Source organism: Marinobacter changyiensis, assembly GCF_009193265.1.
GTDB lineage: Bacteria > Pseudomonadota > Gammaproteobacteria > Pseudomonadales > Oleiphilaceae > Marinobacter > Marinobacter changyiensis.
Map to the genome: position 1 here is coordinate 1,086,928 of NZ_VZZZ01000001.1, position 115,343 is coordinate 1,202,270.

A 115,343-nucleotide genomic window follows, 5' to 3' on the forward strand; every position below is an offset into this window, starting at 1 on the left:
GAAAAATAGGTTTTAAACCTTCCACAGGTTGTTTATTGTTTTCGTTTGGGGCTTTTACTTGAGGGTGCTGAGGCGTAGAATTCCGTGTCATCTTGAAGACCAAGACTCCGGGTAAACCGGGTCAGAGGAATTCCTACAGCATCGGAGGCAGGCTGTCGTGCCGCAAAGAGTTTGGCATCAATGTCTAGAAATACTCCGGGATGAGTTTCCCGCTCAACAGTTTAATACCTGGTTAAGGCCTTTGCAGTCAGATCATCGGGAAGGCCAGCTGATGCTGTTCGCCCCGAATCGCTTTGTTTTGGATTGGGTGAATGAAAAGTACCTGAGGCGGATCGAAGAAGTGCTCAAGGATCTGGAAGGTGGCCAGGCCCCCCGGATTAACATGAGTGTTGGGTCAGCCCCAAAAGCCGGCGCGCTGGTTGAAGCCTCCGCGCACCAGAAGAAATCCGGATTTCGGGACGATCCGGGCATCGCCAATGAAGAAGAGCGAGGTGTTGCCGCGAGTGTTGCTGAGCGCCCGGTCCGGAGTCATATTAATAACATCAACAGTGATCGCCGGTCGGTTCAGGTTGAAGGCGACATAAAGCACCGGAGTTTTCTCAATGAAGGGTTTACGTTTGACACCTTTATTGAGGGTAAATCAAACCAGCTTGCCCGTGCAGCGTCCATGCAGGTTGCCGAAAATCCGGGCGGTGCCTATAACCCACTGTTTCTTTATGGCGGCGTGGGTTTGGGTAAGACCCACCTGATGCACGCCATTGGCAACGATATTGTCCGTCGCAATCCCAGGGCCAAAGTCGCGTATCTGCGGTCAGAGCGTTTTGTAGCGGATATGGTAAAGGCGCTTCAACTGAATGCGATCAGCGAGTTCAAACGCTACTATCGTTCGGTGGATGCGCTACTGATTGACGATATCCAGTTTTTCGCCCGCAAGGAGCGTTCCCAAGAAGAGTTTTTCCATACCTTTAATGCCCTGCTGGAAGGCGGCCAACAGGTGATTGTGACCTGTGACCGTTTTCCGAAAGAAATTGTGGATATGGAAGAGCGGCTCAAATCCCGTTTCGGCTGGGGTTTGACGGTGATGGTTGAACCCCCGGAACTCGAAACCCGGGTAGCGATATTGATGAAGAAAGCTGAGCAGGTGAATGTTAATTTGAGCAGTGAGGCGGCGTTTTTTATTGCCCAGAAGATTCGATCAAACGTCAGAGAGCTCGAAGGGGCGCTCCGTTTGGTGATAGCGAATGCTCACTTTACGGGCTCGGAAATTACCCCGCCTTTTATTCGGGAAAGTCTCAAAGACCTGTTGGCACTGCATGAAAAACAGGTCAGTATCGATAACATTCAGCGCACGGTGGCTGAGTATTACAAAATCAAAGTGGCGGACCTGTTGTCCAAGCGCAGAACCCGGGTTATTACCCGACCAAGACAGGTTGCCATGTCTCTTGCCAAAGAGCTTACCAATCACAGCTTGCCTGAGATTGGCGACGCCTTTGGCGGACGAGACCACACGACAGTTCTGCATGCGTGCAAAAAAATCATCGAACTGCAGGGAACAGACCCGAACATCCGGGAAGACTACCAGAATTTTATGCGTCTACTGACTACCTGAAAATTACAACCTCCATCCAACCAAAAGAATGCTGAGTGCCATGAAACTGACGATCAGCCGAGAAGCCCTGTTAACTCCGTTACAGTCCATTGCTGGCGTAGTTGAACGCAAACAAACCATGCCGGTGTTATCCAATGTCCTGATGGAAGCTGAGGGCAATACCCTTACTCTGACAGGCACCAATATGGAAGTTGAGCTGGTGGGCCGGGTTACACCTGTCCATATCGATCAGCCGGGCCGGATTACGGTCCCTGCTCGTAAGCTGTCGGACATTTGTCGGGCACTTGGCGAAGAGTCGCCCATTGAGCTGGCGCTGGAAGGTGACCGTTTACACCTCCGTTGCGGTGCCAGTCACTTCACGTTATCGACCCTGCCGGCAGAGCATTTTCCCAACGTGGAAGACGAGCCTGAAAGTTTCCGGCTGGAAATTCCCCAGGGCGAACTGGGTAGAATGCTGGACGCGACCGCTTTCGCCATGGCGCAGCAGGATGTTCGTTACTATCTGAATGGATTGTTGCTGGAAGTGGACAAGGATCATGTCCGTACGGTTGCCACCGACGGCCACCGGCTGGCAATGGCTCATTTTGATGTAGCTACCGGCTGTCCGGACCCACGCCAGGTTATTGTGCCGCGCAAGGGCGTGTTGGAACTGGCCCGGTTACTGGATGACGTGCAGACGTCAGTCACCCTGGTGATTGGTGATAATCATCTGCGGGCGACGGTGGGCGCGTATACGTTTACTTCGAAACTTATCGAAGGCAAGTTTCCGGACTACAACCGGGTAATCCCCCGCGGTGGCGACAAGATTGTTATGGCGGATCGTGCAACTCTTAAAAACATGTTACAGCGTGCCGGAATCCTCTCTCATGAGAACATCCGTGGTGTGCGTCTGAACCTCGCATCCGGTGAACTGCAGGTGTTTGCGAATAATCCCGATCAGGAGCAGGCTGAGGATGCGCTTGCAGTGGACTATCAGGGCGAATCCCTGCAAATCGGGTTCAATGTAGGCTATCTGGTGGACGTATTGAATGCACTGGATGAGGAGCAAGTGAAGATTACCCTTGCCAATCCAAATTCGAGTGCACTGATCGAAGGTCAGAATGACACCGGTTGTCTCTATGTCGTGATGCCAATGCGGCTATAGGGGCCCGGTTCGCAAGCTTTTTTATTGGCTTCGCTCCCATCAGGCAACAGTCGAGTTAAGGTGAGATAACCTATGAGTGTAATGAGCAATGGTATAAAGGGCGTGTTCAGGATCGGCCAGACAGCGTCGGTTCTGGGCCGTACCGGTGTAAACTGGTTAAGGGGTGATCGTCCCGAGACCCCGCGGCTGTTGCGTCAGACTTTTGAATCCCTCGGTGCTACCTATATCAAGTTGGGCCAGTTTATCGCCAGCTCGCCAACGTTCTTTCCCAAGGAGTACGTTGAGGAATTCCAGAACTGTCTGGATAAAACCCCCAGCCTCCCCTTTGGCGTAATCAAGAAGATCATTCAGCAGGAACTGGGCTGCCCGCTCGGTGACGTGTACGAATCGGTGGACCCGGTTCCGCTTGCATCGGCATCTATTGCACAGGTGCACGCGGCTCGACTGAAAACCGGTGAAGATGTGGTCATCAAGGTTCAGAAGCCGGGCGTTGAAAATATTCTGCTGACGGATCTCAACTTTCTCTATCTGTCCGCCAGAATCCTCGAAACGATCGCGCCGAAACTGTCCTGGACCTCACTGTCCGGAATTGTCGAAGAAATCCAGCGTACCATGATGGAAGAGTGTGACTTCATCAAGGAAGCCAATAATCTGAAGGTGTTTCGTGAGTTTTTGCAGAGCACCCATAATGAAGACGCAACGGCCCCCCGGGTTTATGAGCACTGCAGTACTCGCCGGATTCTGACCATGGAGCGTTTCCATGGCGTACCGTTAACCGACATGGAAAGCATCAAGGGCTATGCCCGGGACCCGGAGCGCACACTGATCACGGCGATGAATACCTGGTTTGCCAGCCTGACCCAATGTGAGTTTTTCCACGCGGATGTTCATGCGGGTAACCTGATGGTGCTAACCGATGGCCGGGTCGGGTTCATAGATTTTGGTATCGTTGGCCGGATCAGGCCGGATACCTGGCAGGCGGTGTCGGACTTCATTTCGTCGGTGATGGTGGGTCATTTTGAGGGCATGGCGGATGCCATGATACGCATCGGTATCACCCGGGAGGCGGTGAGTGTTGAGGCGCTTGCTGGCGATCTCAGGCGGCTTTACCAGCAGATGGATCGCATGGTGCCTGATGCGACCCCTTACGAGCCTGATCAAACGGAAGACGAGGTTAATAATATCCTGATGGATATGGTGAAGATTGGCGAGAGTCATGGTCTTCATTTTCCGAGAGAATTCGCGTTGTTGCTCAAGCAGTTTTTGTATTTCGATCGCTACGTCCATATCCTGGCACCGGAAATGGATATGTTTATGGACGAACGACTGACAATGCTTCACTGATACCTATCTTGATGGTGGTTTGAACCGGGCCTGCTGATACAGGCCCGGTTTGGCGGACACAAATCACCTCCCCTGTCTTGGACGTTTACCCTTTATGGCGCTTGTTAAGTTGCAGACGGAATATTTTCGCAATCTCGACGGTGTGCCAGTCTCATTCTCCCCTTCAATGAATCTGCTGTTTGGCGAAAACGGCAGTGGCAAGTCCAGTTTTCTTGAAGCCATTGGCTATCTCGGCCTGGGGCGCTCTTTCAGGGTCAGTCGCCATCAGGCGGTCTGTGCGCACAACCAGAATCGGTTGACGGTTTTCGGTGGTTTGAACCACGGATTGACTGACCAGGAAGAGCGCCCATCTGAAAGATCCAATAACATTATTCATCGGCTAGGCATATCACGGGATATAGCAGCGAAGGAAACGCGATTAAAGGTGGATGGAGAGGTAGTGCGAAGCTTGTCATTGTTGGCTCGCCACTTTCCGGTTTCAGTGATTGATCCAGGTGTTTTCGATATCGTTGCGGGTGGCCCGGGAAAACGCCGACAGTTTTTGGACTGGTCAGTGTTCCACGTGGAACCTTCTTTCTCGTCGGCATGGCAGCAGTGCCAAAGAGTGACATCGCAGCGGAATCAAATGCTCAGAAATGGTAGACTAGACGACGCCCTGATTCGCGTCTGGGATAACCAGTACGTCGCCTTGGCTAATCAGGTGACGGAGGCTCGTCGCGAAGCCTTCACCCAGTTCAAAAACGCGTTTGATGCGCTTCTTGTAGAAGTTGAAACGCCCTGGACTGATGGGTTGAAACTTGATTTTTTCCCCGGCTGGGATATCAGTCAATCGTTGGCAGAGGTGTTGATACAGCACCGAGAGCAAGAGCAGCGAATGGGCCACACGCTTTATGGCCCCAACCGTGCCGATGTCCGCATGCGGTTCCAGGGGCGGCCGGTTTCAGAAACGTTTTCACGCGGTCAGCAGAAAACACTCGTGATCCTGATGAAGATTGCGCAAGGGATGGTTCTGAACGCCTTGGGCAAGCAGGTTACCTTTTTGTTGGACGATATTAATGCGGAGTTGGATGGTGAGCATCGAGCCATGCTTGCCGAGAAACTCCGGGAGCTCAGGTGTCAGGTTTTTCTGACTTCTATTGAGCAGCCGCAGCCACAGGCATTGTGGCGACATACCATGCCCGATTTCAAAATGTTCCACGTGGAACATGGCGGATTAACGGAAGTATAAAAGATCAGCGCTTTAGGAGCGTCCGAATGACAACGTCGACCTACAACTCCTCCAATATCAAAGTCCTTAAAGGCCTCGATGCGGTTCGCAAGCGACCCGGCATGTATATCGGTGACACAGACGACGGCACCGGTCTTCACCACATGGTCTTCGAGTTGGTGGATAACTCCATTGACGAATCCCTTGCTGGGCACTGCACCGAAATTGGCGTGGTTATCCATCCGGATGAATCCGTAACCGTCAGAGACAACGGCCGTGGCATCCCCGTAGATCTTCACGAAGAGGAAGGGGTTTCAGCTGCAGAAGTCATTATGACCGTCCTGCACGCGGGCGGTAAGTTCGACGATAACAGCTACAAAGTATCGGGTGGCTTGCACGGAGTGGGTGTTTCCGTCGTAAACGCGTTGTCTGAGAAACTGAAGCTTACCATTCGTCGTGAGAACAAAGTCTACGAACAAACGTATACTCACGGCGTCCCGGACAGCCCATTGCACACGGTCGGTGAAACCGATCGAAGCGGCACCGACGTGCATTTCATCCCATCGCCCGAAACCTTTACCCACATTGAGTTTCACTACGACATTCTTGCCAAGCGTCTGAGGGAGCTAGCGTTTCTCAATAGCGGTGTGCGTATTCGCCTACAGGACGAACGTTCAGGTAAAGAAGAAATATTCCAGTATGAAGGTGGGTTGAGGGCGTTTGTTGAGCATCTCAACACCAACAAGACACCGATCAACCGGGTGTTTCACTTTGTGAAAGAGCGTGAAGACGGCATTACCGTCGAGATCGCGATGCAGTGGAATGATGCCTTCCAGGAAAACCTGTACTGCTTCACCAACAACATTCCCCAGCGCGATGGCGGTACTCACCTCGCCGGTTTCCGGGCCGCCTTGACGCGCTCCCTTAACAATTACATTGAGAGCGAGGGTATTGGCAAGAAAGCCAAGGTCAATACCTCCGGTGATGACGCCCGTGAAGGCCTCACCGCGATTGTCAGTGTGAAAGTCCCGGATCCGAAGTTTTCATCGCAAACCAAAGACAAGTTGGTGTCCTCGGAGGTGAAAACTGCGGTTGAGCAGGAGCTGTATCAGTCCTTCGCCAATTTTCTCCAGGAGCAACCCGGGGAAGCCAAGCTGATCGTCAACAAGATGATCGACGCAGCCCGTGCCCGCGAAGCCGCTCGTAAGGCGCGGGACATGACCCGTCGCAAAGGCGCTCTGGACATCGCCGGCTTACCGGGCAAGCTGGCGGACTGCCAGGAAAAAGATCCGGCGCTCTCAGAGCTGTTCATTGTGGAGGGTGACTCTGCGGGTGGTAGCGCCAAGCAGGGTCGGGACCGCAAGACTCAGGCCATTCTGCCCCTGAAGGGCAAGATCCTGAACGTCGAGAAAGCCCGCTTTGACAAAATGCTGTCCTCGGTGGAAGTAGGCACCCTGATTACTGCACTTGGTTGTGGTATCGGCCGGGAAGAATTCAATCCGGAAAAACTGCGTTACCATTCCATTATCATCATGACGGATGCGGATGTTGACGGATCCCACATCCGCACCTTGTTACTGACCTTCCTGTTCCGCCAGATGCGGGAGATTATTGACCGGGGTCACGTGTTCATTGCGATGCCGCCGTTGTACAAGGTCAAGCGTGGTAAGCAGGAGGAGTATCTTAAGGACGAGAAAGCCAAAGAAGCGTATCTGACACAGACCGCATTGGAAGGTGCCCAGTTGTTTGTGAACCCGGAAGCGCCTGCCATCAAAGACTCGGCACTTGAGACCATGGTGAAGGATTATCAGGCGGTGATGGCCATGATCGATCGCCTGTCCCGCGCTTATCCGGCAAAGGTGTTGGTCCAGATGCTGGACAATGTGACCCTGAAACGGGAAGATCTGGTGAGCGAAGAAGCGGTCACCCGTTGGGTTGCTCGCCTGGGCGACGGCCTGGAGCTGGACACCCGCACGGGTACCAAATATACCTTCTCGGTTGCCAAGGACACGGAACGTAACCTTTATTTACCGAAGGTGGTTATCTACGTCCACGGCATTCCCCATACACACATTTTCAGCCATGACTTTTTCGAGTCCTCCTCTTATGGTGTTATTGCACGGATGGGTGAGACGCTCGATGGGTTGATTGAAGACGGGGCCTTTATCCAGCGTGGTGAGCGTAAGCAGGCTGTGTTGTCCTTTGAGGGTGCGCTGTCCTGGTTGATGAAAGAGGCTCAGCGCGGTTTGAACATCCAGCGCTATAAAGGGCTGGGTGAAATGAACCCGGATCAGCTCTGGGAAACCACCATGGATCCGGAAACCCGGCGGATGATGAAGGTGACCATTGAGGATGCATTCGCAGCCGATCAGATCTTCACCACACTGATGGGTGACGATGTTGAACCGCGGCGGAAATTCATCCAGACCAACGCGCTTCAGGTGACCAACCTGGATATCTAGCGGGTTCAACAGTTTTGACAGGGCATGAAAAAGGCGACCAATTGGTCGCCTTTTTCATAATATTCAATAAGTTATAATTGATAGCCTGGTTGAATACGCCGACAGGTTACTTTGACGGTTCGTCAGAGCTGTGAGCAGGCTGGGGAGATACCTGCTCGGACAGCACCTCTTCCAGGGTATACCCGGTGAGGCGGCGGATCGAACGCCAGAGATAGTAGAAAATGGCGATCATCATGATCATCGATGGAATGGCGATCATGGGGTAACTGACCAGGGTCATGCGCCCCAGCTCCTCGTTAAAGGCGGTGGTTCCGGCCGGGCTGATGACAATCCACTTAGCAAGAACGTAGTTCATAAAGGCTGAGAAGAAGAAGGTACCGCTGAAAAAATAGCTGGCTTTCAACAATCTCGCTTCAAAGACGTCTTCGGTTCCCTTCTCTGCCAGTGTGTGATGTATTTTGTCCACGTTGAGAATGGCCGGGTTGTAGAGCAAGGTTCTCACCAGGGGATATTTGGTTCGGGTGGACACCAGCACCGCAATACCGATCAGCGCCGGGATAGCCGCTTCTTTTATAGCGAGCCACTTGGGATCCAGCGCCAGCAAACCGATACCACCGGTCATCCCCACGCTAACCACGCCCAGTACTGCAATAAAGTTGTATTTACGATACCGGATGAGTTCGAACAGACCCCAGGTCAAAGGAAACGCAAGACCGATAATCAGGGCCATGGCGGAACCCAGGTAGTCATCGCCACTGAGCTTCATCAGAATGACTGAGGGAATAACAATGCTGATCAGCAAATCAACCCAGGGACGTGGCTTGTGGGTTGGTTTGTCCGTAGTCGGGGAACTCATAAGGCAGCCTGCGATGGGTCCGTTAAAATCGAATAGGCACGGACTGTGGTCTGGAAAACCCAGTATACGATGAATGGCCGGGTTATCGAAGGGATCCCGGCTCTCAAATCAGTAAGGTGGCCGTTTGAGGACAGCACAGAAAATGACCAAGACGGGTTAATAACCGGATAGACAGAACCGCGGAGAGGAAATCTGGTCGGCGTGGCAGGATTCGAACCTGCGACCCCTTCGTCCCGAACGAAGTGCGCTACCAAGCTGCGCCACACGCCGATAAGGCGGCTATTATACTGATAACAGGACTGAATGCCAGCCGTTCGAAGGGTCTAATCCGGGCGACCCGAGAGCAAATTATCCACCAGATCAGACAGGTCTTCAAACACCGAGATGTTCTCCAGTGGCCGTTTGATCAGATGATGCTCCGTATCCTTGCCATTACCGGTTCGCACCAGACTTGCCTGGCATCCGGCGGCAAGGCCGGCTTCCAGATCTTTACGGCTGTCACCAACCATCAGACTGCCTGCCAGAGAGCTCAGACCGAGGGCGTTCTGGATCGTATGCAGCAAACCCGGTTTCGGCTTTCGGCAATCGCAGTCGTCGTCCGGGTGGTGGGGACAAAAGGCAATAAACTCAATACAGCCACCCTCGGCCTCAACCAGCTGCTTCAGTTTCAGATGCATGGCGTCCAGAATGCCAAGATCATAGTACCTGCGGGCAATGCCGGACTGGTTAGTGGCAATGGCGACCTTGTAGCCGGCTTTACAGAGACGACCAATCGCTTCAATACTGCCAGGCAACGGCTGCCACTCATCCACCGAGCAGATGTAATGGCCGTCATAAGCATTGATGACCCCGTCCCGGTCCAGAATAATCAGCATATTCCTGTTCAGCTTGCTGCCGGTAACAAGGAAATGTCCGCCACCTGCAAGAACAGGTTGCGGAGCTGGTTTAACAGCGCCAGCCGGTTGTTGCGTACGGCGTCATCATCGGCCATCACCATGACATCCTCAAAGAAGTAGTCAACCGGTTGCCGCAGCGTCGCCAAAGAAGCGAGCGCAGAACCGTAATCACCCTGCTCGAACAACGGCAACACCTTGCTGGCCTGCTGCTCGACTTTGTCCGCCAAGGCTCGCTCAGCGTCTTCCTGAAGCAGGTTATGATCAACCGTGTCACGGATCTGGCCACCGCCCTGTTTATTCAGGATGTTGGACACCCGCTTGTTTGCTGCAGCCAGGGCCTGAGCCTCCGGCATCTGGCGGAAAGCTTCGACGGCTTTTATGCGCTGATCGAAGTCCAGTGGTCGGGTCGGTCGACGGGCATGCACAGCAAGGTAGACCTCTGCGCCAATGCCCTGCTCATCGTAGTGAGCCCGGAACCGCTCAAGCATATAGTCAACGACTGTCGTTGCAGGAGCCTCGGTCGTCAGCTGCTGGAAGTTAGCAGTGGCCCACTCGCAGCAGGTCTGCAGATCGAGAGGCAGGCTGCGCTCTATGATAATCCGTAGCACGCCCAGAGAAGCTCTGCGCAAGGCAAACGGATCACGGGTACCGGACGGTGGCTGGTTGATTCCGAACAGGCCTACCAGTGAGTCCAGGCGGTCTGCGATGGCAACCGCACACCCGGTCAGGGTGGCTGGCAGTTGGTCACCGGCAAACCGGGGCATGTATTGCTCGTTCAGGGCCTGAGCAACATCGTCATGCTCATTATCGTGCCGGGCATAGTATTGCCCCATGATGCCCTGGAGGTCGGTGAACTCCAGCACCATCTCGGTGACCAGGTCAGTCTTGGCCAGCATGGCTGCACGTTCTGCCAGGGCCGGGTCACTGCCAATCGCACTGGCAATCTTGCCTGCCAGAACCGCAACCCGCCGGGATTTGTCGTAAAGACTGCCCAGCTGTTCCTGGAACACAATGGGTTTGAGTTGCTCAATCCGTGCTTCCAGCCGGGTCTTGCGGTCGGTCTGGTAGAAAAACGCCGCGTCGGAAAGCCGCGGGCGGATGACTTTCTCGTTTCCGGCGATGACCTGGGCCGGGTCCTTGCTCTCCAGGTTCGCGACCGTAATAAACAACGGCAGCATGCGGTCCTGATGGTCCACTACGTGAAAGTACTTCTGATGTTCTTTCATCGAAGAGATCAGGGCTTCCGGGGGGACGTCGAGGAAACGTTCCTCAAAATGACCGAGTAGCGGCACCGGCCACTCATTCAGGGCCGTTACTTCATCCAGCAGGTCCTCATCAATGACCGCTTTGCCCTGACCTTGTTGTTCCGCTATCGCTTTGATACCTTTACGAATTTTCTCTCGGCGCTCGGCAAAGTCGGCGATCACCCAACCTTCTTTCTTGAGCACGACCTCATAGTCATTCGGGGTCGGGATAATCAGCGACTTCGGGCAATGAAACCGGTGGCCCCGGGATTTATTGCCTGGCGCCAGACCCATGATCGGACTATCCACCACGGTGTTGCCAAACAACAGAACGACCCAGTGCACCGGCCGCACGAATTCGATCTTGTGGGCTCCCCAGCGCATGCGCTTAGGGATAGGCAAGCCTGCCAGGGATTGCTCGATCAGGTCTGCCAGCAGCGCTACCGTTGGTTTGCCCTGCTCCACGGTACGGTAAATCACCCACGCGCCCTTGTCCGTTTCCAGGGTATCGAGTTGATCCGGCGTGACCCCCAGTGACGTTGCAAAACCTGTCAGGGCCCGGGTCGGGTTGCCGGCGTCATCAAAAGCCGCCTTAACCGCCGGGCCGCGACGTTCAATAGCCTTGTCTGGCTGGGCACTGGCAAGATCACGAATACGGACCGCAAGCCGGCGCGGAGCACCGAAGGATTCGACTGCACCGTACGAGATACCCGCCGTGTCCAGACCTTTCACGATGCCTTGGGTAAACGCCTCCGAGAGGGTTTTCAGCGCCTTCGGGGGCAACTCCTCAGTGCCCAGCTCGACCAGAAAATCCTGTGTTGCCATGATTAAGAGTGTCCTTTTACGACTTCGGGTTCAGCGCTGGCCAGCAGCTCCGTGCGCAGGGTCTCCGGTGCCATCGGAAAGCCCAGCGCTTTGCGGCTGTCAAAATACGCCTGGGCAACAGCACGGGCCAGGGTCCGGACCCGGAGGATAAAACGCTGGCGCTCGGTGACCGAGATAGCGTGACGGGCATCCAGCATATTGAACGTGTGGGAGGCCTTCAGTACCTGTTCGTAGGCCGGCAGTGCCAGCCCTACTTCGATCAGGCGTTTGCTTTCACGCTCGTGGACGTCAAAGCTGTGGAACAGGAAGGCGGTATCGGCCTGCTCAAAATTGTAGGTCGACATTTCCACTTCCTGCTGATGGAACACATCGCCATACGTGACCACGCCATCCGGGCCTTCCGTCCAGACCAGATCGTACACGCTGTCGACGCCTTGCAGGTACATGGCAATCCGCTCCAGACCGTAGGTGAGCTCGCCGGTCACCGGATAGCATTCCAGGCCTCCTACCTGCTGAAAGTAGGTGAACTGGGTCACTTCCATCCCGTTCAGCCAGATTTCCCAACCCAGGCCCCAGGCACCGAGGGTCGGCGATTCCCAGTTGTCTTCGACAAACCGGATATCGTGAACCAGCGGGTCAAGCCCCAATGCCTTCAGGGAATCCAGGTAGAGTTCCTGGATATTATCCGGCGAAGGCTTTAACACGACCTGAAACTGGTAATAATGCTGCAGCCGATTGGGGTTTTCCCCATAACGGCCATCGGTCGGGCGACGGCTGGGCTGAACGTAGGCGGCATTCCAGGTTTCCGGGCCGATGGCACGGAGGAAGGTCGCGGGATGAAAGGTGCCGGCGCCGACTTCCATATCCAGCGGCTGGAGCACCACGCAGCCCTGCCGGGCCCAGAATTGTTGCAGAGCGAGGATCAGGCCCTGAAAAGTCTTGAAGTCCGGGTCTGTATTGAACGTTGCCTTGTCTGTCACGACGATTGCCTGCTGAGCTGTCTGTATGTCGCGTGGCATAAACCAGCGGCCACGCATCGAAAGGCCGGTATTATACGCTGCTGAATGGTCTAATTCTAAGGAACCGCTGAAAAACTGCCCAGTGGAACCCAAACCGGTAAGGCCGGGCCAGGTTCAGGGCGTTTAGCGGCGCCAGAACGCGGGTGTCAACAGGACCAGTAAGGTGAAGACCTCAAGCCGGCCAAGCAACATGGCGAAACACAGTACCCATTTGGCAACGTCGTTGATGTCGCCATAATGATAGGTAACATCCCCCAGCCCGGGGCCCAGGTTGTTGATGGCCGAGCCCACGGCTGTCCAGGCGGTGACCTGATCCAGTCCGGTCGCCAGTAGAATCAGCAACATCAGTAAAAACATGCCCATATAGACCGAGAAGAACCCCCAGACCGCCTGCAATACCCGATCGGACACCGGCCGATTCCCCAGTTTGACCAAGATGACGGCGTTCGGGTGCAACAGACGTTTGATCTCCCGTGAGCCCTGCCGAAAGATGAGCAGTATCCGCACCACCTTCATACCGCCACCCGTGGAGGCGGCGCAACCACCCATGAAGGCCATGACAAACAGCAAAAACGGCAACATATGAGGCCATTGCGAGAAATCAGCAGTGGCAAATCCGGTCGTTGTCGCGATGGAAACGACCTGGAACATACCCTTGGTCAAAGCGGTGAACGGGTCCAGCGTCGAGGTCACAATCAGAACCCCAACGGTAATCACCACCACCAGTGCCAGCGCCCCGACGTAAAACCGGAACTCCGGATCTTGCCAGTACAGCAGCGGGTTACGTTGCCGGAAGGCCATAAAATGCAGCGCGAAGTTGGCGCCACTGAGGAACATGAAGACGACAGCAATCATCTCGATGACGGCGCTGTCGAAATAGCCGATGCTGGCGTCATGGGTAGAAAAGCCGCCGATGGCAACGGTGGAAAAACTGTGACAGATGGCATCAAACCAGGTCATCCCGGCGGCCCAATAGGCGAACGCACAGACCATGGTCAGCGATACATAGATGTACCAGAGCGCCTTGGCGGTTTCGGCGATGCGAGGGGTCAGTTTGTTGTCTTTAACCGGACCAGGGACCTCTGCCCGGTAGAGCTGCATACCCCCGATGCCCAGCATCGGCAGGATAGCAACCGCCAGTACGATGATACCCATGCCTCCCAGCCACTGCAGTTGCTGGCGATACCAGAGAATGGATTCCGGCAGCGAATCGATGCCCGTAATAACCGTTGCACCGGTGGTGGTGAGACCGGAGATTGCTTCAAAGAAGGAATCAACGTAAGTGTAAGGTGCGTTACTGCTGAGGTAAAAAGGTAGCGACCCGGCGATACTCAGGACTACCCAGAACAGTGTGGTGATCAGGAATCCGTCCCGAACCCGCAGGTCCCCCGAGGTAGCGCGAAACGGAAACCACACAACGAGTCCACTGAGGGCGACCAAGCCCATGGCATCGAGAAAACGGCTCCACTGGCCATCGTCGTAGAGTAATGAAATGCCCAACGGTGGCAACAGGGTGAGGCTGAAGAGCATCATCAAGATGCCGAGCACTTTTGCAATCACGGGTAAACGCATGAATCAGGCAAATCCTGGTTAGAAGAAGGTAAGCCCTACCTGGAATAGCCGTTCCACGTCACGTATCCGGGATTTATCCACCAGAAACAGAATTACGTGATCATCGGGCTGTACACGCAGATGGTCGTGGGCAATCAGGACTTCGTTATGCCTTACAATGGCGCCGATCGTGGTGCCCTCCGGAAGCTGAATCTCATCAAGCCGCTTGCCAACCACCTTGGAGGACCGGTGGTCACCGTGAGCGATCGCTTCGATTGCTTCTGCCGCGCCCCTGCGCAGTGAGTGAACGTTTACTACGTCCCCCTTGCGAACGTGGGTGAGCAGGCTGCCAATAGTCGTTTGCTGGGGCGAAATGGCGACATCGATTTCACCGCCTTGAATGAGGTCGACGTAATCCGGGTTGTTGATCAGGGTCAGTACTTTGCGGGCGCCGAGACGTTTGGCCAGCAATGAAGCCATGATATTGGCCTCGTCGTCGTTGGTGACCGCGCAGAATACGTCGGTATTCTCGATGTTCTCTTCCAGCAGGATGTCTTTGTTGGCGGCGTTGCCTTCCAGCACAATGGTCTTGCGCAAGCTTTCCGACAGCATCACGCAGCGGTCGCGGTTACGCTCGATCAGTTTGACCTGAAACCGGCCCTCAAGGCTGTGCGCCAGGCGTTGGCCGATATTGCCGCCGCCACAAATGAAAATGCGCTTGTAGGGTTTTTCCGACGGTTGCAACTCACTCATAACGGAGCGGATGTGGTCAGTGCCGGCAATGAAGAACACTTCGTCGCCGTCTTCGATAACCGTATCGCCCTGGGGAATGATCGGCCGGTCCTTGCGGAAAATAGCAGCCACCCGGGTGTCGGTCTTGGGCATGTGGGTGCGCAGGAACGATAACTCGTGCCCTACCAGCGGCCCGCCTTTGGTCGCCCGGATCGCCACCAGACGCACCAGCCCTTTGGAGAACTCCAGCACCTGCAAGGCACCAGGGTATTCAATCAACCGGGTAATGTGCTGTGTAACAACCTTCTCGGGGCTGATCAGCACATCAATCGGGAAGCCGGTTTTACCAAACAGTTCTTTCCGTGACAGGTAGGCGTTTGCCCGCACCCTGCTGATTTTGGTCGGGGTCTTGAACAGGGAGTTGGCCACCTGACAGGCGACCATGTTGACTTCATCACTGCTGGTCACCGCAATCAGCATGTCGGCATCTTCGGCGCCGGCCTGGCGGAGCACGGATGGATAGGAGCCGCTGCCTTGAACGGTCCGTATATCCAGCCGGTCCTGAAGTTCTCGCAACCGCAGCCCGTCACTGTCGATGACGGTGATGTCATTGGCTTCGTTAGCGAGGTTTTCCGCCAGCGTGCCACCCACCTGGCCGGCACCGAGAATGATGATTTTCATGTCGTGATTACCTGACCGGGTCGGAACATTGGGCTTACCTTCACTCGTCGATGCGTTCCAGGCAAGCGTAGAAAAAACCGTCGTGAGACCGGGAGTCCGGCAACAGCTGGCGCCCGGCAGTGGTATCGATGCCCCAGGACACGTCAGGTTCCAGCAGGCGGGCGGTTCTCTCCTGCTTGAGGAACCGCTGGATTATACGGTGATTTTCCTGTGGGAATACAGAGCAGGTCGCGTAAACCATGCGCCCTCCGGGTTTCAGGGTTTTCCACAGCGCTGCCAGCAAACCGGTCTGGATAGTGGCCAGCGGTGTTATATCGGCTTCCCGGCGCAGCAGTTTGATGTCCGGATGTCGTCTGATCACGCCACTGGCGCTGCAGGGCACATCCAGCAGGATGCGATCAAACGGTAACTGGTCCCACCACTGCTCCAGGTTCGCGGCATCGGCTTCCATCAGTGTGGCTGAAAGCCCCAGGCGATCAAGATTTTCCTGAACCCGGGGTAAACGCTCGGCGGACTGATCCAGGGCGATGACTTCTGCCAGTTCCGGGCATTGTTCGAGCATAGCGCAGGTTTTACCACCGGGTGCAGCGCAGGCATCAAGAACCCGTTGGCCCGGGGCAAGGTCCAGTAAAGTGGTGCAGAGCTGGGCGGCTTCGTCCTGGACGCTGACGGCACCGTCGGCAAAGCCGGGCAACTTGTCGACCCCACAGGGCGATGCCAGCTGAATGCCATAGGGGGCGTACAGGGTCGGTTCTGCCCCAATGCCGGCGTCAGTCAGCCACTGCAGGTAATCGGCCCGGGAAATCTGGCTGGCGTTCACCCTGAGTGTCATCGGGGCCTGGGCATTGTTTGCCTCGAGAATAGCAGCCCAGGCTTCCGGCCAGTTGTGGCGCAGCTTCTCGACCATCCACTCCGGATGGCTGTACTGGATTGTTGCGGTTGCGGGCTGGGGTTCGCCTTCTCTTTGGGCGGCCCGGAGTACCCCGTTAACCAGGCCGGTCAAATGGGGTTTGTCCAGTGCCCGGCAGGCTTCGACGGTTTCGTTCAGGATGGCATAGGTCGCTTGTTGGCTATGGCGAAGCTGAAACAGCGCTACCAGCATCAGGTGATGAACCACCCGGTCGGGTTTGCGAAGGGGCTTTTTCAGACGTTGGTTCAGCTCGCCATCCAGGCGGTGAAACCAGCGACAGGTGCCATAACACAGTGCCTGTAACTCGGGACGTTCCGTTGCTGGCAGGCTGGCCAGTGCAGACGGCAAACACTGTGATAGCGATTGGCCATACTCGACCGCGGCCAGTACGTTGGCTGCCACAGCCCTCAGGGGAAGCGCGTCAAATGCCATGGTCAGTGAAGCTCCTGGCCGGGGAGCAACAAGGCTTTGCCACCGTTGATCAGATCACTGACGGACTGAGGCCGGCTGCCGGAGAGCTGAAGGCGCTCTACCCGAAGCGCGCCCTCACCGCAGGCGATATTGATGCCGGTACGGGCACGTGCGAGCACCGTTCCGGGCTTCTGGCCGCTGTTGATGGGCAACACAGTGCCCTGCTGAATCCTGATGCGCTCCTGGTCCAGATCGGTAAAACTGCCGGGATACGGATTAAAGGCCCGGATCTGGCGGTCAATCTCACGCGCGGGCCTGGACCAGTCAATGTGCCCGTCGTGTTTGGTCAGCTTATGGGCGTAACAGGCCTGCCTGTCATCCTGGGGCTCGGGTGTCAGTGTGCCTGCTTCGAGGCCTTTTATGGCCGCCACAATAGCGTCGCCACCCATCTCGGCCAGACGATCATGAAGACTCCCGCCGGTATCCGTTGGTGCAATGGTGGTGGTGGATTTGTACAGCATATCGCCAGTGTCCAGCCCTTCCGCCATCTGCATGATGGTGATGCCACTTTCGGTGTCACCCGCTGCTATGGCCCGCTGGATGGGGGCAGCGCCTCGCCACCGGGGCAACAGCGACGCGTGGATGTTCAGGCAGCCGTAGCGTGGCGTATCCAATACCGAGCGGGGCAATACCAGGCCATAGGCGGCGACCACCATCAGATCCGGTGCCAGAGCCTTGAGTTCGGCCTGGGCGTCCGTCGATCTAAGGCTCTCGGGCTGATACACCGGCAGCTTCTGCTCGAGCGCTAGCTGCTTGACCGGGCTTGGAATAAGTTTGCGACCACGGCCTGAAGGCCGGTCAGGCTGGGAATACACCCCGACAATCTGATGGCCGTACGCTAGCAACGCCCTGAGGGCTGTCGCGGCAAAGTCCGGTGTTCCGGCAAAAACTAGTCGCACAGGTTGAGTATCTCATTGGAAATGCAAAGACCGGGCAGCTGCCCGGTCCGGATGTCCGCTTGTACCGGAGACGCCAACAGGGAATCAGGCACGAATCTTGTGCTGCTTCTCCAGTTTTTTGCGAATGCGGGTCCGTTTCAGGGGGCTGAGATAATCCACAAAAAGCTTGCCCTTAAGATGATCCATCTCATGCTGGATACAAACGGCCAGCAGCCCGGTAACCTCCCGCTCAAAAGGTTCGCCGTCGCGGCCCAGGGCTTTTACCCTGACATGATCAATGCGGGTGACATCTTCATAGAAGCCAGGCACGGAAAGACATCCTTCCTGCATGTCCTGGTAGTCACCGGCAAGCACTTCGACTTGCGGATTAATCAGCACCAGGCGTTCGCTGCGATCGTCCGACAGGTCAATCACGACAATCTGTTGGTGCACATTGACCTGAGTCGCCGCCAGTCCTATGCCTGGGGCGTCGTACATGGTTTCAAACATGTCGTCGATGAGCTTCCGGGTCTCATCGGTTACCTGTTCTACGGGCTTGGCAACAGTGCGCAGCCTGGGGTCCGGGAATTCAAGAATATCGAGTATCATGACGCATCAGCTCTTTTGCTGGTTCCTCTGTGATCACTGAAATGCGACGGTGTACCGCGCATTTTTCTGCCCTGTCTCTATTATGGTCGGGACAACAGGGCGAGATTCAAGTGGGTGACGCTGTGTATACAATCATTATCTCTTATCTTCGCCATTGAGTACAAACTGAGCAGTCATAGGTAGAATTTACTGGAAGAACAAAAGATAACATCACAATTCACCAGACTTCTTCTATAGTAGGGTAATAATCGGGATTTGACGGCCCGGGTAAACTCGCCGGGTCGTCCGATACAGGCACGCGATCAAGGACTTAGACAATGAGGAAATTGCTGTACGCTCTGGCAGCCACCATGCTGCTGTCAACCTCTTGGGCCGCTTGGGCACAGGATGCGGGCCCTGAACTCCGGTCTGACCATCCCGAGCGTTACACCGTCGTAAAGGGTGACACCCTGTGGGATATTTCGTCCCGCTTCCTGAATAACCCCTGGTACTGGCCGGAAATCTGGCACGTCAACCCGCAGGTCAGCAACCCCCACCTTATTTATCCCGGTGACAGGCTGGCGCTGGTGTATATCGAGGGCAAGCCACGGGTTACCAAGGTCGGTGCTTCCAACGGTGTGATAAAACTGTCGCCCCAGGTACGTTCTGAAATGATCGATACGCCGATTCCCGCCATTCCGCTGGATGCCATCAGCAGTTTCCTGACCGATACCCGCATCATCAGCCCGGATGAGCTCGAGGGCGCGCCCTATGTGCTGGAAGGTGAGGACGGTCGGATTGTTACCGGCGCCGGGGACAAGGTATACGCACGGGGCGAAATGCCGGCCAACAAGGTCGGGGTCTTCCGTCGCAGCAACCGCTATGTTGACCCGGTTACCAATGAGTTTCTGGGGCTTGAGGCACGCTCGATCGCCAATGGCGATATCACCGCCAGAGACGGCGACGTGCTGACTATGCAGCTCAAGCGCTCAAACGAAGAAGTAAGGATTGCTGACCGTCTGCTGGTGAGCGAAGACCGGGCCATCAACACTACGTTTAACCCGAGTGCGCCGGACGAAGACATTGACGGCCTGATGATTTCAGTGGACGGTGGCGTCACTCAGATTGGCCAGTATGATGTGGTGGTGGTCAACAAAGGTTCCCGTGAGGGTCTGGAAGTGGGCAACGTTCTGGCGGTGTTCAAGAGCGGTAACCTGGTTCGAGATCCGGTGACCGATGAAACCATTGAGCTGCCCTCCGAACGGGCGGGTCTGCTGATGGTTTTCCAGACTTATGAGAAACTCAGCTATGGGCTGGTGCTCAAAGCCACGCGACCGCTGTCCGTCGGCGACCGGGTAAAAAACCCCTGAGTCTTAAAGGCTTGTAGCTGGATCACCAGCGGGAGTCGGGTCACCGGCTCCCGTTTTTTATACTTGCACTAACCCGCCAGGATGGCGATCACGATCAAGGAACAGATCATGCCTTCACCCCGGACTTCCGCACCCTGCGTGGCCACACCGTTCGATGCCACGAAGGGCCATTGGCTTGCGCTGTCATTGCTACCCGGCCTGGGTGTCAAACGATGGCATGTAATCTGCGAGCATCTTGATAATCCCGTTGAGTTACTGACCATGGGCCCCGCTACCCTCAAAGCACTCGGGTTGCCCCCGACCACCTGCGAGGCAGTTTTGGCCTGGCAGCGCCAAGACCTTCGGCACGAGCGAATCCTCCGTGCTTCGGATATCTGGCGGCGATGTCAGGACGAAGGCATAGAGCTGCTCACCCAGGGCTGTCAGGACTATCCTGTAGCCCTCCGGACCATTCACGATGCCCCTTTTGTGTTGTACCTGAAAGGTGAGCGCAGCCTGCTGAACCGTCACCAGATTGGCATCGTGGGCAGTCGCAATGCGACCCGGGGCGGACTGGATCATGCCCGTCAGTTTGCCGCGGCTCTCAGCCATCGGGGCTACCTGGTGACCAGCGGCATGGCACTGGGCGTTGATGGAGAGGCCCACGCTGGCGCACTCGATGCCGGTTTTCCCACCATTGCGGTGATCGGTACCGGGGTGGATGTGATCTATCCGCGGCAGCATCGGGGCCTGGCGGCGCGGATTGTAGAAAACGGGGCGATCGTTTCGGACTTCCCGCCGGGTACGGCGCCCAAGGCCGCACATTTCCCACAGCGTAACCGTCTGATCAGCGGCTTGAGCCAGGGCATTCTGGTCGTTGAGGCCAGCCCCAGAAGCGGTTCGCTTATTACTGCGCGGCTGGCGCTCGAGCAAGGCCGGGAGGTTTTCGCCATTCCCGGTTCGATACACAACCCCCTCGCCCGTGGCTGTCATCATCTTATCCGACAGGGGGCAAAACTGGTGGAGTCGGTTGCCGATATCGAGGAAGAATTGACGGCATGGTGGTCGGCGGACTCAACCCCCGACGTCGTCCCGGGCCAGCACGGAATGTCCAGAGCCCAAGCACCGAAGGCGATTTCTGCACCCCGCAAAGGCCTGCTGACCGAACTCGCCTGTCCGGATCATCTGGAGGACCGTGAAATCGCGGTTCTGAAAGCTTTGGGTTATGATCCGGTTTCAACGGATGATCTGTGCGTGGCCACCGGTCTGCCGGCTGACAAATTGATGCAAGCCCTGCTGATGCTTGAGATGGAGGGGCTTGTCGATGTGGCACCCGGGGGCTTTCAACGGGTTGTCTGATGTTCTGCACTCCAATACCGTAACCGGACGATGACTGACAAACACCCGACGATCTCCCAGTGGCATCTGCAGCAAACCCGCCTTATCCTCTTGGCCGGAGGGGTGATCGCCTATCCGACCGAAGCCGTGTGGGGCCTGGGTTGTGATCCGTGGAATGCGGATGCGGTCGACCGGCTACTGGAGCTTAAAGACCGGCCAGCCCATAAGGGCCTGATACTGGTGGCCGCCTCTGTCGCACAAATCGAATTTTTGTTGGCCCCGCTCAAAGACAGTCTGAGGCACCGTGCCCTGGAGTGCTGGCCCGGCCCGGTGACCTGTCTGTTGCCCGATATCCATCACCAGATACCGGCAAATGTGCGGGGTAATCACCGCTCGGTAGCGGTCCGGATAAGCGACCATCCGCTGGTGCAACAACTGTGCGAGACTGCCGGCGGACCGCTGGTATCCACTTCCTGTAACCCCACCGGGCGGCAGCCCGCCCGTCAGGTTTGGCAGGTACACCGTTATTTTGGCCATCAGCTTGATAAGGTGGTACCCGGTCGACTGGGTGGCCAGAAAAAGCCCAGCCAGATTCTGGATATTGCGACTGGTCGCTGGCTTCGTTAGGAGAACCACCATGGCATTACCCGAAACCGAAGCAGTTCGTCAGTACTTACTGACCCTTCAGGATGCTATTTGCAGTCGTCTTACGGCGGTAGATCAAAAGAACACGTTCAAGGAGGAGTCCTGGACCCGCCCGGAAGGGGGCGGTGGCATCAGCCGGGTGATCAGCGAGGGTGCGGTATTTGAAAAGGGCGGGGTTAACTTTTCCCACGTTATGGGCGCCACCATGCCGCCGTCAGCAACAGCGCACCGGCCACAGCTCGCCGGTGCGCCCTGGCAGGCCATGGGGGTGTCACTCGTTATGCACCCGAATAATCCCTACGTGCCCACCTCCCATGCCAACGTCCGTTTCTTTATTGCGACACCGCCCGACAGTGAGCCGGTATGGTGGTTCGGCGGCGGCTATGATCTGACCCCTTTCTACGGCTTCGATGAAGATTGCGTGCACTGGCATTCGGTTGCCAGAGAGGCCTGTGAACCCTTTGGCAGTGAGGTTTACAGAAACTACAAACGCTGGTGTGACGAGTATTTTTACCTCCGGCACCGGGACGAACCCCGAGGGATTGGCGGATTGTTCTTTGATGATCACAACAGTGGCGACTTCGAGGCAGATTTCGCCCTGATGCGCGCGGTGGGTGACAGCTATATCGAAGCCTACGAGCCGATTGTCCAGCGTCGTAAAGATACCCTGTTCGGCGACCGGGAGCGGGATTTTCAGCTTTACCGCCGGGGCCGGTACGTAGAGTTCAATCTGGTCTACGACCGGGGTACCCTGTTTGGCTTACAATCCGGTGGCCGCACAGAGTCCATCCTGATGTCGTTGCCGCCACTGGTGCGCTGGGACTATAACCGCAGACCGGAACCGGGCACTGAGGAAGCGCGGCTGACCGAGCATTTCCTGACCGGTCGGCTTTGGCTGGAGAATGAGCATGAAGAATGATCTTTACGCTGTCGTGGGCAACCCCATCAGCCATAGCAAATCACCCCGTATCCACAGCCTGTTCGCAGCCCAGACCGGTGAGCCGGTGGAGTACACCGCAATCCAGGCGCCATTGGACGGGTTTGCGGATACCGTGACCGGTTTTTTTGACCGTGGCGGCTGTGGACTCAACATAACAGTGCCGTTTAAAGAGCAGGCCTGGGCTATGGCCAGCAAGCGTACCTGGCGGGCGGAAAAGGCGGGTGCCGCGAACACCCTGTTTATTGACGGAGACGGTCATCTCACTGCCGATAACACCGACGGTGCAGGTTTGGTGGCGGATTTGGTGAAGAATCATGGTGTCGCGCTGGCGAACCAGCGGATACTGATCCTGGGTGCCGGTGGCGCGGTCCGCGGTGTTATGGGTCCGCTGCTGGCGGAACAGCCCCGGGCTCTGGTGATTGCCAACAGAACACCGGCCAAGGCCCGGGTGCTCGCCGACCTGTTTGCCGATGAGGTCGGGGCCACACAGTTGCGCGGTGGTGGCTTTGAGCAGCCCACCGAGGTTTTTGACCTGGTGATCAACGGCACCAGTGCCAGCCTGCAGGGGGAATTGCCGCCCCTGTCGCCGGCGATCATCGGCCCGTCTACGGTGGTTTACGACATGATGTACGGCCCGGATACCACAACGTTCAACCGTTGGGCTCTGGATAACGGTGCCAGGGCTGCTATTGACGGTCTCGGTATGCTGATTGAACAGGCCGCAGCAGCCTTTGCCGTATGGCGTGGTGTTCAGCCCGATACCGCTCCGGTTATTGCAGCCCTGCGAGACAGAGTGGGCTGAGCACCGACGATAGGCTATTCTGGAGCGATACAGGCGTTACAGACGCCGTCCGTCGTATGAACAGCCCGGCTGTAAATGATGAGGTGAGCTGTACACAAAAGGGTTATTCATGGATATTCTGACCCTCGTCGGACTGCTGGCGGGCATTGTTATTGTGGTGCTGGCCATGCTGGCGAACGCATCGCTGTTGACGTTTCTGAACCTGCCGGGGTTGGCCATTGTCATTGGTGGCACCTTTGCGGTCACATTGATCAAATTCCGACTGCCAACGGTCATGGGCGCTTTTCGGCTCGCGCTCACGACCGCGTTTACTGACCGGATGGAGCGGCCGGCTACGCTGATTCAGGAAGTCAGTCAGCTCGCCCGGCTGGTCAGAAAAGAGGGTATTCTGGGGTTGGAAAGTCATGAGACCGGAAACGAGTTCCTGCGCAAGGCCATCAACCTGTGCGTTGACGGCCACCCACCCGAACTGATTGATGAAGTCCTGTCACAGGATATCCAGCAAACCATGGAGCGCTATGATGTGGCTGAGCGGGTGTTCCGGGGTATCGGGGAGTCGGCGCCCGCTATCGGTATGCTGGGCACTCTGGTGGGGTTGGTGCAGATGCTGAACACCCTTGATAATCCCGCCGCTATCGGTCCGGCTATGGCGATTGCGCTGCTGACCACATTGTACGGGGCATTTATTGCCCAGCTCATTGCCCTGCCTCTGGCAGACAAGCTGCAACTCAAGGCCGAAGATGAGCAGCGCAACCGGTTACTGGTCGCGACCAGTATCCAGAACATCATGCAAGGCCAGAACCCACGGGTAATGACCGAGCTGTTGTCGGCGTTCATTAACCCGGATCAGAGGGCCGCGCTGGCCCGGCAGCCGGAGGCCTGAAGTTCGTGGCGGTGCGGCCACGACACCGCCCAAAGGTACGGGCTGGAACACCCGCCTGGCTTGTCACGTTTGCGGATCTGGCCACCTTGATGCTGACCTTCTTCATCCTGCTGTTGTCGTTTGCTGAAATGGACGTCGAAAAATATCGGGCAATGGCCAATTCTATGGCATCGGCTTTTGGCAGTGGCAATGTCTTGGCAGACTCGGTGGGCGGCTCGCCGCTGACGCTGATCGAAAGCGATGCCGTCTCATTGCCCCGTCCCGATAACTCACTGGCGGATGAACCCCAATTTATCGACGAGCGTTCGGATGACCCCGCGATTACCGAGGTGCCGGACGGGATTGTCGATCTGGCATCGCGATTGATTACGGAACTCGAGCCGGAAGTTGCAGCTCAGGCACTGAGCGTGAATTACGATACCCGCAAGGTCGTCATCCGTTTTGCCGAGGACGCCACCTTCCGGTCGGGTCAGGCGGCCCTCAAGCCGGGCATGGTGCCGATCATCGAACGCGTTGTGGAGGTGCTCGCGAGCTGCACCGGAGATGTGCTGGTGGCTGGTTACACCGATGACCGGCCCATAGTCAGCAACCGCTACCGGTCTAATTGGGACTTGGCCGCCGCCCGCGCGGTCTCTGTCGTACATGAGCTGGTGATGAACCGGGCTTTGCCAGCGCAACGGGTAACCGCAGCCGGCCGCGCGGAAACCAACCCTCTGGTGCCGAACGACAGCCCGGAAAATCGGGCCAGGAACCGTCGGGTTGAAATCGCCATCCGGGACCCGGCCTGCCAGGACAGCATACCGTCCAGCAAATTACCGGTTGAGATCCTGCCTTAGGGCTGCGCTTATGTCATCGGGTAAGGTTTCAATAGGGAATACGTATAAACAAACCGGCTTCAGGCCGGTATACTGTCGCCCCTCTGAATGACATGCGGGATGAGAGTAACGCCATGAGTGGACCGGAAAAACCAAAAGTACTCGATGAAGAGTGGAGTGATGAGCGGGTTAAAAGCTTCCTGTTCCTGAGTCCGTACGATGCCCGCGTCAACCCGGATTTCCACGTGCTGTTCAAGGCCTATCAAGCGATGCGCGCCGAGGACTTCGAGCGCTTCGTCGGCTTTTTCACCGAGGCCGGCCGTGATCTGAATGCATTGAGCGAAAATGGCCAGACCATTCTGGATCACATCTTGGAGCATCGCCGCAGTGCCGAGTACGCCAGGGCACTCAAAGCGGCCGGTGCGCAGACCGGGAAGTAATGCTCCCCGGCCCGGCGGCGGCTAACGGGTTATTGAACCTCGACTTCAATGGCACGAGGCTGGGCCGGCTCCACTTTCTTCAGAGTGAGTGATAATACCCCATCGCTAAAGCGAGCCTGGACGCTGGACTCCTCAACGTTGTCCGGCAATGTGAAGCGACGCAGAAAACTGCCGTAAAAACGTTCTACCCGGTGTTGTTTCTCATCGGATGTTTCTTCCACTTTGTGGCGCTCGCCCTGAATGCTCAGGACGCCGTCTTGCACGGTCACTTTTACATCGTCTTTGTTCAGACCCGGTAGTTCGGCTTCAATCAGAAAAGCCTCCGGCGTTTCCTTGATGTCGACTGCCGGTGCCCAGTCACTGCGACGCATCAGATCCTTTCCTTCCTGATCGTCGTTGGTGCGGGTCAGACCAAACTGGCGGTTGTAACGATCGAGCAGATCCTCGAACTCACTGATCGGATTCCAACGGGTGATTCTGGTCATGAATTAGTTCCTCCTACGAATCTGAAATCACGGTGATGTCAGCTTCGCTCGCGAAACAGCCCACCCCAGTGGCGCCAACTGACGGGGTATCCGTGAACTCTGCCTATTTCGGGAAATAGGAGCGGGACATTAAATTTCAAGTACTGGAAACAAAAAATTTCCACGCTACCCGTCAGCTTTCATGATCCCTGTCAGCCCTGACGAAACGCATCAGTCGTTGAGGTAGTCGTCCTTGAGGCGGACATAATTTGCTGCCGTGTAAGTGAAAAAACGACGCTCCTGCTCGGTCAGAGCCCGTGCCTTTTTGCAGGGGCTGCCCACATACAGATGCCCTGATGCCAGAGTTTTGCCGGGCGGCACCAGGCAGCCGGCGGCTACGATCACTTCGTCTTCGACCACGGCGCCGTCCATAATTATGCAACCCATGCCAACCAATACGCGACTTCCTATCGTACAACCGTGAAGCAGGGCCTTGTGACCAACGGTGACGTCGTCACCCAGGGTCAGTGGCCAGCCACCCGGGTTAAAATCGCTGGCGTGGGTGATGTGCAGAACCGAGCCATCCTGGATACTGCAACGCTGGCCGATCCGGATCCGGTGCATGTCGCCACGGACCACAGTCATTGGCCATACTGAGCAGTCGTCGCCCAGGATGACGTCACCAATTACCACGGCGCTGGGATCAACCCAGGTGCGGGCGCCGAAACTTGGCGTGTTACCCTTGTGAGATCGGATAGTCGTCATTACATATACTCTTATTGATTTATTCAGGGTCTAATTCCTAAATTACCGGACAACCCGAACGCTGAGAAGGGCATTTATGAACAATCCGCTACTGAACGACGAGATTCTACCGCGCTTCGACCACATTCGGACTGAGCACATGGAGGTGGCGATCGATCAGATTCTGAGCGATAACCGTATGCAGATCCAGAATCTGGCGACGCAGCCTGAACCCACCTGGGAGACGCTTGCGTTGCCGATGCAGGGCCTGGAAGATCGCCTTAACAAAGCCTGGGCGGTGATTTCACACCTCAACGGCGTGATGAACAACGATGACTTGCGCAAGATCTACAAACGCTGTCTGGAGAAACTGACCGAGTATGGTACTGAGTTGAGCCAGAACACCGAACTTTGCGAGAGTTATAAAAAACTCGCCGCCAGGGAGGATTTCAGCCAGCTCAGTGAAGCCCAGCAAAAAGCCATTAACAACACCCTGCGAGACTTCCACCTCGGTGGTGTCGATTTGCCGGCGGACAAGAAAACCCGCTACGCGGACCTCAAACGGGAGTTGGCGGAGCTCTCCAACACGTTCAGCGATAACGTACTGGACGCCACCCAGAACTGGTCAAAGCTGATTACCGACGTTAACGAACTGGCCGGTGTGCCGGAGTCCGCGCTTGAAGGCGCCCAGCAGACGGCGAAGTCCCGGGATCTGGACGGTTATCTGATAACACTGGATTTCCCCAGTTTTTACCCGGTCATGACGTATGCGGATAACCGTGAATTGCGCCGGGAAGTCTATGAAGCCTTTGTCACCCGCGCTTCCGACCTGGGCCCGGACGCCGGGACCTGGGATAACACCCAGGTTATGGCTGAGATCCTCAAACGCCGGCATGCCCTGGCGCAGTTACTGGGTTTCGATAACTACGCTGAACGCTCCCTTGCCACCAAGATGGCTCGAAGCGTGGACGAAGTGCTGGGCTTTTTGCATACCCTGGCGGAGAAATCCAGGCCGGTAGCGGAACAGGACATCGCTGACCTCAAGGCATTCGCCCGCCAGAGCCATGGCGTCGAGGAGCTTGAAGCCTGGGATATCGGCTATTACAGCGAGAAGTTACGCCAACAGCGTTATGATGTTTCGCCAGAAGCTTTGCGCCCCTGGTTCCCGGCAGACAGGGTCGTTCCCGGCCTGTTTGCGGTGGCCGAAAAACTGTTCAATATTCAGATCGAGGCCAAACCGGAGGTGCAAACCTGGCATCCGGATGCCACAGCCTACTGCATCAGCCGGGACGGTGAGCCGGTCGCCTGGTTTTATCTCGATCTGTTCGCCCGTCAGGGCAAACGGGGCGGTGCCTGGATGGCGGATTGCAGTGTGCGCTGGCGTAACCTCAGCGGCCATCTGCAATTGCCGGTCGCCTTCCTGACCTGCAACTTCACAGCGCCCATTGGGGACAAGCCTTCGCTGCTGACCCACGACGAGGTCACCACGCTGTTTCATGAATTCGGTCACGGCTTGCACCACATGCTGACCCAAGTGGACGTAGCGGATGTTTCCGGTATCAACGGTGTGGCCTGGGATGCGGTCGAATTGCCCAGCCAGTTCCTCGAAAACTGGTGCTGGAATCCGGAATCACTGAACCTGATAGCAAGCCATCATGAAACCGGCGAGCCCCTTCCCCGGGACCTGCTGGAAAAGTTGCTGGCGGCTAGGAATTTCCAGGCCGGTATGCAGATGGTCAGGCAACTGGAATTCTCGCTGTTTGATTTCCGCTTACACGCGGAGTACACCGACACCGCACCGACCATCCCACTGGAGATGCACCGCAAGGTTCGGGAGGGCATTGCCGTGGTGCAGTCGCCCGAATTTAACCGCTTTCCCAACAGTTTCTCGCATATCTTCTCCGGCGGTTATGCGGCTGGCTATTACAGTTACAAGTGGGCCGAAGTGCTGGCCGCGGATGCGTTCTCGTTGTTCGAAGAGCGGGGCATCTTTGATCCCGACACTGGCCGGGCGTTTCTGGAAAACATCCTGGAGAAAGGCGGCTCCCGGGAGCCGATGGAGCTGTTCAAGGCTTTCCGGGGCCGGGAGCCGGAAGTCGATGCGCTATTGCGCCAGACCGGTATTACCCAGCAGCCGGCCGCAGCCTGAACCGGCGCGGTGTGAGCGCCGAATGTCACGGTGCTCACCACTTTTTATGGAGATTGAGTATGGCCAGTCCCAAACGCTTTATTGCCGGCGCAATCTGTCCCCGTTGCGCAGAGATGGACAAGATCATGATGTTCACCACGGAGGAAGGCCAGGTCCGGGAGTGCGTCGCTTGCGGTTTTTCCGACCAGCAGGCAGATCTGGAAGAGACTGCGGAGCTTCAGACCCGGGTTAACAAGCGTAAAAACGTAGACGACCACACCGTCAAACAGGTGGTGTTTTTCAAGGCCGGGGCAAATGACGATTAGGGCCAATCCGGGTCAGACCCGGTCCCACGCTAGCCGGTGGATTCCTACCGACAGCATCGGTAGCGCCGGGTCCTATTACAGGCTCTGATCATCCAGCCAGACAAAGCGCGGCACCTGCTCCCCTGCAACCTCGACGGTCTCGGTAAACATGGTGAGGGGGCGGACCCACAGGCTGAAATCTCCGTACAGGCAGCGATAGACCACCATCTGTTCTTCGGTTTCGCTGTGGCGTGCAACACCGAGAACTTCGTAGTTTTGTCCCTTATAGTGTTGATAGCGTCCGGGTTTAATGGTTGTGGTCATCTCTTCTCCCCTTTCAGATTAGCGTTTGCCCAGAATAAGAAGAGCCTCAGTTTTTAAGCTTGTAACGGCCTGGGCCGAGGAAAATAACCGCCAGTGCGGTAAACAGAAAGAAGCCCTGTAGCTCCAGTGCCCAGCCACCGGAGCGCCCCAATGCTAACAGCTCGTTGCCATGGGCCAGGGCAATTGCCACCAGCATGTTGAACACAATTAACAATGCACCGATACGGGTCTGATAGCCAAGGATGACCATCAACGGTGCTATCAATTCACCAATAAAGACGCCGTAGGCAAAAATGGTCGGGATGCCATGACCGGCCAGCATGCCCTCAATGCCGCTGATGCCGTTGAACAGCTTGGCAACGCCATGAAACAGCATAAGGCCACCAAGGGTCAGACGAATGATCAGTTTTCCGAAATCGGCATTTTCAAGCATGGGACAGCATTCCTGAGGGGTCTGTGCGGACTTACCGTTTGAACAGGCGTTATTAGAGCCCGCGAATATCCTGATGTAAAGGTGCCAGCAGAGCAAGTAGCCGGTTCTGGGCGCCAGTGGGGATGCGGTTCTGTTCCATGGCGAGTATCAGGTTCTCTGTCAGCGCGTTGAACTGAGTTTCGGTAATGGCCATGGCGGAGTGGGATTCCCGCATCTTCCGCCCGGTATACAGGCAGGGTCCGCCGCTCAGTTCGCAGATCTGGTCGGACAGCTGCCGGTGAAAATGCGCCACATCAATACCCTTGAACTGAAAGGCAATGCGCTCGTCTTCCACGATCAGATAGAGCAGATTTTCCACCATGGTCTCAATCCCTGCCCGTTCACCCAGGGCCTGGTACAGGTCTGCGTCCCGATGATCCGGTGTGTGTGGGTGCTGACACGCAGTCAAACCTCCGAGCACCAGCAGCAACAGGGTAAAGCGAATGGCGTTCATAAAGCGCTCCGGTGTCATCAAAAGCTCCCCTGCAACGACAGGTACGCACCCTGCTGATTCTCCAACCCGGCAATATCACCGAGATTTACCCAGGCCGCGGTCACTGCGAGGCTGCGATCCGGGACCCAGGCTATGAAAAGATCCCACCAGTCGTCTTCCCTGGCAAAGCCCAGATTATCCGGTTTTTGCCGGTACTCCACGCCGGCCAGCCAGCGCCGGTCGATGAATACCCCCAGACTGGATTCGAACTGGGCTTCATAGCCATCATCCTGATCACCGCCAAAACCAAGCAGCCCCCCCTGGTTGGCCTTCGTGCCACGAACGGTGATGTTAGCCAGCAGGTTGCGATCCAGTACAGCCGCAAAAAACAACTTGCTGCCCGAGAGGTACACGTCGGTACCGGAGTCATCCCGGGCGCCGACCGCATCCGGAATGGTAAACGTCCGGTTGCGCTTATGCTGGAGCCCGGCAGACCACTGGCCGTAACGATGGTAAAGCACGTCACCCCAAAGCCTGGTTTTTACGCCGAAGATGTCCTGGCTCAGTTCGTCCTCACCCAAGGCGGCACCCAGGGTGTCCAGATCCAGGGTCTGGCGACCCACACTGACTTCCAGCCGATTACGCCAGTTCAACGTAACCCCGGTGAAGCTGACCGTGAAGTCATCGAGTTCTGCCCGCGTCAGCGCCAGGGTGCCGCCCCACTCCCGGTCACTGGCATAACCGCTGAGCATCGCCCAGGGCACCAGCCCACCGCCGGCGCTGCCTTCAATGGTAGTGACACCGCCAGTGGCCCAGATTCGGCTGCCAGGGTCGGCACTTGCCATAGGAATCACCAGGGCGGCTAACACAAGAGTGGTACAAGAGGTTCGGATCAGCCGCATCATTTATACAGCTCTGGCAAAGGGTTGAGAGCAGGCCGAAGGTCCGCGACCCGTGCGGTAAACTCGTCCGCCCATTGCGCAATTGCATCGGCGTCCATGGGTCGCCCGAGGAAGAAGCCCTGAGCCAGGTCGCAACCCCAGGACTGCAACAAATGCCAGCTTTCGGAGTTTTCTATGCCTTCGGCGACTACGCTCAGGCCCAGGCCATGGGCCATATCAATCGTTGACTTCACGATCAGTTGATCCTGAGGTTGGGTGTCCAGATTCAGCACAAAGGATTTGTCGATTTTAAGTTCGTGTACCGGGAGCTGGCGCAGCTGGGTCAAGGATGAGTAACCGGTACCGAAATCATCGACGGACAGTTTCACTCCCAAAGCTTTCAGTTTCTCCAGGGTTTGTATCGCGGTGTCGGCATCGTGCATAAGGACGCTTTCGGTGATCTCAAAGGTCAGCTGGTCCATTCGGCCTCGCCACTGGTCGAACACCGCAAGCACGTCACCGGGCAGGTTTCGATCGGCCAGATCCAGAGCTGACAGGTTTATGGCAACGCCAATGTTGAGGCCCGCCTGGTGCCATTGCTGTGCATCTGCGGCGATCCGTTTCAGGATAAAGTGAGTGAGCTCATGAATCTGCCCGGAACGTTCCGCCAGAGCGATAAATTCCTCCGGGTTGATAAAACCGAGCTCCGGGTGCTTCCAGCGTATCAGTGCCTCGACCTGGGTGAACCTGACCTGTTCAAACCGTATCTTGGGTTGGTAGTTCATGAACAGTTCGCCACTCTGGCGTGCGCCGGCCAGATCACGGATCAGCCGCAGCTCGCGCAAGTGCAATTCATCGCCACCGGGCTCGTAGAAGGCGATCCGGTTATCTGTTTTGCGGGCACGCTCCAGGGTCAGCCCGAGTCGACGGCGAACTTCATCCAGGGTTCTGGCATCCTCCGGTACCCTCAGCACCGCAATATGAATCTGCAGGTTGATCGGGGTGTCCCGGATAACCACCGGGAGTTCGGCGTGGCTGCGAAGCCGGGTCAGCTGTTTCCGTAACTGGATTTCGTCTTCGCCTTGCAGCAAAGCAATAAATTCATTGCCACCGGTTCGGCCAAACGGACAATCGGGCGGCACCTGCCCCCGCAATCGCAAGCCCGTCGCCAGAATGGCCTGGTCGCCAATGCCGAACCCCAAAGTGTCGTTCAGGGCCTTGAAGTCGGTCAGTGAAAAACCGATCAGGTAGCCAGGTTGACGTTGCTGAAACCATTGCAGCAGGACCTGTTCGACGGCTTTCCTGTTTGGCAGGCCGGTCAGGTCATCGTGCAAGGCGTGATGCCGGATACGATGCTCGCGCTCTCGAATCCGGAGGCGCATCTCGGTCAGTGCATTACACAGGGTGTTGAGTTCACCGCTGGTTTTCAGATCGGGTGGTTCTGCCGCCGGGTTATTGCCAATTGCCGCAGCAAAATGGGCCAGCTCCAGTACCGGACGGCCCAGGGCGCGGGCGGTGATCAGTACCAGCAGGCCGGCGATTGCCAGCGCAGCAATGACCAGCAAGGCCATGTCAAAGGCGAGCTGGTAATAGGTTTCAAGGGCGGTTGCACGGTCGCTGAGCAGCAGTGCGGTGATGGTTGAGTCTGGTGCATCCCTGAGCGTCAGGGATTTTACGAAGTAACGCCGGCTTTCCATCAGATCGGAGTCGTTCATCAGGTCGAACTGTTCGAGCACGCCTGTTTCCATCGCGTCGCCGGGCAAGCTGCTGGCAAGTATCGTTGCCCGGTTGCCATCTCGGCGTTTGAAAACCACATCTGTGCCGGTCAGGCCACCGATAAAGTCAGCAAATTCATTGTCGAGGGGAAACCCGGCTGCCAGCCAGGCGCGCAGCCCGGGGCCCTGAATCGGGACGATCAGTACCTGATAGGCGCGATCTCGCCAACTGACTATCTCGGTGGCAAAGCCGCGCTCCCGGGCGGCCGAAAGCACCCGGCCGAAAGGCATTTGAGAGCCGTTCTCGAGGCCCTGCAGGTTGGCGATCAAATCACCCTGGTTGTCCGCCAGCATCGCAAGGTTGGTGCCGGCACGAGCCGTGTGATTTGCCAGCGCGCTGGTGATGGTGGGGGTGTCACGGCTGGCAATAGCCGATTTGAAGCCGAAGTCCTCAACAATCACCCGGAGGTTGGAGATCAGCAGTTCATTGCGGCGGTCGATAACTTCTTTGGCAATGCCGCCGGCGACATCCAGTTGCCTGGCAGCCCGGGTTTTTTCCTCTTCAAACAGATACACCAGCATGACGCCCGCGATGCTGACACTGGTGACAACTACCACCGTCAGCATTGCCAACATCAGGCGGCCACGAAAACCGGGTTTAGTTAAAGGTTTGTTCATCACAACTCACGAAAGCGTCGTTGCAAGCCTTTCAGGCCATTCTGCTCGGCTACCGGTTCGGGCATGACATCCAAAGTCAGGGTTTGCTGGATGGGCAATGGGCCCTGAAGTGTCTTGCTCAAAGCCACGCTGTTGTCTTTCAGCCCTGGATGCCAGACCTTGAAATGAAGTGCACCATCGGAATCCAGAGCCTGGACATCAAACCGGCTGATCCCGTCTGCGCCGGTGCGTGCGACCTGGCGAGTGTCCGCGACTACTATAAATCCCTGCATCTGATCGTGAATGTTACACCCCAGCTCGACAATGCCGGCCGTGTCGAAGGTAATGGGCGCTTCCGGCTGGCCAGCGTACAGCTCGATATTGAGGGGTTTGGGGGCAGAGAAGGAAAACACATGATGCTGAGTATTGTCCCGGTTGGGAAAATGGACCGGTGAGCCTTGGTTGACAATCAGCGTGTGGGGTTGGAACGCGCGGTGTTTCTGCACCATTTCTGCTGGCTCGGGTACCGGTTCGCTACCGTTCTCAATCATGATGACCACGCCCGGCAGAGGCGTACCGGACGAGTCGATAAACGTAAGCGTCGCCGAGGCGGCCAGCGCCGGTAGTGGTCCCGATAATGCAACTGAGGTCAGCAATCCTACGGAGACCTGCCTCAGAAAATCGCGCTTAAACATCAATAAATCCAAAAATTTAAAGGTCGGTGTTACTCAAAGAACAATAGGTGGCAAATACGTATTGGCTTGCCGCCCGTACCTGACACCTTGGTTCAGGAATCAAGGTGTCAGCTTCTGGGGCCCAGCATAAAGTGAATATGGTTTCTGATCAGCAGATTTTCCCAGTATTCCCTCATCCAGTCCCAGGCTGCGTGCTTGACCTGATGTACGAAAGGATCAAGATTCAGTTCGTAATAGTCCGGGGATCTGGCAATTTGTAGCACGGTGATCGTGATTGACTGGTCCAGCTCGTTGGCAAAAGGCTCTCCGATCAGTTGGTGGGCCAGAAGGTTGGCCTGAATGGCCTCGATGTCTACCAGCTGACTGCTCCGGATGGACCGGTTGTTCTCGTACATCTCTTCCATCAAACGATGACAGAGATAGGCTTTTATCAGCAGCCCATCCAGTCCCTCGTATTGAGCCAACAGCACCGATGGCTGGGTAAAATAACGGGTAGCGGCCTTGATAAAGGGGTAAAACAGGGCACTCTTTCCTGCCTCTCGGGCGCACGCATCTACGCATTCGATCAGACGGGGCGCCATTTCGATGTACTCGATAGCAAATTGAAACAGGCATGTCGCCGGCTGGTAACCCTCTACGGTAATACTGTCCGGCAAGCTGGCCGCACGGGCTCGCATATGCCGTAGAAATTGTCCGGAGCGGGCTTCTTGCCGGCGAGCCTGGTCAATAATGTTCAATACCGCCGCTGGTGTCATGTCAGGAATTGCCAATGTATGTACTGAATAGGGTCGCAAGGCGCCTCCCTCTATCCCAAGCAATCAATAGTCACAAGGCCGCGGCGGGCTGGCTACGCCGCAATGCAGGCCATTTCTGATCAGTGTAGTTGAGATTTTCAGGGCTGCTTGGGCATCGCAATCTATATGAACCAGGTGTCATGCTTCCAGTGCTTTTTGAAAAACCAACCCATGCTGGCGGCACGGGCCAACATCAGAGCGATGAGTGCGAACCAGAGACCGTGGTTGCCCCAGGCCGTGGTCAGCCACCACACCGGCAGAAAAACAACGAATGCCGAAAACAGCATAGTGTTCTGCATTTCCCGGGTTCGGGTGGCCCCGATGAAGATGCCATCGAGCAGGAATCCCCACACGGCGGCCATGGGCAGCACCCAGAGCCAGGGCAAATAGAGCCGTGCGGCAGTGTTGACCTCATCGATACTGGTCAACAGCCCTATCAGGGTGTGGCCCGCCACGACGAACAGCAGCGTGAAAAGGCCGGTGCCCCAGAGTGACCAGCGCAGGGCGATGCGACAGACCACGCGAAACTGGCTGCGGTTTTGTTGGCCTATCGCTTCTCCGACCAAGGCTTCGGCGGCGTTGGCAAAGCCATCAAGACCGTTGGAGATGATGAGCAAAAAGGTGATCAACACGGCGTTGGCGGCCAGAATGACATCGCCTTGTTGAGCGCCTTGGGCGGTGAAAAACGCCAGTACCAGCAGTAACGTGACGGTGCGGACCATGATGTAGCGATTTACATTGAGGATACGGCGGTAATCTGACCATTGGCCGAACAGCGCCGGAGTGAGTCTGGTGCCCTCCGGCATGCGCCGGAAAACCAGCCAGAACCCGAGGCCGGCTGCTGAATATTCTGCGATCACCGTTGCCAATGCGACCCCTTTGGCGTTCCAGCCCAGAACCGTTACAAAGATTACGTCCAGAAGGATGTTCAGCCCGTTGGCAATGATCAGCATCAGCATGGGACCGCGGGGAAACTGGGTGCCGATCAGCCACCCGACCAGGGTGTACTGACACAATACCGCGGGAGCACTCCAGATTCGGATGCTGGCGTATTCCCCAGCCAGGCGGGCAACCTCTTCACTGGGATCCATCAAATGCAGCCCGATGCTGATTAATGGCCGGTGAAACAGGATTAAAAGCAGTCCGATGACAACCGCAAGCAGGATGGATCGCACTAAAAGCGCAATCTGGCCAAAAGAATCACTACGACCAAAAGCCTGAGCTGCCAATCCGGTGGTTCCCATCCGCATGAAGCCGAAAGTCCAGTAGAGAATACTGAACAGGTTCGCGGCAACCGCTACGGCACCCAGGTATTGCGGACTTTCAAGGTGGCCCAGGACAGCGGTGTCTACCAGCCCAAGCAACGGGACAGTAAGGTTAGTCAGCATCAGAGGCCATGCCAGTGCCCAAAGCCGACGATCGGTTTGGGGCAGGAGACCGCGGGTGTTAAAACGACGGATCATGGTGATTGAACGCTCATTTGCGGGTTAGCCAAAAGTCGATATATTCGTTTTGGTTATAGATAATAGTATTTAAAGACACTTAAATTTCAATCAATGTTTTGAGACTTTGCCCCGCCCGCGTCTATACTGCACGCCTACTAACCGGGAAAGACTTCCGTTTTTGATTCGGCGGCGTGTGGGAGAGCATCCTCCGGAACCCGAATTCGTGAAGCAATACTTCCTGCAGCAGAAGCAGACAGTATTACGCAGAACATACGGACAAGTGATCTGAATTCTTGCTGGCCATTCCTGGACAGCCTGATAGCGGACCTTTGTCATCAAAAGAACAATACTCTGTGGAGACACGTTATGCGTGTGCACGCAAAGCGGGCAGGCGCCCTTTTGGGCGCAAGTCTGGTATCCGGCCAAGCAATGGCGGACTGGACGTTAAACATGGCACCGGGCGTAACCGGCACCAGTAATGAGATTTACGATCTGCACATGACCATTCTGTGGATTTGCGTTGTCATTGGCATCGCAGTCTTCGGTGTCATGTTCTGGTCTATTTTTGCCCACCGCAAGTCAAAGGGCTACAAGGCTGCTCACTTCCACGAGCACACCTCAGTCGAAGTGCTCTGGACGATCATTCCATTTGTGATTCTGGTTGTCATGGCGATTCCCGCCACCGCCACCCTTGTTGATATGTACGATTCGGCAGAAGCGGACATCGATATCAAGATTACGGGGTACCAGTGGCGCTGGAAGTACGATTACATCGATGATGAATTCGGCTTCTTCTCGAACACCACCACGCCACAGGATCAGATCTACAACCGTCTCGACAAGGGCGAAAATTACCTGCTTGAAGTCGACAATCCGATGGTGATTCCGGTTGGTAAGAAGATCAGGTTCCTGGTAACGGCCAGCGACGTTATCCATTCTTGGTGGGTACCGGCGTTTGGAGTCAAGAAGGATGCGATTCCGGGTTTTGTCAACGAAACCTGGACCCGGGTCGATGAACCGGGCATTTATCGTGGCCAGTGCACCGAGTTGTGCGGACGCCTGCACGGTTTTATGCCAGTAGTCGTCAAAGCGGTTCCCCAGGAAGAGTACGACGAATGGAAGGCAGAGCAAGTCGCGAACGCCGAGCGTGAGCGTGAGTTGACGGAGAAGGACTGGAATCTGGATGAGCTGATGGAGCGCGGCGAAAGTGTTTACGCCTCCAACTGTGCTGCCTGCCACCAGGCTGATGGTAGCGGCGCGCCGCCAGCGTTCCCTGCGCTCAAGGGCAGTGCGATTGCAACAGAAGACCTGGAAGCGCATCTGGATGTTGTGGTTAACGGCGTATCTGGCACCTCCATGCAGGCGTTCGGTGAACAGCTCAGCGAAGTTGACCTGGCAGCTGTCATTACCTTCGAGCGAAACGCCTGGGGTAACGATACGGGTGAGATGGTTACACCAAAAGATGTATTTGATTACAAGAATCGGGAGTAATCTGACGGAAAGTCAGGGCTGACTGAGCCCTGACCAGACGCCACTTTCTTCAGACAAAAATAAACATCGCCGGCAACTGAAATCACGCGGCTACGGGGGTTTTTCATGAGTGCGGTCATCGATACCCACGCCCAGGATCATCATCACGGTCCCGCTAAGGGCTTTTCAAGATGGTTGTTAACCACCAACCATAAAGACATCGGGTCTATGTACCTGATCTTCAGCTTCGCCATGTTCCTGCTGGGCGGCTCGATGGCGATGGTCATCCGGGCAGAGCTTTTCCAGCCGGGTCTGCAGATCGTGGAGCCAGAATTTTTCAACCAGATGACCACCATGCATGGGCTGATCATGGTCTTTGGTGCAGTCATGCCGGCCTTTGTGGGCCTGGCGAACTGGATGATCCCGCTGATGATCGGTGCGCCCGATATGGCGTTGCCACGAATGAACAACTGGAGCTTCTGGTTGCTGCCGTGCGCTTTCCTGATTCTGGTTTCCACCCTGTTTATGGAAGGTGGCGCGCCTAACTTCGGTTGGACGTTCTACGCGCCGTTGTCGACGACCTACGGGCCACCCAGTACGACCTTCTTTATTTTTGCTGTGCACATCATGGGCGTGTCCTCCATCATGGGTGCAATCAACGTGATCGCGACGATTCTCAACTTGCGCGCCCCTGGCATGACGCTGATGAAAATGCCGCTGTTCGTCTGGACCTGGCTGATCACGGCGTTCCTGCTGATAGCGGTAATGCCGGTATTGGCGGGCGTTGTCACCATGATGCTGATGGACATCAACTTCGGCACCAGTTTCTTCAACGCGGCCGGTGGTGGTGATCCGGTACTGTTCCAGCACGTGTTCTGGTTCTTCGGGCATCCCGAGGTCTATATCATGATTCTGCCGGCGTTTGGTGCGGTGTCAGAGATCATTCCGGCGTTCTCCCGCAAGCGACTGTTTGGTTATGCCTCAATGGTCTACGCGGTGGGTGCCATTGCGCTGCTGTCGTTTGTAGTATGGGCCCATCACATGTTTACGGTGGGTATCCCGATTGCGGGGCAGCTGTTCTTCATGTATGCCACCATGCTGATTGCGGTGCCAACCGGTGTGAAAGTGTTTAACTGGGTCGCTACCATGTTCCGGGGCTCGCTCAGCTTCGAAGCCCCGATGCTGTTTTCTGTGGCCTTTGTCATTTTGTTCACCATCGGGGGCTTCTCCGGTCTCATGCTCGCCATTGCGCCGGCCGACTTCCAGTATCACGATACCTACTTTGTGGTTGCCCACTTCCATTACGTGCTGGTGCCGGGTGCTATCTTCGGAATCTTCGCGTCGGCGTATTACTGGCTGCCGAAGTGGACCGGTCACATGTACGACGAAACTCTCGCTCAGACCCATTTCTGGCTGTCGTTTGTGGGCATGAACCTGGCCTTCTTCCCGATGCACTTCCTCGGGTTGGCTGGCATGCCACGCCGGATTCCGGACTACGCATTGCAGTTCGCAGACTTCAATATGGTTTCAAGTATCGGTGCCTTCATGTTTGGCGCTTCGCAGTTGCTGTTCCTGTTCATTGTCGTCAAGTGTGTTCGTGGCGGCGAGAAAGCACCAGCGAAGCCATGGGAGGGTTCGGAAGGGCTTGAGTGGACGATTCCGTCACCAGCGCCTTACCACACGTTCTCAACGCCACCCGAGATCAAGTAGAGCGTGGCAGTTGGAAAGACAACAATAAACGATAACGGATAAGCCGTCGGAGACTGTCATGACGACACACCAGACTTATTATGTACCGGAGCAGAGCAAGTGGCCGATTATTGCCACGGTAGGACTTGGGGTCACGATGTATGGCCTGGCTTCGATTATGGTTAATGGCTCCCAGGGCGAGTCTACTACCGGTGCCTGGATTACCTTCAGTATTGGTAGTCTGATCATGGTCTATATGCTGTTTGGCTGGTTTGGCAGCGTCATCAAGGAAAGCCGTGACGGTCTCTACAGTCCGCAAATGGACCGGTCTTTCCGGTGGGGCATGAGCTGGTTCATTTTTTCGGAAGTGATGTTTTTTGCCGCCTTTTTTGGTGCCCTCTTTTACGCCCGCACGTTCGCGATTCCCTGGCTGGGAGGCGAGGGCGATCGGGGCAGCAGCAACATGCTGTGGGAAGGTTTTCAGGCGACGTGGCCGTTGCTGAACAATCCTGATCCGGAAGCGTTTCCGCCCCCGAAAGAAATTATCAACCCCTGGCACCTGCCGCTGATCAACACTATTCTCCTGGTGACTTCGTCTTTTACCGTGACTGTTGCTCACCATGCTTTGAAGCACGGCAACCGCAAAAAGTTAAAGGCATGGCTGATTGCGACTATTGTACTGGCCCTGGTGTTCATAGGATTTCAGGCCGAAGAGTATGTTCAGGCCTATACAGAACTGAATTTGACTCTGAGATCGGGTATTTACGGCAGTACCTTCTTTTTGCTGACCGGTTTCCACGGTGCCCACGTTATAATGGGCACATTGATGCTTACCATCATGCTGATTCGAATCCTGAAAGGGCATTTTACCGCCGAGAAGCACTTTGCTTTTGAAGCGGCAAGCTGGTACTGGCACTTCGTTGACGTGGTCTGGCTCGGCTTGTTTGTGTTCGTGTATATCCTCTGACGAACCTCCTTTATGGCGTGGGGTTCAGCGTAAGGTCCCCATGCCATAGAGCGACCAGAATGAGCACAAGCAGTAACAGGCTCAGTCCTACGCGCACCGCGAGTGAATTGACCAGGCGATGGGAGGTACTGTCGTCCTTGAGCAAAAAAACCAAGCCGCTGAACAAGCTGACGACCACCGCCAGCATCAACACGACTATCAAAACCTTCAGCATGGGTCCGTCTCCGGTGAGGGGGGAATCCGTATTTGAGGCCTCTATACTAGAGTATGGTCAGCGAGAAACCAAAAAGCGTTCGAACGTGGCATTTTGACTGGCGCCTCGGTATTTTTTCCGGGGTCTTCCTTCCGCTGTTGCTTGCCTTGGGAGCTTGGCAACTTGACCGGGCGTCGGAGAAACAGGCGTTACTTGAACAGTGGCAGCAGCAATCTGAAACCTTGTCCTGGTCTAACCAGCTCGACAAAGGTCTGGAAAGTGGCCAGCCGGTGGAGCTGGTGGGCCGCTACTCGGAGCAATTTCACTGGCTTCTGGACAACCGGACCCGGGATGGCGTTCCGGGTTACGAGGTGTTGAGTGTTTTTTACCCTGAACAGGGCGCCCCGGTGGTTGTCAATCGCGGCTGGGTCCGCGGTGAGCGTCAACGGGGTGAAACGCCGGTCTTCACTACCCCGGAAGGACTGGTTTCCATACGAGGCCGAATAAGCCCCTATCCGGAGCCTCCGGTTCTGGCCGATTCCTCGCCTGAAAGTATATGGCCGCGACGAATCCAGACATTGTCCCCCGAGGATGCCAGGCAGATCGACGGGGAAATGGCAGAGCATCTGGTAAGATTGGACGGGCGCCAGCAGCCGGGTGGCTTTGCCGCAGATTGGGCGCCCGATCTGATGGGGCCGCAGACCCATTACGGCTACGCAGTACAGTGGTTTTCACTGGCTCTCGCCTTGATCGTGTTAACCGTAATCGCAAGCTACCGAAAAACAGATTCAGGAACTGATGACCACCATGGCTGAACCGACTAAGGCACCTACATCCCCCGAGCAGGTCCGACGTGGCCGGAGAATGGCGCTGCTTCTGTTTGCTGTGGGCTTCGGCCCCATGGCCCTTGCAACCCTCATGTATTACACCGGCTGGATGAACCCGAACGCGGTCAGCAGCCACGGAATTCTGGTCCAGCCGCCGGTAGCCGTCGAAGAATTGCAACTTAACGGAGCCGATGGAGAACCGCTCACCAAACGGTTCGGTCCGGAGGTGGAGGGTGCTGAATGGTTAATGCTCGTGGCTGCTGGGACGTGCACTGTACAGTGTGAGGAGCTGCTGTATCTGGCGCGTCAGGTGAATATCGCCCTGGGGAAGAACGCTGACAGGCTGAGCCGCGCGGCGTACCTGGAACAGATCCCGTCGGATCTTGCCGCCCGCTGGGATGACGAATACGCGACCATGGAAAAGCTTGAGAGCCAATCCGGTTCTGCGCCGGCCTGGCCTGCGGGGGTCGACCCCGCTCGAGCTCCGGAGATCCTGCTGGTGGACCCGTTTGGCAATATCATGATGCGATTCAATATAGATCATACCGGCAAGGAGATGCTCAAGGATCTGAAACAATTAATGAAATTGTCACAGATTGGCTGAGGCCTCCACACCCGAGGGCGGTACGTTGAACAAAAATACTTTCTACGAAATTGACCGGTTGCAACGGCTGGGCCGGGCGGCACTTGTCGCCACCTTGTTTGCGGTGGTGGTTATAATGCTAGGAGCCTGGACCCGGCTCGTCGATGCTGGGCTGGGCTGCCCGGATTGGCCAGGCTGTTATGGCTTTATCGGTGTGCCCCAGAGCGAAGCCAGTATTGCCATTGCAGAGGCCCGTTTTCCGGACACTCCGGTCGAGGTGGCCAAGGGTTGGCCAGAAATGATCCACCGTTATGCCGCCGGCGTGCTTGGGTTGATCGTGTTCGGGATCGCCGGTTACAGCATCCATCACCGCAAAGCAGGTGTTCCCGTGCGTCTGCCGGTTTTTCTGGCTTGCCTGATTTTGCTGCAGGGGGCGTTCGGCATGTGGACGGTCACCCTCAAGCTCTGGCCACAGGTGGTGGCGCTGCATTTGTTGGGGGGCTTTACCACACTGAGCCTGCTGGCGTTGCTTACGCTTCGGCTGCGGGGTCGGAAACCGGGTATTGAGCCCTCCAGGTCAGCCTCCCTGGCACGTCTGCGGCCCTGGCTTTACGGCGGATTGATGCTGGTCATTCTCCAGATTGCCCTGGGCGCCTGGACGGCCGCCAATTATGCCGCAGTAGCCTGTACCGAATTACCGACCTGCCAGGGCCAGTGGTGGCCCGAGATGGACTTCCAGCATGGATTCGATGTGACCCAGTCGGTTGGCCCTAACTACCTGGGCGGACAGCTTACTGCCGATGGTCGGGTCGCCATTCATATGACCCACCGGATTGGCGCATTGGTAGTTCTGGTTTACTTCGCGGGTCTGCTTTCGGCATTATGGCGCCGTACCAAAAACAACCCGTTGCGGGCAGCCGTCGGGCTGGTAGCCGTGGTATTGTGTGCTCAGATTCTGCTTGGCCTCGCTAATGTAGTGTTCCACATCCCGCTATCTGTCGCCGTTGCCCACAATGCGATGGGGGCCGGCTTGCTCATCAGTGTGGTCAATCTATTGTGGCGTCTTCAGGGTTGTCGGCGTGAACACCGCGTAAAAACCAGTGACACAAAAACAAGACATCAGGAGGCTACCGCATGAGTGAGCACGCCAAAACCCTAACCATCGAGGGTAACGGCATTCAGAAAATCTCCTGGAAGGATTTTCTCGAGCTGACCAAGCCCAAGGTTGTGGCACTGATGATGCTGACAGCCGTTATCGGCATGTTGCTGGCAGCTCCCGGCGTGCCCCACTGGTCCGTACTTGTGTTTGGTAATATTGGTATTGCACTGCTGGCTGGCGCAGCCGCGGTCATCAACCATGTTGTAGACCAGAAGATTGATACTGTAATGGCCCGGACCCGGAAACGCCCGGTCGCTACGGGTAAGATCAGCCCCTTCGACGCCCTGGTATTCGCCACCTCTTTGGCTCTGGCGGGCATGGTGATTCTGGTGTGGCAAGTCAACGCGCTCACCGCCTGGCTGACATTGGCTTCGCTGGTGGGGTATGCCGGTGTTTACACGCTCTACCTCAAACGAGCAACGCCGCAGAATATCGTCATCGGCGGGCTTGCCGGCGCGATGCCTCCGTTATTGGGTTGGACGGCCGTCACCGGCCAGGTAGAGGGTCATGCCCTGTTGCTGGTCCTGATCATTTTTGCCTGGACGCCGCCACACTTCTGGGCGTTGGCGATTCATCGCAAAGAAGAATACGCGAAGGCCGGGATTCCCATGTTGCCGGTGACCCATGGCAACCGGTACACCGAAATCCACATCGTGCTCTATACCCTTATGATGCTCGCCGTCAGCTTACTTCCGTTCGTTACGGGTATGTCTGGCCCGATCTATCTGGTGGGCGCCGTGGTGTTGGGTCTGCGTTTTCTTCAGTACGCCGTGCGGTTGCTCAGAGGCGATGACCGAATGGTGGCACTGGCCACCTTCAAGTACTCCATTACTTATCTGATGGTGCTGTTTGTGTTTTTGCTGGTCGATCACTTTATCTACTTTTAAGCCCAGGTTGTGGAGCAGTTATGAGCAGCGCGATTGGTCGTACCGTGATGATGTTGGTGTTGGCGGTCGCCCTGATTTTTGGCTTTGTGGTCTCCCGCCAGGTCATGCAGTCCTCCAGCACCGAACCCCTGCCGGCGCCGGATCTCAGTACGATAAACACTTTTGTGTATGACGAGGGCCGCCCTGTAGCCGCCTTTGAGCTGATCAGCGAAACCGGAGAACCGGTAACCGAGGCCGATCTGAAAGGTCGCTGGACGTTCGCTTTTATCGGCTATACGAACTGCCCGGACATCTGTCCTGCCACGATGGCGATGTTGCGGCAAGCGGACAAATTGATACCCGCTGATCTGCCTCAGCCCGATTATTTGCTGATCAGTGCGGACCCGGAGCACGATTCGCCGGAAAAACTGCAACAGTATCTGGCTTTCTTCGGCCCCGATTTTCATGGGGTTACCGGAGAGATGGACGCTATCAGGGGCCTCGCCAAAAGCCTGAATGCCGTTTTTCTGCATCGCGAGACAGAGGGCGTGACTTACGTTGACCATAGCGGGCACCTGGCGCTAATCAACCCGGCTGGCCAGATGGCAGCCGTCCTGCAGCCTCCCCATACGCCGGAAACGGTTGCAGAAGCCTTCGAGAAAATCTACGAATGGGCCAAGGCTCAGCAGCCCCGAGCCGGCTGACGCCAACACAGTGCGCTGGTAACCTTGCCCTGAAGTCGCCTTTGCAGGATGCCGACAAGCGCATACACTTGTCGGTTTGTTCTCTTCATGGTGTCTTTGCATGGTTGATCGATTTACACCGGATACCTCCCGCCGTGATGTGCTGACCGCTATCGTGGCAGTGATCGTTTTGTTACTCGTTACCCACGGATTGGGACGGTTCATTTTCACCCCGTTGCTGCCGTATCTGGTGGATGACGGTCAAATCACTGCGCAGCAAGGCGCCGTGATCGCCACCTGGAACTACCTGGGTTACTTGGTGGGGGCACTGTTGGCGGTCCGGTGGCACCGAGTCGAGCATATTCGCCTGGTTCTGCCCCTGGCGCTGGCTGTTCACGTGTTGACAACACTGGCCCAGACTCAACTCGACCAGGCAGGGCCGATTGCGGCCTCCAGATGGTTGAATGGCGTGGCCAATGGCGCGGTGTTTGTTCAGGCTCCGGCCTTGCTCCTGGAGTGGCTGGTGGTACGCCGACGCGCCGCTATGAGTGGTCTGGTCTACATTGGTGTGGGTGCCGGCTTGTTGCTCTCAAGCACGCTGGTGACCGCAACGTCGGATATTCTGGTGGGGGCTTCGCGTTGGTGGCCCGCGGCATTGCTGTCACTGCCCCTGGCCTGGTGGGGTGTTCACCGGATGCTTCAGCTTGAGCTTCCGGAGCAGCCCAGGCGTGAAGACGGATCTCTCATCGCCAAAACGCCTTTGTTGGACCGTGCCAGCATCCCCCTGTTCCTGGCCTACGCCGGCGCCGGCCTTGGCTATATTCTGCCGATGACTTTCCTGCCCTTGCTGGCCCGCCAGCAGCTTTCGCCCGGAGACTGGCTTATCGACGGGGCCTGGCTCATAGTTGCCCTGGCCACGCTGCCCTCTACCTGGCTCTGGAACTATCTTGGCGGCCGCATGGGCGACCTGCCGGCGTTACGCCTCAATTTCATGGTGCAGTTACTGGGGGTGTTGGCGGCAGTTCTGTTGCCGGGAGCGGTGGGAGTTGTAATCTGCGCGGCTTTGGTCGGTGGCACCTTCATTGGCACCGTGCTTCTGACTCAGCGGGTTGGCCGTGCCATGCACCCGCATCAGGGGCCGCGGCTTTCGGCCGCCCTGGTGGCACTTTATGGATTTGCGCAAATGGCGGGCCCCTGGTTGGCCAAAAAATGGCTCGATCTGGGGGGTACTCTCGACAGTGCGTTCTGGATAGGAGTAGGCGCGCTGGCTTTGGGTCTGCTGTTTGCGTTCCTGGTGCCCCGGCCTGAAAGCTGGAAGTGTCATTGAGGGGCCGTTAGCCATGTTACCGATAGATGCAATGCTGCCCCAGCTGTTGGAGGTACTGGCCACCCGAAACACGGTACTACTGCAGGCTCCCCCGGGCGCCGGCAAGACCACCCGCGTGCCGCAGGCTCTTTTACAGGCCGACTGGGTGCAAGGTAAAGCCATCCTGATGCTGGAGCCTCGTCGCCTGGCGGCAAGGTCGGCAGCCAGGTTCATGGCATCGCAACTGGGGGAACAACCGGGCCAGCGGGTCGGGTACCGGACTCGGCTCGATAGCCAGATTTCCCATCAGACCCGCATTGAAGTGGTGACCGAAGGTATCCTGACCCGGCTGATCCAGGATGATCCCGCCCTGGAGCGCTATGCCGCAATCCTGTTCGATGAATTCCACGAACGTTCCCTGCAGGCTGACCTTGGCCTGGCGCTGGTACGTGAAGCCCAGCAAGCCTTACGGGAAGATCTCAGAGTCGTGGTGATGTCCGCCACACTCGACACCGCACCCCTCGCCCGCTTATTGAACGATGCACCGGTACTGAGCAGCGAAGGCAGAGCGTTTCCGGTGGACGTGCACTATGTCCCGGTGACCGGCCGCACCCGATTGCCTGACCAGGTTGTAGCGGTTATCCAGCAGGTGTTGAGTACAGAGTCAGGGTCGTTGCTGGTGTTTCTGCCCGGTGCCGGCGAAATCAGACGTACCGAACAGGCACTGCGAGGTACATTACCAGCACACACCCACCTCGCTCCGCTCTACGGCAACCTGACCAACACGCAGCAGGATCTGGCCATTGCCCCTGCCGCCAAGGGTGAGCGCAAGGTTGTCCTGGCCACGGCCATTGCCGAAACCAGTCTGACCATTGAGGGCATCCGGGTTGTCGTTGATAGTGGCCAACAGCGTCGTGGGGTGTTCGACGCCAACAGTGGCATGACACGGTTAGTGACTCAGCGGGTCTCCCGGGCGGCGGCGGAACAACGTAAGGGCCGGGCCGGAAGGATCGAGCCGGGCGTGTGCTACCGCCTTTGGGGCGAAGCCGAACAGTTCGGCCTGAGGGAGTTCACGCCGCCGGAAATACAGCAGGCAGATCTGACCGCCATGGTGCTGGAACTGGCCCAGTGGGGCGCCCGTTCCCCGGATGATCTGGCCTGGATTGATCCACCGCCGCCGGCACACTGGCAGCAAGCGGTCGATTTGCTGAAGTGGCTGGACCTGCTTGATGTTCATGGCGCCATAACCGGGCTCGGTATAGCAGCCCGCAACCTGGGCTGTCATCCGCGACTCGCCCATATGATGTTGCGGGGCCGGTCCCTGGGTTGGCCGGTATTATCGGCACAGTTGACCGCCTTGCTGGAAGAGCGCGACCTGCTGGGCCAGCGCGGTGGCGCGGATATGCACCAGCGGGTTCGGGTACTGCGGGGTGAGGAACGGATGCCCGGGCTTGATGCAGGGCGACTCGCCGCTATCCGCAAAGCCGTCCAGCGCTGGGTACAGCCCGGATCCGGAGATTGCTGTGATACCGTGAGTGCTGAAACAGTGGGACGTTTGTTAGCACTTGCTTACCCGGATCGTATCGCGCGCCAGCGAGCCGGGCAATCGGGTCGCTATCTGCTCAGTAACGGTCGAGGGGCGGTGCTCCGGGCCGAGGACCCACTGGCGCGTTACGAGTGGCTGGCCTGTGCCGAGCTTGATGGCCAGGCCCGGGAAGCGTTGATCTATCTGGCGGCTCCGTTGGAGCCATCGTGGTTGGAGGAAGACTTCAGTCAGCGCCTGGTGACGCTCGATGAGGTGAACTGGGACGAGCATCGAGGTACCGTTGTTGCCCGCCGCCAACTGCGCCTCGGCAAGCTGGTGCTGGCCGAACAGGTATTGCCCCAACCTGCCCCGGCGCTGATCCAGCGGGCACTACTGGATGCAGTTGTTACCAAAGGGCTGGACAGTTTGCCCTGGTCATCCCAAGCTCGACAGTGGTGTGCCAGGGTGACCCTGCTACGTAAACAGTTCGGCGACGGTTGGCCGGATGTCAGCGAACCTCAGCTAGTGGCAACGCTGGCGGACTGGTTAGGTCCGTTTATGCCGGGCCTGAACCGCTGGTCGGACTTACAAAAGCTGGATTTGTTGCCGGCTTTGGCCAATTTACTCAGCTATGATCAGCAGCATCTACTGAACCAACTGGCGCCGGAGGCCCTGGTGATACCCGCCGGTCAAAGTGTGCCCCTGGACTACACGTCTGAAGGCGGGCCGGCACTGGCGGCCAAGCTGCAAACGTTGTTTGGATGGCAGCAGACTCCGCGCATTGCAGATGGCCGGGTTGCGGTGGTTATTCACCTGCTATCACCTGCCCGTCGATCACTGGCCATCACCAGCGATCTCGCGAGCTTCTGGCAAAATACCTATCCGGAGGTCCGCAAAGACATGCGCGGCCGCTATCCCAAGCATCCCTGGCCGGAAAATCCGTTGCAAGCGGAGGCAAGAATGGGCACCAAGAAACAGGGCTTCTGATAATGCTTGCTTAACACCGAAACCGGCATAGAATGCTCGGCGTCTTTGGTCAGTTGTCAAGCCGCCATGCACCTTGTTTCGTTCAACATTTTTCGTACCCTGGGCCTGCCGAACACCCAGATACTCAAACCGGAGCAGTTTCTCCAACACAAAGAGCTGTTGCAGCAGGCAGACTGGGTGTTGTTCCCGGAGTACTGGCAGCTCAATGCCCTGGTTCATGGCCTGAAATGTCGGGTGTTTCCCAGTATTTCCAGCTATCGGATCGGGCACGACAAGATCGAGATGACCCGAGCGTTTCAGACCGTTGCAGCACTTCATACGCCCTGGACGCTGATCCTCGCCAATGGCCCTGAAGAGCGGGAGCAGGTCTGGCAAACCATGTCTTTGCCCTTTGTTGCCAAGCACCCGAAAGCCAGTATGGGGGAGGGGGTCTGGCTGATTGAAAGCGCAGAGGACTGGCGTCGCTACTATGAGAGCGCCGACGTGCTGTATGTGCAGGAGTACTTGCCAATTGATCGCGATATTCGAGTAGTCGTGGTGGGTGATCAGGTGGTGTCGGCTTACTGGCGCCACCAGGCCCCTCAGGGCTTTTATAACAACGTTGCACGAGGTGGCTGGGTCGGCGCTGACCAAGTGCCCGATAGTGCCACCGCGCTGGCTCTGCAGGTTGCCCGGGATCTTGATGTCAACCATGCCGGTTTTGATATTGCCATGGTGGGCGACTACCCGTATCTGCTGGAGTTCAATCGTCTGTTCGGTAATCAGGGCCTGGCCGGAAAACGGGTTCAGGAAACCATGTTGCATTACCTGGGTGCTCAGCTCGAACCCAAGGATCCGGACGAGCCAGTCAGTCCGGTACCATTGTGGCGCATAGCGGGTTAAGGTTTCACGCGGTGAAAGCATCTTTCTTAAAGCGTGAAAGCACGCTAACGTGCTGTTAAAAAAAATATAAAAGGAGAATTGAATGGCAGGACGAAAGGTAATAGGTCTGGTGTTACTGTTGGTAGGCATTCTGTTGCTGTTTTTCGGCTGGCAGTCCACCGAATCCGTCGGTGAGCAGATTTCGGAGACGTTCACCGGGCGCTTTACCGATGAAACCATGTTTTACCTGATCGGCGGCGCTGCCGCTGCGGTAGCAGGTATCTTTCTGGCGGTACTGAAACGCTAGAACATTTCCGGACCAGCCCCAGCTCGTCAATAGCCGCACCGGCGGAGGTGGGTAGATATGCTGATAGCCCCGGTTAACGCAAAGCCCTAAATTTCGCGCCAATCGGCATCCGTCGTGCAGTTCCGGATGCCTTTATTTTTGGTCCGTTGTCCCCATGGGAGGAACCCCCACCAATGAGTGATCAGACATCCATCCAGCTCTCCGACTACTACGATGCCGCCACCTTCAGCCGCATCAAGGCTCTGGCGGATACCAAGGAAACCCCCTTTGTGGTCATCGATACGGCGACCATCAACCGCCAGTATGATGAACTGACAGAAGGTTTTCCCTACGCCAGCGTTTACTATGCAGTGAAGGCCAACCCGGCACCGGAAGTGCTCACGATGTTGCGGGACAAAGGCGCCAACTTTGATATCGCCTCGATCTACGAGCTGGAAAAAGTGATGTCTCATGGTGTGACTCCGGATCGCATCAGCTACGGCAACACCATCAAGAAGAGCCGCGACATCCGCAGCTTTTATGAAAAAGGTGTGCGGATGTATGCCACCGATTCTGAAGCCGACCTGCGCAATATTGCCAAGGCAGCGCCTGGCTCAAAAATCTATGTGCGCATTCTGACGGAAGGTACCCTGACGGCGGACTGGCCGCTTTCTCGCAAGTTCGGCTGTCAGACCGATATGGCCATGGATCTGTTGATCCTTGCCCGTGATCTGGGCCTGGTGCCTTACGGGGTGTCCTTCCACGTGGGCTCTCAGCAGCGGGAAATCGGCGCCTGGGATGCGGCGCTGGGCAAGGTCAAGATCATCTTCGAACGGCTGAAAGAAGAAGATGGCATCGAGCTCAAAATGATCAACATGGGCGGCGGCTTTCCGGCCAACTACATTAACCGTACCAATGAATTGAAGATTTACGCGGAAGAGATCGAGCGTTTTATCCGTGAAGATTTCGGCGATGATTTCCCGGAAATTATCATTGAGCCCGGTCGCTCACTGATATCCAACGCCGGGGTGCTGGTCAGCGAAGTGGTGCTGATCTCCCGTAAATCCCGGACTGCCCTGCACCGCTGGGTATTTACCGATGTGGGCAAGTTCTCCGGCCTGATCGAAACCCTTGATGAATCCATCAAGTTCCCGATCTACACTGAAAAAACCGGTGAGCATGAAGACGTGGTGATTGCCGGGCCAACCTGTGACAGTGCCGATATCATGTATGAGCATTATAAATACGGCCTGCCCCTGAACCTGGCCATTGGTGACCGCATGTACTGGCTTTCCACGGGAGCCTACACCACCACCTACAGTGCGGTAGAATTCAACGGCTTCCCGCCGCTGAAAGACTATTACATCTGAACTGACGGTGCTGATTTGAAAATTTGAAGGCTGGCCACTGTTGCCAGCTTTTTTTATTGCCCTGATGTGCGGTCGGACGCCGGTTATTCAGGTCGAAGCGGCCTGACGGCGTAGATCCAGCGACCAGGCCACCGGCAGTACCAACACACCAAAGACCAGGATGGTGACCAGTGCCAGGCGGGTGTCTCCGGTGGCGTCGGCAAACACCCCACCTACCATTGGTACCGCAAAGGATAACGTGTAGCCCACCAGAAAATTTCCCGCCGACAGGCGGCCGGTATCTGCGCTGGCCACCAGCAGGGGTGGCAATGCGACCAGCAGAATCAGCATGATGCCCGCGGTAAAGCTCATGCAGACTGCAAAAGCAATGCTGAGCCAGCCGGTGCTCAGAATCATACCGGCCAGGGACATCAGGCTGATCGTTGCCACGCTCAGGATCAGGTTTTTCCTCCCTACCCAGGCGCGGGCCATCTTCAACATCACCAGTGAGGCCGCAACCTGGGCGAGGTTGAACCAGAACAGCGCGTCTGCCAGATTGGCGAGTTCGTCGCGCTGCTCGAGCAGGTTGGCCATATAAGCGTTGACGCCGAAAAACAGTGAGCCGGAACAACCGAGCAGTAAACCCAGGCGCAGCGTTAGCGGGTTGGTCCAGTCCGGCAACCAGGCGGGTCTGGCAACCGGCCGGTTGCGATCCCGGATCGGAAGATACAGCAGCCCGGCCACTATCAGTGCCGGCAATGACCAGGCCAGTAAAGTAAGCCGCCAGCTGTTATCGAGCGCGGGCATGACCAGAGGCAGGGTAACGCCGGCACCGATGAATTCCCCCATCAGCATACCGTTCATGTAGATCGCTGACCCCATGGCAAGGTGGCGGGCTTCCAGCCAGCGGGGCAACAGTGCGGGCAGCGAGGGCTGCATCATGGAGATACCTAACCCCATCACGGCGCTCGCAGCCATCAATACGAAGGTGTCCGGTGCAAGGCCTCGGCTGGCGGACCCAAGAGCAACAATAACCAGTGATAGCGCCAGGGTATTGCGGGGGCCAAAGCGGGAAATTGCCAGAGAACCGGGCATTGAGCCGATAGCCAGCATCAGCACCGGTAAGGTGGTCAGGGCGCCAGTGAGGGCCTGACTCAGCATCAGTTCATCAGCGATGAACGGTGCCAGAGCCGGCGCCACCAAGAGGGGTATGCGAAGGTAGAGCCCGGCCAGCCACAATAGAATCGCTGCCAACCAGAGGTTGCTTGCGGCAGGCTGGACGGGTCTCTGATCAATCAAAACAACGGTACAGGGCCGTCGTTTCAGTCATCGTCTACCAGGCTGTAAGCGCCGTCGGCGTCGTGGGTTTCTTGCCCGGTGACCGGCGGGTTGAAGGCACAGATCAGGCGCATGTCCTCGGTGCCACCGTGCAGCTGGTGTTTGTCATGCTTGTCCAGCGCATAAAGAGTGCCGTCGGTAATCTGGTGGGTTTCGCCGGTTTCCAGATCGGTGATGGAGCCATTGCCGGAGACACAGTAAACCGCCTCAAGATGATTCTTGTACCAGAATTCGTGTTCAGAACCGGCCGGGATGATGGTTTCATGGAATGAAAAACCCATGCCTTCTTTTTTGAGCAGTAACCGGCGACTTACCCAAGGTGAATCCACGCCCTTAACTTCGCGCTCGGTTCCGATAATATCCTGGACTCTGACAATTTTCATAATGATCCCCTTTTTTGTGTTGAGTATTCAGTCTAACAGGATAATCCTGTCTGTCATGCCGGGTTCAATCGCCATTCGTCGTAGGCGTCCAGGGCAGCTGCTATTGCGAGCTCCAGTTCATGCCTGGATTTTCCGTCCAGTTCTTTGTTCCTGCGACATTTATCAAAGCATTTCTGGATAGTATTGCGACTGGTGCGATTCAGGTGTTGCAACCAGTGGCTTTCGGTGGGTACCAGGTCCAGGGGGTCCCTGCCAGCATGGTTTCGGTGGCTGATGTGCCACCAGTGATCAATGGCGCGGCCCAGTATGATGTAACCGAACTGGCTGTCCTGCACCGGTCCGAAGGTGGCTGTTTGCAGCCCTTCACGGAGGGGGCCGAGCTTGAGGGCCGACAACGCGAGGCGATCGCCATAGAAATAACTGCCAGCTGCACCAATCAGACCTCCGACCAGTGCACCGGCACCCAGAGAGGTGCCCAGGGTCACGGCATCGATGCCAACGCCTCCGAGAGCCCCGGCACCGAAGCCGGCGGTGGTCAGATAGGCCCGGCTGACACCCCAGGCCCGGCGGCTTTTCTCACTGAACAGATCGTGGTCACTGTGCCAGGTCAGCTCCGCTTCCTGACGCTGAATCCGGTTGTGCTGATAAAGTCGTTCGATAGCCAGCCTGAGTGCCTGCTCCCGTTGGCGTTGGTGCTTGTACCAGCGTTCGCGAAGACTGACAGCCAGTTCATCATCGGACTGGCCTGGCAAGCGCCCGGCGGTAAAGGTGCGTTGCTCACGCCAGGTCATCATCTCTTCCAGGGCTTTGGCAATGAGGCCGGCGGTTTGTTCACGACGCCTCATCCGCTGGTCCCGAAGGTGCCGAACCGCGCGTTCCAGCGGTTGCTCCCAGGCGGGTTCAAGCTGTCCAAATGCCTTCAGCAGGCTCAGATGCTGGTCAAACGGCGCACGTACCGCATCAAACCGGCGCACCACCTGGAAAAACTGACCCAGTGCCGCCTGCCAGGTCTCACTGTAATCATCCGGGCCAATACTGTTGATCAGTGCCAGACTGGGCTGGCCGGTCCAGCGCAAAATCGTCATTTCAGCTTCGTTTTCCGCGCTATACGGAACCGAGCCGTCAACGACATAGATGATCCCTGCGCCTTCGACAAGGGGCGCGAGCAGTTCACATTCATCATGAAAGCGGGCGTCGTTCCGGTGTTGGGTCACGAAAGCCGCTACGGTTTCTGCCCGGTCTGAGGCGGTCAGGCTGTGGGCCTGCAGCCATTCGAGTACCTTTCTGGGTCGCTGGAAGCCCGGAGTGTCGACCAGGGTGTAGAGAGTTTCCCCGTCGACGGTCAGGGGGTAGGCCTGGCTTTGCCGGGTTGTTCCCGGTTCCAGCGCAATCGCAATGGCATCGTTCTGGGACAAGGTCGCCACCACGCTGGACTTGCCTTTGTTCGGGTGACCCACCACTGCAAAAACAGGACCTGCTGTCATGACGGTTCTCCGCTGGCAAGGCTGACGCTGAGCCGGGTATGGCCCAACCGTTCGGTGAAACGCAGCCACTGGGCGACCTGATGCTCCGGCGGCGTATCGGGAGCTGCTCCGACCGGTACCAGGGCAATATGGGTGGTTTGGGGCCATTGTTGGAGAGCCTCCGCCAGAAAATCCGCCAACTCACCCGTGGGCGGCTCCCAGGCATGGGTCAGAATCAGCGCCGCCCTGGGCTCGCCGGACCCCAGGGTCAAGCGCGCCTGCTGAAGGGTTTCATGATCGTCCGTCAGTGTGGCAGCGCCACCCGCAGCCAGCACCAGGTGTTGTTCGCTTTTCAGCAGGGAACTGGCCAACTGGTTATCCCCGGCGCCCGCCCAGCGAATCGCAACGCTGGCATTGGGCAGCGGATGCGTGTGGATTGAAGTTGTCATCTGCGGCTGATCGGCCGCATCGGAGTGCGCGTTCCCGGTTTCCAGTGCAGGAGTCTCCATACGGTAAAGCAGTGTCTTGAGGCCGGGATGACGGGCCAGCAGGCGTCTCGCCCTGAGTTCCAGGTGTGATATTGCCACCATCAGGAGAATGAACCTGAGCAGAATGATGTAGCACAGCCACACCATCGCCACAAAAGGCCACCAGTCACCCCAACGGGCTGGCGCTGTCGAGCCCCCGGCATCTTCGATCCGATAGAAGCGGGACTCTGCCACCAGTTCCAGCGAGGGTACCGCCGCGGGCCACAGACTCTGCCACGGCCAGGCGAGGGTCTGGACCAGCCGATGAAAAGCTTCCGGTGCGGTGCTTAAGGTTGTGCTCCAGCCAAAGGCCAGATCTTGCACCACAACCAGACCGAGCAACGTCAGCAAGCCACTGATGCCGAACGCGAGACCACCGGCGTGGGCAGCGCGGGCTGACAACTGCGGTTGCAGCTGGCGAAGCACTGTACCTGACGGACGGGCCCGGCCGAGACGGCGGGCGATCATATCCGGCAGCTGGCCCCAGGGACGCCAGCCAAAAAAAGACTGCAGGCTGGTCAACGCCGCGAGGCTAACCTGGAGTAACACAAACCCTAAAATGACGGTGACGTTGATCTGCCCGCTGCCATCGTAAAACAGCAGCCCCAGCATGGTCACCAGACCCAGCAACGTGCCGACGGCAATAAACGCCAGATTGACCCGGCGCCAGACCCGCAGACGTGGGTCTGACCCGCCAATCTGGCGCTCGCGGTTAAATCCGCCAAGGTACGCGAGCCAGTTGGCCGGTCCCGGGTGGCGGCCATCGGCCTCACAGGCCAAGGCAAACTTGCGATCGCGACGGTGCAGAAACGCGGCGGTCTGACCCTGATCCTTTTGCACCTGATCATCAAAATCCAGTAGCAGCGTCAGCGTTGCCTTGGGCATGAAGTGTCCTGTACGTGGGTTTAGCCGCTGAGTGTAACCTGATCCGTCCTGGCCCTGCCAAGCCAACCGCATCAACAGATGCTAGGATAAAGCCTTCATCTTGCAACAATCCAGATTCGCCTATGACACACCACCTGATGAACCTTCGACATGTGCCCGATGATGAGGCGGAGGAAATCCGCGCGTTGTTCGAGGCGCATGAAGTGCGTTACTACGAGACGCCTCCGAGTCGTTGGGGCATCAGCATGGGCGGGTTCTGGGTCCATGACCCGGATGAAGCGGCCCGTGCCAAAGCGTTGCTTGCGGATTACCAGCGTGAGCGCTTCCAGAACCAGCGGTTGTCGTTCGAGCAGGATCAGCAGGCGGGCAGGGTGCCCGGGCTATGGCAGCGCTTCCGGCAGCGACCTGCGACCATCCTGGCCGTGTGTTTGGCTATTGCGGTGATTCTGTTGCTGACGGTGGCACCGTTCGTCAGCCTTTGAATGCTCCTTAGCGTGGGTTCAGATGCCAGGCGAGAAAAGCGGTCGCCTCGTCCACCGCGTTACCGCTGGTCAGAAAGCTGGTGATATGGCCCCGCAGGCGCATGATGTAGAGTTGGTTTTCGACCCCTTTACTCGCCAGCAGGGCTCTGAAATCCGTTGCCTGCTTGCTGGGCACCAGCATGTCCATACCCCCGTGAAACAGGAAGAAAGGCGGCGTCTGCTCTGTCACATGGGCGGCGGGGGAAGCGGCTCGGTATAACTCCGGAATTTCTTCCCGGGTGCCACCGAGGAATTGGCGGATCAACCTGCCGGATCCGAAGTTTCTCAGATCACTGGGCAGGCCGCCTGCGACCACCGCTACCAGCCCGGTCTCCGGCCCGCCATGGGGCTCATTGAGTTCGCCGCCCTGCCCGGCTACCACGGCCAACAAGCTGACCAGATGGGCGCCGGATGAAAACCCGAAGCCCCCGATGCGCTGAGGGTCTATGTTGAGCTCAGCGGCATTGGCCCGCAACCAGTGTATGGCAATCTGCAGGTCATGAAGCTGAGCGGGAAACCGAAATTCCGGGGCGAACCGGTAATCGATGTTCATCACCGCGAAACCGCGCGCTGCCAGGTGTTCAGCGATCCAGTTCATATCCTGCCGGGAGCGCCTTTCCCAGCCACCACCATGCACCATGAGCACCGCCGGGCTGTAATGTTCGAGCTCAGGCCGATACAGATCTGCCTTCAACACCTGAGGCCAGCCCGGGGGTGAGAACACCACATTCGTCCGGACGCTGTAGTCCGTGCGCGCGAGGGTGATGTCCTGTTCCGGCTCGTTTATGTGGTTGGCGCAGCCTGCCAGCAACAGGCTCAGCCATGCGGTGGCCACCAGCTGGCGGGTTTTTGGTAGCAGTCCGGGCACGTCAGTTGCACTCCATTTGGTGATTCATCACGTTACAGAGTACGACCAAGAGTCCCGGCCGGATGCAGCGGGCGGTAGGCGAGGACTATTGCGGTTTGGCAATGAGGTGTCAGCCGGCTTTTTTGAGACGGGAGAATGTTGCCGGAGCGACTCCGAGAAAGGCGGCCAGCTGGAAATCCGGCACCCGCCTGATCAGCTCTGGGTAATCGCGGACCAGAATAGCGTAACGCTCAGTAGCGGTCAGGGTCTGCTTATGAAACTCCCGCATGGTGGATAGCTCCGCAAGTTCCTCGGTCAGTACCAGCGCAAACTGTGCCCAGCGGTCCCCGTTACAGGCCCGAATACTGGCCCGGAAAGCGCGGAAGTCCGCAACCCAGAGTGTACAGTGAGTGACGGACGTCAGGCACAGAGTGTTCCTGACGGTGCGGGAGCGCCCGAATACTGGCCAGATCATATCGCCTTCGGTAAAAAAGTGATGAATCGCCACCTTGCCAGCCGTGGTTTCACGAAACAGGCGAAGCACGCCATGTTGAACCAGGTACACATTTCCCCAGGGCTGCTGGTGTTTTTCGAGGTCGGTTTCGGGATTGATGGCGGTTTTGTAGAACAGTTCTGCGACGGTGCTCAGAAACTGATAATCCGGATTGTCATTGCGATCAGGCAGCCGGAGTCCAAACACACGGCCCAGACTGTTGAGCAACGCCTGGCTTTCGCCAGCGGGCATTGGCACTGACAGGTCGCCGTCAGATTGCGCCAGCAAGCAAGGCGCAGAGGCTAAAGCCCGAGGGGTTTTGCATCCTGGTTCAGCCATGGGATTAAAACTCGTGAGGTGGGTGGGGTCTTCGCTTTGGCATTGATTATTCCATGGCCAATCCGGTCAGCAAAATGACCCAGGTCATCTTGCCTTGATGACATTACCAAGTATTACGCCTCCAACTCAATGGACTGCTTAAGCGTACCGATTTGTGCGACACTAATGGCATTCGTTAATCGGCGGAGTGAGAGCGCCCGCTCTCAAATGGTATCCCGCGTAACTTCAAGGGTTTTCCATGGAACTGGAATCGTTACAGGCTTTATTATCGAGTCATCAATTTGGCGTCATTCTGGCTGGTTTGCTTTTGGTTGTGCTGGTGGTGGCGGTGGTAGCACTGCAATCGGCCCGTCGGCAGGCAAGTGCCCAGCTCGAGTTGAAGCAGCGTGTTGCAGCACTGTGGCATGAGATAGACGAGCTTCGCGTACAGCAGTTCAATGAAACCGAGCCCCCGACCGGCAATTCTGGCAACCAGTTGCTTGCAGAGCAGTTTTTGCTCGAAAAAGCGGCTTTGGAGAAGATCTGGCCGTTAGTCTGGGGGCTGCACGACAAGCTCGGCAGTTTTCTGCGCGCGGTCGAGAATAATGAGCCCACTGGCGACTCCCGGGTGACAGCCCGCAACGCCGCTCTTGAGGCGCGCAAAGCGGTCAATGGACTACGTCCCTTCTTCGATGCTGAAGTCGATGACCTGCTGACCCGGTTGATCGATACCGAGATCAAGGCCCACCTGGCGGCCTGCCAGTTTATGGATATGCAGCAGGGTGGCCTGTCGGTGAGTGCAGAGGATGAAAGCTCCCGACACTCGTCCCGCCAGAAATTCCGCCTGCTTCATGAAGGGGACGGAAAGGATTTACTGAATCATCTGGTGGAGATTATGCGGCACCGCATGATCCGGTAGGTGGCCGGCCGTATTGACCGTGTGTTCGACGTTCCGGACACTGTCCGGTTTTCGTGACAGATAGCCTGATAACCCCCTCCAGCCCTTACGGATCAACCGTTCACTGCTGAATGAAAGCTCGCTCCGTTGGTGATTGTCCGGATTTCCGGATAGTCAGCGTCCCATGGTTTATTGGTATTCCTGTAACACATTGTTTTACAAATTATAAAAAGGTTGGCACAGGAAGCGCATGGGCGTTCTTGTGGGGACGAGTCCGAGCTTCGCTGAATTGTAGTCATTGCCGGCAAGGTCGCCACTACCAACAAAAACAATGAAGGAAGGAAGCCATGATGAAGATTCGAGCTCCACTCGCGATCCTGGCCGGGACATGCGTTGTCCTTGGCCTGACTGCCTGCAAGGACAGTAACAAACGCCCCGATTTTGTCAGTGGCGACATCCAGGCCACCGAATACGACGGCACCACCAACGATCTTTTGACCGCCGGTCTCGGTGCTGGCGGGCTGGCCGGCCCTGCACCGGTTTTTTCGGATTCGATGAATCCAACCGTCGAAGAACTCCGCACGCTGGCCATCTACACCAACTACCGGGCGCTGGTGGATACCTCCGCTGGCGGTGGTTACGGTAACCTGTTCGGTCCACAGGTGGATGCCACCGACCCCGAAGGTAAAATACCGGGTGATGAGTACCTCGCTTTTATGAGCGTGCCCGGAACGGTTCCGGTCACGGTCATGGTGCAGGTTCCGGATGCCTTTGATCCCCAAAATGCCTGTATGGTGACCGCGCCCTCGTCGGGCTCCCGTGGCATCTACGGTGCCATCGGCACGGCAGGCGAATGGGGTCTGAAGAAAGGCTGTGCGGTGGTCTATACCGATAAGGGTACCGGCACCGGCTCCCATAACCTGGCCGCCAATACGGCCCAGACCTTGACTGGTCAGCTAGATGACGATGAGTCGGTAGCCAGCCAGTTCCGGGTGGATCTCGATACTACAGAGCGTGAACAGTTCAACACCGAGTTCCCCGATCGCTTTGCCTTCAAGCACGCCTACTCCAAAGCCAACCCGGAAGCGGACTGGGGGCTGCATGTACTGCAATCCATCGAATTCGGGTTCTACATTCTCAATGAGCAGTTTGGCAAGGGGAGCGACAAAAGGCGCCGAGTAACCATTACACCAGATAACACCCTGGTGATCGCCTCCAGTGTCTCCAACGGAGGTGGTGCTTCGGTACGTGCTGCCGAGCAGGACAAGGATGGCCTGATTGACGGGGTGGCGGTATCCGAGCCCAATGTGAATCCAGTGTTCGAGGACTTCACTATCCGTCAAGGCAATGGAGAGCCGATTACCGACCACAGTCGCAGCCTGTTTGATTACACTACCGCGCTGGCGGTGTATCAGGGCTGTGCTAACCGGGCGCCCGACATTCGCGATGTTGCGCCGCTGAATGTGCTGAACGCCGTGGAGACCAATGAGAATATTTGCGCCTCTCTGTTCAACAAAGGCTTGCTTAAAGAGACCACTGTTGATGAACAGGCGATCGAAGCTCAAGGTATACTGAACCAGGAGTTCGGCATCCAGCCTGAACAGAATTTGCTTGCGCCCAGCCATTTTGGCCTGGCGGTGGCCCAGAGCATATCCATGACCTACGCCAGCGCCTACGGGCAGTTCGGGGTGGAAGACCGGATTTGCGGGCTGCGCATGGCGGCGACCAATGCCAGCACTGGGGAGGTTGCGGTACTGACCGAAGCGCAGGAAGCTGCCCTGTTCAGCCTCAGCAACGGCATCCCACCAACCGGTGGCGTTAATCTGGTGTTTGATAATGCAGCTCAAGGCGTGCCCACTAACCTGCCGGTCAGCAGCTCGCCGAGCTCTGGCATGGTGGATTATGGCCTGGATGCACTGCTGTGTCTGCGGTCGCTGGCGGCTGGCGTGGACCCGGAAACCGGGGATCCACTGACCGGAGAGGCTGCTGAAAATGCCGCCCGCATTGCCAATGGCATCGAGGCTATTCGAGCCACCGGCGACCTGCAAGGCAAGCCCGCGATCTTTGTCACTGGCCGTTCGGATGCCATCCTGCCCATTAACCATACCTCCCGGCCCTACTATGGTCTGAACCAGAGGGTTGAAGGCGCGGACAGCGAGCTGCGTTATTACGAGGTGCTGAACGCCCAGCACCTGGACGTATTGAATGGCATCGCAGGGTTCAACGAGCGTTACGTTCCGCTGCATCGCTATTATTTCCAGGCGCTGGATCTGATGTACGATCACCTCAAAACCGGCACCGAGCTGCCCCCGAGCCAGGTGGTCAGAACAGTGCCACGAGGTGATGGCACACCACCACTAACCGTGACCAATGTGCCACCGGTTGCAGTGAACCCCGCCAGTGAAGACCGGATCGTCTTCGAGAGCGACCAGCTGCGAATCCCCGATTAAGGCGGTTTGACATCTAAATCTGCGCGATCATCTATACTGGCGTGAACAGATAGCCGGGATCGCGCAGTTTTACCCTTTCAGATGGGAGACCATCACTGAGCGCGACCCATGAAACACGTGATACCAAGCGGTAAACTGTTCATGAATCAACTTTTCACCCACAGGGACAAATCGGGTCTTACCCGGGGCTTGATTGAAGCTCTTTTTCCTATGTTTGAGCAGGCCAGCGCCGGTGCCATTACGGTGGACAGGCAAGCCCGTATTACCTGGATAAATCACAGCTACGCGGCGTTGTTGGGGGTTAAAAATCCGGAATCCGTTATTGGCAAGCCGGTTCAACAGGTCATTCCCCACACCCGAATGCCTGAAGTGGTGGAGTCTGGTAACCCGCTGTTGCTGGATATCATGGAGCATGAATCCCAACAGCTGGTCGTGACCCGGCTGCCTTATTTTGACGATGACGGTGCGGTTATCGGTGCTGTCGCCTTCGTGTTATACGACGACCTTCAGCCCCTCACTCCGTTGGTCAGCAAGTATCGGAGGCTGCATCAGGATCTGGTGGCAGCCCGCAAGGCCCTGGCGCGACAGGCGCGGGGCACCCGCTACAGCCTGGGGGATTTCGTTGGCGCCAGTCCTGCTGCCCTCGAAGTCAAACGTAAGGCGCGCCTCGCAGCCGGGCGTGACATGCCGGTGCTGTTGCTGGGAGAAACCGGTACCGGCAAGGAGGTGTTAGCACAAGCAATTCATACCGTCTCCGGCCGTGCCGACCGGCCCTTTGTAGGCGTTAACGTAGCGGCGGTGCCGGAGAACCTGCTGGAGGCGGAATTCTTCGGGGTGGCGCCTGGCGCCTATACCGGCGCTGACCGGCGAACCCGGGACGGTAAATTCCAACTCGCCAACGGGGGTACGTTGTTTCTCGACGAGGTTGGCGATATGCCACTCACCCTGCAGGCCAAGTTACTCCGCGCATTGCAGGAGGGCGAAATCGAGCCCCTGGGTTCCAACAAGGTCCAGAAGGTTGACGTCAGGATGATTGCCGCCACCAGCCGGAATCTCGAAGCCATGATGGCCGAAGGCCGTTTCCGTTCGGATTTGTATTATCGGCTGAACGTGCTGGAGATTCCGATTCCTCCGTTGCGCGAGCGGTTGCCGGACCTCGGTATACTCTGTGAGTCCATTCTGGAGGACGTCTGTCAGGGGCTGGACCTGCGGGGTGAAATTACCGATACCGCGGTTGCGGCACTGAGCAGTTATGACTGGCCAGGCAACGTCCGTGAGCTGCGCAACGTGCTGGAGCGTGCGCTCACCATGGGAGAGGATACCGGAGTACTGGATGCCGATGCTATTTTCAAGGTGCTGCCCCGCCAGGGTTTGAGGGCAGAACTCGCCTCGGATACCCACCTTGCCCGCCCCCTGGCCGCTGTATTGGCCCAAGCTGAAGCCGGGGCTATCGAAGCGGCGTTGCTGGCAAGTCGGGGCAACCGTTCCCGCGCGGCCCAGCTTCTGGGTATTTCCCGTTCTGCACTATACGAGAAGCTTGCGCGCTTGTCCTGATATTCGGACAGGTGTCCGGATTTTAGAACACCTATCTGTTCGCATACCGCTTTCTGTCCAGATTGCCGGACACGATATGAGCGTCGCTTGGCTGAATATAGGTTAATTTACTGATTATGCTAGTATTTATTACAGCGGCATGAAACCTGCAGTGTTTTCTTCGCAAGACGCCAGAAGAACGATCACAACAATACTGGCGCTGGCTGTATCGTAAATTGAGCTACAGCTGAGCATCGGGTCTGTTGTCGTCTTTGGCTGACATTTCGACCACGCCTGAACCGGGATCCATCGGGCAGGCAGAATACAAAAACAAGAAGGAAACCTTCATGTCTACGAAACAACGTCTTTCAAAACTGGCTTACGGTGTCGCAGCAGCAACCCTGCTGACCGGAAGCCTTGCGAGCAGCAATGTCATGGCGGCCGAAAACGTCCGCTGGCAGGTTCCTCTGGCTTTTCCCTCTCATCTGATTGGTCTGACCACTCCGGTCAAGCACCTGTCCGAGTCGCTCAAGGCGATCTCCGACGGCGACATTCAGTTGCGCTATTACGAGCCGGGCGAACTGGTACCTCCCTTTGAAATCATGGACGCGGTCAGCACGGGAAAATACCCGGCCGGCTATACCTGGGTAGGCTATGACCAGGGCACTATCCCCGCCCTGCCGCTTTACTCTGGCGCGCCATTCAACATGGAGCCACCGGCCTATCTTGCCTGGTACTACGAGGGTGACGGCCGGGAACTGCTGGAAGAAATTTACGCTGAACGCAATATCCACCCGATGCTGTGTTCCATCATCGGTCCCGAGGGGGCAGGCTGGTTCGCCAATCCGATCGAAGACCTGAGCGATTTTGATGGCTTGCGTATCCGGTTTGCCGGTATCGGTGGCAAGGTGCTGGAGCAACTGGGTGCGTCTGTCACGATGATTCCAGGGGGTGAGATCTACCAGGCACTCGAACGTAAGACCATTGATGCAACCGAGTTCTCCCAGCCCGCCATCGACAAGATGCTCGGTCTCGACCAGATCATCAAGAACTACATCATGCCTGGCTGGCACCAGACTCTGACCACCTCGCACCTGCTGGTGAACCAGGACGTATGGGGCAAGCTTGAGCCTGCTACCCGTGCCCTGATCGAAATGGGTTGTGAGTCTGCCACCCTGAAAGGCTTTGCCCAGAGCGAGTTTGCCCAGCCGACAGCGCTGCGTGACTATCAGAAGGAAGGCGTCAACGCCCAGACTTTACCGGAGCCGGTACTGCGTGAACTGCAGAAGGCGACCAATAAGGTGCTGGACAACATGGCCGCAGAAGACGAGATGTTCAACCGCGTGCTGACCAGTCAGCGCGAGTTCATGGAACATCACTCCATTTGGCACGGTAAGGGTTACCTGCCACGGGACTTCTACGAGTACGATTGATCCCAGACAGTAACTAACGAGCGTGCACCGGTCGAGGGTCCCGGTGTACGCTGGTTTTTGAAACCTTCCCCCTCCCGGATTTCCCGAGGTTTGTGTGACTGATAACAAAGCTCCTTCCGAGCCGTCTGCGATAGCGACGGACACTGATTTACCCACTAATCGATTGTGTTACTGGCTTGACCGGTTCGTGGTGGGCGTTGGCAGCCTCAGTTCCTGGTTATGGCTGGCTGTCCTGGTGGTCGTATTGGCGAATGTGTTCAGCCGGTTTGTGCTGTCCGAGGGTTCGATAGCATTGGAAGAGCTCTCCTGGCATCTGTTTGGCATCGCGCTGATGTTGACGCTGGGCTACGCGGTGGTCCGTGACGATCACGTGCGCGTCGATGTATTGCGTGAAAAATTTTCGCCGCGCGCTCAAGCCTGGATCGACCTGGTCTGCATCGTTCTGTTGGCGCTGCCTATCATTTATTTGATGGTTTATGTCCTTATCCCCTATGCGTACACCGCTTTCCAGTATGACGAGCGCTCCCAGGCCCCCAGTGGCCTGCCTTACCGGTTCATTTTCAAGAGTGTATTGCCCATCGGCATGACCCTGGTAGGCATTGCGCTATTTTCCCGGGCGCTGCGCTGCTGCACATTGCTGTTCGGCTTTCCCCGCGCAATCCAAACACCAGACGATGACCGCCATAGCGGTCAATCCGGTCACTGATTCTAGAGGCAAGTTGTTATGGGGCTTGAAGCTATTCTTGTCATCGCCATGTTCGCCGCGTTCATGGGGCTGCTGTTGCTGGGTTTTCCGGTAGCCTGGGCACTGGCCGGTATTGGTCTGGTATTCGGTATCCTCGGCCACGTCCTGGTTGAGTTTTTTGATGCCGATCTCTGGTTTACCTGGAACGGCACCATAGGCGTTCTGGACGCTCGTCTCTATGGCATTGTCGCCAACGAGTTAATGGTGGCGCTGCCACTGTTTATTTTTATGGGCATCATGCTGGATCGTTCCGGGATTGCCGAAAAGCTGATGCACAGCCTGGTCAAATTACTGGGGCCTTTGCGCGGCGGCTACGCCATTACGGTAGTGATCGTCGGCATTCTGCTGGCGGCCTCAACCGGAATTGTCGGGGCGTCGGTGGTGTTGCTCGGGATGTTGTCGCTGGGGCCGATGATGCAGGCCAAGTACAATAAATCCCTGGCCGTCGGCACCGCCTGTTCTGTCGGCACACTGGGCATCCTGGTGCCGCCGAGCATCATGCTGGTCTTGATGTCTGACCGGCTCGGTACCTCTGATGCATCGGTCGGCAAGCTGTTCATGGGCGCCCTGATTCCCGGCGTCATGCTGGGGGTGATGTATATCCTCTACATCATTATTGCTTCATGGCTGAAGAAAGACCTTGCGCCAGCGCCTGAAAACCGCGAGAAATTCAGTCCCCGGGTACTGTTCGAAGTGGCAGTGGCAGTGGTGCCACCAATGGCTCTGATCGTCGCGGTTCTCGGTTCCATTTTCTTCGGTATTGCGACCACGACAGAGGCGTCCGCAGTGGGTGCCGCGGGTGCATTGTTGATGGCATTACTCAGCCGTCGGCTCGATATGAATGTGCTCAAAGGCGCGTTGTACCAGACCAGCCGCACCACTGCGTTTATCTTTGGCATTTTCATCGGTGCTACGGTATTTGCAGCGGTCCTGCGAGGCCTGGGTGGTGACGACGTTATCCGTGAAGCCGTCACCGGGCTGCCATTTGGTACCACTGGCATTCTGCTGACTATCCTGTTCGTTACCTTTTTGCTCGGGTTCTTTCTGGACTGGGTCGAGATTACTCTGATCATCCTGCCATTGGTGGCACCGGTGGTGTTCTCGCTGGGCGTTGAACCGGTCTGGTTTGCGATCATGTTTGCAATGTGTCTGCAGACGTCCTTCCTGACACCGCCAGTGGGTTTCGCCCTGTTTTATATCAAAGGTGTGTGCCCGCCGGGTATCACCACCCGGGATATCTATCTGGGTGTACTGCCTTTTATTATCATTCAGCTGTTGGGCCTCGGGTTGGTGTTCTGGTTCGAGTCAATCGCAACCTGGTTGCCGAACGAAGTCTATGGTGGGCCTTGATCTTGTCGTAAAGCACTAACAATAAATTTTTGAGTAGTACGCACTGACTACCCAACAGGAGAACAAGCTCATGCGTCTTGAAAATCGCATTGCACTGATTACCGGGGCCGGTCGCGGCATCGGGCGGGCCATCGCAGAGAGGTATGCCCGTGAGGGCGCGTTGGTTGCGGTCGCAGATCTGGATCTGGCCGGCGCAGAAGACACCGTCGCAGCGATTCGTGCCGCGGGCGGAACCGCCATGGCACTGGCCATGGATGTTACCGACGAGCAGGCAGTCGAAGACGGTGTGACAGCGATCGTCGAGAACTGGGGCCGTCTGGACATTGCCCTGGCGAATGCCGGCGTCCAGCACATTGATCCCATTCACAAGCTGGCCTACAAAGACTGGTGCAAAGTGCTGGATGTTCACCTCAACGGCGCTTTTCTGGTGACCCGTGCGGCGCTTACCCGGATGTACAAGACGGGTGGCGGCTGCATGCTGTTTATGGGCTCGGTTCACTCGATGACCGCATCGCCGCTGAAATCGCCTTATGTCACCGCCAAGCATGGCTTGCTTGGCTTGTGCCGGGCAGTCGCGAAAGAAGGTGCGGAATACGGAGTCAGCAGCAACATCATTTGTCCCGGATTTGTCCGAACCCCGCTGGTGGAAAAGCAGATACCAGAGCAGGCAAAAGAGCTCGGGATCTCGGAGGAAGAAGTGATCCGGGACGTGATGCTGAAGCATACGGTGGACGGCAAATTTACTACACTGGAAGATGTGGCTGAGCTGGCCGTGCACCTGGCCGCATTTCCCTCGGCGGCCCTGACCGGGCAGTCAGTCGTGGTGAGCCACGGCTGGCATATGCAATAGGAGCAATTGATGGAAAACGCAGAGCAGGCCCCGGTGGTCTGGAATCCGACCGAGGAGAGTCTTCGCAACTGTCATATGGGGCAATATCAGCACTGGCTGGAAGCCCAGGGTAAGGGTCCGTTTGCCGACTATCACGCGCTCCATAAATGGTCGATCAGCGAGCTGGAGCCGTTCTGGCAGAGTATCTGGGATTATTGTGGTTTGCGTTGTGATACGCCCGCCGAGCGCGTGCTGGCCAAGCGCTCCATGCCGGGCGCCGAATGGTTTCCCGGCATGCGCCTGAATTTTGCAGCCAATCTGTTGCGGCTGGCGGAAGGTGACGGTGCCAATGTCGAAGCTATCGTCGCGCACTGCGAGACCCGGCCGGTGTTACGTCGCAGCTATGGCGAGCTGAAGGCCGACGTGGGCGCTCTGGAAGCGTTTTTGCGGGGCAAAGGTGTCAAGCAGGGCGATCGGGTAGCGGGTGTGGTGACCAATGGCTATGAAGCCATGGTGGGCATGCTGGCGGCTACCAGTCTTGGCGCAATCTGGAGCTCCGCATCACCGGATTTCGGCATTAACGCTATTCTTGACCGTTTTGGCCAGATCGAGCCGACCGCGTTGATTGTGGTAAATGGTTACGGCTATGGCGGTAAGGTTTTTGCCCGTCAGGCAGATTTTGAACAATTGGTGGCCGGTCTCGAAAGCCTGCGTTGCGTGGTAAGTGTGCCACAACTTCCGAACGAGCCGGCCCTGGCGGGGCCCCTGGTCACCACCTGGGAGGCTGCGTTGGCTGAAGGCGCAGGCCAGGCGCCGTCGTTTACGCCTTTACCGCCGGATCAGCCGGTGTACATCCTGTATTCCTCGGGTACCACCGGTAAACCCAAGTGCATTGTGCATGGCGCGGTCGGGCTATTGGTAAACCATGCCAAAGAGCTGATGCTCCACGGCGACGTGGGCCCCGGTGACCGGTTCCTCTATTTCACCACCTGTGGCTGGATGATGTGGAACTGGCAGGCGTCTGCCTTGTTGACCGGTGCCACGGTGATTACCGTTGACGGCTCTCCGGGGTATCCGAGCCTGAACAGTTTGTGGGAACGGGTTGCCGAGGAGAGAGTGACGCACTTTGGCACCAGCGCGCGTTTTCTGGCGGGTTGCCGGAAAGCCGGACTGACGCCGGCGACCAGTCTGGATCTGGCGCCCCTGAGAGTGCTGTTCTCCACTGGCTCGCCCTTGTTGCCGGAAGACTATGACTGGGTCTACGCCGAAGGAGCACCGAACGTGCTGTTGGGTTCGATAGCAGGAGGCACCGATATCTGTGGTTGTTTTGTCGGCTGCACACCGACACTGCCTGTGCGTCGCGGGGAGATCCAGTGCCCGTTGCTGGGGGTCGATGCGGTGGCCTTTGATGAGGAAGGCCATGCCCTGGACGGTGGTCGTGGCGAGTTGGTCTGTCGTCAGCCGTTACCTTCAATGCCGGTATGCTTCTGGGACGATCCCGATGGCGCCCGTTTTCAGAGCGCCTATTTCGAGACGTTCCCGGGGGTTTGGGCTCACGGGGATTTTATTCGTTTCACCGAGCATGGCGGTGCGGTGATCTATGGTCGTTCTGATGCCACCCTCAACCCCGGTGGTGTGCGCATTGGCACCGCGGAAATATACCGTCAGGTCGAGACCGAAGCTGCGATAAAAGACAGCCTGGTAGTGGGACGACAGATTGAGGGCGATGTTGAGGTAGTGTTACTGGTGGTGCCCGCCAGCGGGGACTCGCTCAGTGACGATGTCATCAAGAACCTGAAAATCCGTATTCGGGAGGGTGCCAGCCCGCGTCACGTGCCGCGCCATGTCTTGGTGGTCAAGGATATTCCTTACACCCGAAGTGGCAAGAAGGTCGAGCTCGCGGTTGCCAGACTGCTCAATGGTGCCGCCCGCAGTGATAACCGCGACGCCCTTGCCAACCCGGAAGCGCTGGATGCCATACAGGGTACGCTGCAGGCCGCCGGGTTGCTGCCAACCAAGCAGGCCTGATCCAGCCACGGCAGGCCCGGACCCGCAACACTTCTCGGAAGGCCGAGCAGGGGGGAGTGTTGCGAGGCTGGCCACGAACTTTTGAAACAGGCAGTCAGTAAAAGTGTGGCGGTTTTTTTAGTGGGATTCGTAAAATTCCTGAGACTTTAGACTAATATCCTAATCAAAATGCGCCGAAAACTGGTATCTTTACTTTCTTCTCATAAGTTCGTAATCAGTCCGTGCTTAACTCTGATGTTCACAAGACGCCAGGGAATGTGCTGACCGTCCTGAACTCACACCTTGCCAGAGGACGAAAATGCCTACTTCTCATTCCAAAACCAAAATCATCTATACCCTTACCGACGAGGCTCCCGCACTCGCGACGCGCTCGCTTTTACCGATCCTGGAAACCTACGCCAAGCCTGCGGGCATAGAGTTCGGCACCAGTGATATTTCCCTGGCAGCCCGCATTCTGGCGACTTTTCCCGACTATCTGGAGGAAGATCAGAGAGTACCGGATGCCCTGGCCGAGCTGGGGGAGTATACCAAGAACCCGGAAGCCAATATCATCAAGCTGCCTAACATCAGCGCCTCCATTCCCCAGTTGCGTACAGCGATCGAAGAACTCCGCTCTCAGGGTTACAAGGTTCCCGAGTACGTAGAGAACGCCCAGAGCGACGAAGAGAAAAACGCCAAGGCCCGTTATGCCAAGGTACTTGGCAGCGCCGTCAACCCGGTTCTGCGGGAAGGCAACTCCGACCGCCGTGCTCCGGCTGCCGTCAAGGCCTTTGCCCGTAAGTACCCTCACTCCATGGGGGAGTGGAGTCCGGCTTCGCGCACGCATGTTGCCCATATGCGCGGCGGCGATTTTTACTCCAACGAGCAGTCGGTGACCCTCGACAAGGCAACCAATGCCCGGATCGTGTTCGAGAATGCCAAAGGTGAGCAGACCGTCCTGAAAGCCGAACTTCCATTAATGGAAGGGGAAGTGCTGGATGGCATGTTCATGAGCTGTAAGGCGCTGCGCAAGTTTTTCGAAGATGTGTTGGAAGACTGCCAGAATACCGGCGTGATGTTCTCGCTGCACGTCAAAGCGACCATGATGAAAATTTCTCACCCGATTGTTTTTGGTCACGCGGTGAAGATTTTCTACAAGGAATTGTTCGACAAGTACGGCGACCTGTTTGATGAGTTGGGCGTAAACGCCAACAACGGGTTGTCCAGTGTGCTTGAAAAGATCAAGACGTTGCCGGAATCCAAGCAGGAAGAGATTCAGGAGGAGTTGCACGCCTGTTACGAACACCGCCCTGAGATAGCCATGGTGGATTCCGTCAAGGGCATCACCAACCTGCACGTGCCCAGCGACGTGATCGTTGACGCCTCCATGCCGGCGATGATCCGTAACTCCGGCAAAATGTGGGCCCGGGATGGCAAGCTGAAAGACACCAAGGCAGTGATGCCGGAGAGCACCTACGCCACCATCTATCAGGAAGTGATCAACTTCTGTAAGACCCACGGCGCGTTTGATCCCACTACCATGGGCACGGTGCCGAACGTGGGCCTGATGGCACAGAAAGCGGAAGAGTATGGCTCCCACGACAAGACCTTCGAGATTCCTGAAGACGGCATCGTTCGCATCATTGCAGAAGACGGTCAGGTGCTGACGGAACACAAGGTTGAGAAAGGCGATATCTGGCGTGCGTGCCAGACCAAGGACCTGCCGATTCGTGACTGGGTCAAACTGGCGGTAAACCGCGCCCGCGCTTCCGGGATGCCCGCAGTTTTCTGGCTCGATGACGAGCGTCCCCACGATGCCGAGCTGATCAAGAAGGTGGAGAAGTATCTCCAGGATCACGATACGTCGGATGTGAATATCCTGATCAAGTCTCCGGTGCGGGCGATTCGCTGGACCATGGAGCGGCTGATTCGTGGCCTGGATACCATTTCTGTCACCGGCAACGTGCTGCGGGATTATCTGACCGATCTGTTCCCGATCCTGGAGCTGGGTACCAGTGCCAAGATGCTGTCTATCGTACCGTTGCTCAATGGCGGTGGACTATACGAAACCGGCGCTGGTGGTTCAGCGCCCAAGCACGTACAGCAGCTGCTGCAGGAGAATCACCTGCGCTGGGACTCTCTGGGTGAATTTCTGGCTATTGCCGTATCCCTGGAAGAGCTGGGCGAGAAGCATAACAATGTTCGGGCACGCCTGTTGGGCCAGACTCTCGACAAAGCCACCGAGCGGCTGCTGGAAAATAACCAGTCACCGTCGCGCGTGACCGGTGAGCTCGACAATCGCGGCAGTCATTTCCACCTCGCCCGTTATTGGGCCGAGGAGCTGGCAAATCAGGACGAAGACAAAGACCTGAAAGCCTTCTTCGGTAAACTTTCGGAACAACTTGAAGCCAACAAGGACAAGATTCTGGAAGAGATGAGTGTGGTTCAGGGTCAGCCAGCGGATATTGGCGGGTACTATCACCCGTCAACGGAAAAAGTCTGCAAGATCATGCGGCCCAGCGAAACCTTCAACAGGATTCTCGCGGATGCCCGTGATCAGGTGAAGTAATTCGGGCTTGATAGAAGCGCCCGGATGGCCTTGCGCTTTCCGGGCTTTTTTGTGGCGGCGAATCCGGTTTTTAGCCGCTCAGAGTTGCCGCAGGTCGGCAAACTGGCCTCCAGTCAGGCGGGCCAGGTCGCCGGGGGCAAGCTCAATCTCCAGACCCCGCCGTCCGGCACTGACAAACACGGTGTCGAATTGTCGGGCCGAACTGTCGATGACCGTTTGCAATGGCCGCTTCTGTCCGAGCGGGCTGACACCCCCGAGAACGTATCCGGAAGACCGTTGAACCTTGTCTCTATCCGCCATGGCGGCTTTCTTGCCGCCGACAGCGTCGGCCACCAGCTTCATACTCAACATCGTGGAAACCGGCAATACTGCCACCACCAGATGCCCGGCATCTACTGAAACCACCAGGGTCTTGAACACCCGCTCCGGGTCCAGCCCGAGCTTCTCCGACGCCTCCCTGCCATAGGAATCTGCGGCAGGATCGTGATCGTACTTGTGGACTGTGTAGCCAATCCCTGCCTTTTTAGCAGCGTTGATGGCGGGCGTCATAACGGGATCATCCGTGCTCAGGGGACTAAGCCAAAACTATACGATAATGCTCGTGAATAATGTAATAGAGAGGGTATAAAGGATTGAAACCTCGACCTATCCACCGCCACTGACTAAGGTTGAAAAAGAAGTCCTGGTTCTTCCCCGGAGGTTGGCTCAATCACCATGCCTAACTTTTGGCTTAAGTCATGAGAGACCACCTATCGATGCATAACACAAAAAACCAACGTACCAGTCCAGTCTGGCGATCACTCTGGGTGGTGTTGGTCTACCTGTCGGCTGGCCTGGCCTGGATTACGGTTTCTGATCTGGCCGTTGATTACTGGGCAAATGACACCGACCTGCTAAGCGAAGTACAGACCTATGAGGGCTGGGCCTTTGTGGCTGTGACCGCATTGGTGTTGTTTTTCGCCCTGAGGCGCCAGTTCCGACACGATCGTAACCAGATGTCCCTGCAGAATCACCAGCGTGAAGAAATCCGTCTGCTGAGCCAGTTCCAGCAAAAGGTGATTGATAACGCCAGCATCTGGATTAACGTATGGGATCCCCAGGCAAACGTACTGCTCTGGAACAAGGCAGCAGAAAAGATCAGCGGTTACTCGGAGCAGGAGCTGCAAGGCAAAGACCAAATCTGGCAATGGCTGTATCCCGATGAGAAGTACCGGACGCTGATCAAGAAGACCGCCGCGGAAGTTTCAGCAGGCACTCGTGAGGTAGACGATTGTGAAACCTGTATCCGGACCCGCAGCGGCGATGAGCGCTTGATGTCCTGGAACTCCCGCTGTTTTTACAGCGAAGCCGGTGTGCTGATCGGCTCAATTGCCATTGGTCTGGATGTCACCGACCGCCGCATAGCGGAAGCCCGCCTGAGACATCGGGAACGCCAGCTCACCACGCTGATGGATAATCTCCCCGGTATGGCTTATCGCTGCCTGTATGATGAGTTCTGGACCATGAAATTTGTCTCCAGCGGTTGTCGGGAACTGACCGGCTACGAGCCTGAAGCAGTAATAGATAACCGCGATGTCGCTTTTGCCCACTTGGTACAAGAGGAGGATAACCAGAAAACGGTGCAGCTGGTTGAAGAAGCGATTGGCGCTGCCGAGGCGTTTTCACTCGAGTACCAGCTGGTCCGAAAGGATGGCCAGGTAATCTGGGTCTGGGAACGTGGTCGTGCTGTGGAGGATGGTGACGGCCTGGTACTTGAAGGTATTATTCTGGACGTGACGGACCGTAAAATACTTGAGCAGGAGCTGTCGGAGCTGGCCGCCCATGACACACTTACCGGCCTGTATAATCGTCGGGAAATGAATCGGCTGTTGTCAGAGGAGATCATCCGGGCCTCCCGTTACGGCCGACATCTGGCGTTGCTTTGGATCGACATAGATCATTTCAAACTGGTAAACGACCAGTACGGTCATCCGGCTGGTGATGCGGTTCTGACCGCTGTTTGTAAACGTCTGTCGCAAGGGATTCGCAGCGTGGATGCTTTTGGGCGTTACGGAGGCGAAGAATTCATGATGTTGCTGCCGGAGATGGATGGCCCGGAAGCACGGGAAGCGGCCGATCGGCTACGCTCGTTGGTGGCGGACCATACTATCTCGCTGGAGGGGGTGGCAGACGTCAGGCTTACGGTTAGTATTGGCATTGCTGTCTTTCCGCAACACGGCCTGACGGCCGATGCGCTCAATGACATGGCGGACAAGGCCATGTATCGGGCCAAGGCAGACGGTCGTAACCAGGTTTGTCTGGCCCAGGCCAGCGAAGCTGAAAGCCCTGAACCTGTGGCATCGGACGCCCATCAGGATAACGCTGAGTTCAAATAATCAAACATTATGACGTCAAGGTGTAACCTGATGAATCGACTTGCCCGCCGCGCCCTGAATACCTTTGCAGTACCTCAGGATCTGGATGCCGTTACCTATCGGGACCAGGCGGGAGAAAATCCGGACGCCGTAGGCGTCAGTGAGGACTCTGTCAACGCCATCTGGCGGAGCGTGGAACGGTTATACCGGACAGGCACCCACCCGGGCATGCAGCTTTCAGTCCGGCACCGGGGGGAGCAAATCCTGCACCGGTCGATTGGCCATGCAGCGGGTAACGGCCCGCGGGATAGCCGGCACTCGGTTAAAGTGCCGATGACCACCGGGACTCCGGTCTGTTATTTTTCCGCATCCAAAGCGGTCACTGCCCTGCTGATTCACATTCTGGTAGAACAGGGGCGGGTCAATTTGCTGGACCCGGTATCCTATTACTGCCCGGAGTTTGCCCAGGGTGGCAAGCGCACCATTACCATTCATCAGATACTTTCCCATCGGGGTGGGATTCCCGCCATCCCTCGGGGTACGCCCATTGACGTGCTGTGGCAAACAGACGAAATCTGGCGCCTGCTTTGTGAAGCGGAACCGGTGGAAGTAGACGGAACCCGGGTCGCCTATCACGCCATTACCGGCGGCTATGTGTTGCAGCGGGTACTTGAAAAGGTCACCGGTGAGACCATCGAAGCCTTTCTCGATACTCATATCCGCCAGCCCATGGGAATGAAGTGGTTCACCTACGGGATGTCGTCAGAGCAGGTCCACGAGCTGGCCTTGACCTATGCCACGGGCCCGACCCCGCGCTTCCCGGTGTCCTGGATTGTCAATCGGGCGCTGGGAGGTGACATTCGCACCGTCGAGCAGGTGGTCAATGATCCCCGCTTTCAGGAAGCCGTCATCCCCGCAGGTAATCTGTGTGGTACCGCAGAGGAAATGGGGCGGTTTTTTCAGATGATGCTCAATGGGGGTGTCTGGGAGGGTAAGCGCATTTGTGACCCTATGACGATCCGCCGGATTACCCAGCAATATGGCTCCCTGCAGATTGACCGCACCATGATGATTCCGATGCGGTTCAGTGCCGGCCTGATGCTGGGTGGTAACCCGGTCGGCCTCTGGGGCCCGCAAAGCCGGCATGCGTTTGGCCATGTGGGACTGATCAACAAGTTCTGCTGGGCCGACTCGGCCCGGGATATTTCCGTCAGCCTGCTGAATACCGGGCTGCCGATATTCGCCCATCAGCTACCTGCACTGGCCCGGTTTGTTTACACCGTTTGTCGCGAGTTCCCGCTCAGGCCGGAAAATCAGAGACCCCTGTTCGCGGTGTGATCACACCGTCCGGAGTTGCTCCTCGAGAATGCCGAGCACAGAGGAAAGAATATCCCTGAAATCCGTAAGGGTTTGGGTGCGCTGGATGATTTCCTCGCGGAAATCGTCCAGCCGTTCGAGCTTGGGAACCACTCTCCGGATGCCTTCGGTGATGACCTCATAGGGATAATGATGGTCCATCACGCTGAGCTTGTTGAGTTCAGCCACTTCCTGGCTGAAGATGCTGATGATGTCGTAAACCATGTCCTTGTGAGCTATGGTCCCGGCTTCCCAATAGGCATCATCAAGCAACTCCAGTAAAGAAAGATACTCTCGTAGCGTGTCCGCGACTGAGGTTTGGTGCATGGGTTCCCCTCCGGTAGTGTGATCTTTCAGGGAACTATAGCAGGGCTTTGGACGTGGGGTATTGGAGACCCCCATGGGGATAAGATGAATATCTGTTCATGTTTATTGCGTTTTGTCCGACAGGCATGCAAAATTTAACGCTTGGAACTGGTTCGCACGGCTGTACCAGTCCAAAAGGACAACTCAATGGATGAGACCGCTATGGATACGCATCTTGACAACCGGCCTTCGGGCTACCCCCCTGTAAACCTTGACCAGCACGACAGTGTCCGGTCTCACGTTTGTCGTCGACTGAGTGGTGAAGTGGCCCGACTTGAACGCCGCATCGAAACCCTGCGACTGACCAGGGCACCCCACGCGGCCATCATCATTGCCACTTACCAGCGCATGATCGACCGTAAAAAAGGATTCATGAATAATTGGGGCATGGATGACCACCATTCCGTTTAACTTTTCCCGCAGAAAAATTTCGACGTGGTAAACAACTACGGCAGGGTAAAACGGCTCTGGCTTGCAGTTGGCCAAAGGGCTCAAGCAGTCACACTGACTGTCCTGAGCCCTCCCGGCCCGCAAATGAGCCAGGTCGACTAGGCGACCTGGCGGGCAATCCAGGAATTGTAGCGGTTAGCCAGCGCCTTTACATAGCGCGCCTCAGCGCCATCCGGGTTGCCCAGCACACCTTTCAGAATCCAGCCGCGCTCATACACACCCAGCACCCGCTGTTCGTCATCCAGGTTAACCCGTTGGTTCAGTTTCTTGCAGATCGCATCCAGCAGGGGCAGTTTCTCCGGACGACGGACAGGGCCGGTACGCTGGGGCCCGGGCTGGTTTGCTGCACGTGCGGTAGTTTGTCTTCTCATGATCTTCTCCTCGTCGTTTTGCGACTGCAAAAAAAACCCCGAAACCTGAAGCACCGGGGTTTATCGCGAAGATGCGTACCCGGTCGCTCAAAGGCTCCCGGGCGTTGACCGAAAGCCGTTAGTTATCGATAACCATTACCACTACTCGCTGACCGGATTGGCCGGCCGCTTTTCGGTAAGTTGTTTGCTGATCAGGATGTCTGTTCGGTTTTCTTGTCATCTATAAAATCTCGAATCTCGTTTTAACCCAGGGGTTCCAACAGCGCTTGAACCCACGGAATGTGCAATTTGCCTGGCACCTTCGTTATCAGTGTATCGCCTGGTCGGGCGTTTTAAAACAGCGAACCTTTGCGCACCCAATAACCAGTGTCCTCTCAATCGCTATTTATTCAAATCTCGGCAAACCCCTACAGACGCAGCGTCCGGCGGCGTAGATAATTCACCTCGTCACGTGTTTTATGTTGCGCAATCCACAGCAACTTGCTCCTCCGCCAGTTGCTGTGTGGATCTCTCCTTTTTATAGGCGCACCCTGTTTAGGCTGCGCTTTTTTTTGTCTGGAACTTTTTGTCAGGAATATAGTAGAGGGAGGTCTCGGAAACTTCGTAGCGGCTAGCTCGTACAGCCATACCGGCTGGATTAGGCGATAATACGCACACTAATCAATAGCCGAAAAGAGGTTTAAACTGAATACCATGTCCGATCAATCCGGATCTTTTACCAAGTTTCGTTCGCATCTGTTCGTTGAAGCTTTTCTTGTTATAGCGCTTGTCGTTTATATGGTTCTGGCAAAGAGCTATGTGGTGGGGGCCGATTTTGCTTTTACTGCAATTGGGGCGGGCCTGATGGCACTGGTGACCTACTGGACACTGACCACGGTGCGGGACGGCATCGAGATCATTGCCAACAGAGCAAATGTTAACCCTTCATAAAGTCGCTGGCCGATAATCAGAGTGCGTTGGTCTGGCAATCTGATAGAGTCTGCCGCGTGATTTCCTGCCAGGTCCGCTGGAGGATCAGAGCATCGTTGGCAGCCCGGTGTATCGGTAGCCCGAGTTCACCGATAATACGCCGGCGAGTCTCTGCCCAACGCTGAACTTCTGTTGCCGAGAGCAGCATTGAAACCGATTCCAGCTGGAATGACGGCGTTACGTTGGCCGTCTTATACAGCCGGTGTAACCAGAAACTGTCAAACGTCCAGGCATCACAGAAAACCTGTCCCGCCAGCAATTCATTGAGGGTGTGAGTGACCTCGCTGATTTCAAGGCCTTCCCGTTCCAGCGTTGCGCGCGCAATGCCGTGCACTTGCTGCGCGCTCTCAGACCAGTCCAGCCAGAGTACATGGGGGCGAATCAGCCAGCTGTGAAGGGAACCATCAGGCAAGCACACACCGACTTCAATCGGGTAACTGGCGATCAGATCGAGGCTTGATGCTTCAAAATCTAGAAAAGCAGGAATGGTTTGAGCTGTCATACCGCACGGTTGTTATAAGTTTGCTGTTGGCAAAGTGTAACTGTCTAACCAGGGGGACGCGAACCTATCATGTCACCGCACTGTTACAATATGTCCACTGGTCTTGTGACAGTTCCGTTGTGGGCAGGCAGAGGTGCCGTGGCCCCGCGATCCATCCCGGCTCTGTAAGCCGTTCGGATAAGAGTGTTTGATGTTATGTCTGAAATAGTTGTGGTGGTTTATTCCGGAGGAATGGATTCCTTCACCCTGTTGCACCGCGCCCGGTCGGAAGGCTACCAGGTGCATGCGTTGTCTTTCGATTACGGTCAGCGCCACATCCGCGAGTTGGCCTGTGCCCGGACAGTCTGTGAAAGTCTGGACATCCCCCATCAGGTGATTGATATCAGGTCGCTGAAAACCGTTATGACCGGTTCCGCTTTAACCGACGATATCGAGGTGCCGAAAGGTCATTATGCTGAGCAGAGCATGAAGTCGACGGTGGTGCCCAATCGCAATATGATCCTGCTCTCCCTCGCTACCGGTTATGCGGTTACCGCGGGTGCGGCAGCGGTCTGGTACGGAGCTCACGGCGGTGACCATGCAATCTACCCGGATTGTCGGCCGGAGTTCGTTGAAAAGATGGATGCAGTCTGCCGGGTTGCCAACTACGAACCGGTCCGGATCGAGGCGCCCTATATCCGGGCTGATAAAATCGGGATTCTGGCCGAAGGTATAACGCTGGGACTGGACTACGGCCAGACCTGGACCTGCTATAACGGGCGTGATCTTGCCTGTGGGGTTTGCGGCTCCTGCGCCGAACGGCTCGAAGCCTTTGCGGCTCATGGCCTCAAGGACCCGCTGCTTTATGAGCACAATGATAAAGGTAGCATCTGATGTATCGCGTCAAGGAAGCCTTCTACACGCTGCAGGGTGAAGGTGCCCAGGCCGGTCGGGCGGCGGTATTTTGTCGCTTCAGCAAATGCAATCTCTGGAACGGGCGGGAAGCCGACCGCGCCACGGCTGTCTGCAACTTCTGTGATACCGACTTTGTTGGCACCGATGGCCAGAATGGCGGCCGTTTTGAGTCTGCCGGGGCGTTGGCGGACCACATCGCCGCACTCTGGCCAGACGCGCCGGGCCGGCCCTATGTGGTGTGTACCGGAGGCGAGCCGCTGCTGCAACTGGATGAGGCGCTGATCGAGTGTTTCCACCAGCGCGGGTTTGAAGTCGGGGTAGAGACCAACGGTACCCTTGCGCCGCCGGCCGGTATCGATTGGCTGTGTGTGGCTCCCAAAGCGGATGCACCGGTGGTAATCACCCGATGTGATGAGCTCAAGATGGTATTTCCCCAGCCCAAAGCCATGCCGGAAGCGTTTGAGCATATTCAGGCCAGCCATTATTTTGTGTCACCTATGGCCTCGCCAACGACACCGACCCAAGGTGAGGATGTGATCAAACAGAGCAATACCCGAAGGGCCACTGACTACTGTCTGGCGAACCCCCGCTGGCGGCTTACCTTGCAGATGCACAAACTCATTGGTATTGATTAGCGTCCCGCTTATAACCATCTTTTATCGGTCCGGCCTTTGAACGCCCGGGCGGTTTAAAGGGCGAGGTCCACAACGATCGGGTCGTGATCAGACGACCGCCAGGGTACCGACACCGGGGTTGACTGGTCCCGGTAACCCAGTGCTGGCGGCTCATCGGCGTTGACGGCCCAGCTAGCGGCGCTGATCACATAGGGTTTGAGGGCGGCATCGGCCAGTATGTAATCGAGCGTGCCAGCGCCGCCTCGGTAGCGATAGCTGTAGCTGTCAAGGCCCTGAAAGTGTCTGACCAGGTCCACAAATCCGGCCGTGCGAAAGCGCATTAACGGCGGCTCCATGGCGTAACTGTTCAGGTCACCGGTGATCAGTGTGCCCATCAGAGTACCTGTAAGAGTGCCTGAAAAACCGTCGCTGTCAGCGTCCGCCTGTCTGGATGCTTCCGGCTGCGTTGCGGCCAGCCAGTCGATCATCGCTTCGGCGGCTCGGGTTCGAGTGGCGCCAAAGCAGCCCTGTCCGTCGTTCTGGTCCTGATTCAGGCCTTTTGCACCCCGGCAACTCTTGGATTTGAAGTGGCTGGCAACCAGTCGAACCCGGCGATCATGTTGCCGCACCCGGAAAGTCTGAACCAACGGCACCCTGCCTGCGTTGTGAAACGGTCCGGTGGCAATGGTTTTCGGCGCACCACTGACCTGCACTTTTTCGGAGTCGAACAGAAAAGCCGAACGGATAACATCCTGCTGGTGTTGCCCGGACACGGAGAAACGCCATTGTTCTCCCATGGTAGCAGCAAGCCGAGCGACGGCGCTTTCTGGCCCGGTGCCGTCGTTTTCTATTTCCATAACGGTAATGATATCTGCATCCAGACCAGTCAACGTGGCGACCAGACGCGCTGTTTGCCTTTCCAGAGCGGCTTGGCTGCCAGCCCCCCGAGCCGTGGGAAAACCTTCGCCATCACCATCGCCGTTGAAATAGTTTCCCAGGTTCAGGGTCGCAATGCGCAACGAGCTGCGCTCCGGTCGCCGGGGTGGTTCCGGTCTCGGGTTGCCGATCCGGAATTCGGGGGTGAACAGTGGTTGTAGCCGCCAATTCCCGAAGCGATAGTCCAGCACGCCCCGTAGCTCCGGAATGCGGTCTCCTGCGCGGACCGTGTGATCGAGAGTAAGGGCGGGTGTCGGATAGGGCACGGGCTCTGGATTACGCTGGCCACGACCATCATCGAGGATGAGCCGGGCAGCCTGTTGAGTCCGGGTCAGTTGCACTGCATCGGGTCCCGGCGCAATGGTCTGGGTTGCCGTAAACTGAAAGTTTGGCGCCAGAGTGAGCTCGCCGTAACGACCGAGATTATAGTGGTCAATCACGGTCAAAGGCTGGTTGATTGCAATGTGCATATTCTCGAGATGTTCGGGGTGAACACCTCCAGACCAGGGTAGCTGGACTTCAATGGCAGCGGGGATCGGCGCAGAACCGCAGTCTCTCAAGGCCGTGATGCGAACAAGTTCGGTCAGGCCATGGTACTCCTTCACCCGGCCGGTCAGACGTAGGCGATGGCCGGGTTTGCCGCCGGTTTTTTGAGTGTAGACAAAGAGCGCTTCGGAGGTTCGAGGATTATCGTCGGCTCGATGATCGGCCTGCTGGAGATAAAAGCCCTGGAAACCGCCGTTGCCGCGGGTGTCCAGAGTCATAATGCCTTCTACGGTCACGGTTTCACCGGCCATTGGAGAGCCATCATCGCTACCCTGAACGTGGGCGATGGGTGTGCTGGCCATACCACAGTCAGCGGCTGAGGTATGGCTGGCCAACAAAAGCAAGAGACATCCGAGGGATGACGGTATGGACGCGAGAAAGCTCCGTGATCTGAGAATAGGGCACCCGAACGCGGTTGATTTGCCTCAGATTAGCAGCTTTCTGCCAGTTCCTCACGAATGACTTTCCGGGTGGCAACCCACTTTGACAACGCGTCACGGTTTGCCAGCTCCAACTGCTGAACCAGCGGATCCGGATCGACCATATATGGGCGGATTCCCACCAAAGAAATCAGGTAACGAACCAGTGCCCCCCGGGTTACCAGTTTCAGGCGCTGATTCTCCATGCCGTAATCGGAGGCGATGATGGCTTGCTGTTCGGCGGTAAGCCGACGGTCTGGTCGGATTTCTACGGTTACCTGGCGATTCCAGTCTTCGTCCTGGTGCACCGTATGGCGCCCCCGGTCATTCAGAATCTTCGGGGTGCCACGGAACCGGCTGAGGATGAAGTCACGGTAGACACCTCGCTGTTCGCACCAGCCGCGAACGTGCCAGCGCTGACCACTGTAGACCAGGGTGTGGGGCTCGATGATCCGCCTTTCACTTTTGGGCTGTGTCAGCGAAAAGTAATCGGTTTCCAGGCGTCTGCCCTGACGGGTAGCTGCAACAACTGCGCGCACAACCGCAGGCTCTGCAAGATGTCGGGCTATGCTCACCACGGTGCTGTTGGGCAAGCCGATATCGAGCGATTCGAAGGTCTGGCTGAGCGCATCGTTGCGGGCGATCAGGTCGAGGTACTCTTCAGATTGACCCCGGGTGACTACCGGGCGAAAGTCCGGAGCCGGTACATAACCCTTGAGATGGCGGTCATACACCAGGTTGCCCGGAGCCAATTCACGAAGATAGGTATTAATATCCTTCGAGGCTTGCTGGCGTCCGATGCCAAAACCGTGGCAAATGTGATTGGTGGTTAGCCGCCCTTCCCACAACGCAATGATCTCTATGAGGCGGTAGCGAAGCAGTAAGTCCCAGCGGATGGGCCATTCCGTTTTCTTCATGACGATGGGCTCTTCATGGTGGCTGACGAAAATCTGAGCAATCCCTGATCAGGAAAATTTATATTATCAGCTTTGGGATAGAGTCGTGTGTTACGACGCATTAATGTAAAACAATGTGAAATGGCGGTTGGAAGGCGTGTTATGACTGCCTGGGGGCCTTGGTTCGGCAACTGCGTAATAGCACTCGAATGCTCTGACTGGTCTAATGGGCGATTGGGCATAACAACCCTCTGCCTGCTATGTTCATGGCGGGCCCCTTTTCTGTTCCCCGTAGTTGGAGTAAACCAGATGACCCGCATGGTCACGTCGTTATCAGCTTTGATTTTCAGCATCGTGTTGCTGGTGAGTGGCAACGCGTTCCTGATGACGTTGCTGGGCATCCGTATGAGCATTGAGGCTATTGACCCCGGCACCATTGGCTGGGTCCTGGTGTGTTATTCCATTGGTTTTGTTTTTGGCACGTTGTACGTGAACCGGGTAATTGGTCGGGTTGGTCATATTCGAGCGTTTGCGGTGTTCGCCGCACTGGCCGCTGTGGCCGCGTTACTCTATCCGATGGCGATATCGATGGTGTTCTGGGCGTTTCTGCGGGCGCTGTCCGGCTTCAGCATTGCCGGTGTGCTGGTGGTGATTGAGAGCTGGTTCAGCAGCCGGGCAACCAATGCCAATCGGGGCGCCCTGTTTGCGGTTTATCAGATCGTGTTTTATCTGTCCGCTGCTGGCGGTCAGCTGATCGTCAACTTTGGCGAGCCGGCCAGTTTCACACCGTTTACCATAGCGGCCATTCTTCTGGTAATGGCTCTCATACCGCTGGCCCTGACCCGGATGGAGGCGCCACGTATCGAGGCGGTGGAGCGCATGTCCTTTTTCACGTTGTTCCGGGAATCCTCCTCAGGTGTTGCCGGGTCTTTGATCTGTGGTGTGCTGGTGGGTTCTTTCTATGCCATGGGACCGGTTTACGCCACCCTGATTGGTTTGAACGTAACCCAGACGTCGATCTTTATGGCCACCGCGATTGTATCGGCAATGCTGGTAGCCTGGCCTCTGGGTATTATCTGCGACCGTCTGGACCGGCGGCGCGTGATGTGCTGGGTAGCACTGGTGGCTGCAGGTTCGGCGGTGGTTGCGGCGCTGCTGGGTGCCGCTAACCTGTGGCTGCTTATGCTGGCTGTCGGTGTCTTCGTGGGACTTTCCGCCACGTTGTATCCGATCGCCGTGGCAATCACCAATGACCGGATGGAGCATCATCGCATTGTAGCGGCCAGCGCTACGCTGCTGCTCAGTTACGGCATCGGGAGCGTTATAGGCCCGATCGTGATGGCTGAACTCGTCAGCCTGCTCGGCCCCCGGGGGCTGTTCCTTGGCAACGCTGTCGTATTGGTAATGCTGGTGATGTTCACCACACACCGAATCCGGACAACCTACGACATTCCGATAGCGGATCAGGGTCATTTCGTCGCCACCATGCCGGAAGCTTCAACGGTATTGGCGGAGATTGACCCACGCAACGTCGAGTTCCAACACAGTGACCCGGAATCTGCCCCATTGGATGACGGCTACCAAAAAGCCGGTTAGCTCCGGGCTGGCCTCTTTCGGTATTCCCTGATTATGCGTGCACTTCCTTTTCTGTTTTCATTGTAATAATTAGCTTACTAGTATTACCTGTTAATCATATTTCAATGACAAAGAGAGTCGTTATGGAACATGAAGCTATGAGAGACCAGTTCCCCTTTGCGGTCGCCAGGGTGACCCGTCGGTGGCGGAAATTGCTGGACGAGCGTCTGAAAGACCTCGGTGTTACCCAGGCCCGCTGGACCACCATGGTGTACCTCCAGCGGGGTGGCGAGGGGCTGACCCAGCGCGAGCTTGCCAGCCTTATGGCGATTGAGAATCCGACCCTGGTACGTCTGCTGGATAGCCTCGAGGAGCAAGGCCTGATTCAACGCCGGCTTTGCCAGAACGATCGCCGCGCCCGGCGCTTGCATCTGACCGAAGCGGGTGAGTCCTTTATGGTTGACTTGAACGCCCGCGCAAAAAAACTTCGGGACGAGATGCTGGAGGGCGTCAGTGGGGACGATATTGACGTGGCTCTGGGTGTTTTCAACAAAATCATGGTGAACGGCGACCGCCTCAAATAACGGGTCGATCTCGCCGGGGGGTTATCCTGACCGACCATTCCCTTGAAGCTCTGCGTTCCCGGTATGGTGAGCGCTGGCGATGGTTCGCGGTTGCCACAGTGATGCTGGGCACGATCGCGACCGTGCTCAGCGCCACCATCGTCAACGTTGCGCTGCCCGATATAATGCTGGAATTCGGCATTGGCCAGGGCCAGGCGCACTGGCTGGCGACCGGGTTTATCGCTGCCATGACCATCACGATGCTGACTACGGGCTGGCTACTGGATCACTTCGGCCTGCGTAAAACCCTCGCCACGGCGATGCTGTTGTTCAGTGCCGTATCCGTTGTCGGAGGCTTTAGCCCAACTCCCGAGACCCTGATTGCGGCCCGTGTTGCCCAGGGTGCGTTTGCCGGCCTGATGCAGCCAATGGCCATGTATCTGGTGTTCCGCATTTTTCCAAAGGAACGCCGGGGCCAGGCCATGGGTATCTATGGCATGGGCGTTATTCTTGCCCCTGCGCTGGGGCCGGTATTGGGTGGAGTGTTGGTTGACCAGCTCAACTGGCGGTTTGTGATGTTTGCGCCGGTGCCAGTGACGCTTTTTGGCGTTTACATGGTGTGGAAATTCCTGCCCAGGCCAGTGGCAACGCTACAGTCCTACCCGTTTGATTTTAAGGGGTTGGTGCTGTTGGCGGTGACGATTCTGTTCAGCCTTGATGCCCTGAACCGGCTGCAAATACCCGCGGGTAATCTTCCGATGATTGCTATCGGGGCCCTGGTGGCGGTCATAGCGCTGGTGCTATTTGTGGTGAGGGAGCGCTCGGCGCCGCACCCGCTGTTACAGATAAAGTTGCTGCGTCAGCCCAGCTTTCTGTATGCCAATATTGGTGCGATTGCCCTCGGTCTTGCCTTGTTCGGCTCCACTTATCTGATCCCCCTGTTTGTTCAGACCGCGCTTGATTTCTCCGCCACCGATGCTGGACTGATGATGTTGCCAGCGGGGATTGTCTTGGGCATGACGTTCCCTGTGGCCGGTCGTATGGCCGACAAGCGCAGCCCGCGATTGCTGATTACCTTTGGTATGGCAATGTTTGCCTTGTCCGCCGCCCTGTTTGCGCTGTCCGACCTGGCAGTGGGGTTCGGCTGGCTCGCCCTGTGGGCGGTCATCGGCCGTATCGGGCTGGGCTTCATGCTACCGGCGCTCTCCACCGGTGCGCTGAACCCGCTTGAAACCCATGAGCTCGGATACGGCTCCAGCACCATTAACTTTACCCGCCAACTGGGTGGAGCCTATGGCATTAACCTGGTTGCCCTGACACTAGAATACGGTGACCATGCTGGCGGCCTGCCGACGATCGAGGCTTTCCACACCGCCTGGTGGCTGGTCGCCGGCTTCGTTTTGCTGGCAGTCTGGCCGGTATGGAAAATTCGCGGCTGATTGCTTTTTGGCAAGGCGTTACCTACTATATCGCCACTCTTGGGGGAGTAGTCTCCACTCGGTCTGCAACAGGCCGTAGGGTGCTGGTCAACATACTTGGGGCAGATCCCCGTGGCCACCACGTCCTGCCAGCGGCACGGACTGACAAGACCTGAGGCAATGCCATCTCCCATGGGCGGAAGGTGACATTGTCTCTCGTCTGAAAATCCGCCCTGGAACTTTGCTATGGACGCGCTCTTCGCTTCAACCCTCTCGGTCTTTATTGCCGAAATCGGTGACAAAACCCAGCTTCTGTCCCTTTTCCTGGTTTCCCGTTTCAGCCGTCGTGCGCCGATTGTTCTTGGTATTCTGGTGGCGACACTGCTTAACCATGGTCTTTCTGCCCTGCTCGGCGCCTGGGTTGCGCACTGGATACCGGAGACCGTGTTGCTCTGGCTGGTTGCAGTCAGCTTTATTGCGATAGCGCTGTGGCTGCTGATTCCGGACAAAAACGACGCTGAAGATTCGCAATTGCTGGGGCTTGGCGCATTCACGGCCACGACGATCATGTTCTTTATCGCGGAAATCGGTGATAAAACACAGATTGCGACGGTGGTACTGGCGGCACGCTACGACGCAACCTTCTGGGTGATTGTAGGTACAACCGTTGGTATGCTGGTAGCAAATGTACCGGTTATCATGGCCGGTAAATGGTTAATGGATAAAGTGCCCCTGGCAACGGTCAGAATCACAGCGAGTGTGCTCTTTATCGTGTTAGCGATCGTAACAATCTGGGCGGCGTATCAACCGGTTTGAGCCTCGGACCGAAGTCAATTGTTTGACTGGAACGGATATTATGCAGTGTATCAACAGGGTCTGGTTAGCAGTGGTGGCGGTGTCGTTGTTGATGCCCCAGCTTGGTTATAGCGAGCAGCCAGAGAGCAAACCGAGGGTGCCATCGTGGCAGATTCACGACGATCTGGCCGGTGAGCTTTCGGTGATGAAAACACAGTATGAGGATACCTTTGCTGGCATCGGTAACCTGCGCAGCCTGGGCTACCTGGAACTGGTCAAGGCCAACCCCGGCGTTGATCCCTGGCTGCCCGGCGAGGGTACCCAGATCACCCTGCCGCAGCATTATGTCCTGCCGGTCGTAAAGCGCGAGGGCATCGTGATTAATCTGGCCGAGTATCGGCTTTACTATTTCCACGACGGACAGGTCAGTGTCTATCCTGTAGGTGTGGGAACCGACGACAATCCTTCACCCCTGACGGATGCCCGGGTAACAATGCGACTGGAGTCTCCTGCCTGGTATCCGCCCGCCACGGTGCGGGCTGAATACGAAGCCCGAAATGAGCATTTGCCCCGGGTCTTCCCGCCGGGACCGGACAATCCGCTCGGGTCTCATGCGTTGCTGTTGAGCGAGAAAGGCTACCTGATTCATGGCACCAACAAGCAGTTTGGTGTGGGAATGCAGGTGAGCCATGGCTGCTTCCGAATGTACAATGAGGATATTGAGCGGTTCGTCTATGAAGTTAAAAAGGACACTTCAGTTCAGGTGGTCAACCAGCCCGTTAAAATCGGCATGAAGGGTACGGAAGTCTGGCTGGAGGTTCACCGCCCCCATGAAGAGTACGATCAGGCCTCCAGGAACCGACTCTGGCGTGTGGTCGGCGAGCAACTTGAGACGTTCCGGCAGAGCAGACCCGGTCTCGAAATTCAGCGTCGGGCAATTGAGTTGGCGTTAGACCAGGCGGACGGCATACCCCGTATGATTGGAGAGCAGATCACCCAGGTAGCTTCGGAAAAACCAGATCGCGATCACTCCGTCAACGAACAGCCTGCTGAAAGCCCTGTGGAGCCGGTCAGGATGCTGTTTTAAGCGAGCGCTATATAAGGTATTGAGCTCTGATTGTTATTGATGGTCGTATAGTTTTAAGGGCGACATAAAATCACAGAGTTTTGTTCGGGGAGTCTGGGATCATGCGTGACCTACCCAAAACATCGCGACACAACAAGCGACCGTGGCTTCTGTTATTCCTGCTGGTGACCGGGCTGATGGTTGCCATTACCAACCTGGTCGTGGCCCAGGACAGCAGTCGCAGCGGGCTGGTTCTCAGCATTGACGGCGCCATCGGGCCAGCAACCATGGATTATGTGGTCCGGGGCCTGGACCGTGCGGAGGACGAGGGGGCGGAGCTCGTTGTTCTGCAGCTAGATACCCCTGGGGGTTTGCTGGAATCTACCCGCAGCATGATCAAGTCCATTCTTGCCTCTTCTGTTCCCGTTGTCACCTATGTGTCTCCCCAGGGCGCCCGTGCAGCCAGCGCAGGCACCTACATTCTGTATGGCAGCCACATTGCAGCCATGGCCCCTGCGACCCATCTGGGCTCCGCTACGCCCGTTCAGATGGGTGGTCTGCCCGGTACACCGGAAGAGAACCCCAACCCGGAAAACGATGACAACCGCTCGTCAGAGCAGAATAGTGAATCCTCAGAGGACCCCGCCAGCGATGAGGCCGAAAAGCGCCGGGGTGGCTCTGCTATGGAGCGCAAGGTATTGGAAGATGCCGTGAGTTACATTCGGGGTCTGGCCGACCGCCATGACCGGAATGCTGACTGGGCCGAACAGGCAGTGAGGGAGGCGGTGAACCTAGGGGCCAACGAAGCCCTGGAAAAGAATGTGATCGAAATCGTTGCCACCGATCTGGACGATCTGCTGGCCCAGCTGGACGGTCGGACCGTGGCAATGGCCGATGGTCCGCGGGAACTCAGGACGACCAATATAGTGCTGACTCGGGCCGACCCGGATTGGCGAACCCGCCTTCTGTCGGTAATTACCGATCCCAACGTCGCGTATTTCCTGATGATTATTGGTTTCTATGGCATCATTTTCGAGCTGGCAAATCCGGGCAATCTGTTTCCGGGCGTCATAGGTGCTATTTGTCTGGTGCTCGCGCTGTTTGCCTTTCAGGTGTTGTCCGTCAATTACGCCGGGTTGGCACTTATTCTTCTGGGGCTTGCCTTTATCGTCGGTGAAGCCTTTATGCCCAGCTTCGGGGTGCTGGGCATTGGCGGTGTCGTCGCTTTCGTGGTCGGGTCCATAATTCTGATGGATGGCAGTAACCAGCGAATTTCGCTTCCGGTGATCGGTGGTACGGCGGCGGTTGCTGGCGGCTTTATGCTATGGACTGTCACGCGCTTCGTCGGACTCCGGAAAAAGGCCCCGGTGAGCGGTATCGAGCAGACCCTTCATGAGACTGCCATCGCTCTTGACACCTTTACTCCGCGGGACCATCACTTTATCGGCCACGTGCGACTGGCAGGCGAGCGCTGGAATGCGACCAGCAGCGGACAGGTGTCCGAAGGAGATGTGTTGCAGGTGATCGACGTGGACGGTCTGACGGTCAAAGTAAAAGTTGCCAGGTCGTCTGCTGACGAGAGTTCAGTTTAGAGACTACAGTTTAGAGAGGACGGCTTAGAGAGGACAGCTTGGTTGATTCAGTACTGTAGACAATAAAGGAGCATTTGAAATGGGTGGACTGATTCCCTATCTTGCACCACTAGTGATTCTGCTGCTGATCCTGGGGTCAGCAATTCGTATTCTGCCGGAGTATGAGCGGGGTGTGCTGTTCTTTCTAGGCCGTTTCCAGGGCGTGAAGGGCCCGGGCCTGATCATTGTGATTCCGGGTATCCAGCAAATGACACGGGTCGACCTGCGGGTTATCACATTGGATGTCCCGAGTCAGGATGTGATCTCGAAAGACAACGTCACCGTGCGTGTCAATGCGGTTCTGTATTTCCGTGTGGTAGATCCGGAACGGGCGATTATTCGGGTAGAGGACTTTGGTTTGGCAACCAGTCAGCTTGCACAGACGACTCTGCGCTCTGTACTGGGTAAGCATGATCTCGACGAGATGCTATCGGAACGGGATAAACTGAATTCCGATATTCAGGAAATCATTGATGCCCAGACTGAGGAATGGGGCATCAAGGTCGCCAACGTAGAAATCAAACATGTGGATCTCAATGAGTCGATGATTCGTGCAATTGCACGTCAGGCTGAGGCAGAGCGTGAACGTCGGGCCAAGGTTATTCATGCTGAAGGGGAACTGCAGGCTTCGAAGAAACTGCTTGAGGCCGCTCAGGTGATGTCTGCCGACTCCGGTGCAATGCAGCTGCGTTACCTCCAGACCCTGGCGGATATGAGTAACGGCAATGCGTCGACCATTGTGTTCCCGCTGCCGGTCGATATGATCCAGTCTTTTATGACACCCAAAGGCCCCGCTAAAAAAGACGGCTAGCTCTCATCCCGGGCCCGCCGAATGCCAGCCATAAAAAAGGCCGGTCTGAGCCGGCCTTTTCTAGCGATAAACCAGATTACTTCTGGCTTGAACGCTCAAGCATGCGACGAGCGCGCTCGTTTGCTTCATCAGCAGATCTTTGTGCAGCTTTAGCTGCAGCCAGAGCTTCATCTGCTTTTTGCATGGCAGAGTTAGCGCGGCTTTGAGCCGTGTTAGCAGTGCTCATTGCGTTATCGGCAGTTTGCTCTGCAGAAGTAGCAGTTGCAGAAGCCTCATCAATGGCGCCTTGGTCTGTAGTAGCACAGCCCGCAGTCAGTACTGTAGCCAGTGCAAACCCAGCGATAGTCAACTTACGCATGTTCAAATCCCCTTATTAGTCGTTTTACTTCCTGTGATGCAGAAGTCTTTTGGTGCCAACATCCTGTCAACAAGCGTCCGATGAGCAAACGCCATCGGAATCGTTAGACAGTGTAAAACACTATGAAAGAAAATGTTAACTACGGATACGTAAAACTTCCTGGCTGATTACATAAACGTAAGGGAGCGCGGATTGGATTCGACTGTCAAAAGCTGGGTTTGCAGAATCTGAACAGCACATCAGGGCAGAATGTGGATCGGTGTACCGTCACTCACCAAGTGCCAGATTTCGTCCATTTCATCGTTGCTCACCGCAATACAGCCGTTGGTCCAGTCCAGCCCGATGAATGCGAAAGCCCAGTCGCCGGCATCATTGGGAAGCCCGTGAATCATGATGCTGCCACCGGGATCCAGGCCCCAGGCTTTGGCCATCTCGCGATCCTGGGTATTGGGGTAGGACACGTGAATGGACTTGTAGAAGTCACTTTCGGGGTTGCGCCAGTCCAGGGTGTAGCGGCCTTCCGGAGTGCGTTCATCGCCTTCAAATAGTTTGTGCCCGGAGGGGTTTTCGCCCAACCCGATACGATAGCTGCGAACGACCTCATCGCCGGACATCAGGTAAAGCCGGCGCTCTTCCTTGCGTACCAGCACCTGACTCACCATCGGCATTTCATCCATCGCCCGAACCGGCATCTCTGAGGCCACAACCGGGAAAATGAAGAGGCTGAGCAGCATCAGCAACAAACTGGGCAATAAGACTAAAGAACCAAGTTTACGAACCATAACTTACCAATGATTAATCATAGTTTACGTGAGTTTATAGCACAGCTGGCGGATTACGCGAACCCTCACTGTGTTACCAATGTTGTCGATTCGTGAAACGGTTCCCCCAATGTCAGGATTTTTTCTCATCCGCCATTTTGAGTCCCACTTTGGTTACCTGATCAGCGTCGGTTGCCCTGGCCACCAGCGTGACCGGGCCGAGTACCACCTTGTCGCCCACTACTGGATGACCCTTGGTGCGGCGAGCAAAGCATTCCGTCAGGGACAGCTCAGGAGGCAGTTCGTCAAACTCGATACCGTAAACCTGTTCGACGTCGCCCAATAAAGCCTCGCCATTGAGGACGAAATCCCCGAAAAATGCACGCTCGGCGAGGTGCTTGGGTGCCTGTCGGCCCGTGAGTGCTTTGCCGAGATCCAGCAATACCGATGGCGTTGCAAAGACTGCCACAACATCCCCCGTGGAAACCAGGAAATCAGGCGTTGGCTGGTGACAGATACGGTCCCGGAAAACTCCGGCGATCGCGGTATTGCTCGGCAGGATCAGTTGACCGAGTGGCCGTGGATCCTGCCATTGTTGCCCCCGCAGTGGAAAAAGCATCAGTTCATGATCACCGGCGGCGGCCACATCAAGCGGCAGGCGCCGGTATGGCTCGTTATTGGCGGGGACTTCCAGTTTCAGCTTGCGGGCCATAGGTGCCAGGGTCATGCCCTGGACGATCAATGAGACCAGGACGATAAAAAAGGCAAAGTGAAAAATTTGTCGTGCTTCGGGCAGTTCGGCGATGATTGGAAACAATGCCAACACGATCGGGACGGCGCCCCGCAGGCCGACCCAACTTATAAACGCCAGCTCCCGACGATTGAAACCGAATGGCCACAGCGTCAACAGCACCGCCAGGGGTCGGGCAACAAAAATCAGCACCAGGGCAAGGATCAGGCCGCCGCCTGCCAGAGGAAGCAGTTCGCTGGGACTGACCAGCAACCCGAGCATCAGGAAGAGGCAGAGTTGTGCCAGCCAGGCGAGACCGTCATGAACCTGCAGAATCATCGGCATCATCCGCACCGGACGATTGCCCACCACCACACCGGCAAGATAGATTGCGAGAAAGCCGCTGCCGCCCAGTTCGTTGGTGCCGGCAAAAATGGTCATACCTGCAGCGACCACCAGCAATGGGTAAAGTGAAGGCGTCAGCCGCATGCGATTGGCAATCTCAACGACCAGAAGCCCGCCGCCAATCCCGAGCGCAGTGCCGATGCCAAACTGCATGACCAGCATCAGCAGGCTGCTCCATAGCGACGCCTGGCCCTGGCTCTCAATCATCATCAGCAACATCAGGGTCAGGAAGATCGCCATCGGGTCGTTACTGCCGGATTCGATTTCCAGCGTAGCACTGACCCGCTCATTAAGGTGCAGACCGTGGCCCTGAAGCAGAGAAAACACCGCCGCCGCGTCGGTTGAGGAAATGATCGCGCCGATCAGCAGCGCCGTCAGCCAGTGCAGGTCAAACAACAAATAGGCCGTCAGGCCACCCAACAGGGCGGTCACCAGAACGCCGACCGTGGCGAGCATCAAGGCAGGCTTCAGGCCCACCCGGAAGGTCGCCGCCCGTGTGCGCATGCCACCATCCAGCAGAATCACTGCCAGCGCCAGGTTGGCGATCAGAAAGGCAAGTTCAAAGTCATCAAAGCGGATACCGCCGGCACCGTCCTCGCCCATCAGCATGCCAACCACCAGGAAAATCAACAGCACGGGCATGCCCAGCCGACTCGAGAGAGGGCTCAGCATGATGCTCATCACGAGCATCAGGGCACCGAGAAGGATGACGGTAGTGGGCATGAGGACTCCGGTTTGCGATAGCCCAAGCATAACATCTTGATTACGCAGGGCGTTACGTCAAGCGTCATCCACGACTAAAAAGCGGCGGGCCGGCTTGTAGGAATATCAGAGCAGGCCTATAGTGGGCGGGCAAAGATCAGCGGGTGTAGTTCAATGGTAGAACGGCAGCTTCCCAAGCTGCATACGTGGGTTCGATTCCCATCACCCGCTCCATTATTCGAACCCCCCCGTCAACGAAGACTGCCGCCCAGGCGGTTGTTCCTCTGACGCTGTTCCCTTGAGACTAACCTCCGGTGGCCCGAATATTAGTCGGCCACGCTGGTATAATGTCAATCCCGGCCTTGAAGCGTCCCGCAGCATGTCCCACCACTCGTGAAAATTGAGGATCAGGGGGTTGTGGGTGCGGATCTGGGCGGGGATACCGTAGTCCGGTTGCGCCTGTTCCGTTACGAAGGTGCCGAACAGGCGGTCCCAGACAATGAGAATACCGCCATAGTTGCGATCGATGTATTCGCTGTTGCGACCGTGGTGGGCGCGGTGGTGGGACGGGGTGTTGAACACCCATTCCAGCGGCCCGAGCTTGCCCACCGCCTGGGTATGAATGAAGAACTGGTACGCCAGGCTTATTCCGACGGCAAAAATCACGGTCTCAGGTGGGAAACCGATCAATACGATGGGCAGCCAGAACAGCCACATACCGGTAATCGGGTAGGTGATACTCTGACGGAAGGCGGTCGAGAGGTTGAGTTTTTCAGAGGAATGGTGGACCACATGGGAGCACCAGAAAAACCGGATGCGGTGGTGTGCCCGATGAAACCAGTAGTAGAAGAAGTCCTGCACCACAAACAGCAGCGCCACGCTCCAGGCGTTGAACGGAATATCCAGCAGACGAATGTCGAAGAAAACGTTGTAGACCACGATTGTCAGCAAGGCCGCCAGCACGTCGCTGGCCTGGTAAAGGCCGGCAAGGGTCATGTTGCTGAGGGTATCCGCCCAGGTATAGCTTGCTGACGGGCTGTGGGCACGTCGGCGCAAGTGCCAGAACTCCGCCGTCATGGCCAGAAAGAATGCCGGGGCGAGCGCCAAGGTTACCAGGTGCGGGTTGAAGCCCAGCAGGTCAGTCAGTGGCGTTGGAGTCATGGCTTATGCTCGGAACAAGTGGAGGAGAGGCAGCCTTTGGTCAGTGCAGTTTCAAGCGCGGATGCATGGCCCGGCTAATGCGGTCCATCAGCCAGATGACGCCGGTTCTCACAAAACCATGCAGTGCCACCTGATGCATGCGGTACAAAGAGAGATAGAACAGTCTGGCGACTTTACCTTCGATATACATGCTCCGCCCGGACAGGTTGCCCATCAGGTTGCCGACCGTGGTGTAGCGGCTGAAGTTGATGAGGGAGCCGTGATCGTTATAGATAAAGGCTACCGGCGCTTTGTTATCCAGCCTGTTGACCAGGGTTTTGAACAAGGTGGTGGCCTGTTGATGAGCCGCCTGAGCGCGAGGAGGTACCGGCTTGTCCGAGTCCGGCTGGGGGCAGGCGGCGCAATCGCCAAAGGCGAAAATGTTTTCATCGCGGGTGGTTTGCAGAGACTGGCTCACCAAGAGTTGATTACCCTGGTTGGTTTCAAGGCCACCAATAGTATGGAGAAACGCTGGCGCTTTGATGCCGGCAGCCCAGATGGTCATGTCGGAGGGCAGCTCGGTGCCGTCTTTCATAACCACGCTGTGTGGTCTGATTTCGCTGACCGGCTGGCCGGTCAGAACCTGCACTCGCTGGTGCTCAAGTTCCCGTAAAGCGGCGGTTGAAAGGCGGGTGGGCAGAGCTGGCAGTATTCTGTCTGCGGCTTCAATGACACGAATGGTCACGTCTGCCGGTCGCAATTCATTCATACCGTAAACGGGTAGTTCCCGGGATGCCAGCCTCAGCTCGGCTGCCAGTTCAACCCCCGTGGCCCCGGCCCCAATAATCGTGATCGGCAGCTCGTGAGAGGCGCCCTGGTTGGCTTCGTGATTCTTGCGTAAAAAGGCGTTCAGCATCAGATTGTGGAAGCGTCTTGCCTGGGCCAGGCTGTCCAGAAACAGACAATTTTCCTGAGCTCCGGGGGTGCCAAAATCGTTGGCGTTACTGCCAACGGCGATCACCAGGGTGTCGTAGCTGACAGTGCGTTCGGGCACGACTTCGTCACCGTCATTATCATGGAACGGTGCCAGGGTTATTTTTCGGGCCTCTCTGTCGAGGCCGCTCATGGACCCGAGCTGAAACTCGAAATGATGTTTGAGCGCATGGGCCCGATAATTGACCTCGTTGCTATTGGCGTCCAGTGATCCTGCGGCCACTTCGTGCAACAGGGGTTTCCAGACGTGCGTGAGTACCGCGTCGACCAGGGTAATCCGGGCCTTGTGTTTCTTTCCGAGCTTGTTGCCAAGGCGTGTCACCAGTTCCAGACCCCCGGCTCCACCACCAACGACTACAATATGATGCAGGTTTTCCATAACACCGACCTCGTGAAGTAAAGACAGGCAAACGCTCTGGCAGACAGAACACTTGGCTCTCGTTGCTTCCACTATTGGTGTGACAGCCGGGCTGGAGGGCGAGCTCCATCGGGGAAGCCTATCCTAGCGTGATGGCTCAACCTGAACAATGGGACTTCGGTGTCAAAAAGCGTGATGACTGGACAAGGTCGCGAGCTCCCTGTTAAAAACGATGGAGAACTGAATTCGTACTGAAAGAACCAAGCCTGAACGAGGAGCCTGATGTGAAACTAAGCGTAAAAGGTATAGCAGAGAACCAACCGATTCCCGAGACCTTCGCATTCGGCGTGTTTAACGCGGAGGACCACATGAGTTTCGGTCCGAACCGTAATCCCGAGATGGTATGGACCGATGCGCCGGCGGGTACCAAAAGCTTTGTCATCATGATGTTTGATCCCGATGTGCCCAGCGTCGCTGACGACGTGAACCAGGAAGGCAAAACCGTTTCCAAAGACATCCCCAGGGTCGATTTCTTCCACTGGTTGCTGGTGGATATACCGGCCAACATCACCCGCATGCCGGAGGGTGAAGACAGCGACGGTGTGATCCCGAAAGGTAAAGCGCCCGGCAAGGGGCCGCTCGGTATCCGTGGTGTTAACAATTACACCCAGTTCCTGGCAGGCAATCCGGATATGGCGGGCACTTATGCCGGTCATGACGGCCCCTGTCCGCCCTGGAACGATGAGATCATTCACCACTACCATTATGAAGTCCATGCACTGGACGTGGAGTCACTGGGGCTCACCGGTGAGTTCGATGGTGCAGCGGTGCGTGAGGCAATGTCCGGTCACGTTCTGGACAGCGCCCGGGTGACCGGGACCTACACCCTGAATCCGGCCCTGAGATAACCCCATGTCCGAAGGCTGGGATCGCGGTTGAAACCGCTCCTACGGGGTGCCCGGGACCTGGGTGTTGGTAGGAGCGACTTCAGTCGCGAAAGGGGTCATCGCCAATAGCCCCTGTCAGTGATGCAAGATCTGCTTCAGGAACTGCTGGGTGCGTGCTTCCCTGGGGTTCGTGAAGAACTCCTCCGGGGGCGCCAACTCGACAATTTCGCCCTCGTCCATGAAGATCACCCGGTCAGCTACGGTTTTGGCGAAGCCCATTTCGTGGGTGACACAGATCATGGTCATGCCGCTGCCGGCCAGTTCCACCATGACATCCAGCACTTCCTTGATCATTTCAGGATCCAGTGCCGAGGTGGGTTCGTCAAACAGCATGATTTTGGGCTTCATGCACAGCGCCCGGGCAATGGCCACCCGTTGCTGTTGACCACCGGAGAGCTGGCCCGGGTATTTGTGCGCCTGTTCCGGGATTTTGACCCGTTCCAGATACTCCATGGCGGTGGCTTCGGCTTCGCGCTTGGGAACCTTGCGCACCCATAGCGGCGCCAGACAGCAATTCTCCAGTACCGTCAGATGCGGAAACAGGTTGAAGTGCTGAAATACCATTCCGACTTCCTTGCGCACAGTGTCGATCTGTTTCACATCGTCGGTGAGCTCAACATTATCCACAATGATCTGGCCCCGCTGGTGTTCTTCCAGTCGGTTGATGCAGCGGATAAAGGTAGATTTGCCAGAGCCGGAAGGCCCGCAGATGACGATACGCTCGCCTTCATTCACATCAAGGTTCAGGCCCTTGAGCACGTGAAAGGTGCCGTACCACTTGTGCATGTCCACGACCTTGATGATGGTCTTGTCGGCGTGTTTGGCGGATTCCACCGGGGAAGTGCGCGAATCTTCCGGGTTTAGTGCAGTGTTTTGTTCAGTCATGTCGATGTCCCATCAGGATTTATGACCAGTGTCGAGTTTTCGTTCAAGGTTCTGGCTGTAGCGGGACATGCCGAAACAGAAGATCCAGAAACAGAAGGCCACGAAGACATAGCCTTCTGTGGTGACATTCCGCCAGGCTGGATCGGTGATGGTTGACTGGACCGCCCCCAAAATATCGAACAGGCCAATAATGAGTACCAGCGTGGTGTCCTTGAACAGGGAAATGAAGGTGTTAACAATACCGGGAATAACCAGGGTCAGTGCCTGGGGCAAAATCACCAGCCCGGTTTTGCGCCAGTAGCCAAGGCCCAGGGCACTGGCGGCTTCGTATTGGCCTTTCGGTATCGCCTGCAGACCCCCTCGTACCACCTCCGCCATATAGGCTGACTGCCAGAGGATGATGCCGATCAACGCCCGCATCAGCTTCTCAAAGTTAACGCCGTCCGGCAGGAACAGGGGCAGCATCACGGAAGCCATGAACAGCACGGTGATCAACGGTACCGCTCGCCACACCTCAATAAAGACCACGCACAGGCCACGGATGATAGGCATATCCGAGCGCCGTCCAAGCGCCAGCACGGTCCCTATGGGCAGGGCTGCAAGAATCCCGACATAGGCCAGAATCAGCGTCAGCATCAGGCCGCCCCAACGGCTGCTCGGAACCTCTTCCAGACCGAACCAGCCGCCGGGGATCAGGATGTATCCGATCAGCGGCAGGCCGGTCAGCCCGAAGATACCGAACCACTTGCGGGCCGGGAAGCGCTCGATGAACTGAGGCGCGAAGGCCACCGCCAACAGCCCGAACATGATATCAATGCGCCATTGCAGGGCATCGGGATAAAACCCGTAAATAAAGAAGTTGAGGCGCTGACCGATGAACAGCCAGCAAGCGCCCTCACCACTGCAGTCAGCGGCGGTTTCGCCGGTGAAAGTCGCTTCAAGGAACACCCAGTTGAGCAGCGGCCCCACACTCGTGACCACCAGATAGGCAGCTACCAGCGTCAGAACGATGTTGTACCAGCTTGAAAACAGGTTTTTTCGTACCCAGCCAATTACGCCGATCTCCTGCCGGGGCGGTAATTCCGATGGAAGGCTCATCATCGCTCCTGCAGCGCTACAGCGCGGTTGTAGATATTCATGAGAACCGAAATGATCAGGCTGATGGTGAGATAAACAGCCATGGTAATGGCCACCACTTCAACCGCCTGGCCGGTCTGGTTCAGGGTGGTACCCATGAACACGGACACCAGGTCCGGGTAGCCGATTGCCGTTGCCAGTGAGGAGTTTTTCACCAGGTTAAGGTATTGGCTCGTCAACGGCGGAATGATCACCCGCATTGCCTGGGGAATCACCACCAGCCGCAGGGTCAGGCTCGAGCGCAGGCCAAGGGCACTTGCTGCTTCTGTCTGGCCATGGCTGACGGCCAGAATTCCGGACCGGACGATTTCAGCAATGAAGCTCGCGGTGTAGAGCGACAGCGCGATCCAGAGCGCGGCCAGCTCCGGCAGGATAGAGGCTCCGCCGGTGAAGTTAAAACCGGTCAGCGATGGCATTTCCCAAACCAGGGGAGCCCCGGTCAGAACAAACACCAGCACGGGTAATGCGACAATAAGTCCCAGACCCACCCGGAAAGCAGGAAACAACTGGCCGGTTTTGAGCTGACGTTTCTTGGCCCACCGGTGAATGAAAATTGTCGCCAGGATCCCGGCGACCAGCGCCGCCATTACCCAGCCAAAACCCGGCTCGGCCGCCGCTGTGGGGAAGTAAAGGCCCCGGTTGCTGAGAAACAGCATGTCAGCCACATCAATGCTTTGACGTGGGCTGGGAAGATTTTGCAGCACCGCAAAATACCAGAAGAATATTTGCAGTAGCAGTGGGATGTTACGGATGGTTTCGACATAAACCAGCGCCAGCTTGGCAATCAGCCAGTTACTGGAGAGTCGTGCTACACCCACAATAAAGCCGAGGATGGTGGCCGCTACAATGCCCATGGCCGAGACCAGCAAGGTGTTGAGCAGACCCACCCAGAAGGTGCGGCCGTAAGTCATGGTGGAGTCGTAAGGGATCAGGCTCATGATGATGCCAAAGCCCGAGGTCTGATCAAGGAAGCCGAAACCGGTGCTGATACCGCGACTTTCCATATTGCTCAGGGTGTTCTGGAACAGTGTCCAGCCAAACCAGAAAACAGCTGCAAGAGCGATGGTCTGGAATACAATCGTCCGTATCCTGGGATCATTCCAGGGTTTGGGACGCGTGCGCACAGGAGTAATATTGGATTCGTTCATGGAGAAACCCGAACTACGCCCCTGATGACCAGGGGCAACTGAACGTCAAACATTCCGGCCACATCAGTAATGGCCGGAATGTCATGGCTATCGGGTATTAACGTACCGGAGGGGCGTACATGATGCCTCCGTTACTCCACAAAGCGTTCAGACCACGGTCGAGTCCCAGTGGAGTGTCCGGTCCGACATTACGGTCATACATTTCGCCGTAGTTACCGACAGTCTGGACGATACGGAAGCCGAAATCAGCGGGCAGGCCGAGTTTCTCACCCATGTCGCCGGTGGTACCCAGCAGACGCTGAATCTCCGGGTTTTCAGACGACTTCATCTCCACCACGTTATCTTGGGTTACGCCCAGTTCTTCGGCGTTGATCTGAGCGAACAGTGCCCATTTGACAACGTTGAACCACTGATCATCACCCTGGCGAACAACCGGGCCAAGAGGTTCCTTGGAAATAATGTTTGGCAGAATAATGGCACTACTGGGGTCCTCCAGCTTGCTGCGTAACGCGGCCAACTGTGAGCGGTCGGAGGTCAGAACATCACAACGGCCGGCGGCAAAACCACTGACAGTCTGTTCGGAGGTGTCAAACACCAGCGGGTTGAATTTCATATCTTTGGTGCGGAAGTAGTCTGCCAGGTTCAGTTCCGTTGTTGTGCCCGCCTGTATACAGACCGTGGCGCCATCAAGTTGCTCAGCGTTATCTACGCCCAGCTTCTTGCTGACCAGGAAACCCTGACCGTCGTAGTAGTTGGTGCCGGTAAAATTGAGGCCCAGAGAGGTATCTCGGGTCAGGGTCCAGGTGGTGTTACGGGACAGAATGTCGATTTCACCGGACTGCAACGCGGTAAACCGCTCTTTTGCCGTCAGCGGTGTGAACTGGACCTTGTCGGCACTGCCGAAGACTGCGGCCGCGACGGCACGACAGGTATCCACATCGATGCCGGTCCAGTTGCCCTTGTCGTCGGGTTGGGAAAAGCCCGGCAAACCTGTGGTTACACCACATTGCACATGACCCCTTGATTTTACATCATCCAGGATCGAGGCCAGCACGTTGCCTGTCATCAGGGTGCCGGCAAGCGTTGCCGCAACTGCGACGAGTGAGAGTCGTTTTTTCATTATCGTAAGTCTCCGAAGTTTCGGTTAGGTATTCAGCCAATGCATAGTAGCAAGGTGTAAGCCAGACTACATAACCCACTGATTATTATTGGTATTAGGTTTTAACTCTGAGAGCGGCGGTACAACCTGGTGCATGCTTTCCATAAAATCGACCCGTATTGGTGCATTCAGGCCGGAATTTGGTGCACTGTCGGTGTACCACAATCTCAGAGTCAGAGCGTGCCTTTCATAAGGACTTCGCATCTATAGTAGTCGATGAAATTACAAAAGCTCAATATCTGCGACTTAAGTAGAAGAAGCTGCGCCATTAAAGTGCTAATGCTGCCACAATTATTTCCAAAAACCACGGATAAAACCGGTTTATGAACCTTAGCCACTACATCCAGAGAATCCGGCAGGGTGAACCTGTGAATTATCACGGCTTCGTCAAACATCTGCCTGCGGCGATCCGGAGTCGCCATCAAAGGCTGTTTAGCACTGAAAAAGTGGCCGCCAACCGATGGCAGGTAGACTGTCTTGACGCCGGACTCCTTGATGAACTTGAGGCTGAAGCAGCAATGCCTCAAAATCGTACCGAGGCGGCTTTGCTTGGTGACTCCCATCGCCGCCAGACCGATACCTCCTTTTTATTGGTTTATCATAGTGCCCTAGCTGATTGTCGTCCTGCGGTCGTCGTTCTGACAGCCAGCGAACAACGGCAGGATTTCGTCGCCAAACCCAATGTCCTGCTGATCGAGAACGAGCAGAACTTTGCCCGGCCAGAGCCAATGTTGGCCTTTGCCGCTCACTGCTGTGGCACGGCGCTCAGCCTCGACAATACCGATGTCGTACTTGCCGGAGGCAACCGTATTGTGCGGTCGCTTAATGTCACCTGGCTAGGTCAGTACCGCCGGGTTTTATGTGCTTTCGATTATGATCTGGGCGGATTGCGAATATACTCCTCCCTGCGCACCAGGCTGGGCGACGGCGTTTTGTGGGTGCAACCCCAGAGGTGGCAGAGTTACCAGGGCCTGTTCAGGATGAAGCCTAAATCAACTGAGCGTGCTTTGCAGGCCATTGAACTGGCCCGCCAACTAGGGTTTGTTGGCCTGGCTGAAACATTTCGCAATACCGGCCATTTTATGGAGCAGGAAATGATCCTGGAACTTGCAGTATTACCCGGAGAGTCATAGTGAGCCCTGATCAGTTTGGATTCCGTATCAGGCGGCTGGTGCTGGTCGATTCCGCGGGCTTTTGCTACGTCGAAATCCCCGTTGACGAGCATGCCGTCATCCTCGGAACCGGTAACCTGGGCAAATCCAGTCTGTTGAATTCCCTGCGCCTGTTTTTGCTGCCGGAGGGTAATTTCCGCAACAGTCGCAAGAAGTTCTCGTTTAGAAACGCCAGCGCAGGCAGTTTCTACTCCAATGAAGAAAGCTACCAACACTACTTCCCGGGTCAGTACAGCTTTCTGGTTATGGAAGCAGAAAACCCGGCCGGCGTGCATTGCCAGATTCTTTACCGAGACCGCTCCAGCGATCTGAGTTATGGCCGGATGTTTGTTCCTGCGCCCTATGAGGATCTTCGGCCCCTGTTCTGGACTGCAGGCGGGGACGAAGACGGTGTTGGCCATGCAGTGTCCGGTTTGTCGGTCAGCAAGGTAGCGGAGGCGATCAAGAAGCTGTCCCGTAACGTTGTCGTCACCAGTGATCCCAACAAACTCAAAACCATGCTCTACAGCAGCGATCTGATGTCGCCAGATGCGGTGCGCTACTCGGTATTGCCGTTGGCAGATGGCGATGAGCGCAAAGTTCAGTCCCTGCGTACCCTCATCCTTCTGTTATTTGAAATGAAGGCGGACGACCGCGCGATGGCCGACGCGGTCGCCAGTATCATCGAGGCGGACAAGAAATTTGCCGACGACGCCTTCGATTTCGACATCGACCAGTTCCTGCTGCGCCACGAAGAATTGAAGTCCCAGGATGAGCGTCTCACCCGCATTGAAAAGGAGCGGCCCCGGTTCGACAAGCTGAACCAGTCCTACCTTCGCCATCAGACGATGGCGAACAGCCAGGGTGAATTTGCGGCTTTTCGTGATGGCCTGGGCGTCGCGCTGGCGCAATCCCGGGAGAGTCATCAGCGGGCAAATAACGCCCGGGCAGACATCCGGGAAACCGCCCGGCATTCCGAGCGTCAGGTTAAAGGCCTGGAAGACCAGCTCAAGGAACTGAATGGCGAGATCAGAACCCACACCCGCAACCTGACCAAGGCCGAGGATGACCAGCGCCGTGGCGAGCTGATGATGGCCCGCTATGCCGGTATGGGTCACGATGACATTCGCAGTATCCTCACAGAGGAGCTGGAAGCATCGGAGTCTCAGCTGCGGGCCTTGCAGAACGCGGCCCAGGCCCAGGTCCAGAAGCAGCGCCTGAACGACCAGATCAGCGCCATTGACCGCCGACTGAAGCAGCTGATTGATCGTCAGCAGCGCCAGAAGTGGCAATTGCATCGCCAGTTGGACGAATCCGTGGTGGCGCCGTTGCAGGCGCTGGATTCACGCCTGGTGCTGGCGAGCCCCGGCCAGGCTCTGGACGACAGAACCACCGCGACGATTCAGGCCTTCGCAGAGCTGTTTACGCCCGCCAATGAGGTGTTCGAATGGTTCGATACCGAGTTCAATCGCTTGCCGTTGCACCAGGAGGACCTGGAGGCCCAGCGTCAGAAGTGCTCCGATGAGCGGCGCGAACTTCAACGCCGTCTTGAGGAGCTGGTTGAGAGCGACAACGAAGCCCTGGACCGCCCCCGCAAGATCGCCGATACCGAGCAGGAAGTAACGGCTGCAAAACAGGATCTGGAACTGCTGGAGCGGCTGCCAGCGGCCCGAATAAACAGCCAAGATGCCGACGCCGGTATCCGTGACTGCGAGAAGGTCAAAGCTGAGACTGAAGGCGCGCTGGCGCTGGAACGGGCACGGCTCGAGGCGGTGCAGGAAAAACTCGCGCAGGCTGACGCCGAGCTGCGGCGGGCGACCGAGCGGGAGAACGAGTTTATCCAGCTCAATAAAACCGTCGGTTCCCTGCAGCACCGTATTCCGGTGCTGGCGGCCGCCACTGCGCCGGCTGCCCTGCCGCCGGAGGCTCTTACCCTGGTGGCGCTGGATGATATTGCCCGCCAGCTGGATGAGCTTACGGAGCTGCGTCAGTCGATCCTGAACCACCTTAGGCATTTCGAACGCGAGGGCACCCTGGAGGATCGTGAGGCTCAACTCCAGCACGACAGTCCCGCGGCTGAGGTTATCAGGGAAAGCTTCCAGCGGCTGGCTCAGGTATTTTCCGAGCTGACCGAGCAGGAGCAGTTATTGCGTGGCCAGATTACCGCCCATAACGAGACCGTCGCCAGTTACCGTCAGGCTCTGAAGGCCAACAGTGAGCACATCCGGCGGTTCGAGAGCCAGCTCAATGGCGAGCTTGAGGGTGTCACGATCAACGACCTGGTGGAAATCCGGGTGGATATTCATACTGACCCGAAATTCCGCAACCTGGTGGAAGAGTCCGAGGCCATTGACCCCTATTCTGACCGACTTCAGTCCGACGCTTTCTATGACCGGCTGCGGGTGTTTGTAGCGGAATTCTTCAGTGACCAGTCCCAGGGTTACCGGTTGACCATGGATAAGGTCATCACTGGCGTGTCCTACCGCACCCGCAAACAGGACAGCACCGGCCTGGACACCAAGGGCCAGTCCACCTCCACAACTGCCCTGATCAACCTTGAACTGGTACACAGGCTGCTGCGCCGAGTGCTTTATCCGGGCGTACACCTGTCGTTCCCCATGGTGCTGGATGAATTGGCGAGTGTGGATGTCAGTCAGATGCCAGCGCTGCTGGACCGGCTCAAGGGCCAGGGCTTCAACCTGTTTTCCGCTGCCACCCACAGCGCCAGCCCGGAAGTGATCTACCAGGTTGGCCGACACCTGGAAGTGGGTCAGATGCGCACTTCGCGTCCTTACGATAGCCGCCGTACCCTGGTGTTCTGGGGCGGCGCCGAAGGCTTCGCCCGCAACGGCACCCAGAGCTGGCTTGACCAGTCCCAGTCCAGTCTTTGGGATAGCACCCGGGAACCCGAGCCGGCGGGCGAAAACCCATGAACAAGCGCTTCAGCACCCTGGAGACCACCCGCATCCTGTTCGAGCATCCCAAAGTGATGTTCCGGCTGATCGAGCGCATGGACGCCAGTGACACCCGCTATGTGCTGGAGAGCGACCTGGTCCACACCGTGCTGGAATACGCCAGTGGTCTCCGTAAAGCCGATCAGGAACGGCTGCGCAGGGCGTTCAGCAGCGATAACCTGTTCCGCAGCGGCATGGTGATTGATATTGATAAAGTGGCGGGGGAGCGTCGGCTGGTATTTCAGGAGGCCTTGCTGGGGCTGATGCGAGCCTGTAACGCGTCGCTCTATCAGGAACTGACCGACGCCCGGCTGCGCTCCTATCTGGTGACCTTGCGGGATGTCCGGGACCGACTTACCGGAAGCACCTTCAGCGAGGTCGATCCGGATTTCACCGAGCTCCGGGAAGACCTCAACGAGCGTATCAGCCAGCTGATTGGCGTGTTGCGTCAGAACATTTTCCGCATGCAGACCATCAGCGCCGAGCTGGCGGACCTGTCTGGCGAGGCCAGCCGGGGTAATGAAGCGTTCGGCGAGTTTCGCCAGAACCTGTTTGAACAGATCACCACCCTGTATGAGCGCCATATCAAACCGACGCTGGTGTTCCTGAATCCGGACTCCCGGCTATCTGATGGAGTTAGCCTGTTCGGCACCCTGCAAGGTATTCGGGAGCTGCTGGAACGCAACGATCAGCAGGCTACCGCGGATCAGATTTTCCGGGCGGCCCTGAGCCTGAACGCCATGCACCGGCCCATTCAGAAGGTCGCCGTCGAGGTTGACCACTTCCTGCGCAAAACCCGTGTCGGGATGGTCCAGTACAACACCATGGAACATCATTTCCAGCGCCTGCGCAGCCTGCTGGAGGACACCCAGACCCAGGACCTTCGAAAAACCCGCCTTGATGGCCGCGAGTTTGTCCAGAGCACGGCCTGGCTGTCAGGCCTCAAGGGCCACTGGCGGCCCCGGCAATACGCCTTTGGCGAGTCGGAAAGCTATTATCATCTGCTGTTCTCGGAGCTCCACCTGCGGCTTACTGATCTGAAGCGGCAGCACCAGGCTCCCGTACTGCCGGAACTGGCAGCCCAGACCAACGGCCCGGCCATGGACATCCAGCGGGTTGAGAAGCTGTTTCGCTGGGTGGACTCACTGGAGCTGCGTCCGACCTCGGACCTGGTGCTGGAGCTGCATGGTCGTCTCGAAAATTTTATCAGTGGCTACCACTTTCCGGATCTGCTGGTGGCGATGAACCGGCTGTCCCACACCGATCTCGCGCCCCTGACGCTGGTTACTACCAACCGTTTCCGTCAGCTTGGGCAGGATAACAACGAACAATACATCTACCGTAAACGCAGGCTACAGCATGCAGAATGATGAGCATCCGGTGATCGGGGAAGAACGTAACGGTTTTGAGGGTATCCTGCCCCGGGATTCCGCCGCCCTCTATCGGGAGCTGGTCGCCGGCCGGGTCATCCTGCGGGAATCCTACAACCCGCACCGGTCGGAACTGGAAGACAACCGACTGTACAATCTGGTCTATAACCACCTCAGCCACTTTCGCCGGCTTTATGAGCACCTGGGCTTTGAGCTGGTCTTCAGCGAGCAGGGCGCGTTCTTCTATATTCGCGAGAACACTGACGACGAGAGCGAGGAACACGACGAAAATGCTTTCCGGGTCCAGGTGATCCTGCTGATCATCGGTCGTTATTTCGCCCGCACCGGGCGGGACCTGGACTATCTGGGCCGTGCGGATGCCGGTCTGAAAGAAGACGACCTCAACGCCATCAGCGCGGATGAAGAATATCAGGACATTCTCCGCGCCGCCCGTCTGGATAAAGGCCTGCCGGGCGCGCTGGACTACCTGTCGAGCCGGAACTTCCTGTTCAAATCCGGCGCCAGCCGGTATTTCCTGAGTTCAGCCGGCATGTTTTTTCTGCGCGCACTGGTCGAGGAGTACGAAAGCCGCTAACTTCCCGGATTTTCAACGTAGTGTCCGCCACCGGATACAACCGTGTGGAGCCTGCCTTCGTACAAAGGCCCGGGAAGGGCTTTTGTCACGATTTCATAAAGTTTGCCTCTGACCTGTAACCTTCGGGCGTGTCATGGGTCTACCATGCACCGACAGATAAACTCATCCATTCAGGTGAACCCATGAATCAGAAAAAACTGGTCATCATCGCGCTTATTGCTGTTCTGATTGGCGTTTTTATTGTGTTTGATGGCCCCGGCTTACTGACGCTGGAAAATCTCCAGCGCCATCAGTCGGACATCGGCCAGTGGATATCCAGCAACGCCACCACCGCCATACTGGGTTTTGTCGTGGTGTATGTGGCCGTCACAGCCCTGTCGTTGCCCGGCGCAACCATTATGACCCTGGCCGGGGGTGCGTTTTTTGGCAACCTCTATGGCCTGATGGCAGTATCGGTAGCCTCTACCCTGGGTGCGTCGCTGGCTTTTCTGGCAGCTCGCTTCTTGCTGCGCGATACCCTGAAGCGCCGATACCGTGAAACGGTTGCACGTATGGACAAAGGCATCGAGAAAGACGGCGCCTTCTATCTTGCGACTTTGCGTCTGGTGCCGGTGTTCCCGTTCTTCCTGATCAACCTCACCATGGGTCTGACCAGCATGAAATTGCTGACTTACATGTTGGTGAGCTGGATCGCGATGCTGCCGGGAACCTTTGTTTACGTAAATGCGGGCACCCAACTGGCGCAGATCGAATCGGTGGGTGATATCGCCTCACCGGGTCTGTTGTTGTCGTTCGCGCTGCTGGGCCTGTTCCCGCTGATCGCCAAGTTTGTGGTCGGTTTTGTCCGGCGGCGCAGGGTCTACAAGGGTTTCGGCAAGCCTCACTCCTTTGATTACAACCTGCTGGTCATCGGCGGCGGTTCAGCCGGATTGGTGTCGGCTTATATCGCAACGGCGGTAAAAGCCAAGGTCGCGCTGATTGAAAGGCACAAAATGGGGGGTGACTGCCTCAACACTGGTTGTGTGCCATCCAAGGCGCTGATCCGGTCAGCGAACGCGGCCGATACCCTGCGCCATGCCGACCGCTATGGGCTGGAGTCGGTTCCGGTCAAAGGTTCCTTCGCCAACATCATGGCTCGGGTCAAGCGCATCATTGCTGAAATAGAGCCCCATGACTCACCGGAGCGTTACCGCAAACTGGGGGTGGACTGCATCTTCGGTGAGGCACGGTTCGTATCGCCCTGGGAGGTTGAGGTGCAGGGCAATGGCGGCACAACCCAGCGCCTGACTGCCCGAAGCATCGTTATTGCGACCGGAGGCAAACCGGCCGTGCCGCCGATTCCCGGGCTGGCGGACATGGAGCCACTGACCTCCGAGAATCTGTGGTCACTGGAGCAGCAACCGGAGCGGTTGTTGATTCTGGGTGGCGGCCCGATTGGCTCGGAGCTGGCTGAGGCGTTTGCACGACTGGGCTCAAGGGTGACCCAGGTGGAAATGGCCGACCGGTTGCTGGCGAAAGAAGACGCCGACGTATCGGCATTGGTGCTTGAGCAGTTTCAGCGTGAAGGCATTGACGTGCGGCTTGATCACAAGGCCGCGGAGTTCCGGACTGAGGACGGTCAGAAGGTTGCCTATTGTGAGCACAATGGCGAACGGGTGCGTATTGCTTTTGATCAGGTGCTGGTCGCCGTAGGGCGCAGCGGCAATACCCAGGGCCTGGGTCTGGAAGTGCTGGGCATTGAGCCGGAACGAAATGGCACCCTGATGGTCGAAGCCGACCTCAGCGTGAGGTATCCGAACATCTTTGCCTGCGGCGATGTGGCAGGTCCGTATCAGTTCACCCATGCAGCGGCCCATCAAGCCTGGTATGCGGCGGTGAACGGGCTGTTCGGGGAGTTCAAACGCTTCAAGGTGGATTACCGTGTCATGCCCTGGGTCACCTTTACCTCACCGGAAGTGGCGCGGGTAGGTCTGAGTGAGGCCGAAGCGAAAGCCAAAGGCGTAGCCTATGAGGTTACCCGTTACGGCCTGGATGATCTGGACCGGGCCATCACTGAAAGCGAAAACCAGGGCTTCATCAAAGTGTTAACACCGCCGGGCAAGGACAAGATCCTCGGGGCGGTGGTGGTTGGGTCTCACGCTGGGGAGATACTCTCAGAGTTCACCCTGGCAATGAAGCACGGCCTGGGTATGAACAAAATTCTGGGGACGATTCATCCCTACCCGACCTGGAACGAGTCTGCCAAATACGCGGCCGGGGAGTGGAAACGGGCCCATGCGCCCCAGGGCATTCTGAAGTTGCTGGAAAAGCTCCATGACTGGCGTCGCCGCGGCAAAGGCCACGCCCGGCAAGTGGAGGTTTCAGAACAGCAGTAATGATCGCGATCAGCCCTGATACCTGTAAAGAATAACGGAGTAAGTATGGCGGTAAATGACAGTACGGCACGCAGAATACCGATGGCGGAAGTTATGGCCTCCCGCGCATTCGACAGCTGGACCCACACCCGCAATGGCAGCCCCCGTGGCTATATTGATGCGGACCGCCTCAAGGAGCTGTGGATCCACACCGGCACCGCCTGCAATCTGGCCTGTCCGTTCTGCCTGGAAGGTTCACACCCGGGCGATGGCCGCATACCCGGTATGAAGCTCAGCGACGTCAAGCCGTTTATCCACGAAGCACTGGGTATGGGGGTGGAGCAATTTTCCTTTACCGGTGGTGAGCCTTTTGTGATCAAGGACTTCGTAAATATCCTCGATTACGCCAGTCAGCATCGGCCCTGTTTTGTGCTGACCAACGCGACGGATCCACTGCTGAAACGCACCCATCAGGTGTTGCCGCTGCTGAACAATGCTTATCCAATTCATTTCCGGGTCAGCCTCGATTACCCCGACGCGGCCCGCCACGACAACGATCGTGGCGAGGGCAGTTTCGCGAAGGCGCTAGAGGGCATTCGCTGGCTGCATGAGCAGGGCTTCAAAGTATCCATTGCCCGGCAGACTGATGACAATGAAGTGGTCGCTGAGGTGGAGGCCTCATTCCGGGCCATTTTTCGTGATTGGGCAATTCCCGAATACCTGGCTTTTACGTCGTTCCCGGATCTGGGGACTCCGGGGTCGGAAGACGGCAGCCCGGAAATCACCGAAAACTGCATGGAGAAGTACCCCACCAGGGAGACACGATCCCACTTCATGTGTACTTATACCCGCATGTTGGTGAAAAAAGGCGACCAGGTTCGGGTTTATGCCTGCACGTTGGTGGACGATGATCCGGAATACGATCTCGGAGGAACTTTGAGAGAGAGCATGAATGAACGCATCATGTTGCGGCATCACCGGTGTTTTTCCTGTTACCGGTTCGGGGCCAGCTGTTCGGCGCCTGGCTGAACTTGGTTAGCCTCAGTTTGGGAGATAGCGAATTGCGAGGTGAGGTGTTTGGAAACACGCCCGTGAATACGTCCTTGTAGGGCTCGGGTGCAGCCATCCTTGGCTGCACACGGTTTCCAAACACCTCACCTCCCACTTCGCTCCGCACATTGAACGCAAACGCAGAGTTCGAAGAAGGGGGTCAGAAAGAATTTTTCAGACTGTCGGGGGCCATGGATGGCCGGAGATCAAGCGCACATGGACGCGCTTGTAGCGTGTCTGAAAAATTTTTTCTGACCCCCTTCCTGGCACCAAGCATCAAATAATGACGATTTACGACCGGTCCAGGTTAAATACGAGGGAGAGCAAAACACCATGTCATTCACTGAAGCCAGCCTGTTCTGGGGATTCCTGCTGGTCTACGGCATCGTCATGTATGCCTTGTCGCCCCGGAGCAAAAATCCGGCTTCGTTCTACAAGGGCGCTGATGATCACGGTAACCCGGTCGGCCAGTGGTCACTCACCGCCAGCATCTTCATTAGCTGGATCTTCGCCAAATCAGTCACCAATGCAGCCAACCTTGGTGAGGCCTACGGTGTCGTCGGCGGCCTCGCCTACGCCACCTACTGGCTGTCGATCCCGGTTGCCGGTTATGTCATCTATCTGATTCGCACCCAGACCGGCGCCACCAGCCTGCAGGAATTCATCACCTCCCGGTTCGGCCGGCTGGCTTCGCTCAGCTTCGCAGCCGCCATTCTTATTCGCCTGTACAACGAAGTCTGGAGTAACACCGCGGTGGTGGGGGGCTACTTCGGTTTGCCCGGGGACTGGCAGTACTACACCGCGGCCATGTTGTTTACCTTTTTTACCCTCGCCTACAGCCTCAAAGGCGGATTGCGCAGCTCTATCTTCACCGATGTTATCCAGTCGGTGGTGTTCGTCTTTTTCATTGGCGCTGTGCTGTTTCTGATCATTCCTGCCAACGATCCGGCAACCCTGCTGAGCACTGGTGAGTTCAGACTCGGTGCCGGGTTGGATCTGTTGTTAGTGGCCGGACTTCAGATATTCAGTTACCCCTTCCACGATCCGGTCATGACCGACCGCGGTTTCGTGAACAAGGAAAAGGCGATGCTCAAGAGCTTTGTGGTGGCCGGTTTACTGGGGTTCGTCGCGGTATTTACCTTCAGCCTGGTGGGGGTTCACGCACAGTTGAACGGCATTGCAGCTGCCGGCAACGCGCCCGCTGCCGTGGGTCAGGCGCTGGGGCTTACGGCGTTGTTTTTCATGAGCGTGATCATGATGACATCCGCGGGTTCAACCCTGGACTCCACGTTTTCGTCGTTGGCCAAGTCGCTGGCGGTGGACCTGCCGAAACTGGTGAAAAGCACGGCTGAACGGATGCCCAGCATTCGGGTGGGGGCCCTGGTGATGATCGCGTTCTCGATCCTGGGCAACCTGCCGATGTTCGCGGGTACCGACATTCTCAAGGCCACCACCATTTCGGGCACCATGGTTATGGGGTTGGCGCCGGTCTTCCTGTTCTACGGATTCACCCGCTGGTCGCCCTGGAGTTTCCATCTCAGCTTCTGGACCGGTCTTGGCCTCGGCCTGTTGCTCGCGACCGGCCTGATCCCTGCAAGCTGGGCAATTGGGGGCGGTGCCTATGGCACCCTGTTGGGCGTGAACGCCTACGGGGTCCTGATCTGCACTGCCGGGTTTTTTGCACCCCTGTTACTGCGATGGCTGACCCGGCGCGCCAATGCAGTCAGTGAGCCTCTGCAATGAGCACCGCAGGCCGCAGGTGTCCCATGCACTACCGTTACCGCCCGGAGTCCCTCTGTCAGGCCCCTGAAACGCTCTCAGAGGATGTGCTCTACGTGGTCGGCGGCCTCTACGGCAACGCTCTGGCCCTTGACCGGATAGAGGCCATGGCGGCGGCAGAGGAAGCCGACGGGCGTCGGGTCAAGCTGCTGTTTAACGGCGACTTTAACTGGTTCAATGCCGAAGATGGCCTGTTCAGCGAAATTAACCGACGGGTGCTGGACCACGACGCCATGCTGGGCAACGTCGAGTATGAGCTCGCGCACCCGAGTGAGGGTGCCGGCTGCGGTTGTGCTTACCCCGAGTTCGTTGGCAGCGAGGTGGTGGCACGGTCAAACCGGATCATGGAGCGGCTTCAGACGGTGGCAAGCCGCCATAGCGACATTCAATCCCGATTGGCCAATCTGGCCCGTTTCCGTTGCATGATCTTTGGTGGCCTAAAGGTTTTGGTTCTGCATGGTGATCCAGAGTCACTGGCGGGCTGGGGACTGGCCTACGAAACATTCATCAAGGGTAATGACGATCAACTGACGGCGTGGTTCCGGGCAACCGGGGCGGACGTCATGGTCTGTACCCATACCTGCTTGCCACTTTTATGGCAGGGCGTGGTCGATGGCAGTCCCCGCCAGGTACTGAATAACGGCTCCGCCGGCATGGGTAACCTGTTGGGCGACAGCCGTGGCCTGATCGTGCGGCTCGGTACCACAGAGCCTACGGAGGCGCCAGTCGCGGGGCTTGGCGTCGGGCAAGCACAACTTTCACTGCTACCGGTCAACTTTGACCAGGGCGCCTGGCTGACACAATTCGATAGCCTTTGGCCGTCCGGGTCTGACGCGGAACAGTCCTACCGGGAGCGTATGGTTTCCGGCACCAGTCTGAGCACCGACGCGCTGTATTTTGGTACTGGCGTATTGGCCTGAGAAGGCTATTATTATTTCAAGGTTTGCCATGTTCTGTTGTCCTGCACAAACTCCCCGATTTGATTTTTATTTTGAGGTCTATATAATTTAATCCCTAAATTTTGATGCGAACCAACCAAAACATGACAGACAAAGGCTCGGAAACCACCGCCATTACCCTGAGAAAACCCCACAAGGATGATGGCTACAGACTTCATCAGCTGATCGCTGAATGCCCCCCGCTGGACCCCAACTCGATTTACTGCAACCTCCTGCAGTGCAGCCACTTTGCCGACACCGGCGTGGCCGCCGAGAAAGCGGGTGACCTGGTTGGCTTTATCTCTGGATACATACCGCCTCAGCAGCCAGAAACAGTTTTTGTATGGCAAGTGGCGGTGCACGAGAAAGGTCGTGGGCAAGGCCTGGCCAAGCGAATGCTGAAAGCCATCGTGGCCCGCGACGCCTGCAAAGACGTGACCCATATGGAAACCACGATTACTGAGGACAATGATGCTTCCTGGGCGCTGTTTCGCTCGTTTGCCCGGGACATGGGCGCTGAATTGACGTTCCACGAGCATTTTGAGAAGGGCACCCACTTCGGCGGGCACCATGATTCTGAATTCCTGCTGAGAATCGGGCCTTTCACCAAGCCGGCCAGCCGCTGAGGAGCGGCTCGCAGTTACGGCTTACTGCAACGCACGGGCTTCGGGCCGCGACCGAAACCGGCCCCTCCCCGAGCAATTACCTCGAACCTGACATGCTAAAAGGCAAGACTATGGAATTTCTGAAATCAACCGAATCCCAGGTACGCGTTTATTCACGTGCATTCCCGATAGTGTTTAATCGGGCCAAGAACGCGCACCTGTTTTCCGAAGACGGCAAAGAGTATCTGGATTTTCTCGCCGGTGCCGGTTCTCTGAACTACGGCCACAACAACGACGTGCTCAAGAAAGCACTGCTCGAATACATTGAAAGCGACGGCGTCAGCCAGGGTCTGGATCTCTGGACTACCGCCAAGCAGGACTTCATGCAGGCGTATCATGATGTCATTCTCAAGCCCCGCGGCCTGGACTACAAAATGCAGTTCACCGGCCCGACCGGTACCAACTGTGTGGAAGCCGCGCTCAAGCTGGCCCGTAAGGTCAAAGGCCGCGATGGCATTATCTCGTTCACCAATGGCTTCCACGGTGTATCGCTGGGTGCCGTTGCCACCACCGGCAACAAGAACCACCGTGGCGGTGCCGGTGTACCGCTGAGCAGTGTCGAATTCATGCCTTACTGCGGCTACTACGGCAAGGATGTGGATACCATCAAAATGATGGACAAGCTGCTGAGCGATAACTCCTCGGGGACCGATCTGCCGGCCGCCGTCATCGTGGAAGCGGTGCAGGGCGAAGGCGGTCTCAATGCCGCCAGCATTGCCTGGCTGAAAGACCTTGAGAAGCTGTGCCACAAGCATGACATCCTGATGATTCTGGACGATATTCAGGCTGGTAATGGCCGCTCCGGTGATTTCTTCAGTTTCGAGGCTGCCGGTATTGTGCCGGACATTGTCACGGTATCGAAATCATTGAGCGGATACGGTCTGCCGATGGCACTGGTGCTGCTCAAGCCGGAACTGGATATCTGGAATCCGGGTGAGCACAATGGCACCTTCCGTGGTAACAATATGGCGTTTATTACTGCCAAGACGGCTATTGAAACTTATTGGAAAGACGATATCTTTATCAATGACGTGCGTCAGAAAGGCGATATTCTGGGCAAGCGTCTGAAGGCAATCTGTGACCAGTATGGTCCGAACCAGTTCCGCCTCAAGGGCCGTGGCATGATGCGGGGTATCGCCTGTAGCAGTGGTGAGCTGGCTGACAAGATAACCGGCCTGGCGTTTGAGAAAGGGCTGATCATCGAGA

The 115,343-nt window shown here is 56.8% G+C and carries 103 protein-coding genes and 2 tRNA genes (1 of these 105 running past the window's edge); 63 read left to right on the top strand and 42 right to left on the bottom strand.

The genetic code is table 11. The features are described 5' to 3' along the window. The first annotated feature begins 157 nt into the window (after positions 1-157). From dnaA to gyrB, 5 genes are all read left to right on the top strand, one after another. Complete coding sequence (gene dnaA / locus F6Y09_RS05230; RefSeq protein ID WP_152205822.1) at positions 158-1,609, top strand: chromosomal replication initiator protein DnaA; 1,452 nt, start codon at positions 158-160, stop codon at positions 1,607-1,609. A gap of 40 nt (positions 1,610-1,649) precedes the next feature. After that, a complete protein-coding gene (gene dnaN / locus F6Y09_RS05235; protein WP_152205823.1) occupies positions 1,650-2,753 on the top strand; it encodes a DNA polymerase III subunit beta in 1,104 nt (367 codons plus the stop codon). Positions 2,754-2,825: 72 nt separating this feature from the next. Continuing rightward, positions 2,826-4,097: an ABC1 kinase family protein gene (locus F6Y09_RS05240; protein ID WP_152205824.1), complete on the top strand. Its 1,272-nt coding sequence runs from the start codon at positions 2,826-2,828 to the stop codon at positions 4,095-4,097. Between the two features lie 94 nt (positions 4,098-4,191). Beyond that, on the top strand, positions 4,192-5,325 hold the full coding sequence (gene recF, locus F6Y09_RS05245; protein WP_152205825.1) for a DNA replication/repair protein RecF: 1,134 nt from the start codon (positions 4,192-4,194) through the stop codon (positions 5,323-5,325). A gap of 26 nt (positions 5,326-5,351) precedes the next feature. Further along, entirely contained in the window at positions 5,352-7,766 is a 2,415-nt protein-coding gene (gyrB, locus tag F6Y09_RS05250; RefSeq protein WP_152205826.1) for a DNA topoisomerase (ATP-hydrolyzing) subunit B, read from the top strand. Between the two features lie 106 nt (positions 7,767-7,872). Here gyrB and F6Y09_RS05255 read toward each other — a convergent pair whose 3' ends face one another. The 10 genes from F6Y09_RS05255 to def form a co-directional block, all read right to left on the bottom strand. Further along, positions 7,873-8,622, bottom strand: a complete 750-nt coding sequence (locus F6Y09_RS05255) for a VC0807 family protein (protein ID WP_152205827.1) — start codon at positions 8,620-8,622, stop codon at positions 7,873-7,875. Between the two features lie 193 nt (positions 8,623-8,815). Continuing rightward, positions 8,816-8,892, bottom strand: a tRNA-Pro gene (locus F6Y09_RS05260). Between the two features lie 53 nt (positions 8,893-8,945). Beyond that, the gene (gene gmhB, locus F6Y09_RS05265; protein WP_152205828.1) at positions 8,946-9,497 is read right to left on the bottom strand and encodes a D-glycero-beta-D-manno-heptose 1,7-bisphosphate 7-phosphatase; all 552 of its coding nucleotides are present in this window, start codon (positions 9,495-9,497) and stop codon (positions 8,946-8,948) included. Positions 9,498-9,505: 8 nt separating this feature from the next. Beyond that, positions 9,506-11,587 carry a glycine--tRNA ligase subunit beta gene (gene glyS / locus F6Y09_RS05270; RefSeq protein WP_152205829.1) on the bottom strand — a complete coding sequence of 694 codons (2,082 nt, stop codon included), beginning with the start codon at positions 11,585-11,587 and terminating at the stop codon, positions 9,506-9,508. A 2-nt stretch (positions 11,588-11,589) separates the two neighbouring features. Next, positions 11,590-12,567: a glycine--tRNA ligase subunit alpha gene (gene glyQ / locus F6Y09_RS05275; protein WP_152205996.1), complete on the bottom strand. Its 978-nt coding sequence runs from the start codon at positions 12,565-12,567 to the stop codon at positions 11,590-11,592. 162 nt (positions 12,568-12,729) lie between these two features. Next, positions 12,730-14,178 carry a TrkH family potassium uptake protein gene (locus tag F6Y09_RS05280; RefSeq protein WP_152205830.1) on the bottom strand — a complete coding sequence of 483 codons (1,449 nt, stop codon included), beginning with the start codon at positions 14,176-14,178 and terminating at the stop codon, positions 12,730-12,732. An 18-nt stretch (positions 14,179-14,196) separates the two neighbouring features. Continuing rightward, positions 14,197-15,570, bottom strand: coding sequence for a Trk system potassium transporter TrkA (gene trkA / locus F6Y09_RS05285; protein ID WP_152205831.1), 1,374 nt, complete (start codon positions 15,568-15,570; stop codon positions 14,197-14,199). Positions 15,571-15,610: 40 nt separating this feature from the next. Continuing rightward, complete coding sequence (gene rsmB / locus F6Y09_RS05290) at positions 15,611-16,912, bottom strand: 16S rRNA (cytosine(967)-C(5))-methyltransferase RsmB (protein ID WP_152205832.1); 1,302 nt, start codon at positions 16,910-16,912, stop codon at positions 15,611-15,613. Between the two features lie 2 nt (positions 16,913-16,914). Continuing rightward, positions 16,915-17,850, bottom strand: a complete 936-nt coding sequence (gene fmt / locus F6Y09_RS05295) for a methionyl-tRNA formyltransferase (RefSeq protein ID WP_152205833.1) — start codon at positions 17,848-17,850, stop codon at positions 16,915-16,917. Positions 17,851-17,934: 84 nt separating this feature from the next. Beyond that, complete coding sequence (gene def / locus F6Y09_RS05300; RefSeq protein ID WP_152205834.1) at positions 17,935-18,438, bottom strand: peptide deformylase; 504 nt, start codon at positions 18,436-18,438, stop codon at positions 17,935-17,937. A gap of 317 nt (positions 18,439-18,755) precedes the next feature. Between def and F6Y09_RS05305 the strand changes: the two genes are divergently transcribed. From F6Y09_RS05305 to F6Y09_RS05340, 8 genes are all read left to right on the top strand, one after another. Beyond that, positions 18,756-19,787 (top strand): LysM peptidoglycan-binding domain-containing protein, encoded by a 1,032-nt coding sequence (locus F6Y09_RS05305; protein WP_152205835.1) that lies wholly within the window; start codon positions 18,756-18,758, stop codon positions 19,785-19,787. Between the two features lie 108 nt (positions 19,788-19,895). Further along, the gene (gene dprA / locus F6Y09_RS05310; protein ID WP_152205836.1) at positions 19,896-21,125 is read left to right on the top strand and encodes a DNA-processing protein DprA; all 1,230 of its coding nucleotides are present in this window, start codon (positions 19,896-19,898) and stop codon (positions 21,123-21,125) included. A gap of 30 nt (positions 21,126-21,155) precedes the next feature. Continuing rightward, a complete protein-coding gene (gene tsaC, locus F6Y09_RS05315; RefSeq protein ID WP_152205837.1) occupies positions 21,156-21,731 on the top strand; it encodes an L-threonylcarbamoyladenylate synthase type 1 TsaC in 576 nt (191 codons plus the stop codon). 10 nt (positions 21,732-21,741) lie between these two features. Beyond that, positions 21,742-22,668, top strand: a complete 927-nt coding sequence (gene hemF / locus F6Y09_RS05320; protein ID WP_152205838.1) for an oxygen-dependent coproporphyrinogen oxidase — start codon at positions 21,742-21,744, stop codon at positions 22,666-22,668. Further along, positions 22,658-23,491 carry a shikimate dehydrogenase gene (gene aroE / locus F6Y09_RS05325; RefSeq protein ID WP_152205839.1) on the top strand — a complete coding sequence of 278 codons (834 nt, stop codon included), beginning with the start codon at positions 22,658-22,660 and terminating at the stop codon, positions 23,489-23,491. The genes hemF and aroE overlap by 11 nt, the downstream gene beginning before the upstream one ends. Positions 23,492-23,600: 109 nt before the next feature. Continuing rightward, entirely contained in the window at positions 23,601-24,374 is a 774-nt protein-coding gene (locus F6Y09_RS05330) for a MotA/TolQ/ExbB proton channel family protein (RefSeq protein ID WP_152205840.1), read from the top strand. Positions 24,375-24,379: 5 nt separating this feature from the next. Continuing rightward, a complete protein-coding gene (locus tag F6Y09_RS05335) occupies positions 24,380-25,210 on the top strand; it encodes a flagellar motor protein MotB (RefSeq protein ID WP_246180313.1) in 831 nt (276 codons plus the stop codon). A gap of 113 nt (positions 25,211-25,323) precedes the next feature. Then, positions 25,324-25,629, top strand: coding sequence for a PA4642 family protein (locus F6Y09_RS05340; RefSeq protein ID WP_152205841.1), 306 nt, complete (start codon positions 25,324-25,326; stop codon positions 25,627-25,629). A 29-nt stretch (positions 25,630-25,658) separates the two neighbouring features. Here F6Y09_RS05340 and F6Y09_RS05345 read toward each other — a convergent pair whose 3' ends face one another. Continuing rightward, positions 25,659-26,114: an Hsp20/alpha crystallin family protein gene (locus tag F6Y09_RS05345; RefSeq protein ID WP_152205842.1), complete on the bottom strand. Its 456-nt coding sequence runs from the start codon at positions 26,112-26,114 to the stop codon at positions 25,659-25,661. A 210-nt stretch (positions 26,115-26,324) separates the two neighbouring features. Further along, positions 26,325-26,858 (bottom strand): gamma carbonic anhydrase family protein, encoded by a 534-nt coding sequence (locus F6Y09_RS05350; protein ID WP_152205843.1) that lies wholly within the window; start codon positions 26,856-26,858, stop codon positions 26,325-26,327. A gap of 76 nt (positions 26,859-26,934) precedes the next feature. On the opposite strand from F6Y09_RS05350, the gene prlC reads away from it, so the two are divergent. Together prlC and F6Y09_RS05360 are read left to right on the top strand one after the other, a co-directional pair. Beyond that, positions 26,935-28,986, top strand: a complete 2,052-nt coding sequence (gene prlC / locus F6Y09_RS05355; protein WP_152205844.1) for an oligopeptidase A — start codon at positions 26,935-26,937, stop codon at positions 28,984-28,986. Between the two features lie 59 nt (positions 28,987-29,045). Next, positions 29,046-29,291 carry a YheV family putative zinc ribbon protein gene (locus F6Y09_RS05360; protein ID WP_152205845.1) on the top strand — a complete coding sequence of 82 codons (246 nt, stop codon included), beginning with the start codon at positions 29,046-29,048 and terminating at the stop codon, positions 29,289-29,291. 75 nt (positions 29,292-29,366) lie between these two features. Here F6Y09_RS05360 and F6Y09_RS05365 read toward each other — a convergent pair whose 3' ends face one another. The 8 genes from F6Y09_RS05365 to F6Y09_RS05400 all read right to left on the bottom strand — a co-directional run bounded on the left by F6Y09_RS05365 (position 29,367) and on the right by F6Y09_RS05400 (position 36,704). Next, positions 29,367-29,594 (bottom strand): DUF1653 domain-containing protein, encoded by a 228-nt coding sequence (locus F6Y09_RS05365; RefSeq protein ID WP_152205846.1) that lies wholly within the window; start codon positions 29,592-29,594, stop codon positions 29,367-29,369. Positions 29,595-29,640: 46 nt separating this feature from the next. Continuing rightward, positions 29,641-30,027: a DoxX family protein gene (locus tag F6Y09_RS05370; RefSeq protein ID WP_152205847.1), complete on the bottom strand. Its 387-nt coding sequence runs from the start codon at positions 30,025-30,027 to the stop codon at positions 29,641-29,643. Between the two features lie 52 nt (positions 30,028-30,079). Further along, positions 30,080-30,520, bottom strand: coding sequence for a group I truncated hemoglobin (locus tag F6Y09_RS05375; RefSeq protein WP_152205848.1), 441 nt, complete (start codon positions 30,518-30,520; stop codon positions 30,080-30,082). A 17-nt stretch (positions 30,521-30,537) separates the two neighbouring features. Continuing rightward, entirely contained in the window at positions 30,538-31,401 is an 864-nt protein-coding gene (locus tag F6Y09_RS05380; RefSeq protein ID WP_218944113.1) for a DUF3034 family protein, read from the bottom strand. Continuing rightward, positions 31,401-33,773, bottom strand: a complete 2,373-nt coding sequence (locus F6Y09_RS05385; RefSeq protein ID WP_152205850.1) for a putative bifunctional diguanylate cyclase/phosphodiesterase — start codon at positions 33,771-33,773, stop codon at positions 31,401-31,403. Before F6Y09_RS05385 ends, F6Y09_RS05380 begins: the two co-directional genes overlap by 1 nt. Then, positions 33,773-34,447 (bottom strand): cupredoxin domain-containing protein, encoded by a 675-nt coding sequence (locus F6Y09_RS05390; RefSeq protein WP_152205851.1) that lies wholly within the window; start codon positions 34,445-34,447, stop codon positions 33,773-33,775. The genes F6Y09_RS05385 and F6Y09_RS05390 overlap by 1 nt, the downstream gene beginning before the upstream one ends. Before the next feature lie 107 nt (positions 34,448-34,554). Then, complete coding sequence (locus F6Y09_RS05395; protein WP_152205997.1) at positions 34,555-35,202, bottom strand: hypothetical protein; 648 nt, start codon at positions 35,200-35,202, stop codon at positions 34,555-34,557. A gap of 161 nt (positions 35,203-35,363) precedes the next feature. Beyond that, entirely contained in the window at positions 35,364-36,704 is a 1,341-nt protein-coding gene (locus F6Y09_RS05400; protein WP_152205852.1) for an MATE family efflux transporter, read from the bottom strand. A 348-nt stretch (positions 36,705-37,052) separates the two neighbouring features. On the opposite strand from F6Y09_RS05400, the gene coxB reads away from it, so the two are divergent. From coxB to F6Y09_RS05415, 3 genes are all read left to right on the top strand, one after another. Then, positions 37,053-38,177 carry a cytochrome c oxidase subunit II gene (coxB, locus tag F6Y09_RS05405; RefSeq protein WP_152205853.1) on the top strand — a complete coding sequence of 375 codons (1,125 nt, stop codon included), beginning with the start codon at positions 37,053-37,055 and terminating at the stop codon, positions 38,175-38,177. Positions 38,178-38,282: 105 nt separating this feature from the next. Continuing rightward, positions 38,283-39,866: a cytochrome c oxidase subunit I gene (gene ctaD, locus F6Y09_RS05410; RefSeq protein ID WP_152205854.1), complete on the top strand. Its 1,584-nt coding sequence runs from the start codon at positions 38,283-38,285 to the stop codon at positions 39,864-39,866. 58 nt (positions 39,867-39,924) lie between these two features. Further along, the gene (locus F6Y09_RS05415) at positions 39,925-40,812 is read left to right on the top strand and encodes a cytochrome c oxidase subunit 3 (protein WP_152205855.1); all 888 of its coding nucleotides are present in this window, start codon (positions 39,925-39,927) and stop codon (positions 40,810-40,812) included. Positions 40,813-40,822: 10 nt separating this feature from the next. Here the strand turns inward: F6Y09_RS05415 and F6Y09_RS05420 are convergent, their stop codons facing one another. Beyond that, positions 40,823-41,026, bottom strand: a complete 204-nt coding sequence (locus F6Y09_RS05420; RefSeq protein ID WP_152205856.1) for a twin transmembrane helix small protein — start codon at positions 41,024-41,026, stop codon at positions 40,823-40,825. A gap of 53 nt (positions 41,027-41,079) precedes the next feature. On the opposite strand from F6Y09_RS05420, the gene F6Y09_RS05425 reads away from it, so the two are divergent. From F6Y09_RS05425 to F6Y09_RS05470, 10 genes are all read left to right on the top strand, one after another. After that, a complete protein-coding gene (locus tag F6Y09_RS05425) occupies positions 41,080-41,820 on the top strand; it encodes an SURF1 family protein (protein WP_152205857.1) in 741 nt (246 codons plus the stop codon). Further along, the gene (locus tag F6Y09_RS05430; RefSeq protein ID WP_246180314.1) at positions 41,813-42,436 is read left to right on the top strand and encodes a hypothetical protein; all 624 of its coding nucleotides are present in this window, start codon (positions 41,813-41,815) and stop codon (positions 42,434-42,436) included. Before F6Y09_RS05425 ends, F6Y09_RS05430 begins: the two co-directional genes overlap by 8 nt. Positions 42,437-42,461: 25 nt before the next feature. Beyond that, positions 42,462-43,553 (top strand): COX15/CtaA family protein, encoded by a 1,092-nt coding sequence (locus F6Y09_RS05435; RefSeq protein WP_425481802.1) that lies wholly within the window; start codon positions 42,462-42,464, stop codon positions 43,551-43,553. Then, positions 43,550-44,461 (top strand): heme o synthase, encoded by a 912-nt coding sequence (cyoE, locus tag F6Y09_RS05440; RefSeq protein ID WP_152205859.1) that lies wholly within the window; start codon positions 43,550-43,552, stop codon positions 44,459-44,461. Before F6Y09_RS05435 ends, cyoE begins: the two co-directional genes overlap by 4 nt. Before the next feature lie 20 nt (positions 44,462-44,481). Then, a complete protein-coding gene (locus F6Y09_RS05445; protein ID WP_152205860.1) occupies positions 44,482-45,144 on the top strand; it encodes an SCO family protein in 663 nt (220 codons plus the stop codon). A gap of 100 nt (positions 45,145-45,244) precedes the next feature. Then, positions 45,245-46,450 (top strand): YbfB/YjiJ family MFS transporter, encoded by a 1,206-nt coding sequence (locus F6Y09_RS05450; RefSeq protein ID WP_152205861.1) that lies wholly within the window; start codon positions 45,245-45,247, stop codon positions 46,448-46,450. A gap of 13 nt (positions 46,451-46,463) precedes the next feature. Continuing rightward, positions 46,464-48,941: an ATP-dependent helicase HrpB gene (gene hrpB / locus F6Y09_RS05455; RefSeq protein WP_152205862.1), complete on the top strand. Its 2,478-nt coding sequence runs from the start codon at positions 46,464-46,466 to the stop codon at positions 48,939-48,941. Between the two features lie 66 nt (positions 48,942-49,007). Next, positions 49,008-49,823 (top strand): ATP-grasp domain-containing protein, encoded by an 816-nt coding sequence (locus F6Y09_RS05460; protein ID WP_152205863.1) that lies wholly within the window; start codon positions 49,008-49,010, stop codon positions 49,821-49,823. Positions 49,824-49,905: 82 nt separating this feature from the next. Beyond that, positions 49,906-50,109, top strand: coding sequence for a DUF3185 family protein (locus F6Y09_RS05465; protein WP_152205864.1), 204 nt, complete (start codon positions 49,906-49,908; stop codon positions 50,107-50,109). A gap of 173 nt (positions 50,110-50,282) precedes the next feature. Further along, entirely contained in the window at positions 50,283-51,458 is a 1,176-nt protein-coding gene (locus tag F6Y09_RS05470; protein ID WP_152205865.1) for a type III PLP-dependent enzyme, read from the top strand. Positions 51,459-51,545: 87 nt separating this feature from the next. Here the strand turns inward: F6Y09_RS05470 and F6Y09_RS05475 are convergent, their stop codons facing one another. The 4 genes from F6Y09_RS05475 to F6Y09_RS05490 form a co-directional block, all read right to left on the bottom strand. Continuing rightward, a complete protein-coding gene (locus F6Y09_RS05475) occupies positions 51,546-52,691 on the bottom strand; it encodes an MFS transporter (protein WP_246180316.1) in 1,146 nt (381 codons plus the stop codon). A gap of 68 nt (positions 52,692-52,759) precedes the next feature. Then, complete coding sequence (locus tag F6Y09_RS05480; RefSeq protein WP_152205866.1) at positions 52,760-53,158, bottom strand: ectoine synthase; 399 nt, start codon at positions 53,156-53,158, stop codon at positions 52,760-52,762. A gap of 53 nt (positions 53,159-53,211) precedes the next feature. Then, entirely contained in the window at positions 53,212-54,642 is a 1,431-nt protein-coding gene (locus F6Y09_RS05485; RefSeq protein ID WP_152205867.1) for a GTPase/DUF3482 domain-containing protein, read from the bottom strand. Then, a complete protein-coding gene (locus tag F6Y09_RS05490; protein ID WP_179959344.1) occupies positions 54,639-56,033 on the bottom strand; it encodes a DUF2868 domain-containing protein in 1,395 nt (464 codons plus the stop codon). The genes F6Y09_RS05485 and F6Y09_RS05490 overlap by 4 nt, the downstream gene beginning before the upstream one ends. A 122-nt stretch (positions 56,034-56,155) precedes the next feature. On the opposite strand from F6Y09_RS05490, the gene F6Y09_RS05495 reads away from it, so the two are divergent. Next, positions 56,156-56,515, top strand: coding sequence for a DUF6164 family protein (locus F6Y09_RS05495; RefSeq protein ID WP_152205869.1), 360 nt, complete (start codon positions 56,156-56,158; stop codon positions 56,513-56,515). A gap of 7 nt (positions 56,516-56,522) precedes the next feature. Here F6Y09_RS05495 and F6Y09_RS05500 read toward each other — a convergent pair whose 3' ends face one another. Next, positions 56,523-57,422 carry an alpha/beta hydrolase gene (locus F6Y09_RS05500; protein WP_246180317.1) on the bottom strand — a complete coding sequence of 300 codons (900 nt, stop codon included), beginning with the start codon at positions 57,420-57,422 and terminating at the stop codon, positions 56,523-56,525. 109 nt (positions 57,423-57,531) lie between these two features. Continuing rightward, positions 57,532-58,233, bottom strand: coding sequence for a Crp/Fnr family transcriptional regulator (locus tag F6Y09_RS05505; RefSeq protein WP_152205870.1), 702 nt, complete (start codon positions 58,231-58,233; stop codon positions 57,532-57,534). Positions 58,234-58,471: 238 nt separating this feature from the next. Here F6Y09_RS05505 and F6Y09_RS05510 point away from each other — a divergent pair, with 238 nt between their 5' ends. The 9 genes from F6Y09_RS05510 to F6Y09_RS05550 all read left to right on the top strand — a co-directional run bounded on the left by F6Y09_RS05510 (position 58,472) and on the right by F6Y09_RS05550 (position 72,026). Beyond that, positions 58,472-59,131, top strand: coding sequence for a hypothetical protein (locus F6Y09_RS05510; RefSeq protein ID WP_152205871.1), 660 nt, complete (start codon positions 58,472-58,474; stop codon positions 59,129-59,131). A 326-nt stretch (positions 59,132-59,457) separates the two neighbouring features. After that, positions 59,458-61,560: a 3-hydroxybutyrate oligomer hydrolase family protein gene (locus F6Y09_RS05515; RefSeq protein WP_152205872.1), complete on the top strand. Its 2,103-nt coding sequence runs from the start codon at positions 59,458-59,460 to the stop codon at positions 61,558-61,560. A gap of 141 nt (positions 61,561-61,701) precedes the next feature. Beyond that, positions 61,702-63,114, top strand: coding sequence for a sigma-54 interaction domain-containing protein (locus F6Y09_RS05520; protein ID WP_152205873.1), 1,413 nt, complete (start codon positions 61,702-61,704; stop codon positions 63,112-63,114). A gap of 326 nt (positions 63,115-63,440) precedes the next feature. Beyond that, positions 63,441-64,526: a TRAP transporter substrate-binding protein gene (locus F6Y09_RS05525; protein WP_152205874.1), complete on the top strand. Its 1,086-nt coding sequence runs from the start codon at positions 63,441-63,443 to the stop codon at positions 64,524-64,526. Between the two features lie 94 nt (positions 64,527-64,620). Continuing rightward, positions 64,621-65,232 carry a TRAP transporter small permease subunit gene (locus tag F6Y09_RS05530; RefSeq protein ID WP_218944095.1) on the top strand — a complete coding sequence of 204 codons (612 nt, stop codon included), beginning with the start codon at positions 64,621-64,623 and terminating at the stop codon, positions 65,230-65,232. 18 nt (positions 65,233-65,250) lie between these two features. Next, entirely contained in the window at positions 65,251-66,621 is a 1,371-nt protein-coding gene (locus F6Y09_RS05535; RefSeq protein WP_152205875.1) for a TRAP transporter large permease, read from the top strand. A gap of 70 nt (positions 66,622-66,691) precedes the next feature. Then, entirely contained in the window at positions 66,692-67,471 is a 780-nt protein-coding gene (locus F6Y09_RS05540) for a 3-hydroxybutyrate dehydrogenase (protein ID WP_152205876.1), read from the top strand. Positions 67,472-67,480: 9 nt separating this feature from the next. Continuing rightward, entirely contained in the window at positions 67,481-69,478 is a 1,998-nt protein-coding gene (locus F6Y09_RS05545; RefSeq protein ID WP_152205877.1) for an acetoacetate--CoA ligase, read from the top strand. A 298-nt stretch (positions 69,479-69,776) separates the two neighbouring features. Beyond that, positions 69,777-72,026 (top strand): NADP-dependent isocitrate dehydrogenase, encoded by a 2,250-nt coding sequence (locus F6Y09_RS05550; RefSeq protein WP_152205878.1) that lies wholly within the window; start codon positions 69,777-69,779, stop codon positions 72,024-72,026. Positions 72,027-72,104: 78 nt separating this feature from the next. Here F6Y09_RS05550 and ybaK read toward each other — a convergent pair whose 3' ends face one another. After that, positions 72,105-72,575 carry a Cys-tRNA(Pro) deacylase gene (ybaK, locus tag F6Y09_RS05555; RefSeq protein WP_152205879.1) on the bottom strand — a complete coding sequence of 157 codons (471 nt, stop codon included), beginning with the start codon at positions 72,573-72,575 and terminating at the stop codon, positions 72,105-72,107. 206 nt (positions 72,576-72,781) lie between these two features. Here ybaK and F6Y09_RS05560 point away from each other — a divergent pair, with 206 nt between their 5' ends. Continuing rightward, positions 72,782-74,401, top strand: a complete 1,620-nt coding sequence (locus F6Y09_RS05560) for a sensor domain-containing diguanylate cyclase (RefSeq protein WP_152205880.1) — start codon at positions 72,782-72,784, stop codon at positions 74,399-74,401. A 30-nt stretch (positions 74,402-74,431) separates the two neighbouring features. Then, a complete protein-coding gene (locus F6Y09_RS05565; RefSeq protein ID WP_152205881.1) occupies positions 74,432-75,718 on the top strand; it encodes a serine hydrolase domain-containing protein in 1,287 nt (428 codons plus the stop codon). On the opposite strand, the gene F6Y09_RS05570 is transcribed toward F6Y09_RS05565, so the two are convergent. Continuing rightward, complete coding sequence (locus F6Y09_RS05570; protein WP_152205882.1) at positions 75,719-76,063, bottom strand: hypothetical protein; 345 nt, start codon at positions 76,061-76,063, stop codon at positions 75,719-75,721. A 186-nt stretch (positions 76,064-76,249) separates the two neighbouring features. Between F6Y09_RS05570 and F6Y09_RS05575 the strand changes: the two genes are divergently transcribed. After that, positions 76,250-76,513, top strand: coding sequence for a hypothetical protein (locus tag F6Y09_RS05575; protein WP_246180318.1), 264 nt, complete (start codon positions 76,250-76,252; stop codon positions 76,511-76,513). Between the two features lie 137 nt (positions 76,514-76,650). Here F6Y09_RS05575 and F6Y09_RS05580 read toward each other — a convergent pair whose 3' ends face one another. After that, the gene (locus F6Y09_RS05580; RefSeq protein ID WP_152205883.1) at positions 76,651-76,923 is read right to left on the bottom strand and encodes a hypothetical protein; all 273 of its coding nucleotides are present in this window, start codon (positions 76,921-76,923) and stop codon (positions 76,651-76,653) included. Between the two features lie 693 nt (positions 76,924-77,616). Here F6Y09_RS05580 and F6Y09_RS05585 point away from each other — a divergent pair. Beyond that, a complete protein-coding gene (locus F6Y09_RS05585) occupies positions 77,617-77,853 on the top strand; it encodes a hypothetical protein (RefSeq protein ID WP_152205884.1) in 237 nt (78 codons plus the stop codon). Positions 77,854-77,869: 16 nt separating this feature from the next. Here F6Y09_RS05585 and F6Y09_RS05590 read toward each other — a convergent pair whose 3' ends face one another. After that, the gene (locus F6Y09_RS05590; protein ID WP_152205885.1) at positions 77,870-78,394 is read right to left on the bottom strand and encodes a 3'-5' exonuclease; all 525 of its coding nucleotides are present in this window, start codon (positions 78,392-78,394) and stop codon (positions 77,870-77,872) included. 195 nt (positions 78,395-78,589) lie between these two features. Here F6Y09_RS05590 and queC point away from each other — a divergent pair, with 195 nt between their 5' ends. Then, positions 78,590-79,267 carry a 7-cyano-7-deazaguanine synthase QueC gene (gene queC, locus F6Y09_RS05595; RefSeq protein ID WP_152205886.1) on the top strand — a complete coding sequence of 226 codons (678 nt, stop codon included), beginning with the start codon at positions 78,590-78,592 and terminating at the stop codon, positions 79,265-79,267. Continuing rightward, complete coding sequence (gene queE / locus F6Y09_RS05600) at positions 79,267-79,923, top strand: 7-carboxy-7-deazaguanine synthase (RefSeq protein ID WP_152205887.1); 657 nt, start codon at positions 79,267-79,269, stop codon at positions 79,921-79,923. The genes queC and queE overlap by 1 nt, the downstream gene beginning before the upstream one ends. A 53-nt stretch (positions 79,924-79,976) precedes the next feature. Here queE and F6Y09_RS05605 read toward each other — a convergent pair whose 3' ends face one another. Then, positions 79,977-81,686, bottom strand: coding sequence for an ExeM/NucH family extracellular endonuclease (locus F6Y09_RS05605; RefSeq protein WP_246180319.1), 1,710 nt, complete (start codon positions 81,684-81,686; stop codon positions 79,977-79,979). A gap of 128 nt (positions 81,687-81,814) precedes the next feature. Continuing rightward, on the bottom strand, positions 81,815-82,720 hold the full coding sequence (locus tag F6Y09_RS05610) for a BrxR family helix-turn-helix transcriptional regulator (RefSeq protein WP_152205888.1): 906 nt from the start codon (positions 82,718-82,720) through the stop codon (positions 81,815-81,817). A 288-nt stretch (positions 82,721-83,008) separates the two neighbouring features. On the opposite strand from F6Y09_RS05610, the gene F6Y09_RS05615 reads away from it, so the two are divergent. The 7 genes from F6Y09_RS05615 (at position 83,009) to F6Y09_RS05645 (ending at position 90,558) form a co-directional block, all read left to right on the top strand. Continuing rightward, complete coding sequence (locus F6Y09_RS05615; RefSeq protein ID WP_152205889.1) at positions 83,009-84,295, top strand: MFS transporter; 1,287 nt, start codon at positions 83,009-83,011, stop codon at positions 84,293-84,295. Positions 84,296-84,432: 137 nt separating this feature from the next. Continuing rightward, positions 84,433-84,858: a transcriptional regulator SlyA gene (slyA, locus tag F6Y09_RS05620; protein ID WP_152206004.1), complete on the top strand. Its 426-nt coding sequence runs from the start codon at positions 84,433-84,435 to the stop codon at positions 84,856-84,858. 26 nt (positions 84,859-84,884) lie between these two features. Continuing rightward, a complete protein-coding gene (locus F6Y09_RS05625) occupies positions 84,885-86,276 on the top strand; it encodes a DHA2 family efflux MFS transporter permease subunit (RefSeq protein WP_152205890.1) in 1,392 nt (463 codons plus the stop codon). Between the two features lie 225 nt (positions 86,277-86,501). Continuing rightward, positions 86,502-87,071 carry a TMEM165/GDT1 family protein gene (locus F6Y09_RS05630; RefSeq protein ID WP_152205891.1) on the top strand — a complete coding sequence of 190 codons (570 nt, stop codon included), beginning with the start codon at positions 86,502-86,504 and terminating at the stop codon, positions 87,069-87,071. 91 nt (positions 87,072-87,162) lie between these two features. After that, positions 87,163-88,137, top strand: a complete 975-nt coding sequence (locus F6Y09_RS05635; protein ID WP_246180352.1) for a L,D-transpeptidase family protein — start codon at positions 87,163-87,165, stop codon at positions 88,135-88,137. A 101-nt stretch (positions 88,138-88,238) separates the two neighbouring features. Beyond that, on the top strand, positions 88,239-89,708 hold the full coding sequence (locus F6Y09_RS05640) for an NfeD family protein (protein ID WP_152205893.1): 1,470 nt from the start codon (positions 88,239-88,241) through the stop codon (positions 89,706-89,708). A gap of 79 nt (positions 89,709-89,787) precedes the next feature. Continuing rightward, a complete protein-coding gene (locus F6Y09_RS05645) occupies positions 89,788-90,558 on the top strand; it encodes a slipin family protein (RefSeq protein ID WP_152205894.1) in 771 nt (256 codons plus the stop codon). Between the two features lie 76 nt (positions 90,559-90,634). Here F6Y09_RS05645 and F6Y09_RS05650 read toward each other — a convergent pair whose 3' ends face one another. From F6Y09_RS05650 to F6Y09_RS05660, 3 genes are all read right to left on the bottom strand, one after another. Next, complete coding sequence (locus F6Y09_RS05650; protein WP_152205895.1) at positions 90,635-90,916, bottom strand: Lpp/OprI family alanine-zipper lipoprotein; 282 nt, start codon at positions 90,914-90,916, stop codon at positions 90,635-90,637. A 239-nt stretch (positions 90,917-91,155) separates the two neighbouring features. Further along, entirely contained in the window at positions 91,156-91,650 is a 495-nt protein-coding gene (locus tag F6Y09_RS05655; protein ID WP_152205896.1) for a L,D-transpeptidase family protein, read from the bottom strand. Positions 91,651-91,810: 160 nt separating this feature from the next. Continuing rightward, complete coding sequence (locus tag F6Y09_RS05660; RefSeq protein ID WP_152205897.1) at positions 91,811-93,535, bottom strand: potassium/proton antiporter; 1,725 nt, start codon at positions 93,533-93,535, stop codon at positions 91,811-91,813. Between the two features lie 139 nt (positions 93,536-93,674). Between F6Y09_RS05660 and F6Y09_RS05665 the strand changes: the two genes are divergently transcribed. Then, a tRNA-Gly gene (locus F6Y09_RS05665) sits at positions 93,675-93,748 on the top strand. On the opposite strand, the gene F6Y09_RS05670 is transcribed toward F6Y09_RS05665, so the two are convergent. Together F6Y09_RS05670 and F6Y09_RS05675 are read right to left on the bottom strand one after the other, a co-directional pair. After that, positions 93,749-94,675 (bottom strand): sterol desaturase family protein, encoded by a 927-nt coding sequence (locus F6Y09_RS05670; RefSeq protein WP_152205898.1) that lies wholly within the window; start codon positions 94,673-94,675, stop codon positions 93,749-93,751. It abuts the tRNA gene before it with no gap. A gap of 40 nt (positions 94,676-94,715) precedes the next feature. Next, positions 94,716-96,026: an NAD(P)/FAD-dependent oxidoreductase gene (locus F6Y09_RS05675; RefSeq protein WP_152205899.1), complete on the bottom strand. Its 1,311-nt coding sequence runs from the start codon at positions 96,024-96,026 to the stop codon at positions 94,716-94,718. A gap of 263 nt (positions 96,027-96,289) precedes the next feature. Between F6Y09_RS05675 and F6Y09_RS05680 the strand changes: the two genes are divergently transcribed. Further along, positions 96,290-96,913, top strand: a complete 624-nt coding sequence (locus F6Y09_RS05680) for a YbhB/YbcL family Raf kinase inhibitor-like protein (RefSeq protein WP_152205900.1) — start codon at positions 96,290-96,292, stop codon at positions 96,911-96,913. A 114-nt stretch (positions 96,914-97,027) separates the two neighbouring features. On the opposite strand, the gene F6Y09_RS05685 is transcribed toward F6Y09_RS05680, so the two are convergent. The 4 genes from F6Y09_RS05685 to F6Y09_RS05700 all read right to left on the bottom strand — a co-directional run bounded on the left by F6Y09_RS05685 (position 97,028) and on the right by F6Y09_RS05700 (position 101,242). Beyond that, the gene (locus F6Y09_RS05685) at positions 97,028-97,837 is read right to left on the bottom strand and encodes an amino acid ABC transporter ATP-binding protein (protein ID WP_152205901.1); all 810 of its coding nucleotides are present in this window, start codon (positions 97,835-97,837) and stop codon (positions 97,028-97,030) included. A 12-nt stretch (positions 97,838-97,849) separates the two neighbouring features. Beyond that, positions 97,850-98,935 (bottom strand): amino acid ABC transporter permease, encoded by a 1,086-nt coding sequence (locus F6Y09_RS05690; RefSeq protein ID WP_152205902.1) that lies wholly within the window; start codon positions 98,933-98,935, stop codon positions 97,850-97,852. After that, on the bottom strand, positions 98,935-100,122 hold the full coding sequence (locus tag F6Y09_RS05695) for an amino acid ABC transporter permease (RefSeq protein ID WP_152205903.1): 1,188 nt from the start codon (positions 100,120-100,122) through the stop codon (positions 98,935-98,937). Before F6Y09_RS05695 ends, F6Y09_RS05690 begins: the two co-directional genes overlap by 1 nt. Positions 100,123-100,219: 97 nt before the next feature. Then, positions 100,220-101,242 (bottom strand): amino acid ABC transporter substrate-binding protein, encoded by a 1,023-nt coding sequence (locus F6Y09_RS05700; protein ID WP_152205904.1) that lies wholly within the window; start codon positions 101,240-101,242, stop codon positions 100,220-100,222. A gap of 362 nt (positions 101,243-101,604) precedes the next feature. On the opposite strand from F6Y09_RS05700, the gene F6Y09_RS05705 reads away from it, so the two are divergent. From F6Y09_RS05705 to ectB, 10 genes are all read left to right on the top strand, one after another. After that, positions 101,605-102,414, top strand: a complete 810-nt coding sequence (locus tag F6Y09_RS05705; RefSeq protein WP_152205905.1) for a hypothetical protein — start codon at positions 101,605-101,607, stop codon at positions 102,412-102,414. Continuing rightward, entirely contained in the window at positions 102,414-105,365 is a 2,952-nt protein-coding gene (locus F6Y09_RS05710; RefSeq protein ID WP_246180321.1) for a coiled-coil domain-containing protein, read from the top strand. The genes F6Y09_RS05705 and F6Y09_RS05710 overlap by 1 nt, the downstream gene beginning before the upstream one ends. Continuing rightward, positions 105,362-106,756, top strand: a complete 1,395-nt coding sequence (locus tag F6Y09_RS05715) for a hypothetical protein (RefSeq protein ID WP_152205907.1) — start codon at positions 105,362-105,364, stop codon at positions 106,754-106,756. The genes F6Y09_RS05710 and F6Y09_RS05715 overlap by 4 nt, the downstream gene beginning before the upstream one ends. After that, positions 106,746-107,351, top strand: coding sequence for a condensin complex protein MksE (locus F6Y09_RS05720; RefSeq protein ID WP_152205908.1), 606 nt, complete (start codon positions 106,746-106,748; stop codon positions 107,349-107,351). The genes F6Y09_RS05715 and F6Y09_RS05720 overlap by 11 nt, the downstream gene beginning before the upstream one ends. Before the next feature lie 182 nt (positions 107,352-107,533). Continuing rightward, positions 107,534-109,726 carry an FAD-dependent oxidoreductase gene (locus F6Y09_RS05725; protein ID WP_152205909.1) on the top strand — a complete coding sequence of 731 codons (2,193 nt, stop codon included), beginning with the start codon at positions 107,534-107,536 and terminating at the stop codon, positions 109,724-109,726. A 45-nt stretch (positions 109,727-109,771) separates the two neighbouring features. After that, positions 109,772-110,734 carry a radical SAM protein gene (locus tag F6Y09_RS05730; protein WP_152205910.1) on the top strand — a complete coding sequence of 321 codons (963 nt, stop codon included), beginning with the start codon at positions 109,772-109,774 and terminating at the stop codon, positions 110,732-110,734. 354 nt (positions 110,735-111,088) lie between these two features. Continuing rightward, positions 111,089-112,498: a sodium:solute symporter family transporter gene (locus F6Y09_RS05735; RefSeq protein WP_152205911.1), complete on the top strand. Its 1,410-nt coding sequence runs from the start codon at positions 111,089-111,091 to the stop codon at positions 112,496-112,498. Between the two features lie 23 nt (positions 112,499-112,521). Continuing rightward, positions 112,522-113,454, top strand: coding sequence for a hypothetical protein (locus tag F6Y09_RS05740; protein ID WP_179959345.1), 933 nt, complete (start codon positions 112,522-112,524; stop codon positions 113,452-113,454). A gap of 122 nt (positions 113,455-113,576) precedes the next feature. After that, positions 113,577-114,098 (top strand): diaminobutyrate acetyltransferase, encoded by a 522-nt coding sequence (gene ectA / locus F6Y09_RS05745; RefSeq protein WP_152205913.1) that lies wholly within the window; start codon positions 113,577-113,579, stop codon positions 114,096-114,098. Positions 114,099-114,208: 110 nt separating this feature from the next. Then, positions 114,209-115,343: the 5' portion of a diaminobutyrate--2-oxoglutarate transaminase gene (gene ectB / locus F6Y09_RS05750; protein WP_152205914.1), read on the top strand. It continues 137 nt past the right edge of the window; 1,135 of the gene's 1,272 nt are visible here — the first part of the coding sequence; it begins with the start codon at positions 114,209-114,211; its stop codon lies beyond the right edge, outside the window.

What these genes read in the sequence shown, in the direction of transcription:
- ybaK (WP_152205879.1), bottom strand. Translation starts at nt 72,575, where the DNA reads ATGACGCCCGCCATCAACGCTGCTAAAAAGGCAGGGATTGGCTACACA.
- F6Y09_RS05375 (WP_152205848.1), bottom strand. Translation starts at nt 30,520, where the DNA reads ATGAACGCCATTCGCTTTACCCTGTTGCTGCTGGTGCTCGGAGGTTTG.
- F6Y09_RS05560 (WP_152205880.1), top strand. Translation starts at nt 72,782, where the DNA reads ATGCATAACACAAAAAACCAACGTACCAGTCCAGTCTGGCGATCACTC.
- F6Y09_RS05400 (WP_152205852.1), bottom strand. Translation starts at nt 36,704, where the DNA reads ATGATCCGTCGTTTTAACACCCGCGGTCTCCTGCCCCAAACCGATCGT.
- ectA (WP_152205913.1), top strand. Translation starts at nt 113,577, where the DNA reads ATGACAGACAAAGGCTCGGAAACCACCGCCATTACCCTGAGAAAACCC.
- F6Y09_RS05370 (WP_152205847.1), bottom strand. Translation starts at nt 30,027, where the DNA reads ATGCTTGAAAATGCCGATTTCGGAAAACTGATCATTCGTCTGACCCTT.
- F6Y09_RS05360 (WP_152205845.1), top strand. Translation starts at nt 29,046, where the DNA reads ATGGCCAGTCCCAAACGCTTTATTGCCGGCGCAATCTGTCCCCGTTGC.
- ctaD (WP_152205854.1), top strand. Translation starts at nt 38,283, where the DNA reads ATGAGTGCGGTCATCGATACCCACGCCCAGGATCATCATCACGGTCCC.
- queC (WP_152205886.1), top strand. Translation starts at nt 78,590, where the DNA reads ATGTCTGAAATAGTTGTGGTGGTTTATTCCGGAGGAATGGATTCCTTC.
- F6Y09_RS05690 (WP_152205902.1), bottom strand. Translation starts at nt 98,935, where the DNA reads ATGAGCCTTCCATCGGAATTACCGCCCCGGCAGGAGATCGGCGTAATT.
- F6Y09_RS05650 (WP_152205895.1), bottom strand. Translation starts at nt 90,916, where the DNA reads ATGCGTAAGTTGACTATCGCTGGGTTTGCACTGGCTACAGTACTGACT.
- def (WP_152205834.1), bottom strand. Translation starts at nt 18,438, where the DNA reads ATGATACTCGATATTCTTGAATTCCCGGACCCCAGGCTGCGCACTGTT.
- hemF (WP_152205838.1), top strand. Translation starts at nt 21,742, where the DNA reads ATGGCATTACCCGAAACCGAAGCAGTTCGTCAGTACTTACTGACCCTT.
- F6Y09_RS05730 (WP_152205910.1), top strand. Translation starts at nt 109,772, where the DNA reads ATGGCGGTAAATGACAGTACGGCACGCAGAATACCGATGGCGGAAGTT.
- F6Y09_RS05450 (WP_152205861.1), top strand. Translation starts at nt 45,245, where the DNA reads ATGGTTGATCGATTTACACCGGATACCTCCCGCCGTGATGTGCTGACC.
- F6Y09_RS05570 (WP_152205882.1), bottom strand. Translation starts at nt 76,063, where the DNA reads ATGCACCAAACCTCAGTCGCGGACACGCTACGAGAGTATCTTTCTTTA.
- F6Y09_RS05390 (WP_152205851.1), bottom strand. Translation starts at nt 34,447, where the DNA reads ATGTTTAAGCGCGATTTTCTGAGGCAGGTCTCCGTAGGATTGCTGACC.
- F6Y09_RS05715 (WP_152205907.1), top strand. Translation starts at nt 105,362, where the DNA reads ATGAACAAGCGCTTCAGCACCCTGGAGACCACCCGCATCCTGTTCGAG.
- F6Y09_RS05350 (WP_152205843.1), bottom strand. Translation starts at nt 26,858, where the DNA reads ATGACGACTATCCGATCTCACAAGGGTAACACGCCAAGTTTCGGCGCC.
- F6Y09_RS05495 (WP_152205869.1), top strand. Translation starts at nt 56,156, where the DNA reads ATGACACACCACCTGATGAACCTTCGACATGTGCCCGATGATGAGGCG.
- F6Y09_RS05740 (WP_179959345.1), top strand. Translation starts at nt 112,522, where the DNA reads ATGCACTACCGTTACCGCCCGGAGTCCCTCTGTCAGGCCCCTGAAACG.
- F6Y09_RS05425 (WP_152205857.1), top strand. Translation starts at nt 41,080, where the DNA reads ATGGTCAGCGAGAAACCAAAAAGCGTTCGAACGTGGCATTTTGACTGG.
- F6Y09_RS05515 (WP_152205872.1), top strand. Translation starts at nt 59,458, where the DNA reads ATGATGAAGATTCGAGCTCCACTCGCGATCCTGGCCGGGACATGCGTT.
- F6Y09_RS05430 (WP_246180314.1), top strand. Translation starts at nt 41,813, where the DNA reads ATGGCTGAACCGACTAAGGCACCTACATCCCCCGAGCAGGTCCGACGT.
- F6Y09_RS05280 (WP_152205830.1), bottom strand. Translation starts at nt 14,178, where the DNA reads ATGCGTTTACCCGTGATTGCAAAAGTGCTCGGCATCTTGATGATGCTC.
- F6Y09_RS05505 (WP_152205870.1), bottom strand. Translation starts at nt 58,233, where the DNA reads ATGGCTGAACCAGGATGCAAAACCCCTCGGGCTTTAGCCTCTGCGCCT.
- F6Y09_RS05645 (WP_152205894.1), top strand. Translation starts at nt 89,788, where the DNA reads ATGGGTGGACTGATTCCCTATCTTGCACCACTAGTGATTCTGCTGCTG.
- F6Y09_RS05700 (WP_152205904.1), bottom strand. Translation starts at nt 101,242, where the DNA reads ATGAAAAAACGACTCTCACTCGTCGCAGTTGCGGCAACGCTTGCCGGC.
- F6Y09_RS05255 (WP_152205827.1), bottom strand. Translation starts at nt 8,622, where the DNA reads ATGAGTTCCCCGACTACGGACAAACCAACCCACAAGCCACGTCCCTGG.
- F6Y09_RS05380 (WP_218944113.1), bottom strand. Translation starts at nt 31,401, where the DNA reads ATGCGGCTGATCCGAACCTCTTGTACCACTCTTGTGTTAGCCGCCCTG.
- glyS (WP_152205829.1), bottom strand. Translation starts at nt 11,587, where the DNA reads ATGGCAACACAGGATTTTCTGGTCGAGCTGGGCACTGAGGAGTTGCCC.
- F6Y09_RS05615 (WP_152205889.1), top strand. Translation starts at nt 83,009, where the DNA reads ATGACCCGCATGGTCACGTCGTTATCAGCTTTGATTTTCAGCATCGTG.
- trkA (WP_152205831.1), bottom strand. Translation starts at nt 15,570, where the DNA reads ATGAAAATCATCATTCTCGGTGCCGGCCAGGTGGGTGGCACGCTGGCG.
- F6Y09_RS05590 (WP_152205885.1), bottom strand. Translation starts at nt 78,394, where the DNA reads ATGACAGCTCAAACCATTCCTGCTTTTCTAGATTTTGAAGCATCAAGC.
- slyA (WP_152206004.1), top strand. Translation starts at nt 84,433, where the DNA reads ATGAGAGACCAGTTCCCCTTTGCGGTCGCCAGGGTGACCCGTCGGTGG.
- recF (WP_152205825.1), top strand. Translation starts at nt 4,192, where the DNA reads ATGGCGCTTGTTAAGTTGCAGACGGAATATTTTCGCAATCTCGACGGT.
- F6Y09_RS05465 (WP_152205864.1), top strand. Translation starts at nt 49,906, where the DNA reads ATGGCAGGACGAAAGGTAATAGGTCTGGTGTTACTGTTGGTAGGCATT.
- F6Y09_RS05695 (WP_152205903.1), bottom strand. Translation starts at nt 100,122, where the DNA reads ATGAACGAATCCAATATTACTCCTGTGCGCACGCGTCCCAAACCCTGG.
- F6Y09_RS05610 (WP_152205888.1), bottom strand. Translation starts at nt 82,720, where the DNA reads ATGAAGAAAACGGAATGGCCCATCCGCTGGGACTTACTGCTTCGCTAC.
- F6Y09_RS05490 (WP_179959344.1), bottom strand. Translation starts at nt 56,033, where the DNA reads ATGCCCAAGGCAACGCTGACGCTGCTACTGGATTTTGATGATCAGGTG.
- F6Y09_RS05540 (WP_152205876.1), top strand. Translation starts at nt 66,692, where the DNA reads ATGCGTCTTGAAAATCGCATTGCACTGATTACCGGGGCCGGTCGCGGC.
- F6Y09_RS05585 (WP_152205884.1), top strand. Translation starts at nt 77,617, where the DNA reads ATGTCCGATCAATCCGGATCTTTTACCAAGTTTCGTTCGCATCTGTTC.
- F6Y09_RS05655 (WP_152205896.1), bottom strand. Translation starts at nt 91,650, where the DNA reads ATGCTGCTCAGCCTCTTCATTTTCCCGGTTGTGGCCTCAGAGATGCCG.
- F6Y09_RS05640 (WP_152205893.1), top strand. Translation starts at nt 88,239, where the DNA reads ATGCGTGACCTACCCAAAACATCGCGACACAACAAGCGACCGTGGCTT.
- F6Y09_RS05535 (WP_152205875.1), top strand. Translation starts at nt 65,251, where the DNA reads ATGGGGCTTGAAGCTATTCTTGTCATCGCCATGTTCGCCGCGTTCATG.
- gmhB (WP_152205828.1), bottom strand. Translation starts at nt 9,497, where the DNA reads ATGCTGATTATTCTGGACCGGGACGGGGTCATCAATGCTTATGACGGC.
- F6Y09_RS05485 (WP_152205867.1), bottom strand. Translation starts at nt 54,642, where the DNA reads ATGACAGCAGGTCCTGTTTTTGCAGTGGTGGGTCACCCGAACAAAGGC.
- F6Y09_RS05385 (WP_152205850.1), bottom strand. Translation starts at nt 33,773, where the DNA reads ATGAACAAACCTTTAACTAAACCCGGTTTTCGTGGCCGCCTGATGTTG.
- F6Y09_RS05240 (WP_152205824.1), top strand. Translation starts at nt 2,826, where the DNA reads ATGAGTGTAATGAGCAATGGTATAAAGGGCGTGTTCAGGATCGGCCAG.
- F6Y09_RS05415 (WP_152205855.1), top strand. Translation starts at nt 39,925, where the DNA reads ATGACGACACACCAGACTTATTATGTACCGGAGCAGAGCAAGTGGCCG.
- tsaC (WP_152205837.1), top strand. Translation starts at nt 21,156, where the DNA reads ATGACTGACAAACACCCGACGATCTCCCAGTGGCATCTGCAGCAAACC.
- F6Y09_RS05720 (WP_152205908.1), top strand. Translation starts at nt 106,746, where the DNA reads ATGCAGAATGATGAGCATCCGGTGATCGGGGAAGAACGTAACGGTTTT.
- F6Y09_RS05525 (WP_152205874.1), top strand. Translation starts at nt 63,441, where the DNA reads ATGTCTACGAAACAACGTCTTTCAAAACTGGCTTACGGTGTCGCAGCA.
- F6Y09_RS05565 (WP_152205881.1), top strand. Translation starts at nt 74,432, where the DNA reads ATGAATCGACTTGCCCGCCGCGCCCTGAATACCTTTGCAGTACCTCAG.
- F6Y09_RS05660 (WP_152205897.1), bottom strand. Translation starts at nt 93,535, where the DNA reads ATGCCCACTACCGTCATCCTTCTCGGTGCCCTGATGCTCGTGATGAGC.
- F6Y09_RS05420 (WP_152205856.1), bottom strand. Translation starts at nt 41,026, where the DNA reads ATGCTGAAGGTTTTGATAGTCGTGTTGATGCTGGCGGTGGTCGTCAGC.
- F6Y09_RS05365 (WP_152205846.1), bottom strand. Translation starts at nt 29,594, where the DNA reads ATGACCACAACCATTAAACCCGGACGCTATCAACACTATAAGGGACAA.
- F6Y09_RS05330 (WP_152205840.1), top strand. Translation starts at nt 23,601, where the DNA reads ATGGATATTCTGACCCTCGTCGGACTGCTGGCGGGCATTGTTATTGTG.
- F6Y09_RS05605 (WP_246180319.1), bottom strand. Translation starts at nt 81,686, where the DNA reads ATGGCCAGCACACCCATCGCCCACGTTCAGGGTAGCGATGATGGCTCT.
- F6Y09_RS05685 (WP_152205901.1), bottom strand. Translation starts at nt 97,837, where the DNA reads ATGACTGAACAAAACACTGCACTAAACCCGGAAGATTCGCGCACTTCC.
- queE (WP_152205887.1), top strand. Translation starts at nt 79,267, where the DNA reads ATGTATCGCGTCAAGGAAGCCTTCTACACGCTGCAGGGTGAAGGTGCC.
- F6Y09_RS05635 (WP_246180352.1), top strand. Translation starts at nt 87,163, where the DNA reads ATGCCCCAGCTTGGTTATAGCGAGCAGCCAGAGAGCAAACCGAGGGTG.
- F6Y09_RS05510 (WP_152205871.1), top strand. Translation starts at nt 58,472, where the DNA reads ATGGAACTGGAATCGTTACAGGCTTTATTATCGAGTCATCAATTTGGC.
- F6Y09_RS05470 (WP_152205865.1), top strand. Translation starts at nt 50,283, where the DNA reads ATGAGTGATCAGACATCCATCCAGCTCTCCGACTACTACGATGCCGCC.
- gyrB (WP_152205826.1), top strand. Translation starts at nt 5,352, where the DNA reads ATGACAACGTCGACCTACAACTCCTCCAATATCAAAGTCCTTAAAGGC.
- F6Y09_RS05705 (WP_152205905.1), top strand. Translation starts at nt 101,605, where the DNA reads ATGAACCTTAGCCACTACATCCAGAGAATCCGGCAGGGTGAACCTGTG.
- F6Y09_RS05345 (WP_152205842.1), bottom strand. Translation starts at nt 26,114, where the DNA reads ATGACCAGAATCACCCGTTGGAATCCGATCAGTGAGTTCGAGGATCTG.
- F6Y09_RS05480 (WP_152205866.1), bottom strand. Translation starts at nt 53,158, where the DNA reads ATGAAAATTGTCAGAGTCCAGGATATTATCGGAACCGAGCGCGAAGTT.
- coxB (WP_152205853.1), top strand. Translation starts at nt 37,053, where the DNA reads ATGCGTGTGCACGCAAAGCGGGCAGGCGCCCTTTTGGGCGCAAGTCTG.
- cyoE (WP_152205859.1), top strand. Translation starts at nt 43,550, where the DNA reads ATGAGTGAGCACGCCAAAACCCTAACCATCGAGGGTAACGGCATTCAG.
- F6Y09_RS05460 (WP_152205863.1), top strand. Translation starts at nt 49,008, where the DNA reads ATGCACCTTGTTTCGTTCAACATTTTTCGTACCCTGGGCCTGCCGAAC.
- F6Y09_RS05340 (WP_152205841.1), top strand. Translation starts at nt 25,324, where the DNA reads ATGAGTGGACCGGAAAAACCAAAAGTACTCGATGAAGAGTGGAGTGAT.
- F6Y09_RS05580 (WP_152205883.1), bottom strand. Translation starts at nt 76,923, where the DNA reads ATGAGAAGACAAACTACCGCACGTGCAGCAAACCAGCCCGGGCCCCAG.
- rsmB (WP_152205832.1), bottom strand. Translation starts at nt 16,912, where the DNA reads ATGGCATTTGACGCGCTTCCCCTGAGGGCTGTGGCAGCCAACGTACTG.
- F6Y09_RS05670 (WP_152205898.1), bottom strand. Translation starts at nt 94,675, where the DNA reads ATGACTCCAACGCCACTGACTGACCTGCTGGGCTTCAACCCGCACCTG.
- F6Y09_RS05395 (WP_152205997.1), bottom strand. Translation starts at nt 35,202, where the DNA reads ATGACACCAGCGGCGGTATTGAACATTATTGACCAGGCTCGCCGGCAA.
- F6Y09_RS05550 (WP_152205878.1), top strand. Translation starts at nt 69,777, where the DNA reads ATGCCTACTTCTCATTCCAAAACCAAAATCATCTATACCCTTACCGAC.
- dprA (WP_152205836.1), top strand. Translation starts at nt 19,896, where the DNA reads ATGCCTTCACCCCGGACTTCCGCACCCTGCGTGGCCACACCGTTCGAT.
- F6Y09_RS05520 (WP_152205873.1), top strand. Translation starts at nt 61,702, where the DNA reads ATGAATCAACTTTTCACCCACAGGGACAAATCGGGTCTTACCCGGGGC.
- prlC (WP_152205844.1), top strand. Translation starts at nt 26,935, where the DNA reads ATGAACAATCCGCTACTGAACGACGAGATTCTACCGCGCTTCGACCAC.
- F6Y09_RS05725 (WP_152205909.1), top strand. Translation starts at nt 107,534, where the DNA reads ATGAATCAGAAAAAACTGGTCATCATCGCGCTTATTGCTGTTCTGATT.
- F6Y09_RS05545 (WP_152205877.1), top strand. Translation starts at nt 67,481, where the DNA reads ATGGAAAACGCAGAGCAGGCCCCGGTGGTCTGGAATCCGACCGAGGAG.
- hrpB (WP_152205862.1), top strand. Translation starts at nt 46,464, where the DNA reads ATGTTACCGATAGATGCAATGCTGCCCCAGCTGTTGGAGGTACTGGCC.
- F6Y09_RS05445 (WP_152205860.1), top strand. Translation starts at nt 44,482, where the DNA reads ATGAGCAGCGCGATTGGTCGTACCGTGATGATGTTGGTGTTGGCGGTC.
- F6Y09_RS05735 (WP_152205911.1), top strand. Translation starts at nt 111,089, where the DNA reads ATGTCATTCACTGAAGCCAGCCTGTTCTGGGGATTCCTGCTGGTCTAC.
- F6Y09_RS05630 (WP_152205891.1), top strand. Translation starts at nt 86,502, where the DNA reads ATGGACGCGCTCTTCGCTTCAACCCTCTCGGTCTTTATTGCCGAAATC.
- F6Y09_RS05675 (WP_152205899.1), bottom strand. Translation starts at nt 96,026, where the DNA reads ATGGAAAACCTGCATCATATTGTAGTCGTTGGTGGTGGAGCCGGGGGT.
- dnaN (WP_152205823.1), top strand. Translation starts at nt 1,650, where the DNA reads ATGAAACTGACGATCAGCCGAGAAGCCCTGTTAACTCCGTTACAGTCC.
- aroE (WP_152205839.1), top strand. Translation starts at nt 22,658, where the DNA reads ATGAAGAATGATCTTTACGCTGTCGTGGGCAACCCCATCAGCCATAGC.
- F6Y09_RS05305 (WP_152205835.1), top strand. Translation starts at nt 18,756, where the DNA reads ATGAGGAAATTGCTGTACGCTCTGGCAGCCACCATGCTGCTGTCAACC.
- F6Y09_RS05575 (WP_246180318.1), top strand. Translation starts at nt 76,250, where the DNA reads ATGGATGAGACCGCTATGGATACGCATCTTGACAACCGGCCTTCGGGC.